Raw genomic sequence first — 115,343 nt, 5'->3', positions numbered from 1 at the left:
CTTGGCCGTTTAACACCAGAAGAAGCGCTTGAGAAAATGCAAGAATCTGGCGAAAAAATCATGGAACAATATTAATTCAGAAAAAGGATAGCTTAGGGAAGAAAAATTTTCTTCCTTAAGCACCTTAGTTAAGGAGGGTTTCCTATTGGATCGTTCAGCGACACAACTTCAACTAAATCAAAAAAAGCGTAAGCGGACTCAGTCCCGCTGGTTTTTTGCCTTTGTTTCACCTTGGATCATTGGGTTTGTTTGTTTTACCATTGGACCAATGATTTTTTCGATCATCATGAGTTTTACTGATTGGGATATGTTTTCGGAATTTAATTTTATTGGGTTTGATAACTACCTGCGTCTTTTTAAGGATGATATTTTTTTAAAAGCTTTAGCAAATACGTTTCAATATACCTTGATCAGTGTGCCAATCAATTTATTACTTTCATTAGGTATGGCTTATTTATTGAGCTTTCATTTGAAAGGGATGCGTGTTTTTCGTACCATCTATTACTTACCCTCCATTGTACCAATCGTTGCGAGCACGATGCTGTTTACCCGTCTGCTTTCTTCCAAAGGATTAGTCAACCAGGCATTAGCCTTATTTGGTATCGACGGACCAGTTTGGCTGTTGAGTAAGGACCATGTGCTTTGGAGCTTCGTATTCCTTTCTCTATGGGGTGTCGGTGGAACAATGATCTTGATGCTGTCTGCCATCAATAGTGTGGGGGAAGAAATGTATGAATCGGCACTTCTTGATGGTGCATCCAGATTCAGAATGTTTATTAGTATAACCATTCCCCAAATTTCGCCGATTTTATTTTTCAACCTGATTACCGGAGTTATCGGGTCCCTTCAGACCTTTACTCAAGTGTATATGATGACCGGTGGTGGTCCTGATTATGCCAGCGAAATGATCGTTCCCTACCTTTATCGAAATGCCTTTTCATTCTATCGGATGGGTTATGCCTCGGCAATGGCATGGGTGTTGTTTATGATCGTGATGGTCTTATCCTTGATTGTGCTGAAGAGCTCAAGCTTATGGGTATTTTATGAAGAGGAGGTGAAGTAAGTGTTAGATAAAAATCTATCCAAAGTATCTAAATTATTGATCTATCTGACCTTGGTTTTGTTTGCGGGAATTTTGATCATTCCATTCGTTTATATGATTTCGATTGCACTAGCTTCGCCAGAGTCAAATATCAAAGAACAGTTTACTTTACTGCCAACGGAATTCTATTTGTCCAATTTCACCAATTTGTTTAGAGATTCCTTTTCAGGAGAGCGACCAATCTTGTTGTGGTTTTTCAACACGATGCTGATCGTCGTTCTCAGCATTGTTGGACAAATTATTTCTTCGACACTGGTTGCTTTTGGCTTTGCCCGAATGAAGTATAAACATAAAAACAAATTGTTTCTATTGGTATTAGGAACAATGATGTTACCAGGTCAAATCACCTTGATTCCTGTATTTTTGATTTTTAGAAACTTAGGTCTTTATAACACTCTTTGGCCACTGATCATCCCGCAATTCTTTGGCTCTGCCTATAATATCTTTTTTACTCGCCAATTTATTACGGCGATCCCAGGAAACTTATTTGAAGCAGCAGAAATGGATGGTTTAGGACCATTTAGATCCTTTACCAAAATAGTCTTACCGTTGATCAAACCAGCGATGGCTGCTATTGCTATTTTTACCTTTAACTTTGCTTGGAGCGACATCATGGGTCCTTTGATCTATGTATCAGATACGAGCAAAATGACCTTAGCTTTAGGCGCACAATCTATGTCTGCCACCTCCAATCCAGCGGGTACCGTCAATATGTCAATGCTGATGGTAATGTCATTGCTGTTGACACTTCCACAGATCATTATCTATTTCTTAGGACAAAAATATTTATTCCAAATCAATTTGGGGATTGGCAATAGCGGGACAAAATAAGCTGAAGAGCTTATGGAAAAAACTGACGATCTCATATAGAAAAATAGGGTTATAAGGAGCGACAGATGAAAAAAAATGTTCGACAATCGGAGATTAATCAAAAAGATAGCTACAAACTGTTTCATCATCTATCTTATTTAAACTATATTATCTATACTTTTCTAGGGACGCTGCTGTTTTGGTTGTTCAATGTACCCCTTCTTTTTTTATTGCTAACAATGGAAATCAAACTTAGCACCTTACCATTGTTTCTCCTGTCCTTCTTGCCAGTAGCACCAGCTTTTACAGCGTTACTCATCTATTTGAAAGAAGCAAAGGAGAAAGATGGTACCCCAAAAGTGTTTTTATTGGCCTATCGCAGGAAATTTAAGCATAGTCTTCTAGGGTGGCTTCCTGTTTTAGTCGTTATTGGGTTATGTAGTGCAAATTTATTGTTACTGAGGGTCACGATCCAAATCACTGAATTGAAATGGCTAAATCTGTTTCTGCTGATCGTCGCCTTGACGTTTGCGATCAACTATTTTTTAGTGGTCGCAACGGCACCGTCTCTTTCAATCAAGGAAGCTCTTTTGCTTAATCTCCAATTATTTATTTTGAAATCCAGCCGATATATGCTAAGTTTTATGATCATCATTAGTAGTTGGCTGCTGTTAGCCTTGGTTCCAATTTATCTGGCATTATTTGGCGTAGGGCTGATTGGGCTCTTATTATTACTGAACTTTGCGCCAGTCATGGAGTTTGCGCGAAAGCATTCGGTTCGTTGAGCAACAAAAAATCACCTGATCATGGAGCAACCTCGAACAGTTAGACCAAAATTCTAACAAGTTGAGGTCGCTTCAGTGTGTGTGTTATCAGGTGTTTTTAGGTTAAGCAAAACGATGAAAAATCGGCTGCATCTGTTCAAACGTACAGAGCTTAGTAAATCCTAATGACCGTAAAAGATCTTGTCCCTCTTTGATTTGAAACCCGAGGTGCTCTGGTTTATGACTGTCGCTGCCGATGGTTATCACGCTTCCCCCCAAGTCACGATAAAGCTTGAGGATCTCGATCGATGGCGTATACCCGTTGATTCCGTAACGGTGGGAAGAGGTATTCAGTTCAATGCCTTTGCCATTTTTGATCACGACTTTCAAGATCTCTGCGATTTGTTCTTTCGTTTGTTCAAAAGCGTCCTTCTCTTTATCTAAATAACGACGAATCAAATCCATATGGGCTAAGACGGAATACTCTTTATATGTCGTGACTAGCTGATACATTTCATCATAATAGCGCTCGTAGCATTCCTGTTGGCTGCGTCCTTTTTGAAATTCTCCAGTCCAAAATTCTTGATCGTCTACCTGATGAACGGAAAGTAAAATGAAGTCAAAGGGATGCGAATGATAAAGACGGGTAAATTGTGGGATTGTGTGCATTTGCATCCCAAATTCCAGCCCAGTTTTTAGCTTGATTTGGTCACTGTATGTTTCCTTTAAGCGTGCCAGTTCGTTAAAATACAAGTCGTAGTAGATATTTTTTACAACTTTATTGGCCCCGACGAGGTACGTATCCGTCGCTTGCCAGTCTTCTTTGACTCCATAATCCACATGATCGGTAAAGCAGATTTCTGCTAAGCCTAGTTTAATGGCGTCTTTGACTACATCTTCCATCAAATACCAAGAATCATCGCTGTAATCACTATGGACGTGATAGTCTGTAAAAATCATGGCGTCTCCTTTTGTTTCGTTATTTTTGCTGCTTCTGCCAGTCTGCTCGTTTTTGATGATAGAGCTGGGCGGCAGTTTCCCAATGTTCTTTGTCAGCCGGCTGAATCTCACGGATCACACGGGCTGGATTGCCGCCGACGATCGTATTCGGCGGCACATCTTTTGTGACGACGGAACCAGCAGCGACGATGGCATGTTTGCCGATCGTGACACCTGGTAAAATCGTACTATTGCCCCCGATCCAAACGTAATCTTCGACGGTGATCGGTAGGCCAAATTCCAAATCTTGACTGCGGACCACAGAATCGATTGGATGACCGGCGGTATAGAAGCTGACCCGTGGTCCCACCATCACATGATCACCAATCAGAATCTTATTGACATCTAAAAAAATGCAATCCATATTGGCATAAAAGTGATCGCCAATCTCAACATGGCGACCATAGTCAACATAAAGGGGTGGTTGGACAAAGCAATGCTGCCCAAATTTGCCAAAGAGTGCTTTTTCTTTGGCGATGATTCGTTCTCGGTCATCGACTGGTAAATGGTTGATTTCCTGGGCACGTTTTTTTCCCTCCGCTGAACCATTCTCAGGGAGAATGCCAGCAGCTTGATACAATTGACCAGCCAACATCGCTTGATAATCAAAGTCTTCTTTCATTGCAAAATCCTTTCTAAGACGGTAAATCGTCGGTGGTTAATTCAATCAAATTGCCTTCGGGGTCTTGGACAACTGCTTCATAATAGCCATCGCCTGTTGTACGAGGACCATTTAAAAGAGGGTAGCCATCTTCAACAAACCGTTGAGCGTATCGATCGACGTCAGCTTGATCACCAACTGCAATCGCAAGGTGAGTGTAGCCTAAGCTTTCGCTGATACGAGGGCTTAAAAATTTCTTGGTCGTTAATTCTAACCGACTTCCAGAATCAAAGGTCAAAAAATAGGACTGAAAGCCTGTTTTCGGATTATGGTATTTTGGGTTGCTGACCGCCTGAAAGTAGGTTTCATAAAATGTCTTCATTTTTTCCAAATCATTGACATATAGTGCGATGTGTTCAATTTTCATTATCGACAACTCCTTTAATAAGCAATATAGATCGTTTTTTTTTGAACTTAGTAAACTTTGTTTAATAAGTTGCTTCTATTATACCTTTGTTAACAAAATTAATAAAGGTATATTCCCAGCTTTTTATCTGTTAAAATAGGAGCGTTGAGGGGGAGAAAAATGAAAGCTTATCAGCCAACGACCATTAAATTACATAATCAGGCAGTATTGCTGGATTTGCTAAAACAGCAGCAAGCGCCTATGACCAAGCGCCAACTGGCAGATGCCTCTCAATTAAGCGTGGTAACGATCAACAAGCTGCTTCCTGAATTGATTGAAAAGCAGTTGCTTTTGACGACGGATCAACCGCAACGAACGGGAGGACGTCAAGCTGCGGCTTTCCAGTACAATGCGCAACGGACACTGTTGTTGATCATTCAGTTTATTGAAGAAGACCAGCAGATCGTGATTCGTTTTTCAGTCGTCGATCTCGTCGGGAACATTTTGCATCATGAGCAGTCAGCAGAGGGCCGATTGCCGCAGTTCTTGCAAGTGATTCGTCAGATAAAACAGGAATACCCGAAAATCAGCTTGGCAGTCGTGGGAATTCCTGGTGTGGAAATTGCTGGAAGACTGAAGATCATGGATGCTCCAGCATTTAAGGACATGGCGCTAGGGGAATTGATTGAAAAGGAGATCGCTGTAAAAACGCTTATTGAGAATGACGTGAATGCTGCGGTATTTCATTTCAAAGAAGAGAAAAAAATCGTGGCTGGCATTTATTTTCCGAAAAATTATCCGCCAGGTGCGGGACTGGTCATCGACCAACAGCTCTTTAAAGGAGCCAACCATTTAAGTGGCGAAATCAAGCATTTGCCGCATCTCTACACGGCTTCTTACCCTTTGGCAACAGAGGCGATCCCAGAACAAGTGACTGCCACTCTTCAAGCGATCGTGGCAGTGACGGACCCGCATCAAGTCATTTTGTTTTTGCCCTCTGAATGGCAGGCGCTCGTGTCGCGCTCCTTTTTGGAAAAGCAGCTGGCAGCAGTGTTTCAATATGGCGTCTTGCCAAAATTACACTTTTCCGATCGGTTTTCAGAAAATTATTTGGCTGGGTTGATCACGATGGGAATCGAAGCAGCTGGCTTAGGGCTTTGATTCCCAGCATTCAACTGGTACTGAGGACAAAAACTGCCACTGCTTCCTTTATTCAGAAGTAGCGGCAGTTTTTTTGAAAATACGAGAACTCACAGCTTGGCGAGTTTCTGTGCTTTTTCGGTATTCGCAAAATGCAGTTTGGCATATTGGCCTAATAGTGCTATGCCACCTTGCTGCAGTAATTTTGCTGCAACTTGATCAGCAGCTGCGTGGGCGCCAGAAGGCAAGCGCAAACCGACTTCTTTAGAGGCTGCATCTAATTCATCCAAAAAGACTGTACGACATAAAATAGAGGCTGCTGCTACTGCTAAATGATATTGTTCACCTTTCGTCGCAAAATAGAGCTTTTCAGTGACCGCTACTTGTTCCGACTTTAAATAGGTGCGATAATTTTTTTCGCTCGTGAACTGATCGATCAAAATGGCATCTGGTGTCTCAGGAGCAATCTTTTGCAAAAGCAAACGAATGGCTTGATTATGCAAAGCAACTTTCATTCGGACTGTGTTGTATTTTGGTTGGATCTCGTTGTATTTGCTGGGCGTGACGGTGAGCAATTGGTAAGGAACCAATTCTTTGATTTTCGGCGCCATCTTACGAATCTCTGGATCTGTCAGCATTTTTGAGTCCTTGACTCCTAAAGCTTTCAGCTGTGGTAATTGCTCTTTTTTTGCATAGACGGCACAGACCACCAAAGGACCGAAATAACTGCCATTACCGACCTCGTCACTGCCGACGACGCTTTTTTCGCTAAATCCTGCTGGCAACGCAGTGGATGAAACAGCCGCTTTTTTCTTATCTGGTACAGCACTTGCCGTATCGCCCCATAAGGAAGCTTCTTTTTCAGCAGTCGCTCCTTGGAACATGACTTTTCCTGACGTATAAGCAGTGATCGTCGTTGGCCCTTTTTTGGCGACAAACACTGTATAAGGAACTTTCTTAGCTAGCAAATCTCGTTGGTAAAATTGCTGCATCTTTTGGATAGTTGAAGTTGGTACTTTGATAACGATCGTACTCATTTGATTCCTCCTGATTTTTTGTCTTTTTTTAGGTAGACAAAAGGATACTTTAAGATTTTACCATACTTCTTATTCTTTTTTACTAAGACGATCAGCAAACAAACGATTGGCATGGAAATTCATAAGAAAATCACGTATAATAGTTAAGAGTTTGCGACACATGTTCAATAAGTGATAGAATAGAGCAGAATGTAAGCAATGGGAGGAAATATTCCTATGACGGAGCAAAAGAAACGTTATAAAGCAGTTATCGCGAATCAAAGTTACACGATTATTGGACGCGAAAGCAAAGAACACATGGATATGGTGACAAGATTGGTCAATGACCAACTGCTTGAGATCATGCAATTATCGCCACAAACCGATCAAGAACAAGCGTCGATCTTATTAGCGATCAACGCTGTTTCCGACCAGCTGAAAAAACAAGAACAGCTTTTGGTCCTACAAAAAAAGGTGGACGAGCTGCGAGGACAAGCCATTAAAGCAACGGAGCTTGAGAATCGCATTAAGCGGATCGAAGCGATTGAATCCGAAGCACGGAAAGTTCTCGATGAGACAGGTCGCAGTGATGTGGAGATCCATAATCATGTGGAAGCACAACAGATCTTAAATGAACAAAGGAAACGAAAAATTCAAGAAAAGACAGCCCATGGGTAGTGCGGCGTAGAAAGGATACCTAAATGATTGGATTATTTGTCTTGGTTTTGTTGTTGGCAGCCTTTTACGGCGGCGCACGGCGCGGAACCAGTTTACAATTGGTCTCAGTTTTGGGCTATTTGATCTCTTTTTTCTTTGCAGTTGCAAATTACCAAGAAATTGCGAAGAAAATTGAGCTCTATGTTCCTTATATGTCAGTAACGGCGGACTCAAAGTTAAAATACTACGATATGGAACTGGCTTTAGATTTAGACAAAGCCTATTATGCAGCCATCGCTTTTGTGATGGTGCTCTTTGCTGGATGGCTGATCACAAAACTAGTGGTGATTTTTGCAGACAGTTTGCGTTACAAACGCCTAAGTTTTTTAGGTGGTTATGACTGGGCAGTTGCGGGTGTTTTGAATGTTATCTTGATGTATATCAATTTGTACATGTTTTTCATGATTCTCTCAATGATCCCGTTTGCCACGATTCAAAATCTGTTTGAAACGAGCGGAACTGCGAATTTCATCGTTGATCGGTCGCCGATTCTCTCAGATTACTTCTATCGATTGTGGATCACAGATGTGATTGGGTAAAAAGCAGGCAGATGGTTGCAGAGCCATTCTGCCTTTTTCTTAGGAACAAAAAGTTAAAACAAAGCAGGTGAGAAAAGAATGAATACTAAGATCCTTGATGTTTTAGGATTTGAACAAGTAAAGAGTCAAATCGGTCAGTATATTGTAACAGCCCAAGGAAAAGAAGCCTTAGCAAAGCTTGCGCCATCAAGTGATGCGCAAGTCATTTCCTCTTGGCTAGCAGAAACAGAAGACGCGATCAAGATCCAACGTTTAAGAGGCGGAATCCCTGTACCAAAGATTGAGAATATTCGTCCCCAAATGAAACGGATCGAAATTGGCGCCGATTTAAACGGCATTGAGTTGGCACAAGTTGCCCGTGTCTTATCAACTACGCAGGAATTGAAACGCTTTTTTGCTGATTTGTCTGAAAGCGAGATTGAATTTTCCCGCTTGTATCACTGGGAGGAACAGTTGGTGTCTTTGCCAACCTTGAATCGACGCTTGAAAGAAGCTATCGATGAGGATGGCCGAGTCACAGATGATGCCTCTCCAGCACTACGTGGAATTCGCCAATCGATCCGACGAGCAGAACGGACGATTCGCGAGACATTGGATGGCATCGTCCGAGGTGGCAATGCAAAGTATCTAAGTGATACGATCGTAACCATGCGAAATGAGCGTTATGTGATTCCAGTCAAACAAGAGTACCGAGGTGTTTTCGGCGGGGTAGTCCACGACCAAAGTTCCTCTGGTCAAACCTTGTTTATCGAACCGAAACAAGTAGTGGAACAAAATAACCGTTTGCGCCAGCATCAAATTGCGGAACGGGATGAAATTACACGTATTCTAGCAGAATTGTCAGCAGAGTTAGCCCCATATCAAAGAGAGATCCTCCATAATGCGTATGTGATCGGGATCATGGATTTCATGAATGCCAAGGCTCGTTTTGGAAAAGAGATGAAGGCAATCGTACCAGCGATCAATCAAGACAACCATGTCTTTTTTAAGCAAGCACGTCATCCATTGATCGATCAAGAAAAAGTCGTTCCTAACGATATTACGATTGGAAAAGACTATCAAGCCGTTGTCATTACTGGGCCGAATACCGGTGGGAAAACCATCACCTTAAAAACATTAGGGCTATTACAGATCATGGGCCAAGCTGGTTTACCAATTCTGGCAGAAGAAGAAAGCCAAATGGGTGTCTTCAATGAGATTTTTGCGGACATTGGGGATGAACAATCCATTGAGCAAAGTCTATCGACCTTTTCTTCTCATATGACAACGATCGTTGAAGTGTTGAAAAAAGTCGACGAGACAAGCTTAGTTCTCTTTGATGAATTAGGCGCAGGAACCGATCCTCAAGAAGGGGCGGCACTAGCGATTGCGATTTTGGACGAACTTGGGGCTAAGTCGGCTTATGTCATGGCGACGACCCATTATCCTGAATTGAAGGTTTATGGCTATAACCGATCCAATACGATCAATGCCTCTATGGAATTTGATGTTGATACCTTAAGTCCGACCTATCGCTTGTTGATCGGGGTTCCAGGACGAAGCAATGCGTTTGAGATTTCGAAAAGACTTGGCTTGCCAGATACGATCATTGATCAAGCCAAAGAGATCATGGATGGAGAAAGCCAAGACCTGAATGAAATGATCGCTGATTTAGAAAATCGAAGAAAAATGACGGAAACCGAGTATCTTGAAGTCCGTCATCATGTAAAAGAAGCGGCCCGCTTACACCAAGAGCTAGAAGCAGCCTATAGTTATTTCTTTGAAGAACGTGAAAAAGAATTGGCGAAAGCTCGGCAAAAAGCCAATCAGATCGTTGAAGAAGCCAAAGAAGAATCTGAAAAAATCATTGCCGATATTCGTAAAATGCAGTTAGCCGGCGGTCAAACGAAGGTCAAAGAACACGAGCTGATCGACGCGCGCACCAAGTTATCAGGACTGCAACAAGAAGAACATCTGCAAAAAAACAAGGTTCTGCAAAAAGCCAAAGCAGCCAAGACGCTGAAAGAAGGAGACGAAGTGCTTGTAACATCTTATGGGCAGCGCGGGGTCTTGTTGAAAAAAGCAGGCAAAAATCAATGGCAAGTCCAAATCGGTATTTTGAAAATGAATTTGCCAGAAACAGATCTCCAACCAGCAGCGCCAGTGAAGGAGCCTACACAGCGTATCGTCAATACGATTCGTTCTGCTGACAGCAGTCCAGTGGTCAATCAGTTGGATTTACGCGGCAAGCGGTACGAAGAAGCCCTCAATGAAGTGGATCAGTATTTAGATGCGGCGATTTTGGCAGGTTATCCGCAAGTGACGATCGTCCACGGAAAAGGAACCGGTGCGCTGCGTCAAGGGATTACCGATTATTTGAAAAACCATCGCTCGGTGAAAAGTTTTGAATTTGCGCCAGCAAATCAAGGGGGCAATGGGGCGACCATTGTGAAGTTTAACTAACCTTTAAGAACCCTTACCTTTTGTAAGCAGACGATTTTAAAAAACTTCCGATACGTGGTATACTTTTTTTAGTTTTAAAAATGGAGGGGAAGTACGATGGCAAAAGAAATTACTGATAAAACTTTTTCAGAAGAAACCGATAAAGGCTTAGTCCTTATTGATTTTTGGGCAACTTGGTGTGGTCCATGTCGGATGCAAGCGCCGATCTTGGAACAATTAGCGAATGAATATGAGGAAGACGAATTGAAGATCGTGAAAATGGATGTGGATGAAAATCCTGAAACACCAGCTTCATTCGGGATCATGTCTATTCCAACTTTGTTGTTGAAAAAAGACGGCCAAGTCGTTGATAAAGCAATTGGGGTGCATACAAAAGATCAATTGAAAGCTTTAGTTGCGGAACATATGTAATAGAAGAAACGTTTTTGAAGCAATAGCCGAAAGTGGCTATTGCTTTTTTTATTTTGGGGACGTTTTTTTCAAATTTTTTATTAGGCAGTGGTATACTTAAAGTGAGTAGTGGCACTAAAAAATATCTGTTAATATAGTAAGAAAGTGATACCAAAATAGGATTAAAGGGGGAATAAAAATGAAAAAGTTGAAACGTGGGTTGCTTCAAGGCGTTGCGATTGTTGGGGTACTGGTCGCACCCATCGCAGGAACGATCACACAAGTTTATGCAGCAAATGAAGGGGATCCGACAGCAGCGTCTGTTACTGCACAAGAGACGACGTCAGAAAGTTTTTCAGAAGCGAGCGCAGCATCATCTCAAGAGGCAAGTACAGAGAGTACAGAGTCAAGCACGGCAACTGAGTCTTCATCAACGTCTACCTCTTCATCAGAAACAACGTCAAGTACTAGCACGGCTGCGACTGAGACCAGTCAGACCGAGACCACACAAGATTCATCTACTCAATCGACGGAAGAATCTTCTGAAGAACCAGACTTAGGGATCATTGATGTTGAATCAGTTGCAGTTAATAACCAATATATAAAAATCAATCCGGTTGCAGCAGCCAATCCTGAAACGCAAAACATCCTTTACCGTTTTGAGAAGGATCAATTGATCGAGCAAGGAACGATCAATGAATTAGCTGGCAAGGTATACCGTAGTGTCAAACGGTATCAAGGTGCCGATAAGCGGACCTATCTTGAAATTCGTGACGATCAAAAGGTTGTCGGTGTCGTAGCAGAAGCAGCAGTGAAAGTTGCCAGCGGAACCTTCAAAATCGAGAAAAAATATGCAACCGTTACAAGTGCGAAAGAACCGCTTTGGCAAGATGTGTTTTTAGATAAAAAAACGAGCACTTCTTCAATCATTGCTGGTCAAACCTTTGAAATCAAAGAAGTATTCACGACGAATAATAACGTGGTCTATTACGCATTGTATTCAAATAAAAATGTTCTCATCGGTTGGATAAAAGCTACTGGCGTTAAGTTAGCGACAACTCCTGGGGGTGTGTGGCGTGCTGAATCAAAATATGCGACTATTACTAACAGTAAGTCTACACTATGGCAAAATTTTTTGACAAGAAAAACTAGAGGAAATACAACTAAGTTAAAAGGTAAAACGTATAAGGTTAAGGGAAGCTTTCACCACCTGAATGGTTTCGTTTACTATTCCATTTTTGACAATAAAAATAATTGGATGGGTTATATTTGTGAAACTAATGTAAAACTTAGAGATGGGGCTCAAGGTGCCTATGAAAATTATGGCAAGTATGTTTCTCTGACTAAAAAAAATATGACTATGTTGGGAAGTTTTGATTTAAAAAACCAAAAATATAATACAAGTAATTTTTATTATAAAACCTATTTAGCCAAAGGGAAATATACTCATTTTAATGGCACAACTTATCTGACAATCTATGACTCACATGACAAATGGATGGGCTATATTGATGAAAAAGCTGTAACGTTAGCCAATACAAAAGGAGGAGTCTGGCAGAGTGAAAAGAAAACTATTCGTATCAAAAATAAAAATGATATCATATGGCAACATTTGAATTTCACAAAAAAATTGGGTACTGCTGAACAATATGTGAATAAAAATATACAAGTTAAAGGGAAATTTTTACATTTCAACGGCTCCACCTACTACTCCCTCTATCTCAACAACAAATGGTTAGGCTACATCAATGCAAGTGGGGTGACCAATGCCCATACGATCACTTCTCAAAGCAACATTAGCCGCTACGTGGTCGTCAAGAATGGGGATGGCAATTTCTTTGAAAAAGCCGATCCAAATAGTGCGAAACTTGGGAAAAAGAGTGCCTACAAAGGCTATATGGCACAAGCGACCAAACTAGCAAAAACGAGTGATGGCAATTACTTGTATCTCGTTTCGCCAGCTGGTCGAATCGGTTGGGTCAAAGAAAATCAAACCACAAATGTAAATAGCAACTTTTGGATGTATACTACAGGAGGGAAATATCCTTCATTAAACGTTAAAAACTTAAACATTGAAGTATCTATCAGCAAACAGCGGGTCTACATCAAATCAGGAAATAAAGTGATTTATACGATGCTTTGCTCGACCGGTGCCTTCAATACACCAACACCTTTAGGGAATTTCCGTATCCAAGCAGAAAAAGGCTTAGCTTTTTCAGGAGCCGCTTACTACCGTTCCTTTAAAGATCACGGCGTCTATTTATTCCACACGATCCCAACGAGCATTGCTTGGTCCACTAATGCTTTTAGTTCTGTTGAAGGACGAAAATTAGGCACTCGGGCTTCTCATGGCTGCATTCGTTTAGCAGTCCCAGATGCCAAATGGTTTTACTATAACATCCCTTATAATACGCCTGTCAAAATTGCTAACTAATGTTCAAAAAGTCGTTTCCCCTAGTGGAGACGGCTTTTATTTTTCAAAAAAAGATTGACGCTGGTTATATCATTCGATAATATATCATTAAGTGATATAGCTAGTGGGACGGAGGAATCAAATGGATGAGGCATTGACAGATTCAACCTATTTGATTTTATTAGCGCTTTTAAAGCCGAAACATGGGTATCTCATCATGAAACAGATCCATGAGCTGAGCCAAGGGACGTTTGAGATTGGTCCCGCAACGATGTATACGATTTTAAAGAAGCTGACGAAAAAGGGGTGGATCGATTTAGAGGAGAGCGTTGACCGAAAAAAAATCTATCAGATTACACCAGAAGGAAGACAAGTTCTGGAGAAAGATATTCAACGGCGCAAATTATTTTATCAAATCGGAGAACAGGTTTTCGAAGCGTTAGGGGGAGAGCAAGATGGGCATCAATAAGAAATACCTTCTTTCACTTGGTGTAGCCTATTACCCAGAAAAGGAAATGGTTCGTCTGCAAAAACAAGCGTCGTTAGGGTGGCACTTTGTGAAGATGAATCGGTTAGGGTTTTTGAAGTTTATCAAAGGAGACCCAGAAACGACCAAATATGCAGTAGACTTTTTCGAAGGAGAGCCCTCTGAGATCGTTGATTACTTAGCGATGTATCAAGCAGGAGGCTGGACTTATATCAGCAATTATAAAGATCGCTATTTTTATTTTAAAGCGTCTCCTGACACACCAGCGATTTTCAGTGACCAAGAAAGCTATCAAGAACGGATCGATAATGAAACACGGTATTTAATGAAAAAATCGATTCTACTTTCGGTGATCAGTTTAGTGATATTAGCAGCAATTTATTTTCTGATCCGTTATTTCAATATTCGCACAAATCCATTTTGGTCCTTTGGACTAGGATTGATTACGGGGCTGGTGTTTATCCCGATTGGGGTAGGATTGACCACGATCCTGATGAAATTCTTATATAAAAATCGAGCAAGTTATTACAATGAACCAGAGAAACTGGCGAAGCGTCAACGAGTGATCCGCGATACCGTCATCTTGATGTTTGTCGGAGCGATCATTGGCGCCGTTATCGGCTTTTTCTTTAGTGATATATTTTATTAGATAGGGAAGGTGAGCATGTGTTAGAAGCAAAACAATTAGTAAAAACATTTGGCGATTATACAGCAGTCGATCAATTGTCCTTTACCATCAATGATGGACAGATCATGGGCTTGATTGGTCAAAATGGTGCTGGTAAAACGACGACATTCCGATTGATCTTGGATTTCTTGAAAGCCGATCAAGGGGAAGTATTGTGGGATGGCCATAAAATTAGTGAAAAAGAATACAATATTATCGGCTATCTGCCAGAAGAACGCGGCTTGTTTCCAAAAGTAACGATTGAAGATCAATTGATCTATTTCGCGAGGTTACGAGGCAAGAAGAAAGAAGACATCGTACCAAAAATCGACTATTGGATGGACAAATTTAAAGTCAAAGGCAAGAAAACCGATAAAGTCAAATCGCTATCAAAAGGAAATCAGCAAAAAGTTCAGCTGATCTCAACGTTGATCCATGAACCAAAATTGGTGATTTTAGATGAACCATTTAGTGGGTTAGACCCCGTCAATGCGGAACTGTTGAAAAATGGGATCATTGAACTGAAAAAAAATGGCTCATGTGTCATTTTCTCCAGTCATAATATGGATAATGTGGAAAAAATCTGCGATCACTTGATTATGCTGCGGGATGGTCAAACCGTCTTAAACGGAAAAGTTCATGAAATTCGTGAATCCTTTGGGCGGACGAAAGTCTATTTAGAATCCAACTTGACGAAAGAACAGCTCTTGGCAGTGGCAGGTGTCGAGGAAGTTCTTGCCAGAGAAGATGGCAGCTATGATATTACGATCGCTGATCCTGCAGTAGGAAAAACCTTATTTGATTTAGCAACGGCGGATGGTTATATCCCTATGTTCAATCAACAACCGCCAACGTTAGAAGAAATCTTTAAGCGGAAGGCGGGAAAAATAAATGAGTAAGTTTTGGGTAATCGCATTAGATGTTTATAAAAAAAATATCAAATCAATTTCGTTTTTGATTATGATTCTCGTGCCATTTATTGCAACGGGGGCATTTTATCTCATTGGTTATTTTGCTGATGGTATGAACAGTGTCGACAAAATTGCCGTTTATGCGAATGAACCAGCCATTGCGCAGACCTTTGTGGACCAAAGCGGCGATGATTTTGAATTTGAAATTGTTGACAGCGAAGAACAAGGGCAGCAACAGATGGCAGACAAAGATGCTGATGCTTTGTTACTTATTACTGCTTCAGGGGATACGCTCCAAGGGGAATTACTAAGCGAGTCCTCAATGGGGCAAGCATTAGAGCTGACGATCCAACAGTTATTGACGGGGTTGCAGTCTTCCTATAGAGCTAGTGAGCTTGGCTTGACTGCTGAGCAAGTGGCAGTCCTTAGTGAAGTCGCACCGCTTGATCGTCAAAAAGTATCCTTCGGTGAAGATGGCGAAATGACTTATGGGGAAGACAATACCGCGATGCAATCACTAGTAAGTATGATCGCAACAATCATCCTCTTTTTCTTTATCATTACTTACGCACAGATCATTGCACAAGAGATCGCCTCTGAAAAAGGCACACGCATCATGGAAGTCATTTTGTCTAGTACACGGGCGCAAATCCATTACTATGCCAAATTGACGGGTGTAATCATGGTTGCAGCGACCCAGCTAGTTGCTTATGTTGCGATTTTTGGTGGGAGCTATTTCTGGATCAAGGATAACCCAATGGTAAAAGACTTGTTGGCAAACTTTTCGACAGATGGCATTTTTGGTCCCTTCCTGGTGTTTGCGATCGTTTTCGTCTTCTTAGGAATTTTGATCTACTCGGTCTTGTCAGCCCTTTGCGGGTCGTTAGTGAACAAAGCAGAAGATACGGCGAAAGCCATTATTCCAGTGACGTATCTTTCATTGGGCGGGTATATGCTTGGAATCGTGCTAGGCGGTATGGATCCTCATAACGTGGTCTTACGAGTAACTTCCTATGTACCATTTTTATCTTCCTTCATTATGCCAGTACGGCTTGCTAATGATACAGTGGGTATCGGCGGTGCATTGATTTCAGTAGGAATCCTTGCTGTTACCACGATCGTCCTGATGCTGGTTTCTGCAAAAATGTACAAATCAAATGTCTTGATCTATAACGACAATGGTATCTTGGCAACGTTGAAACAATCATTAGTGTTAATGAAAAACGAAAAATAAGCAAAACGCCCGATCCTTTTCGTGATCGGGCGTTTTTTATTCGCTAAAATCTAGAAAACAAGGGGCAAGACTTTAGAATTCCTGCACAAAAAAGTTGAAGATCGATTGCTCAGAAGGCAGCTTGTGAGCGGCTAGCTCAGGATGCCACTGAATGCCTAAGATCGGTGCGCCATAGGCAGTGGATTCAATGGCTTCAACGACACCATCAGGAGCGGTGGCAATCACGTTGAAATCATCCGCAACTGTTTTGACTGCTTGGTGATGAAAAGAATTGACGTGATAGGTTGTGCCTAAAAGAGCAGCCAAACGACTGTCTGCCTTGATTTTTACCCGATGTGTAGGGAATTGAAAGAACGTCGGCAATTGCACGTGTTTGATCGTTGGGTGATCGATCAAAGAGAGATCTTGGTACAAACTCCCACCAAATGCGACATTGAGTAACTGCATGCCACGGCAGATTCCAAAGATCGGTTTGTTTTGAGCCACTGCTTCTTTGATCAATGCCAATTCAAAGACATCACGATCAGGATGAATGCCTTGAATCAATGGATGAGGATCTTCGCCATAGTGAACAGGGGAGACATCGTGACCACCGGCTAACAAGAGTTTATCGATTTTGCTGATGTAAGTCGCAGCATCTTCCACGACACCCATTGGTAATAATAGGGGAATGCCTTGGGCTTGTTGGATATGGGTCACAAAATTTTTGGGTGTATAGGACAACCAATGTTCTGCTTCTTCAATCATTGGTCGTTCATTAGCAGCGATGCCGATAATGGGTTTCATTTGATCAAACCTTTCTACTAGTAAATGAATCGAAAAAGAAAAAAGGACACGAGGTCCTTTTTTCGATCACCTTCGCTTTATTTTTCGCGAATAACTTCGATTTTGTAGCCATCAGGATCTTTCACAAAATAGTAAGAAGGAGAAGTTCCTGGGAGTCCTTTCAGATCAGTGACATCAAATCCAGCCGCTTGGTGCTTCTCATGAAGCGCTTCTAGATCATCGGTACTGATGGCGATATGGCCATAGCCGTCGCCTAACTCATAGCCAGGATGGTCATAGTTATAGGTCAACTCTAGCTCGTAATCATCACCAGGCAAAGTTAAGTAAACCAAAGTAAATTTATGTTCAGGAAAATCACGACGGCGAGATTCTTCAAAACCAAAGGCAGTTTGATAAAAATCTAGAGAAGCCGTTAAGTCTTTGACGCGGACACATGTGTGAGCCATTTTCATGGGTAAATCATCCTTTCGATCTTGATAGTTGTATGATAACATATTTTCTCTTTTTGTAACGAATAAAAGACAACCGAGCGTTATTTCCAGCTTGTCCAGACTATTGGCATAGGGTAAAATGGAAAGAAAGTGTTGGTGGAGGGAATCATGCCAGAAAAGGAAATTGTGTTCGGGGAAAAAGAAGCGGGGAAACCATACAAATCAAGATATGGGGCGTATGTCGTTCTTCCAAACGAAAAAAATGAAGTGATCTTGGTGCAAGCACCCAATGGCGCATACTTTTTGCCCGGTGGTGAAATTGAGCCAAATGAGAGCAAAGAAGAAGCGATCCAACGAGAATTGATTGAAGAACTTGGATTTGAAGGGGAGATTGCTGAGTATCTAGGGGAGGCAGTTGAATACTTCTATTCGCGCCATCGCGATACATTTTACCATCACCCGGGCTATTTCTATTTAATGACACAGTGGAAAAAAGTTTGCGAACCGACAGAAGAAACCAATCAATTGTCTTGGCACACGCCAGAAGAAGCGATCCAACGATTGAAACGCGGCAGCCATAAATGGGCAGTTGAACAGTGGTTGGCAAAATAAAAAAGTCAGGTTTCCGATAAAAAGGAAACCTGACTTTTTTGCACTTAGTTATTTGTTAAAACATACTTGTTGATCACTTCTGCTACACCGTCTTCTTCATTTGAAGCGGTTAGGACATCTGCGGCATTTTTCACGTTTTCAGTAGCATTGGCCATCGCCACACCGATACCAGCATATTCCACCATGGTTAAATCATTTTCATTATCGCCGATCGCCATGACTTCTTCTTGTTTGATGCCTAAGTGCTCCGCCAATTTTTTGACAGCAGCTCCTTTATGGGCTTGTTTATTTAGGACTTCCAAGAAGTAAGGAGCACTTTTAACCACACTGTAGTTGTCGGTCAAACTAGTCGGCAATTGTGGGATGATCTGATCCAGTATTGCGGGATCATCGATCATCATCATTTTGATGATATTCAAGTCAGCAGTCATTTCTTCTGGTGTCCGATATTTCAATGGCATGTTGACTAAGAAGGCTTCATAAATCGTGTAAGGACTGATATCGCGGTTAGCGGTATACATGGTATCCTCAGTTTCTACATGAAGGTGAACCCCTAATTTTCTCGCAGTCATCTCAACAAAGAGATAGTCATCTTGGGACAAGCCGAATTCAGAGATGATCTCTTGATTTTTGGTTTTTTGAACCAAAGAGCCATTGTAGGTAATCACGAAATCATTGTCCGTAAATAAGTCTAGTTCCTTCAATAAATCTTGGACACCAGTTAAGGGGCGTCCCGTACACAAAACGATGCGCACGCCTTGCGCTTCTGCGTCTTTTAATGCTTTGTAAACTGCTGGAGTGATCTTGCGGTCGTTGTTCAGCAGGGTGCCATCGATATCGATGGCGATCAGTTTGATACTCATAAGTTCCTCCTAGTGGCTTGGTTTGATCAAAGCACCATTGCGAATGTGCTTGGCAAACTCTTGATACGTCTCTCCAAATAAATCATAGTGATTTTGGATGTTGGGGTCAATCATTTCTTTTGGGAAATAAAAGCGCTGGTCACCTTGGGTCTGTCCCGCTAAGGCTGCAACAAGTTGACTGGCTTGGGATAATTCTACAAGGGAACCATCTTTTTCCTGTAATTCGATCTGTGTCCGATGCTTACCAGAAGTTGGCCGATAAAAATCATAAGGCAGATCGAAGCTTGAATTGATGGCAGTATAGTAGCGGGGATTGAAGCCGACTTTTTCCACCAGTCCCTGCATTTCTTCAATCATCGGCAACTGCGTCTCATCGTCAAAGCGAGCGGATTTCAACGGTTTACGATTTAAGAACCGCTTGGCTAAATCGCTGAGGATCGGATCATTCTCTTCCGTCCATTGGGTAAAGTAGGTATTCAACACGCCATCGTCGAGTTTCAAGTATTCATCTAAAGTGAATTCTTGTTTTAAAAATGGGAGAAGCAGTTGCGAATGGCTTTGAAACATTTCCTGATCCACTTGATAAAGTTCTGCAGCACGATCCAGCAAATGGGCTAAGATCACTTCCATCCCTCGAGAACTCGCATGGAAATAAACTTGCACATACATTTGGTAACGACTGACGATGTAGTCCTCCACAGCGTGCATGCCATTCATAGAAAAAGCAATACCGCCTTCGTACGGACGAATCACTCGTAAAATTCTGGTCAGATCAAACGTGCCGTATTCAGTGCCGGTAAAATAAGCATCGCGCAGCAAGTAGTCCATCCGATCAGCATCGATTTGACTGGAAATCATTTGAACGACTTGGGGATTTGGATAGGTTTTAGTGATGACACTTGCCACTTTCTCAGGAAATCCAGCCTCCACTCGGTTCAATATCTGATGAACTTCCGTTTCAGGAGAAGTGATGATCGCCACTGTGATGGCTTCATGGTCTGTATGGAAAATATGCTCAAAGGTGTGGGAGTATGGACCATGGCCCACATCATGAAGCAATGCTGCACACAAGGTCACTAAACGCTCCTTATCATCCCAACCGTTCGGTCCAACTTTTTCAATCGAATAATTGCGTTGGAAAATATCGCAAATGCGGCGGCTGATTTCATAAACCCCCAAGGAGTGAGAAAAGCGGCTGTGTTCTGCTCCGTGAAAGGTGAAAGAAGCAGTCCCTAGTTGTTTGATTCGTCGCAAACGCTGCACTTCTTTGGAATTGATCAAGTCCAAAATCACTTGGTGCTGCACATGGACATAGTTATGAACAGGGTCACGAAACACTTTTTCTATCGCTAAGGTTTGATATTTATATGGTAGGCTCATCGCTAAACTCCTTTATTGGGTGATTTCGCTTTTCCATGCCAGCTAAGCGTTGCTGCATTTGTTCGCTAAGGTCATTTTCTGAAAGCCATTGATCCAGTGACTCAAGCGGATATAGGGATTGGTCTGTGATCAAGAAAAGCAGGGCTTTTTGCAAGCGGTCAATCACCTCTTGTGTGGTAAACTTACGGCCGAGAGCCGCTTCTAAAGTGGTCATGCTCGCAGGATTGACGGCTGGATAGCCATCCGTACCAAAGCGCTCTTTTAAACCTGCTTGGTAAAAACGACGAACGAGAGAGCCGCGGGCTGGTTGGTCGCCATTGATGCTCAGATACATCATGACAGCCACGCCGTCTTTGATCCGTCGTTGTGCTGTGCCAGCAATTTTTTTTCCGTCAATACTCAGGTCATAGGTGCCTGGGCAGTACGAGTCAGCAATTTCATAAGCCAAAATTGTCCGCTCAGGAAAGGCTGTTTGCAACAATGTCGCCATCATTTCATAGGCTGCATCCGTAGTGGCAGCCAAATGTTTAGGGAAAATGAGGGAGACATTCAAAATACCGGCATCATTGATGACCCCAAGCCCGCCTGAGTTGCGGATGATCGAGGCATAGCCAGCTTCTTTCAAAACCTGCAGACCATCTATCAAAAAAGGCAGCCGGGTATCTTTCATTCCTAAAATCATCGTATCGGACAACTGCCAAAAATGACAATAAACTTGTTCAAGTTTGCCAGCAGCTTCGGTGGCAACATCGGTGAAAGCAAACGGCTCATAAGGATTGTGGATACGTGGTAAGGTTTGATCCATTATATAGATAGTCAAATCGGTTAAACTCCTTTAAAAATACCTGTTATCCTTATTATATACGATTCTTGGAAAATTACTTGGAGAAAAGAATGAAAACTTGCTTTTGTTTTCGCTTTTTTATTTTCAATGAAGAAATAGACCAAGGAGAATCAACTGAAATGATTGACAAACGAATGAAAAAAAGCAAGAATGAAACTGAAATCTTCAAAGGAGGCACACGTACATGCAAGAATTATCAAAAGGAATCCCAATCTCGATTCATTTAACAACCAATGTACGTCAAGCAGGGGAAACAGAGAACTTTCTGTTTGATCTGCAAGGACAAGCAGTCAAGATCGGTGATACCTTATATATCCGTTACAAAGAGATCCAGCCAGACGGTACCGACGTTCCCGTCACGATGAAAATCATGCCAGACGGATTGATTCAATTGATTCGCTCAGGGGAAATGCGCATGCGTTTGAAATTTTCTTATAAGGAACGGTTAGAGACGAGCTACCAAACCCCGTATGGTTTGATGATGTTCCACACCTTCACCAATCACCTGCACGTTAGCTTGAAAGACCGTCCATACTCGGGAAAGATCGATATCGATTATGACTTGTTCATGGCTGCTGACAAAGTCGGCGAATACAAACTATCTTTAGAATTTACCGCTTGATCAAAGGGAAATTGAAAGAAAAAATTGCAATTTGAGGCGTAATTTTGTATGATTAGGAGTAGACTGTGAAAGGACGTGTCCCGTTTGGAAATTAATGTATTTGAAGGTGTAAATAAAAACGAATTGTCGATGATTGAAGTTGCCCATGCGATTTTAGAGCAGCGCGGTGACGTGATGGATTTTTCTGATTTGGTCAACCAAATTCAAAACTATCTTGAAACTTCAGACAGCGAGATTCGTGATTCATTGGCGCAGTTTTATACAGACTTGAATATCGACGGTAGTTTTATTTCTTTAGGCGACAATCGTTGGGGCTTACGTTCATGGTACGCCATTGATTCGATCGATGAAGAAGTCAACCATGGCATCGAAGACGAGGATGAAGATACACCACGTCGTCGCAAACGTAAAAAAGTCAATGCCTTTATCAACGATGATGAAGACGCAATCGATTATAACGATGATGATCCTGAGGATACTGATTTGTCAGATGACGAAGAAGATGATCTCTTTGATGATGATGATGACGAGGATGAAGAAATCTCGGCATACAATTCAGACTTGCAAGAAATCGGCGCCGACAATAGCACCGATGATGAAGAAGAATTACCTGACAGCATTGAGGAAGATCTAACCATTATCGATGACGATGATGAAGATGATTTTGCGGATGAAGAGGAAGAAGAGGAGTAATCCTCTTCTTTTTTTCGCCTTATGGCTGCAAGCAGCTTTTAATCGTTGAAGGACGAGTTCGCCTTCTTACATAGATACAAATAAAAAAGGAACCGCATCAGCGGTCCCTAAGTGCTTTTGAATTATTGATTTGAATCGAGTATACTTGTAACGAAAAGAAAAAACGCGCCTTGAGGGAATCGAACCCCCGTCTCAAGAACCGGAATCTTACGTGATATCCACTACACTAAAGGCGCGAAGCACAAATATTAGTTTAACCAATTTCAGTGAAAAAAACAAGAGGTAGAATGATGAAATTTCAACAGCAATTTTCACAACAACAAAAACAGACGCAAAAGCTTGCTATGACGCAGAAATTACAGCAATCGATCCAAGTGTTGCAATTTTCTGCAGACGAATTATTGTCCTTCATAGATAACCAAGCATTAGAAAATCCATTGATTGATCTGGGGGAATATGATTCGCCCATCACACCAAGCAAAAGCAATGGCTCATCAGAACAATTGATGGATTATTTAAGCCAGATCCCTGACCAGCATACGTCTTTATTCGAATACCTCATTGATCAAGTGCATTTAAACTACCGAGATACCTTCTTGCGGACGATCGTTTTATTTTTAGTCGAGTACATTGATTTAAACGGCTTTTTGACGATTGATCTGGAAGAAGCTGGAAAACTTGTTGGTGGGACCCCAATCCAAATGCTCGATGCCTTGACCTTGATCCAGCAGCTAGATCCAGCAGGCGTCGGTGCTCGTGATCTAAGAGAGTGTTTGATGCTGCAAACGGAAAGAGATGACTATGCGCCGCCAATGGCCTATCTCATTTTAGAAGAATTTTTTACGGAAATGGCAGAGCGCAAGTGGGACAAAATCAGCAAAGCGCTGCAGATTCCATTAACTGAGATCCAAAAGGTCTTTGATTATGTTCAAACATTGACCCCCACACCAGGGGCTGCGTTTGGGTCAACCGATGGGCTTTACATCGTTCCTGACCTGCGGGTGACGGTTGAAAAAGGACAGCCGATCGTGAAATCAAACAAACGCGCCTTACCAGAGGTTCGCTTTCAGCAGCAATATTTTGATCAATTGAAGCAAAGCGGTGATCCAGAGGTCTTAAGTTATTTAGACAATAAAGCCCAAGAGTTCGAGTGGCTGAAAAAGACCTTGCTGCAACGAGGGGATACCATCTATCGTGTCGGGGTGCAGATCGTTGCACGGCAAAAGGAGTTTTTCACTCAACCAGATCGCCCATTAAAGCCATTGGTTTTAAGAGAAGTTGCCGAAGAATTAGGGATTCATGAATCAACGGTCAGCCGAGCGGTCAACGGGAAATACTTGGAAACCTCCTTTGGGGTGTTTGAATTAAAACTATTTTTTGGACAGAAAGTTTCGACACAAGAAAGCGGTGATGACCTGACGACGGCATCGATCAAACAGCAGCTAAAGGCACTGATCGATGAAGAAAACAAAAATAAACCATTGTCAGATCAGAAGTTGACAGATGCCCTCAAAGCCCAGGGCATCGATATTTCCAGACGAACGGTGGCAAAGTATCGTGAAGCTATGAATATCCCAGGTTCTTCCAAGCGGAAACGATTCGAGTAAAGCAAAACGTACTATTAACGAGTAGGAAAGGCAGCAAAGCCTTTCCTTTTTTTATCGATCCTTTCCTCTTTTTCAAATTATGACGATTTTATGAAAAGCAAGATTTTGTGACTGAAATAGTTGCGTATCAAGGCGATAAGTGCTACTATTATTGGTGTAGGAAACAGATTTAAATTTTTTTTGCAATCGATGGGTCATTTTAAGTCATTGTAGGACGAAAATTGTCCAACGGGAGGATATAAAATGCTCGATGAATTAAAATTGATTGAGGCAATCACCCCGGATATTCTCGCTGTACTCCAGGAACGTTACCGTATCTTAAGAAATATTTATTGGATGCAGCCCGTTGGCCGCCGGACACTTTCGGAAAGTTTATCAATGACGGAACGCGTGTTGAGGACGGAAACAGATATCCTTAAAAAGCTAAAACTGATCGACTCTTCAAAAAGCGGCATGCAATTGACCGCCTATGGAGAAGAAGTGTATACGAAGATCGGTGCACTGATGGATCAGCTGTTCGGAATGCACCAAATCGAAAAACGATTATCAGAGACCTTTGGCATCGAACGTTGTTTGATTGCGAGCGGCGATGGTGATCGACAACCGAAAGTGATTGCTGAATTTGGCCAGTTGCTGAATGAATCGTTGGATCTCTTATTGCCAGAAGGCAAAAACACCATCGCAGTGATGGGAGGGACGACAATGGCGAAAGTTGCCGAGGAATTGGGCAATTTGGAAACCGCCAAACGTCATAACTTGTTTGTTCCAGCCCGTGGCGGTATCGGAGAATCAGTCAACGTGCAAGCAAACTCAGTCAGCTCAGTAATGGCGATGCAGACAAACGGCGATTATCGCTCCTTGTTTGTACCAGAACAATTAAGCATGAACACCTACGAGTTTCTCTTGAAAGAACCCGCCATCGTTGATGTCTTAAACTTGATAAGTCAAGCGAATTGTGTTATTCATAGTATTGGACGGGCGTTGCATATGGCGGCTCGAAGAAAAATGTCAGAACAAGAAATTCTGATGTTAAAACAAAAAAATGCAGTTGCAGAATCCTTTGGGTATTTCTTTAACGAAGCTGGTGAGGTCGTCTACAAAGTTCCTCGCATCGGACTTCAATTAAAAGATTTGCAAAAAGTCCCAATCATTTTTGCGGTCGCTGGCGGACAATCAAAAGCCAAAGCGGTCAATGCATACATGAAAAATGCACCAAAACAAACCTGGCTCATCACCGATGAAGCTTGCGCAAATGAGATTTTAAAAGGGGCAACCCTTTAAAATAAATATTTTTATGATTTTCATAAGGAGGAAATCTTAAATGACAGTTAAAGTAGGTATTAATGGATTTGGACGTATCGGACGCTTAGCATTTCGTCGTATCCAAGAAGTAGAAGGAATCGAAGTTGTGGCTATCAATGACTTAACAGATGCTAAAATGTTAGCTCACTTGTTAAAATATGATACAACACAAGGACGTTTCAACGGTACAGTTGAAGTTCACGAAGGTTCATTCAATGTGAACGGAAACGAAATCAAAGTTTTAGCTAACCGCAACCCTGAAGAATTGCCTTGGGGCGAACTAGGTGTTGAAATCGTGTTAGAATGTACTGGATTCTTCACTTCTAAAGCAGCTGCTGAAAAACATTTAACAGCTGGTGCAAAACGTGTAGTTATCTCAGCTCCTGGTGGAAACGATGTTCCAACAATCGTTTACAACACAAACCATGAAACTTTAACAGGTGAAGAAACAGTTATCTCTGGTGCTTCATGTACAACAAACTGTTTAGCTCCTATGGCGAAAACATTGAACGACAAATTTGGTGTAGTTGAAGGATTAATGACTACAATCCACGCTTACACAGGTGACCAAATGACTCTAGACGGACCACACCCTAAAGGTGACTTCCGCCGTGCCCGTGCTGCTGCTGCAAACATCGTGCCTAACTCAACTGGTGCTGCTAAAGCGATCGGCTTAGTAATCCCAGAATTGAACGGCAAATTAGATGGTGCTGCTCAACGTGTTCCTGTTGCAACTGGTTCATTAACTGAATTAGTTACTGTTCTTGACAAAGAAGTAACTGTTGATGAAATCAATGCAGCAATGAAAGAAGCTTCAAACGAATCTTACGGTTACAACACAGACGAAATCGTTTCTTCTGATATCGTTGGTATGACTTACGGTTCATTATTTGATGCAACTCAAACAAAAGTTATGACTGTTGGCGACAAACAATTAGTTAAAACTGTTGCTTGGTACGACAATGAAATGTCATACACTGCACAATTAGTACGTACTTTAGAATACTTCGCTAACCTATAAGAGTTGCGAACGACTTTAATTTAAACCATCGCAAGAGAAAGCGGGGAAGCATCGCGCTTCTCCGCTTTTTTTAACAATTATGCTAGGAGGAATCTGTTCATGGCGAAAATGACAGTTCAAGATATCGATTTAAAAGATAAAAAAGTTCTTGTACGTGTGGACTTCAACGTTCCATTGAAAGATGGAGTGATCGGAGACGATACACGGATCAAAGCAGCATTACCAACAATCAATTACGTGATCGAAAACGGCGGAAAAGCAATTCTTTTCTCACACTTAGGTCGTGTGAAAGAAGAAGCAGATAAAGCTGGAAAATCTTTAGCGCCAGTTGCGAAACGTCTAGGCGAATTGTTAGGCAAAGAAGTAACTTTCGTGGATGAAACCCGCGGCGAAAAATTAGAAGCAGCGATCAACAACATGCAAGATGGCGATGTCGTTGTTTTTGAAAACACTCGTTTCGAAGACATCGATGGCAAAAAAGAAAGCAAAAACGATCCTGAACTAGGTAAATACTGGGCTTCTTTAGGCGATGTTTTTGTAAATGATGCCTTTGGTACCGCACACCGCGCACACGCTTCAAACGTAGGGATCGCTTCAACAGGTATCCCAACAGTTGCTGGTTTCTTAATGGAAAAAGAAATCAAATTCATCGGTGAAGCAGTCGAAGAACCAAAACGTCCAATGATCGCGATTCTTGGTGGAGCAAAAGTATCTGACAAAATCGGCGTAATCGAAAACTTGATTCCTAAAGCAGACAAAATCTTGATCGGCGGCGGAATGACGTATACGTTCTACAAAGCAAAAGGCATGGAAATCGGTAATTCTCTTGTGGAAGCAGACAAAGTAGAATTAGCAAAAGAATTGATCGAAAAAGCTGGCGATAAATTAGTATTACCAGTTGATTCAATCACTGCTGCTGAATTTTCAAATGATGTCCCAACAGAAGAACATACTGGTGATGTTCCTGAAGGACAAATGGGCTTAGATATCGGACCTGAAACTATCGCTTTGTTTGCTGAAACATTAAAAGGCGCAAAAACAGTCGTTTGGAACGGACCTATGGGTGTGTTTGAAATGTCTAACTTCGCAAACGGTACGATCGGTGTTTGTGAAGCAATTGCCAACCTTGAAGATGCAACAACGATCATCGGTGGCGGTGACTCTGCAGCTGCAGCAGAACAATTAGGTTTTGCTGACAAATTTACCCACATCTCAACAGGTGGCGGTGCCAGCCTTGAATTGCTAGAAGGAAAAACACTTCCTGGCCTAGCTGCGATCAACGATAAATAATCAATGACAAGCCGTGCAAAGGATCTCCTTTGCACGCTTGATAACGAAAAGGAGTGCCAGAACATGCGCAAACCAATTATTGCCGGAAACTGGAAAATGAACAAAACTGCGAAAGAAGCAAAAGAATTTGCTGAAGCAGTCAAAACAAAAATTCCTAGCAACGATACAGTTGACTCTGTGATCGGTTCGCCAGCTCTATTCTTAGAAACATTAGTGAATGCTGCTGAAGGAACAGAATTAAAAATTGCTGCTCAAAACAGCTACTGGGAAAATGAAGGTGCCTTTACTGGTGAAACTTCACCAGCAGCTTTAGCAGATCTAGGTGTTGACTATGTCATCATTGGTCATTCAGAACGTCGTGAATACTTCCATGAGACAGATGAAGACATCAACAAAAAAGCCAAAGCAATCTTTTCAAACGGCATGATCCCAATCCTATGCTGTGGTGAATCTTTAGAAACCTATGAAGCTGGCAAAACAGCGGAGTGGATCGAAGGACAAATCACTGCTGGCTTAGACGGTTTAACAGACGGTCAAGTAAGTAATCTTGTGATTGCGTACGAACCAATCTGGGCGATCGGTACTGGTAAATCAGCGGATGCAAACATCGCAGACGAAATTTGTGGCGTTGTCCGCAAAACCGTTGAAAAATTATACGGCAAAGAAGTTTCAGATAGCGTGCGTATCCAATACGGCGGTTCTGTAAAACCTGAAAACATTGCTGAATACATGGCAAAAGAAAATGTTGACGGAGCATTAGTTGGCGGCGCAAGCTTGCAAGCTGATTCATTCCTAGCATTATTAGATGCTGTAAAATAATTTCATTTTCATGAAAATAACATTTGCAGAATCGTGATTTTTTCACTACAATTAAGTTGTTCGCAAGGGGCTTTCCCCTTAAGATAAAACAAACTCAAAGGAGAGACAAAACATGTCAATTATTACTGATGTTTACGCACGCGAAGTCTTAGACTCACGTGGTAACCCAACTATCGAAGTAGAAGTCTACACAGAATCAGGTGCTTTCGGCCGCGGAATGGTTCCTTCAGGAGCTTCAACAGGTGAACACGAAGCAGTTGAATTACGTGATGGCGACAAAGCTCGTTATGGCGGTAAAGGTGTAACGAAAGCAGTTGACAATGTAAATAACATCATTGCAGAAGCTATCATCGGCTACGATGTACGTGACCAAATGGCTATCGATAAAGCAATGATCGCTTTAGACGGAACTCCTAACAAAGGCAAATTAGGCGCAAACGCGATTCTTGGTGTTTCTATCGCTGTTGCTCGTGCAGCTGCTGATTACCTAGAAGTACCTTTATACCACTACTTAGGCGGATTCAATACAAAAGTATTGCCAACTCCTATGATGAACATCGTCAACGGTGGTTCTCACTCTGACGCACCAATCGCTTTCCAAGAATTCATGATCTTGCCTGTAGGCGCACCTACATTCAAAGAAGGCTTACGTTGGGGTACTGAAGTATTCCACGCTTTGAAATCAATCTTGTCTAAACGTGGTTTAGAAACTTCAGTAGGTGACGAAGGTGGTTTCGCTCCTCGTTTTGAAGGAACTGAAGACGGTGTTGAAACAATCTTAGAAGCAATCAAAGCTGCTGGTTTAGAACCAGGTAAAGATGTATACCTAGGATTTGACTGTGCATCATCAGAATTCTACGAAAACGGTGTTTACGACTACTCTAAATTTGAAGGCGAAAACGGCGTAAAACGTACTGCTGCTGAACAAGTTGACTACTTAGAAGAATTAGTTAACAAATATCCAATCATCACTATCGAAGACGGTATGGATGAAAACGACTGGGATGGTTGGAAACTATTAACTGAACGCTTAGGCGACAAAGTTCAATTAGTAGGGGATGATTTGTTCGTTACAAATACTGAAATCCTTGAAAAAGGAATCAAAAACGGTATCGGTAACTCAATCCTGATCAAAGTTAACCAAATCGGTACATTGACTGAAACATTCAATGCTATCGAAATGGCGAAAGAAGCTGGTTACACTGCAGTCGTTTCTCACCGTTCAGGTGAAACAGAAGATTCAACAATCTCTGATATCGCAGTTGCAACAAACGCTGGCCAAATCAAAACTGGTTCTCTTTCACGTACTGACCGTATTGCAAAATACAACCAATTGCTACGTATCGAAGACCAACTTGGTGAAGTTGCTGAATACAAAGGCTTGCAAGCATTCTACAACTTGAAAAATAAATAAGTAATTACTTGGTAAAAAATGGTTTTTGATAGTTTGATTCAATTCGATGATTCAGGCTGCTAACTGTGAAACTCACTTATACCAATTATTACGTAAAGGTGATTTTAGCTTTTTTTGGGCTTCAAGTTAGCAATACTGGTTATATAACGAATGGTAAACTACAAACACAAAACACTATCTTTTCTCTATAAACATAGAGGAGAGGTAGTGTTTTTTCTGCTGTGAAAAGAGTTGTTAGAAGAATATTCATTGGATTGTAGAATTATGAATTTGTCAAAAAGAACAATAGAATCATATAAATTTCAACTGACAGCGTTTGGTAGATATTTAAAGGATGATTTGTGTTTAAATGATGTGACAGCAGTGAAGAAAGTGCATATAAAAAAAATTCCTTTTAAGCTGGCAAGAAGAAGAGAAGAAAGAAACTTATATTAATACTTTGCTACAATCAATTAAAAATTTTTATCGATATATTTCTGATGAATATGAGATTGAAAATGTAGTGAAAGATATTAGGTATTTGAAGGAGAAGAAGTTACTGTTAAAGACCTTTACCGAGGAAGAAGTTGCAGATCTGATTAGATTTTATAATAAAGCGGGATATGTGAATCAACGGAATAAATTGATTATTGAAATAATGGCAGATGCTGGATTAAGAGTTAGTGAAGTAAGAAATTTGAAGAATAGTGATATTAAAGAAGGATATCTACAATTTTTGGGAAAAGGTAATAAAGAAAGAGTAGCTAGAGTGTCTCCGTATTTGGAAAAATCTATTCTTAAATATAAATGTGATAAGACTGGTTGCTTTAATGATTTGAGAATTTATAGAGAAGTAGAAGATTTTTTTTTTTAGCAAAAGTGGAAGGCAGTTAAAAAATAATGTTCTTCTCAAAAAGATAGTTAAAGATGCACGGATTGCAACCAATGTTAGAGATGAAATCCAAAGAAAAAGTTGCCATACTTTAAGACATTTTTATACCCAAAAATTATTGAAGAATGGAACAAATTTATATGCAATCAGTAGATTATTAGGTCATAGCAGTATTAAAACCACACAAATTTATTAAAATTCAATTCCGGATGCAGAAATTCTATCAAGTGCGGAATCAACGCCATTAGAAAAACTGATTAGGGATGGAAAGCTTTAATTAATATTTTTTTCTAAAATCATTATCTGAATATTTTGTTGAAAAGATTCATGAAAGGCTTGTTTCAGAATTTATCTCAAGTTATCCTTCTGACAAGTTAGGAATAGATGTTGACGCTGTAACTACATTTGCCAATAATGCTTTCAAAAATAATTTTCGCAATTATCCTAAGTATGCTTATCAAACCTTTTCTGATAAATGATAAATAAATCGTCAAAGAAACGTGTTTCAAGAATGATAGTAAAAAAGTAGTCACAAATAACAGAAATTGGAAATCTAAACAGAAATATTGAAAGAACATATCAATTGAAACCCTCCTATACATAGTATTAAATTTTATATGAGTAAAACCGTAGCGTATGCTAGAACTAGCACCAACAAACAGGATTTAGGAATAGAAGTACAATTAGAAGTATTTAAAATTTATGATCCAGATTATATTTTTAAAGAGCAAATATCTGGAAGAAAAGAAGATAGGGAAGAACTACAAAATGCCCTATCCATTTTAGAACCAGGCGATATTTTTCTTATCTATCGAACTGAGCGATTAGGTAGAAGGGTCCGCCAATTAATTTAGAAGCTGATTTAAGTGAATTCAACTATCCATTTACATTAGCTTTTTTGTATGTTCTTAACGTTTGGTTAGTTCCGTGAAAATTTAGAGGAAAGAAGGAGTTATTTTGATTAAGTTACAAAGAGATTTGCATGAACAAATATATCGTGCAATAATGGTTAAAGGAAAGCATGGTTGGATTGATAAAGGTATGCTTTTTAGCACTTTAGCATTAGGTGCAATTAGTATTAGCAGTATTGATGTACATGCAGATACATGGAACTATTATGATTCAACTCAATCTATTACAAAATATCTTAAGTATTCCACAGAGAATAAAGGACTATTCTTTAAAACAGGAAGTGGATTACAGTTGAAAAATGGACGAAAAGAAGAACGTTTAGGTGACTGGGTTAAGATAAATATGAATTATTTTGACTTCGATGACATTGCTAAGAATTCAACACGTAGTTTTGATAATACTCAACTGCTGGAAGATATAGAAAACACAACTATTGAAATAGTAGAAAATGGATTATCGATGTTCGATTTAGATAACCAAGAAGAAAATGATACAAATATTTCTACTTCATATATTTCTGAACTATCAGATGCTGACAAATAAAATTAAAAAATATTTTTAAGGGCAGATTTCAAGCTATTATTTACTGTTTTAAGTGCTTTTGCTGAATTTGATAGGGAGCAAAAAAATGAAAAATTACAGTCGGCTAGACAATGGCATAGAGAAAATGTAGATGGTTATAGGGATGGAAGAAAAAATAAACTAACCAAAAAAGAGCAAAAGCTACTTTATCAAAGATATAAAAGCAATTTGGAAACTGCACAAGAAATAGCTGAAAGCTATAACATCAGTAGAAAAACATTGTGTAATTGTATAAAAAGGTGTGAGCAAAATAATCAAAGGTAAAGGAGAAATTCAATGAAAGAAAATTTACAGAAAGAACTAATTAATAAAATTAGAAATTGTCTAGTAGAATGGGGAGAAGAGAACAAAACTTTATTTAAAGAAAATTCATCTGAACGACAACTATGTGGTTCTCTAGCTCAAAAATTAAAAGAATACTTGAATGATGATTTTAGAGGATTTTATTATGATGTTGAAGTTAATCGAGGATTTGCAGGTGGTAAAAAAATCGTATCAATGAAAACTGGAAATAAAGATATTGTGATGGAAAATATTTTTTGTGATTTAGTAGTTCATAATAGAGGGGAGAAAAATACTTCTAAAGAAAATCTTATCGCAATAGAGATGAAAAAAAGTAGTTATGCTAGTAAATCCTTAAAAGGAGAATACGAAGAAGAACTAAAAAATAATAGAATAGCTGATAAAGCAAGACTGTGTGCTTTAACTCTTAATCCAGAAAATTCAAGAGGTTATTATAAGGTGTTTTCTTTTCCAAAACCTGATGAAGGGATAAACGAAGAGTTTAAGAGTATTGTGAATGGGTATCAACTTGGAGTATACATAGAACTGAATGACACTAAAGAGGAAATAGACTCGTTTGAAGTGAATTTCTTTATAGATGGAAAATGTATTGAAAATTTGGCAATTGAAATAGATATCAAGAATAAAAGATTTAATCAATTAAAGGGAAATAGGAAAAAAATTGTAAGAGATGATATGAAATTCCTTTTTGGAAGATAACATATAGACCTAAAAATAAGGAGTTAGTTTTCTTGGCAATATCTTTTAATTTAAAATGAGAGTGAAGTGTCTATGAGTATAATAAAATAAAAAGAGATGTCAGAAACAAGTCCAAAATCTGATCTCTCTTTTTATTATCTATTAAGTAAATTTTTCAGAATCTTTTCACAAGATAAGATTAAACGATTTGTAGAGTTTACATATTCATCGTAACTCATTCCAGAATTATTCTTATAAGAAAAAACATCAACTAAAGAATCGTTACGTAGAGGTGTATCTGTATTCGGGTGGTCATTGTGTACTGTAAAGAAGGGCGTACCTAGCATATCGCTGACTGCCATTAACTGAAGATAATTATTTTTGTCATTAGGGTACGGAGTCCAGTGACCAACTTTCTTAGCAGCACTTCTTTTAGTCTCAAAAAGACAAGAAATTCTATTATCTTTTTCGGAGAGGACGACCATGTCCAAGTCTTGTTTTTTTACCTTAATACCATCAAAAGTTGATCGACTCCAAGTATGAAAAGAATCTGTTACCTTTGATAAATTGTTGACTGGTTTCACATTTGTAAAAAAAGAAGTTGCTAATGGAAGTCCAAATTTTTCAGAAATGAGATGAGCACCAGCATGAATATCATAGTTAGTTCCGTTGATAATTAAATATTCCATATTCATAGGATATTTTATATACAAATTAGGAATATTGCACATTTCAAAATGTTTTAGAATGTCATGAATTCTTGCATATTCGGTTGGAGAAAGTGAATACTCAATTGATTCAACAACTGTTATACCAGAGATTTTTGTTATATCTTCACACGACCATATTAAAATAGCTGGGCCAGGAGGATTACTGACAAATATTGGTAAAAAACTTGAATTGCTGTTATACATGTATTGACAAAATAAATCCATAAAGTCAACTCCTTTTTCCTATAACTATATAATAGTTGATGCTTTTAATCCAGTGTATTTCGGGGCTAGTTTTGCTATAATTATACTTATTGATGTTAAAAGGGAGTTTAACGATATGGATACAAATCTAATGAAACAAATTCGGAAAATTTTAAAAGAATACCCTAAATATTGGCAAGATGAAGAACTCCAAAGAGCTGTGGTTATAAACGATTTGAGAAATTATGATGTATTATTAATTTCTGCTTTATTAAAGAATAAGAAAATTCGAGAAGTTTTTAGTATACAAGCAGGTGAAACCTCTATTTTTAAAGTAGAGGAATTTATAGACTTATTAAGATATAAAGATTATTGGTCAAATAGCTACACAAGATACTCTAATACACTTGGATTATCCGCATCTGGAAGATACATTCAATATAATACTGATGTTGTTTTGGATTTTCCTTATAAAGATACTGTTTTAGAGGGAGGCATGACTAAGGAGGAACAAAAGAAAGAAGAAATATTTTATAATGAGATAATTGCTAGAGATGAAATTGATACTTTATTTGATGCAAAGATTTTAAAAGATGCAAAAATAGTTAACAAAGACGGTGTAAAACCAGTTTCAACTATTTCTGAATCAGAAAACTTAGTGATAAAAGGGAACAATTTAATCGCATTACACTCAATGAAGCAACGATATCAAGGGAAAATCAAAATGATTTACATTGACCCACCGTATAATACTGGTGGTGATTCTTTTAAATATAATGACAGATTTAATCATTCAACGTGGCTAACATTTATGAAAAACCGTTTGGAGATAGCCAGAGAATTACTAAGTGAAGATGGTAGTATTTGGATTAATATTGATGATGATGAACAGGCATATTTAAAAGTGTTATGTGATGAGATATTTGGACGAGACAATTTTACAAATACTGTTATCTGGGAAAAAAGATATTCTCCCACTAATGATTCAAAATGGTTATCCGATAGCCATGACTTTATCATGATTTATGCGAAAAACAAAGAAATTTGGAGACCCAATTTATTACCAAGAGGAGAGAAACAAAATAAATATTATAAATTCGACGATAATGATGGTAGAGGGAAATGGCGGTCTGATAATGTTTTAGTTAAAACTTTCTCCCAAAGTGGAGTTTTTCCGATCAAGAATCCTAAAACAGGGATTGAATACTATCCACCTGAAGGTAGTGCATATAGATTTAGTTTTGAAACTGCCAAAAGATATCTTGAAGAGAATAGATTCTATTTTGGGAAAGATGGAACTGGGGCACCTCAATTGAAACGATATCTATCTGAAGTAAAGCAAGGTGTTACACCTCTTACTATCTGGAAAAGAGAAGATGTTGGAGATAACCAAGAAGCAAAAAATGAAACTCGTACTTTGGGAATATCAAATGAAATGTTTTCAACCCCTAAGCCAGAAAGATTACTTCAAAGAATTCTTCATATAGGGTCAAATGAGAATGATTTAGTATTAGATTTCTTCATGGGTTCAGCAACTACTCAAGCAGTAGCAATGAAAATGAATAGAAAATTTATTGGTATTGAACAAATGGATTATATCAATACTGTTTCAGTTCCTCGACTTCAAAAAGTGATTGATGGTGAACAAGGTGGAATCTCTAAGGCTGTTGATTGGCAAGGTGGAGGTTCATTTGTATATGCTGAACTTATGGAACTAAATCAAATATATATAGATAAGATTAATCAAACTTCTACTAAAGAGGAATTGATTAATTTGTGGAATGAATTAGATAATAATGCAGATTTAAATTTCCAATTAGACAGAGAGAAGCTGACTAATGAATTATTAAAAGAACGAGATGAAGTGGAAGGCTCAATTTCTTTTAATGATTTAAGTTTTGAAGAACAAAAAGAAATTTTCAAAAAAGCATTGGATAAAAATCAGTTATATGTGAATTTCTCTGAAATCGAAGATGAAGATATTACTATTTCTGAAAATGACAAAAAATTTAACCATAGTTTTTATGAAAATAGAGGTGATGCATAATGGCAAAAGAACGCCTTTATGAATGGTTAGACACGGAAATGAGAACTATTTCTTATACCATGAATCCTCATGAAGTTCCTGATTATGTAAAAACAAATTTGAAAGATGACCTACGATTCTATCAAGAAGAAGCATTTAGGCGATTCCAATTGATGCAAGATGACCTTTATTCAAGTGGTATTAGTGATGCAGGTTATCAGCGTAAACACCTTTTATTTAACATGGCTACAGGCTCCGGAAAAACAATGGTGATGGCAAGTCTAATGCTCTACCTATATAAAGAATTGGGTTATCAGAATTTTATTTTTCTAGTTAATACGGATGCAATTATCAAAAAAACACAAGAAAACATGTTAAATAGTAGCTCTACTAAGTATTTATTTAATCCAAACGGTATCTTTGTTGATGGAGAACAAATCATCATTCAAGCTGTTGATAATTTCCCAGCTGTTAAAGATAAGAATACTATCTATTTAAAATTGTCTACCATTCAAAAATTACATGGTGAATTGACTCGACCAAGGGAAAACGGTATTTCCTTAGAAAATTTAGAAGATGAAGATATTATTATTTTAGGTGATGAAGCCCATCACTTTAATGCTTCTACCAAAAAGGAAAAGCAAGAAGAGACTTCTTGGGAGAACACTATCAATAAAATGTTGTATTTAAGAAACAATAATAAACTTTTAGAGTTTTCTGCAACAATCAATATGGATGACAAAACTATTTCGCAAAAATACAGCGATAAAATCATCTATAAATACGATTTAGGTCAATTTATGAATGATGGCTTTTCTAAAAATGTATTGCGTCTACAAGCAACTGATAGTGATGAAATGAAAATGAAAGATGCTATTCTTTTGAGTCAGTTTAGGAAACTTATAGCAAGAGAAAATGGAATAGATTATTTTAAGCCAATTGTGATGTTTAAATCAAGTAAAATCAAAATTTCTGAAACAAAGCAGCAGGAATTCAATAGTATTATAGAAAATTTTTCAGTTGAAGACTTAACACGTTATATTAAACAAAGAAAAGCTAGTGTCCTTCCAAATTCAACATTAGATAGTGTGTTCACTTATTATTTAGAAGAAGACTTAGATTCAATTATTCGTGAAATACAAGAAGATTTTGCACCAAGAAACATTCTAAATGCAAATGAAAAAAATATGTTAAGTGTAGACAATGCAGTTCTATTAAATACCTTAGAAAATGTAAATAATCCTATTCGAGTAATTTTTGCGGTGGCAAAACTTAATGAAGGTTGGGATGTCCTAAATCTTTATGATATTGTTCGTATTTCAGAAGGTGCTGGCACAACAAGAACTGCTACAGATAGTGAAGCACAATTAATTGGTCGTGGTGCAAGGTATTATCCTTATGAATACGATGGACAACGTAGTTATACAAGAAGATTTGATAATACTAACAATGATTTAAGATTCTTAGAAACATTACATTATCATACAATAAATGAAAAAGGTTATTTGGCAAATCTTGAAAAATCTATGAATGCAGTGAACTTGATCACCGCTAATGATGAAACAGTACGTATTTTATCCACAAAGATAAAGAATGCTTTTAAAAATACTAAAGTATTTAAAGAAGGTCAGATATTTGTCAATGAAAGTAGACCTACAACTCCAGAGGATTATTCTTCTTTGGAAAAGTTTACAATTCCAAATGAATGGCTTACAGAGTATATCGGAAGTACATTAGAAGTAAAATTTCAAGAAAAAGAGCAGAACCAACAAATTGAACGCCATGAACAAGCATTAAGTGTAGATAAGAGATTTTTCAAAAAAGCTATTCAAAGGAATCCTTTTTATCGCTTTTCTAATTTGAAAGAATATTTACCAATGTTAAAATCCATGAATGAGTTATTAAATAGTAGCCAATACTTTAAAGGTGTTTCTATTACTGTTTCTTTACCTAAAGACCAAAATGTATCAGACTTGACTCCAACAGAAAAGTTAGAAATAGTCGATAGATTTCTTTCTTACTGTGAAGATAAAATTCGTAGAAATTACAAGAAAGAGATTGGACTGAAAATCTTTAAACCTGTAGCAATTAAAGAAACCCTGAAAGATTATGAAGTGGTTGTTCCAAAATTTGAAACAGGACAACATGTTACACAAAGAATTGATACGCACTCTATGAAGGGGAAAGATTGGTTTGTTTACACGGATGCCATCATGAATAATTTGGAATACAATATGGTTCAGTTGATGGAAAACTTTATTCATCAATTACAATTAAAGTACAAGGATATTTATCTTATTCGGAACGATGAAAAAGCAACTCGTTTCAAACTAACTGAATTTAATGGACCAAGAGGTTTCATGCCTGATTTTATTCTTTATTTATCTAATGAAGATTTTGTCTATCAAATTTATATGGAGCCAAAAGGTGAAGATAGAGTTAAAGAAGATGCTTGGAAAGAGGAAATGTTGGAAGCAATAAATGGTTCTGATATTGAACTTATTGGTGAAAATGAGTCAGTAAAATTAATGGGCGTAAGGTTCTACAATGAAAAGAATAGACGTGTATTTATTGATGACCTTTCTGAAAAAATAAATGATGGTCAACCATTAGATGGAAAGATTGAGTTGCTAAGTGAATATTGAAAACAGAAAGGGAAATACTTAACTAGTGTTTCCCTTTCTATTTGAGTAAAAGAGGTATCTGACCGTATTGCAAAATACAACCAATTGCTACGTATCGAAGACCAACTTGGTGAAGTTGCTGAATACAAAGGCTTGCAAGCTTTCTACAACTTAAAAAATAAATAATCAATTTCATTGATTTGCTCTGATGTTCTGTGGGCGGCTGATTCTTATCAGTTGCCACGACATCAGAGTTTTTTGTTTCATAAAAGTTAAGAGATCTTATAAATAGACACAAAAATAACCAGAAGGTTTTAAAGAATCTGCTAAAATTTTTTTAATATAAAATGAAAATAAATGGATATTTCATGAAATTTTTCATCGGTATTTACAAAGTGATAGTTTCTAACAAGTGAAATTTTGTTGAAGGCGTGGCAAAGGCTTTGGGTAGTTGAGTTGAAACAAAAAGACTTTGGTCACGATCAAAACAATCTTTATCGATTTTGACTATTTTTTATGAAAGTATTATTCTTTTATATTTTGATTTTAAAGAAATCCTATTTCATTTTCACGAATTCGCTTGAAATCAAAAGACAGGTAACAATGGTTTCTCTCACTTTTTTCACAGAATTGAAATTTTACTAGCTTTGCTTTTTTTCTTCTTTCCGATTAGGATAATCACCTGAGTAAAATTTGTTGTTTGGAGGAAGAGAAATGCGTACTTATGTGAAAAAAATATCTTACCCGATTGTTATGTTGTCTTTGCTTGTAATGTCCTATGTGACACCATTGTTACCAGTCGTTACAGCTCATGCGGACACCGAGGGAAACACCAAAATAATTCTATTTCAAAATGAAAAAGGAACAGCGCAAGTGACCTCATTACCAGATCCTACGACAGGAAAAATCACTTGGACGATCGAGGTAGAAAAGAATCAGCAGTCTGCTGCTAATCAACTGGCATTCAGCTTGAGTGAAGGAGAACAAATTGTTCTGCCAGAATCAATCCAAAGCAACGGCACGCCATTTACATATGATCCGCAAAGACAGCAGCTGATGGAAGAAAGTACTAGCAGCTCCTTTAGCCAAATGACGCTAACGTTTCAAACAAAAGCTCTTGAAACATTGACAATCAAATCCGCATTTCTTCAAACTGAGGAAGAAAATGGACAAGTGAAAGAAGACATTATCAACACAGCAGATGTAGCAGTTGTTCTACCTGACAATCAATCATCCACAGAAGCAACGAGTGCCGAAGCAGTGCTTGCTGGCAGTCAGGAACAAACAGAGGCTTCCGAAAAACAGCCTGCCACAAAAAGCAGCGAGTCACAACCACAAGCAGAATCAAATACCGCATCAACAGCAATCGAATCACCACTTGATACACAAGCAAGTGTGCCAGCAGCTTCAAAACTATCAAGTGGCGGCAGCTTTAAGAATGATGTGCCAGAAGTTGATAACGTACTTCTAGGAGAAGCTCAGTATTTTCATATTTTTGCTAACCATGCGACGCTAAATACCCACACGAACGGAAACTTAGCAGTGGGGGAACTAAATGGCAATGTCAATTTTGGAACCAGTATTCAGGATGGTTCGTTGGCAACAGAAATCAATTATATTCAAAAGGTCAATACGATCGCAAATTCTTCCTTTGTGTCAGGAACTGATAGCAGAAAAAACAAAGTTGTCTTTGGCCCATCAGTCACAGTAGATTTAGCAGATCAAAATCAACAACCTGCCGTTTTTGTAAATGGACAGAGAATGGATCACTTGAAAACTTCCGAAGTTTTCCAAGATCAATCTGCAAGTGAACCGTATATAGATTTTAAAAAGGTATTCTCAACGTTACAGGCGACGTCAGAAAGGCTAGGAGCCTATCCGCAAACGCCCGGTGTAACCAAAGACTTTACTGATAATAATCAGCGGGTCATCAATACCGCCCGTGCTGAAAATGATACGCAAGAGGTTGTTTTGACCTTAACGGATGAACAAGGCAACCCCCTTGATGACGGTGTTTACGAACTTCAAAATAAAAAGACACATAAAGAGGTTGATGAAGAGGTCACAAATGATGATGGACAAGTAATCGAAACGGATCTTCCAGAAGGGGATTATTCCTTTGTTGAAACAGAAGCGCCAGACGGTTATCTAATCGACAAGAAACCAATTTCCTTTTCGGCAGATACTATTGATGAAGAAGATCAAAAGGTAGTCGTTACTCTTTCAAAAACAGAATTAGAAAAAGATACACCTATTACCATCAAAGGGCTAACAAAAGGCACGTCTCCTGTGCTCATCAATGTGGATACCGAAGGAGCAAGTACCGTTAATATCAAATCGCAAATCAAACTAGAATATACAGATGGCACGACGCGCAATAGTCATGAAACAGAAGATTTTGATGATGCCGTTATCCTGTGGAATTTTATTAATCAGCCAGAAAATCAAAAGCTTTCGATTAATAGTCCCTTCCAAGGAACGATTTTGGCTGTTGGTGATACAGTTGATGTCCACCAAAATGTTGACGGCAGTATCATTGCTGATACGGTATTGGTCAATGCGGAAACCCATCGCTGGGATCTTCAAGCCAATGAAACAGTTGTACCGATAATCAAACTAGCTGCAATGAATCACCTGCTGTCTCTTGATACAACGACAGTCAGCGGAACCAAAACGTGGGACGATTATGACAACAAATTTAATACCCGTCCGACAAGCATTACGGTTCAATTATTACAAAACGGTGAAGTGTTCCAAACAAAAACGGTTACCCCGAATAAAGAGGGGGAATGGCATTATGAATTTACCGATCTACCAACAACCGACGAATCTGGTCAGACCTATGACTACGCAATTCAAGAAACACCCGTTGAAGGATACACCACCAAAGTAAATGGCTATGACCTAGTCAACACCTACCGCAATACTGAAACGACAGAAGTATCAGGAACAAAGACATGGAATGACTACGACAACAAGTTCAATACCCGTCCTGAAAGCATCACTGTCAAACTGATTCAAAATGATAAGGAAATCGACAAGCAAGTCGTAAAATCAGATAACCACGGCAACTGGACCTATCGCTTTGACAATCTGCCAAAATACGATGCCGAAGGAAAAGCCTATACCTACACGATCCAAGAAGGAAAAGTTCCAGATTACACCACCAAAATCAATGGCTATGACCTAGTCAACACGTACCGCAATACGGAAACAACAACAGTTTCAGGTACGAAAACATGGAATGATAACAACAATCAGCTCAACATCCGACCAGAAAGTATCACTGTCGAATTGATGCAAAATGGTAAAAAGATCGACAATCAAATCGTAAAAGCCGATAAAGAAGGGAACTGGACTTATCACTTCGAGAATCTGCCTAAGTATGATTCCAAGGGAAAAGCCTATGTCTACACGATTCAAGAAGCAACCGTTTCTGGATATATCAGTGAAGTAAACGGCTATGACCTAGTCAATACGGAAACAACCACAGTTTCAGGCAGAAAAACTTGGAATGACAACGACAACCAATTCAACACCCGCCCTGAAAACATCACTGTCAAGCTGATGCGAAACGGCGAAAAATACGCAGAAAAAAATGTAAAATCAGATAACCACGGCAACTGGACCTATCGCTTTGACAATCTGCCAAAATACGATGCCGAAGGAAAAGCCTATACCTACACGATCCAAGAAGGAAAAGTTCCAGATTACACCACCAAAATAAATGGCTATAACTTAGTCAACACTTATACAGGGCCAGAGACACCAAAAACACCGAGTGATCCTAAAAAGCCGCAGGTCCCGTTGTCACCTAAAAAGCCAGATACTTCTAAACAATCGGAAGATGACAACAAGAATGACGCAAACCATGCGACTACTGAAAAACGATTGCCTAAGACAAACGAGCGCTCTTCTTATGAGTGGAGTATCCTTGGAAGTATTTTACTCGTTACAAGCGTTGGCATACTTTATCGACGAAAACATAGTTAACCAATTAAAACTTTGTCCTGCTTCTCTGCTAGAAGTCAGGGCAAAGTTTTTTTAAAAGTATAGGACTTGATTAAGACGTGCGACAAAACTTTGGCTGAAATCCATTGTAAATGGTAAACTAAAATTAAGGGGGGATCCTATGGTTTGGCTATTGCTACTACTGCTTATTTTTGGTTTTTTGGTGTACTATGTATATCGCACGTCTATTTTGAAAAAGGGCGTACGCTATTTTGTTTCGGCGATCATTATGCGAAACAATGAATGGTATGAAAAAGAAGGCAGAAAGAAACTGGGGATTCCATACAAAGAGCGGATCGCAACAAAGAGTTCGGCTTTTTGGGCACAAGGTTCGGAATGTACGGTAACGACCGCCGATGATCTGATCCTAACAGCGGAAGTCTTTGATCAGTGTGCAAAAACGTGGGTGATCTGCTTGCATGGGTATCGCAGTGATGGGCAAGCAGATTGTCAAGAGGCAGCCGAGAAATTCTGGTCTGCTGGTTACAATGTTTTAGTTCCTGATTTACGTGCACATGGCCGCAGTGAAGGCAAAGAGATCGGCTTAGGGTGGCTAGATCGGATGGATCTGCTTTTGTGGATCGATAAGATTTTGGAAAAAGACCCACAAACACAAATCTTCCTCTATGGTTTAGGAATGGGGGCAGCGACCTTGCTGCTGGCCAGTGGAGAAGTCATGCCGGTGCAAGTTGCGGGTTTGATCTCAGACAGCAGTTATACGTCCGTTTATAGTGCCATTCGGGCAAGTCTACCACAATTTTCTCGGTTACCCGTCAAGCGCTTTTTGCGATTAGCCAATCGTTACAGTAAACACTTAGTCGGCTACCCCTTCCTACAAATCTCGGTGACCCGACAAGTCGGCAGCAACCATTTACCTGTGCTGTTTTTACAAGGAGAAAAGGATACGTTTCTTTCTGAAAAAGAAATCAATACTTTAATGGAAGCAACGGCTGGTCCGAAACAAAAAGTCCTTTTTCCCAATATGGGACATTTACAGGCAGTTAAAGATGCCCCAGAATATTGGCCAACCGTTTTGCAATTTATTGAGAATATCAAACAAAAAACAGACATTGTCTGATAGAAAGGGCGAAAACAATGGAAATAAAAGAAGAAAACAAGCGTTTTGCTTTATATGATGGAGAAACAGAAATTGGTGAGATTACATGGCAAGAAACACCAGATGATGTACTTGAAGTTGATCACACCTTCGTCAACCCTGATTATCGTGGACAGCAATTGGCGCAAAAATTGCTCAAAGCAGTTGTTGAAAAAGCACGACGGGAAGAGAAAAAAATTATGCCTGTCTGCTCCTTTGCGGTCAAAGAGTTCAAAGAAAAACCAGAATATGATGACGTACTCGTTCGCTGATTTGAACGAAAGCGATCTATGAGAAAAAGGCTGTCAGAAAGGACAGTCTTTTTTTTAAACCGTCACGCAACGAGCAATGACAAAAAGGGAGTAGTAATTTCTAGCGGAAAATGCTAAAATAGAAAGGACGACTTTAGCAAGCAAGGAGGAGCTAACGTGTATAACATCTTATTAACTGCTGTGATCGTTATTTCGATTTTAATGGTCATTACGATCATGATGCAGCCTAGCAAGCAAAATAGTGCAGCTAGTGCCTTTACTGGCGGTGCAGATCAATTGTTTGGTAAGCAAAAAGCCCGTGGATTTGAAGCGGTGATGCAGCGTTCAACGGCCATTTTAGGTTTTGTTTGGATGGTCTTGCTCTTTATTTTGGCTTTTCTTTCATCAAACTAATCACTTTGTTAGCGAACCTCTCGTAAAGAGAGGTTTTTTTCTTTTTAACGGGAAGATTTTGATCGCATTTGTCGAAGTATTCTTGCTAACTATGGTAGAATTGGACGTGAGGTGAAAGGAAACATGAAAACATTTAATCAACCAAAACCGGTTTTTGCTGAACACGGCAAACGAGCGGTCATTTTGTTCCATGCCTATTCAGGCAGTCCTAACGATGTGCGCATGCTTTGTCGTTCGTTAGAACAAAAAGACTACACGGTTTATACACCGATGTTTACTGGGCATGGTACACCGAATCCAGATGATATCTTAAATCAAGGAATGACTGTTTGGCAGCAGGATGCTGCGGATGCAGTTGCTTATGTGAAAGAAAAAGGCTATGAGGAAGTTGCCGTTCTTGGACTTTCGATGGGTGGGATTTTAGCGATGGATCGTTTGACGCAAGACCCAACATTGATGGGCGGCGGTCTTTTTTGCTCACCGTTATTTGAAACCAAGAACGAAGTACCAGTCAATTTTGAAAAGTATGCTGAAATGGTCATACCCTACGCTGATTTAGATGAGGCGACCCAAAAAGAAATATTGGCAGAAGTCCCTCGTAAGGTCAGAGAACAACTGCAAGGAATCGAAACAGTCGGACAAACCACAGCCGAGCATTTAGGAAAAATCGAGCGCCCAATCTTCCTGGCGCAAGCAGGAAGGGACCAAATGATCGATCCACAGACGGTTTTCAAAACCGCAGCGGCATTGTCCCATGTTCCCTATACGCTTCAATGGTATCCTCAAAGTGGTCATGTGGTGACAGTTGGACCAGAACGGAAAAAATTAGAGCAGGATGTGTTTGCTTTCTTAGAAACACTTGCTTGGAAAGAGTGAGTTATGACAGAAACGATTAAAACAAAAATTGTTCAGTTTCTCGAAGAAAGCCGTAAAAAAAGTTTTTCAATGGAAGAAATTGCTGAAGGTCTAGGACTTCAAAAAAGTACAGACTTTAAGAATCTTGTCCAGACAGTAGCGGCGATGGAACGAGAAGGCAGTGTGATTTTTAACAAAAAAGGCAAAGTGAAATTACCAATGAAACGAGTGTTTGTGGAAGGAACCTTTCGTGCCAACGAGCGGGGCTTCGGCTTTGTCACGTTGGATGAAGAAGAAGACGATATTTATATCCCTAAAGAAGCAACAGGCTATGCCATGGACGGCGATACCGTTGCTGTAGACATCGTGCATGTTGCCGATCCTTTTTCAGATCGTGGTGCAGAGGGGAAAGTCGTTGAGATCAAACAACGGGCCATCAGTCAGTTGGTCGGCGAGTTTACATTATTTGACGAAAAAGAGATCGAAGAATCGGATCTATATGGCGTTGTTCAACCTAAAGATAAAAAACTAAGCGATTTAAAGGTGTTTATCGGCGCCCAAGGAATTCGTCCAGTAGACGGCAGCATCGTGATCGTTGAGATCAGCCATTACCCAGAAAAAGGCTATTCGAAAAGCTTAGAGGGGTTGATCACAAAAGTTGTGGGGCATAAAAACGATCCTGGAATGGATATTTTATCGATCGTCGTGGCGAATGGGATTCCCACAAAATTTGAGGAAGAAACCTTGGCAGCGGCAGATGCAGTACCCGATACGATCGATCCTGCTGACTTTCCAGAACGACGGGATTTGCGAGATCAACAGATCGTAACGATCGATGGAGCGGATGCCAAAGATTTGGATGATGCGGTGACGGTAAAAGCATTGCCTGACGGCAGCTTCTATTTGGGCGTGCATATCGCAGATGTTTCTTATTATGTGACAGAAAACAGTGCGTTGGACAAAGAAGCTTTTGAGCGGGGAACGAGTGTCTATCTAACGGATCGAGTGATCCCGATGATCCCACAACGTTTATCAAACGGGATCTGTTCGTTGAATCCGAATGTCCCAAGGTTGGCCATGAGCTGTGAAATGTGGATCAACCAAGAGGGGATCGTCACGGATTACAATATTTTCCAAAGTATTATTCAAACAAGTGCCCGCATGACTTATCAGGCAGTCAATCAAATTATTGAAGACAATGATCCAGAAACCAGCAAAGAATATGCGAAACTAGTACCGATGTTCCATGATATGGCCGCCTTGCACCACGTGTTAGAAACGATGCGGATCAAGCGTGGGGCGGTTTCTTTTGAAGACCGCGAAGCGAAAGTCTTGGTCGATGGAGAAGGACACCCGCAAGAAATCGTTCTGCGAGAACGTGGCGTCGGCGAACGATTGATCGAGTCCTTCATGTTGGCAGCCAATGAAACCGTGGCGCGCCATTTCAATCGGAAGCATTTACCATTTATTTATCGGATCCATGAGGAACCAAAAGAAGAGAAAATGCGTCGCTTCTTTGATTTTGCTTCTGCTTTAGGGATCGTAGTCAAACAAACCAACGGCTCGATCTCACCAAAACAACTGCAAAAAGTGGTTGAAGATGTCGCAGATAAGCCAGAGGCAATGGTTGTCAATACGATGCTGCTCAGAAGTATGCAGCAAGCGAAGTATTCAGAAGAAAACGTCGGCCACTATGGTTTGGCAGCGGAAGATTATACCCACTTCACGTCACCGATCCGTCGGTACCCCGACTTGATCGTGCATCGCTTGATTCGTTCTTACAGTGAAGATGTCTCTGAAGCCAACCAAAACAAATGGGCTGAAATCTTGCCTGACATCGCAATGCACAGCTCCCAAATGGAACGACGAGCAGTCGATGCAGAAAGAGAAGTCGATGCGCTTAAAAAAGCTGAGTATATGGCCGATAAAGTAGGAGAAGAGTTTGACGGTATCATCAGTTCCGTCGTTAAGTTTGGCTTGTTTATTGAATTGCCTAACACGATTGAAGGGCTGATCCATATCAATAATCTTAAGCAAGATTACTTCCATTATTTGGAAAACCATCTGGCACTTGTAGGTGAACGGACAGGCTTGACCTTTAAAATTGGTCAAAAAGTTCGTATCAAAGTCGTGAAAGCTGATCCTGAAACAAGAGAGATCGATTTCGAATTGGTAGCAGCAGAAGAAGTCGAAAAACTGCAAGCACCAAAAGCCAACAAACGAAACAACCATCAAAAAAATGAAGCGAACCGTCGCGGGAAAAAACAACACAACCCTGAGAAAAAACAAGGGAAACGCTTTGAACAAACCGGTAAAGGCAAGTCAAAGAAAGCTGGCAAAGTGAAAAAGAAAAAACCTTTTTACAAAGGAATCAAGAAAAAATAATTGGAGGGATGGCCCGTGCCTAAAGGAGAAGGGAAATTAATCGCCCAAAACAAAAAGGCCCGCCATGATTACACGATCCTCGATACGATCGAAGCGGGGATCGTCTTACAGGGAACAGAGATCAAAGCGATCCGTAACAGTCGGATCAATTTGAAAGACGGTTTTGTACGCATTCGCAATGGTGAGGCATTCTTAGTCAATGTGCATATCAGCCCATACGAGCAAGGAAACATTTTTAATCATGATCCACTACGGACAAGAAAACTGTTACTGCATAAAAAGCAGATTGCTCGTCTGATTGGCGAAACAAAAAATACAGGCATGACGATCGTTCCGTTAAAGGTGTATATCAAGGATGGTTATGCCAAAGTTTTGATTGGTTTAGCGAAAGGAAAACGCGAATATGACAAGCGGGAATCCTTGAAACGCAAAGATCAAGAAAGACAAATTGACCGAGTTCTTAGAAATTTCTAATTTTCTAAGAACTTCTTTTAGAATCCGATAGAGGTTATTGCTTTGAAAATCGCGCTAAATTTGGTAGCATTTAAGGGAAAGCTGTTGATATAACAGGCTTTTTCTTCCACATAGCGACACGGGAATTTTTCATTTAATTTAGGATTTTTGGCATTGTGAGTTTTTTGTCTAATTTTCTTGAAAATGCTTTGAAATTTTCCATTCGTGGTGGTATGATACCGATTGTTATGAGAGGAAACGCATTGTAACACCAGATTTTTTTCTGGAGATGACAGGAAAAGAGGTGAGAAAGATTGGAAGATAAATCGCTTATGTTTCATATCGGTCCTATATGGTTTGATGGAACTGTAGCTATGATGACAATCATTTCTTGTATTATTGTTTTTTTGGTGGTCTTTATTTGTACACGTAATCTGCAAATGAAACCGAAAGGGAAGCAGAACTTCATTGAATGGGTCATTGACTTTGTTCGCGGTATCGTAGCGGACAATCTACCAGGATCTCAAGTGAACAACTTTCATTTGCTCGGTGTAACAATGTTTCTTTTTGTGTTTGTGGCAAATGAGATCGGGTTAGTCACAAAAATCGTGACGACAGATGACATTACCTTATGGAAAAGTCCGACAGCAGACCCGTTTGTTACACTGACACTCGCACTTATGGTTATTTCCTTGACACATTTCTTTGGGATCAAGTCGTTGGGCTTCAAAAATTACTTGATCAATTCGTACTTGAAACCGGTGGGGTTCTTATTACCGCTAAAAATCATCGAAGAATTTACGAATGTCATCACGTTAGGCTTGCGTTTATATGGAAATATATTCGCAGGGGAAGTGTTATTAGGATTGATTGCCAACATGTTTATTAGTCTTGGTTGGTGGTCATTACCGATCGTGATGCCGCTAGAAATGATCTGGATTGGCTTCTCACTCTTTATTGGAGCGATCCAAGCTTATGTATTTGTTACATTGACCATGGTATTTATGAGCCACAAAATCGTGGCAGAACATTAATCGAATCGACATACAATTAGGAGGAAAAAAGAATGAACTTTATTGGAGCAGGATTAGCAATTATCGGAGCAGCAATTGGTGCAGGGTATGGTAACGGACAAGTAATCGCAAAAACGATCGAATCAATGGCACGCCAACCTGAAATGTCAGGTCAACTACGTTCAACAATGTTTATCGGGGTCGCGTTAGTCGAAGCTGTACCGATTCTAGGGGTAGTTATCGCGCTGTTATTAGTCTTCCGATAAGACAAGCACGAAAAGGCAGAAACGAACAATTGCACTCGTTTTTGCTTTTTTCTAATGAAACAATGACTTTCAGAAAGGAAGAATCGTTATGCTAAATCAGTTGGTTATAGCGGAAGTTCAAAATCCAATGCTTGGCAATATTATCGTTGTCAGCGGATCAATTCTTCTTTTGCTATTCTTATTGAAACATTTTGCATGGGATGCCATCAGCAGCATGATGCAAAAACGGGAAGATAAAATCGCCAATGATTTGGATTCAGCGGAACAATCACGCTTGAATGCAGCAAAATTAGAAAAAGAACGCCAAGAAAAATTGGCACGTTCTCATTCTGAAGCTGCGGAGATCATCAAGAGCGCCAAAGATAGCGGGGAATTGAGTCGACAAAATATTTTGAGCGAGACCAAAGAAGAAGTGGCTCGTTTGAAAGAAAAAGCAAACTCAGATATCACCCTTGAAAAAGAAACTGCGTTAAAAGAAGTGAAAGATGATGTTGCAGAACTTTCGCTTCAAATCGCAGAAAAAATCTTAGGACGCGAATTGACTCCCGAAAATCATGAATCCCTAATCAATCAATATATCGAAGGATTGGGTTCAGTTAATGAAACTCGATAAATTCACAGTGGGAAAACGCTATGGAAAAGCCTTGTTCGAATTGGCGATGGAAGAACAGCGCTTGACAGAAGTTTACCAAGAATTAATGACCTTGCGTCAGATTTATCAGGAGATTCCAACATTCGGTCAGATCGTGACGGATAACCGCTTGGATCTCCATGAAAAAAGACAATTAGTCGATCAATTGCTGAAGGGCTTTGAAGGCTTGGTCAGAAATTTCTTAGAGATCGTTTATGAATATGATCGCATGGATGATCTATTGATGATCATTGACGAATACGAACGTCGTTACGATGAATATCAAGGTCTTGTTCTCGGAACGATCACAACGGCTGTTGCTTTGTCAGCAGAACAAAAAAGCAAAATCGAAAAGCAAATCGCCGATAAGCTTGGGTACAAGCAGGCACAATTGAAAGAAACGGTCGATCCAACGATTTTAGGCGGAGTCATCGTTGAAGCAAATCATCAAGTGATCGACGGTAGTATTAAGAGCCAACTGGATTATCTGCGACAAAAAATCGGCAGATAAACAAGAGATAAGAGGTGAATCGGATGGCCATCAAAGCAGAAGAAATTAGTGCCTTGATCAAAGAGCAAATTAAAAATTATCAGAACGAACTTTCTGTAGAAGAAATCGGTACTGTCACATATGTTGGGGACGGGATCGCCCGTGCCCACGGTTTAGAAAATGCCATGAGTGGAGAACTGCTTGAGTTTTCAAACGGTTCTTATGGGATGGCACAAAACTTAGAATCAAACGACGTCGGGATCATCATCCTAGGTGATTTTGAAACCATTCGTGAAGGAGACAAAGTAAAACGAACCGGTAAAATCATGGAAGTTCCTGTCGGCGATGCATTAATTGGCCGGGTAGTGAATCCATTAGGGCAACCGATCGATGGCTTAGGTCCGATCGAAACAGACAAATCACGCCCAGTTGAAGCAGCCGCACCAGGTGTAATGCAACGGAAATCCGTATCGGAACCAATGCAAACAGGTTTGAAAGCTATTGATGCTTTAGTGCCAATCGGACGCGGCCAACGGGAATTAGTCATCGGTGACCGGAAAACCGGGAAAACAACGATTGCGATCGATGCGATCATCAACCAAAAAGGGCAAGACATGATCTGTATCTATGTCGCTATTGGCCAAAAAGACTCAACGGTTCGTGCACAAGTAGAAACATTACGCCGTTACGGTGCACTTGATTACACGATCGTTGTTTCAGCAGGTGCTTCACAACCAGCACCATTGCTTTACATCGCACCTTATGCCGGGGCAGCAATGGGAGAAGAATTCATGTATAACGGCAAACATGTTTTGATCGTCTTTGATGACTTATCAAAACAAGCAGTCGCTTACCGTGAACTTTCTCTACTTCTACGCCGTCCGCCAGGTCGTGAAGCATACCCAGGGGATGTCTTCTACTTGCACTCTCGTTTATTGGAACGTGCAGCGAAATTAAGTGATGAACTAGGTGGCGGATCAATGACGGCACTGCCGTTCGTTGAAACGCAAGCGGGGGATATCTCAGCCTATATCCCAACCAACGTGATTTCTATCACAGATGGACAAATTTTCTTAGAAAATGACCTGTTCTATTCAGGTGTGCGTCCTGCCGTAGCGGCTGGATTGTCCGTTTCACGGGTTGGTGGTTCTGCACAGATCAAAGCGATGAAGAAAGTTGCTGGAACCTTGCGTTTGGACTTGGCAAGTTACCGCGAACTAGAAGCCTTCACACAATTTGGGTCTGATCTAGATGCTGCGACACAAGCCAAATTAAACCGCGGTCGTCGTACCGTTGAAATCTTAAAGCAAAAACTACATGAACCATTGGCAGTCGAAAAACAAGTCGTGATTCTTTATGCGTTGACGCATGGATTCATTGATAGTGTACCTGTCAATAAACTATTGGACTTTGAAGCAGAATTATTTGAGTATATCGAAGCAAACGCAGCAACGATTTTTGAAACCATTCGGACAACGAAAGACTTGCCAGAAGAAAGCTTGTTAGATGACACCATTAAAGCATTCAAAGATATTTTCATGGCATCCAACAGTTCTCGGGTGACACCGCAAGATAAAATATCGACAATGCAAAACGCATAAAAGAGGTGAGAGAAAATGGCTGCTTCATTAAATGAAATCAAGCAACGAATTGCCTCAACAAAGAAAACCAGCCAAATCACAAAGGCCATGCAAATGGTTTCAGCTGCAAAATTAACAAAATCTGAAGCTCATTCGAAACAGTTTCAAGTGTATGCCAACAAAGTACGTGAAATCGTTACGCATTTGACTGCGCAGCAGCTTTCCGATCTTGCAGGTTCTGGTCCTAAAGATGGTGTGAACTATAACAGTATGTTGGTTAGTCGCCCGGTCAAACGCACAGGCTATATCGTCATCACTTCTGATGGCGGTCTAGTGGGCGGCTATAATAGTTCCATCTTAAAACAAATGATGACCATGCTGGATGAAGACCATGCAAAAGAAGAAGAGTATGTCATGATTGCCATTGGTGCAACTGGCGCTGACTTTTTCAAAGCACGGGGCATCAATTTGGCGTACGAGTTAAGAAACCTTTCGGATCAACCAAGCTTTGATGAGGTACGTAAAATCGTAACATTGGCAACCACGATGTACCAAAACGAGGTCTTCGATGAATTATATGTGTGTTATAACCATCACATCAATTCATTGACTAGCCAATTTCGTGTGGAGAAAATGTTGCCGATATCCGATTTAGATCCTGAAGAAGCCGAAAGTTATGAACAAGAATACTTGTTTGAACCTTCCAGAGAAGCGATTTTGAATCAATTACTGCCTCAATACGCTGAAAGCTTGATTTATGGTGCGATTGTTGACGCAAAAACAGCCGAGCATGCTGCCGGAATGACAGCGATGAAAACAGCAACAGATAATGCCAAAAATATTATTGGGGACTTGACGATCTCATACAATCGAGCGCGCCAAGGAGCGATCACCCAAGAAATTACTGAAATTGTGGCGGGGGCATCCGCGTTAGAATAGTTTCAAGAACGAATGGAGGAATACGAATGAGTTCAGGCAAGATTGTTCAAGTCATTGGTCCCGTTGTTGACGTGGAATTCTCTCTAGACCAATCATTACCAGATATCAACAATGCGTTGATTGTTTACAAAAAAGATGAGCAGAAAACAAAAGTTGTGTTAGAAGCTGCCCTAGAACTTGGCGACGGCGTTATCCGTACGATTGCCATGGAATCAACAGATGGCTTACAACGAGGAATGGAAGTAATCGATACAGGCGCCTCCATCTCTGTTCCAGTTGGGACAGAAACATTAGGACGGGTATTTAATGTCCTAGGCGATACCATCGATTTAGAAGCACCATTTCCTGAAGAGGCAGCCCGCAGTGGGATTCACAAAAAAGCACCTGATTTTGATGAATTGTCAACAAGTACGGAGATCCTTGAAACTGGGATCAAAGTCATTGATTTGTTAGCTCCTTATTTAAAAGGGGGGAAAGTTGGACTTTTCGGTGGTGCCGGTGTTGGTAAAACCGTCTTGATCCAAGAATTGATCCACAACATCGCCCAAGAGCATGGTGGGATCTCTGTCTTCACAGGTGTTGGTGAACGGACACGTGAAGGAAATGACCTTTATAATGAAATGAAAGAATCTGGCGTTATCGAAAAAACAGCCATGGTGTTTGGACAAATGAATGAACCACCAGGTGCCCGGATGCGGGTAGCCTTGACTGGTTTGACATTAGCCGAGTACTTCCGTGATGTGGAAGGACAAGACGTGCTTTTGTTTATCGATAATATCTTCCGCTTCACTCAAGCAGGTTCTGAAGTATCTGCCTTACTAGGTCGGATGCCGTCGGCCGTTGGGTATCAGCCAACATTAGCAACTGAGATGGGGCAATTACAAGAACGGATCACATCGACGAAAAAAGGTTCCGTTACGTCTATTCAAGCCATCTATGTCCCTGCCGATGACTATACAGACCCAGCGCCTGCGACTGCTTTTGCCCATTTGGATGCAACAACCAACTTGGAACGTAAATTGACCGAACAAGGGATCTATCCTGCTGTTGATCCACTGGCGTCTTCTTCTAGTGCGTTAGCACCTGAAATCGTTGGTGAAAAACATTATGAAGTAGCGACTGAAGTACAGCATGCGTTGCAACGTTATCGGGAATTACAAGACATCATCGCCATCTTAGGGATGGATGAACTGTCTGATGATGAAAAAACCTTAGTTGCCCGCGCACGCCGCATTCAATTCTTCTTGTCACAAAACTTCCACGTAGCGGAACAGTTTACGGGACAACCTGGTTCTTATGTGCCAGTTGAAGAAACCATCAAAGGATTTGCAGAGATTCTTGAAGGAAAATATGATGATCTTCCAGAAGAAGCCTTCCGCAGTGTTGGACGAATTGAAGATGTCATTGAAAAAGCGAAAAAAATTGGCTATTAATTAACCAGCCTTGAAGAAAGAGGGGAACCTCATGGATCAATTTTTAACAGTCAATGTGGTGACACCTGCTGGTTTGGTTTACGATCATCACGCGAAAATCGTGGTTGCACGTACGACAGATGGTGAGATCGGTATTTTGCCGCACCATGCCCCAATCATCGTTCCATTGACGATTGATGAAGTCCGGGTCAAACGGATCGATTCAGATACCCATGTCGACTGGGTCGCTGTCAACGGCGGTATATTAGAAGTGCGAGACAATGTTGTCTCGATCGTAGCCGATAGTGCGGAACGTGATCGTGACATCGACGTTTCACGTGCAGAAAGAGCAAAACAGCGTGCAGAACGCCAAATCGAAGAAGCCAAACAAGTCGAAGATATCGACCAGCTTCGGCGCGCAACGGTTGCTTTGCACCGCGCCATCAATCGAATCAACGTGTCAAAACATTCCTAAAAAACAAGGGCATCTTGCCTTTGTTTTTTTGTTTCTTCAAGAAAACGTTTTAAAAACTTTTTAAAGTCTTTTCATGAAGGTTTCAAGAAAGATTATTTTTTATCTTGACATCTTTGTGGTATGATAGGAATGTTCAATTATGAAAAAAGGAGCAGGAAGTATGCAAGTGTATGGAATTGATGCAATCATTCGAATCGTGAGTCATTTAGCGTTCATCTATTTAGCATTTTGGGCATTGCAATCTGTGCGGATCGATGCTTTTTTTAAAGCTTTACGAACGACTCAGATACGAATGGTCATGGTGTTTCTTGCGATTGCATTAGGCTACACCGCCAGTACTTTTTTCCTTGAGTTGATTGCGCTATGTCGTAATTTATTTTTAACAGGTTTTTAAGAATTTCATTAATATATGCAAAAACACCGAATATTATGCTATAATTGGCAAGATTTGTGTGAGTCACTGCATTATTTGGAGGGAACATAAATGGAAGAGATGATCGTTCAAGGTGGTAATCGATTAACTGGAACAGTGAAGATCGAAGGGGCAAAAAATGCTGTTCTACCTATCTTAGCGGCAAGCTTATTAGCGGAAGAAGGAACAACGACATTAACAAATGTACCGATCCTTTCCGATGTATTAACAATGAAAGAAGTGATTCGGCATTTAAATGTCGCAATCGATTTTGAAGAAGAAAACAACACAATGACGATCGATGCGTCACAAGAATTAGCAATCGAAGCACCGTATGAGTATGTGAGCCAAATGCGCGCTTCAATCGTAGTCATGGGGCCTTTGTTAGCCCGTAATGGACATGCCAAAGTGGCAATGCCTGGCGGCTGTGCAATCGGCAAACGACCAATTGATTTACATTTGAAGGGATTTCAAGCACTAGGCGCGCAAATCATCCAAAAAGATGGATACATAGAAGCGATCGCCGATGAGTTAAAAGGCAATAGCATTTACTTGGATTTCCCAAGTGTCGGCGCCACGCAAAATATCATGATGGCTGCCGTAAAAGCTAAAGGCATCACCATCATCGAAAACGTCGCTCGTGAGCCAGAAATCGTTGATTTAGCAAACATTTTGAATAAAATGGGTGCCAAGGTCTTTGGTGCAGGAACCGAAACGATGCGTATTGAAGGTGTCGAACACCTGCATGCTGTAGATCATTCGATCGTGCAAGACCGTATCGAAGCAGGAACCTTTATGGTTGCAGCAGCGATGACTCAAGGAGACGTTATTATTAAAGATGCGATCTCAGAGCACAATCGTCCATTGATTTCAAAATTGATCGAAATGGGTGCAGAAGTGACTGAAGTCGCTGAAGGGATTCGTGTGGTCGGACCAGAACGCTTGAAAGCGACTGATGTAAAAACGATGCCACATCCAGGTTTTCCTACGGACATGCAAGCGCAAATGTCTGCTATTCAATTATTAGCGCAAGGAACGAGTGTTGTGAATGAAACGGTATTTGAGAATCGTTTCCAACATTTAGAAGAAATGCGTCGCATGAATGCCCATGTAAAAATTGACGGCAACGTTGCAGTGATCGAAGGTGGTCATGAATTACAAGGTGCGCTGGTCTATGCGACAGATTTACGTGCCGCAGCAGCGTTGATTTTATTAGGTTTGCGTTCAACGGGACGGACGCGTGTTCGCAATCTAAAATATTTGGATCGCGGCTACTACAAATTCCACGAAAAATTGCAACAATTAGGGGCATCTGTTGAACGAGTTTCTGACGCATTAGAAGAAGTCGTACCAGTTAACGCCTAATAGGAGTAGGAGAGAAAAAAGTGAAGTTGAACCGTTATATTTTAACTAGCTTGATAAAAATTTTAATCGTCATTTTATTAGCTATTTTATTGTTCCTAGCAGGAACGATGATTGGTTATGGAGTGATCGGTGACGGCAGTCCTTTTAAAGTATTCTCTCCAAGTCTTTGGAATCATATCTTTGAGTTTATGAAATAAACCATAACTAGGACTTACGCCACGTGCTGAGTCCTAGTTTTTTCTATCTATCTTTACTGAATCGTACGCTAAAAAGAAAGGCTGGCAAGGAATGAGTAAACTTTTGATCGGCTTTGTTCGTTTCTATCAACGTTTTATTTCCCCATTATTTCCTCCTAGCTGTCGTTATTATCCGACTTGCTCAGGATACATGATCCAAGCCATCCAAGTCCATGGAGCAGCCAAAGGAGGCTTGATGGGGGTAGCTCGTATCTTACGCTGCCATCCCTTTGTAAAAGGCGGAATAGATTACGTACCCCAGACGTTTACTTTAAAACGAAATACGAAAGACAAAGTCAAACCAACGTACCGTTATCGGAAAAGTTAAAAGGAATCAACAGAAATATAAAAAAGGAGCCAAAAAGCCATGATTCGTCCAATCGCCCCTAATGAAGCGTATCCTTGGGCGTTGCTGCTGGATGCAGATCCTGAAAAAGCAGTCGTAGAAAGCTATCTATATAATAGCCAAACACTTGTTTATGAAGAAGCTGGAGAAATGATTGGTGTGTTAGTTTATCAAAATCAAGGCAAGAACTGGGAGATCATGAATGTGGCCGTTTCTCCAGAAAAGCAAGGAATGGGCATCGGTCGTCAATTGCTGCAAGCTGCCGAAGAAGCGATCCTTAGTCAGCACCTCGGGGCAAAACGGCCGATCGTAGTGATAAAAACTGGTAGTCTGCCCTCTGCAGCCTTGACTTTGTACCAAAAGCAAGACTATGTTGAAAAAGAGCGGGTGAAGAATTATTTCACCACCCACTATGTCGAACCGATTTTTGAGAATGGGCAGCAGCTGTTCGATCAAGTGATTTTAGAAAAACAACTCTAATGGATGAAGAGACAGTCTAAGTGAATGAGACTGTTTTTTTCTTGTCCTCGGAAATCGCTTTCTTCAAGCGCCGACTTGCGGTAAAATAGACAGTATCAGAATAATAAAGGATTGAGGGAAAAAAATGGCGATTTTAGTCTTTGATATGGGTGGTTCAGCAGTAAAATATGGCGTCTGGGCACAAGATTCTTTGGTGAGTAAAGGGAAGTTCACTACTCCAAATACTTGGGAAGAAATGAAAGCACAGCTGCAGCAAGTGAGGGCAAGCGTAGATGAAGAGATTGAAGGCGTTGGAATCAGTGCGCCAGGTGCGGTCAATGCCCAAGAACGGCGGATCGACGGCATTAGTGCGATCCCTTATATCCATGGGTTTGATATTTACTCAGAACTCGAAGCAGCGTTTGGGGTACCCGTAACCATCGAAAATGATGCCAATTGCGCTGGGATGGCTGAATTTTATCAAGGAGCGGGCAAAGAGTATCAGCAAGCAGCCTTCGTTGTGATCGGAACAGGCGTTGGCGGTACCCTGTTTCAAAATGGTGAGCTAGTCCGTGGGGCACATTTATACGGTGGCGAATTTGGGTTGATGATCCTAGATCAAGGCAAAACATTTTCGCAACTAGGGACAGCGGTTCAGATGGCCTGGCGGTATTGTGATCGGATCGGAGTGGATCGAACGACGATTACCGGTGAAGAGGTCTTTCAACGTGCAGAAGATGGCGATGCCATTGCGATCGAGGAAGCCAATAAATTTTACAACTATTTAGCACAAGGACTGTTCAGTATTCAGTTTGCTTTTGATCCTGAAGTGATCATTATCGGCGGTGGTGTCAGTGCCAAAAAAGGCTTGTTAGAAGAAGTTGACCAGCGCTTGAAAAAAATGTTGGCGGATCAAGCATTAAATGATTTCGTCCCACTGATCAAGCTATGTGACTATCGCAATGATGCCAATTTAGTTGGGGCGGCGGCAAATTTTCAAGCATTGTATTCACGAAATAGCCGCTAACATGAGGATGTAATGTTTTCAAACGTCCGTTTGAAGAAAAAAGTATCAAATCAAAGCGTATCGGCAGCAAGCAAAGGGGAAAAACCTTTGCTTGCTTTTCTTTTTATCCAAAAATTAGAAAAGCGATTCCATTGTTGCTGGATCAATGTTTTAAAAGCACCATTTTTTATCGGCAAAAAAAATAAATTCTGAATAGGTGAAATATTCTGATAATTCGTTGACATTTCCTAGATTTTTCAGTATATTGGATAACATATTCAGGGGAAGTAAAGGAGAGGAAAATTATGAAAAAGAAATTTGCGTTTTTGTTTGCGAGTTTGTTTTTGTTGACAGCATGTAGCGCTGGACCAACAGGTGGATCAACGGATGGCAGCGGGGCTGCTGAAGGTGGCAATAAACAAGAGGGAGATACCATCAAGATCGGAACCAACTTAGAGTTGTCAGGAGCCGTAGCTGCTTATGGGACGGCTGAAAAAGAAGGAATCGACTTAGCAGTAGAAGAAATCAATGCTGCCGGCGGTATTCTTGGAAAACAAATTGAAATCATTTCGAAAGATAACAAATCAGATAACAATGAAGCTGCGACAGTGGCAGCCAACTTAGCAACCAATGATAAAGTCGTTGCCATTATTGGACCAGCAACTTCAGGTGCCACAAAGGCGGCTTTACCGAATGTGACGAGAGCCCAAGTACCGATGGTCACTCCTTCAGGTACAGATGATGCGATTACTTACACCAGTGGAAAAGTCCAAGAATTTGCGTTCCGTTCTTGTTTCCAAGATAGCTTCCAAGGAACAATCTTGGCAAAATATGCAGCAGAAAATTTGGATGCTTCAAAAGCCGTAATCTTGGGTGATAACTCAAGTGACTACGCAATTGGTTTAACGGAAGCATTTAAAGAAAGTTACCCAGGCGAAATTGTCTTAGAAGATAACTTTACTGAAGGCGACAAAGATTTCCAAGCAGTTCTTACAAGAATCAAAGATGTCGACTTCGATGTCTTGTTCATTCCAGGCTACTACACAGAAGCTGGTTTGATCATCAAGCAAGCGCGAGAATTAGGAATTGATCAAGCAATCATTGGTGCCGATGGATTCGGTGATGAAAAAATGGTTCAAACAGCTGGTGCAGAAAATGTCAGCAATGTTTACTATACCGGTCACTTCTCTACCAAAGCACCAGCAAACGACAAAGTTGAGCCGTTTGTGGCAGCTTTCAATGAAAAGTATGGCAAAGAACCTTCTGCTTTTAATGCGTTAGCCTATGATGCAGTTTACATGATCAAACAAGCAATCGAAGATCAAAACTCAGCAGATTCATTGGCAATTGCAGCTGGTTTGTCTGAACTGAAAGACTTTGTCGGCGTGACAGGTGAAATCACAATGGATGAAAATCATAACCCTGAGAAATCAGCAGTTGTTTTAGGATTGACTGACGGGAAGGAAACCTCAGCAGACACTGTGGAACCTTAAAAACCTGTAGTTGTTTGGCAGTGAAAACTGGGACAGACCTGATGTGTTTGTCTCAGTTTCTTTTCTCTAATGAGAAGAACCATAATAAATGATATTGGAAGTGAGCATATGGAAATGATGATCCAACAATTGATCAACGGCTTGTTTCTAGGCAGTATCTACGCCTTGTTAGCGTTGGGTTATACGATGGTGTATGGCATCATCAAGCTGATCAACTTCGCCCACGGAGAAGTTTATATGATTGGTAGTTTTATCGGTTACTTTTTGATCAATCAATGGCAATTGGGCTTTTTCCCAGCGTTATTCATTTCGATGATCGCCAGTGCAGCACTTGGGGTAACGATTGAATTTTTGGCCTATCGTCCTTTGAGAAATTCCACGCGAATTTCGGCATTGATTACGGCAATCGGGGTTTCTTATTTTTTGCAAAATGTCATGATCTTTTTCTTTTCTGCCAATGTGCGCCCGTTTCCGCAAGCAATCGAACGAAAAACCTATTCCATCGGGTTTGTTCAAGTAAGTAATGTCCAGTTATTGATTTTGGCTGTTTCGGTTACCTTAATGATTCTCTTGCAATTGATCGTGAAAAAGACCCGTATGGGAAAAGCGATGCGTGCAGTAAGTGTTGATGCAGATGCAGCGCGTTTGATGGGGATCAATGTTAATCGAACGATTTCCTTTACCTTTGCCTTAGGCTCGGCTTTAGCTGCAGCTGGCGGGATGCTGATCGGTTTGTATTATAATTCCATTGATCCATCAATGGGGGTCGTTCCTGGTCTGAAGTCTTTTGTTGCGGCGGTTCTCGGCGGGATCGGGATCATTCCTGGTGCAGCTTTAGGCGGCTTTGTGATCGGTTTAGTGGAGACAGCAGCGACAGCGCTTGGTTTTTCTGATTACAAGGATGCTTTAGTGTATGTCATTTTAATAATTATATTGTTGGTTCGTCCAGCTGGGATCCTCGGCAAAAATATCAAAGAGAAAGTGTAGGTGGCAGAAATGAAAAAGAATTTACGTTACAACTTAATCTGGCTCGCTCTGGCAGCTATTCTTTATTTTGGATTATTTGCAGCCTACAATGGTGGAATGATTAATTTGTTCTCTGATGCGATCATCGTCAATATCGGAATCAATATCATCTTGGCAGTCAGTTTGAATCTAATCATCGGCTTTTCAGGGCAATTCTCCTTAGGACATGCTGGGTTTATGGCAATCGGTGCTTATGCTGGCGCGATCCTGTCGGCAAGCAATCCAACCTTTGGCGGCTTTTTAACTGGTTTACTAGTGGGGATGCTGGTTTCAGGTGCAGTCGCATTAGTGGTTGGGATTCCGACCCTCCGTTTAAAAGGCGACTATCTAGCGATCGCTACCCTAGGTGTGGCAGAGATCATTCGGATCTTGTTGGTGAACCTACGAGGCTTGACCAATGGTCCTGCTGGAATTTTCGGATTGCCCCAATTCAGTAATTGGCAGATCGTCTTTCTCTTTGCCGTTCTATCGATTCTTGTCGTTTCAAACTTTATCCATAGCGGACCAGGCAGAGCGACTTTAGCGATTCGGGAAGATGAGATCGCTGCAGAATCGATGGGGGTCAACACAACGAAATACAAGGTAATTGCGTTTGTGATGGGGGCAGTGATGGCAAGCATTGCTGGTACCCTTTATGCCAGCTATCAGCAGTCGGTTTTCCCACGAGATTACGGTTTTATGAAATCGATCGATGTGTTGATCATCGTCGTTTTTGGAGGGCTTGGGAGTACCACAGGAGCGGTTGTTTCGGCAGTAGTGCTAGGAATCTTAAACATGTACTTGCAAGGCTTCTCTGATTTGCGCATGATCATTTATGCATTGGCTTTGATCATCATCATGATCTTTAAACCAAGCGGACTTTTAGGGACCTGGGAATTCTCCGTAAAAGGACTGTTGGACAAATTTAGAAAAAAGGGGGATGACAACGATGCCTCTATTAGAAGTTAAAAGCTTAACGAAAAACTTCGGTGGTTTAGCTGCTGTTTCTCATGTAGACCTCCATCTAGATACCAATGAGCTGGTCGGGTTGATTGGACCAAACGGTGCCGGCAAGACAACGCTCTTTAACCTCCTGACAGGTGTGTATGAGCCTAGTGAAGGCGAAGTGCTTTTTGAGACCCAAGGTAAGCCAAAACGTTTAAATGGCGTGAAGCCTTATAAAATCGCGGATTTAGGCCTTTCAAGAACCTTCCAAAATATTCGCTTGTTTAAAAACTTGACCGTAATGGATAACGTCTTGATCGCTATGAACAGTAAGCATAAAGAAGGACTACTGACGAGCATCTTGCGTTTGCCAAAATATTACAAAAACGAAGAATCCATGAAGAAAAAAGCCTTAGAGCTGTTACGGATCTTTGATATGGATGGCAAAAGCCAAACGTTAGCGAAAAATTTGCCTTATGGCGAGCAACGCCGTTTAGAGATCGTACGCGCATTGGCTACAGAGCCAAAAATTTTGTTTCTTGACGAGCCGGCAGCGGGGATGAATCCTCAGGAAACAACAGAACTGACAAAGCTGATCTATAAGATCCAAAAAGATTTTCAATTGACGATCCTCTTGATCGAGCATGATATGAGTTTGGTCATGGAAGTGTGCGAACGGATCTATGTACTGGAATACGGGCAAGTCATCGCCCACGGTGAACCAGAAGAGATCAAAAACAATCCACGGGTAATCGAAGCCTATCTAGGAGGAGAAATCTGATGCTGGAAATTCAAAATTTAAGTGTTCACTACGGCATGATCCAAGCAGTTCATGATGTTTCCTTCCACGTCAATCAAGGAGAGATCGTTTCGCTGATTGGTGCCAATGGTGCCGGAAAAACCACGATTTTACGGACGATTTCTGGATTGATCCGTCCTTCAAAAGGCTCCGTCACTTTTGAAGGAAAGCAAATTGAGAAAGAAGCACCGCAAAAAATCGTCGCAAACGGCTTGTCGCAGGTGCCAGAAGGGCGGCACGTCTTTTCCGGTTTGACGGTTCAAGAAAACTTAGAGATGGGCGCCTTCTTGCGTAAAGACAGTGGTGTCAAAGAAGACTATGAACAAGTTTACCGCAAGTTTCCTGTATTGAAAGAACGCCTCTCGCAAGATGCGTCGACATTATCTGGCGGTGAGCAGCAGATGTTGGCAATGGGGCGGGCATTGATGTCAAAACCGCGCTTGCTTTTGCTGGATGAGCCATCGATGGGCTTGGCGCCAATTTTTATCAAAGAAATTTTTTCCATCATTCAAGAAATCAAGCAGCAAGGAACGACTGTGCTGCTGATCGAACAAAATGCGAAAATGGCTTTATCGATTGCCGATCGCGGCTATGTATTAGAAACCGGGAAAATCGTTTTAGAAGGTACTGGAGAAGAATTACTAGCAAGTGATGAAGTAAGAAAAGCGTATCTAGGAGGCTAAACAATGAGCGTAAGTGATTTTATGACGAAGACGGTCGTCACCGTCGATTCGCAGACACCGATCTTTGATGCAGTAGATTTAATGAAGCAGCACGATATCCACCGTCTGCCCGTCGTTGACGATGGTAAATTAGTAGGGTTGATCACAGAAGGAACGATCGCTGAAGCAACTCCCTCAAAAGCGACAAGCTTAAGCGTTTATGAAATGAACTATCTCTTAAATAAAACGACTGTCGCTGATATTATGTTGAAAAAAGTGACCACGATTGAACCAGATGCACTATTAGAGGACGCCATTTCCGTCATGCGTAGTGAAAACGTGGGGGTTTTACCAGTCATGGATGATGATGCCTTAGTGGGAATCATTACCAACAATGATATTTTCGATGCCTTTTTGAAAATCACTGGGTACCACGATGGTGGAACACGAGTGTCCATTGAGATCACGGATGACCATGTGGGTGTTTTAGCAGACGTGACGAAACTCCTTGCCGATCATCAAATGAGTATTTTGACGATTGTGGTAAATCGGATGGCACTAAAAACAGTTGTTGAGATCCAAGTAGAATCACGGCAAGTCGCAGCAATCGAGAAAATTTTAAGCGAAGCAGGCTATACCGTGACGAGTGCTGTCTTGACGAACCAGAAGTGATCTAAGAAAAAGTAGCTGATCGTAAAGATTGGCTACTTTTTTTATTTCCAGAAGAGATTTTCTTTTTCTTTTGCTGGTTTTCTGTTAAAATAGGAAGGTGCTGTAAAGAAAGAGGTGCAACCATGTCTAAGAAAAATAAAGATATCGAAGTACGTATTGAAGAAACAACAAAAGCCATTCATGGCAAAGACTATACCGTCAATGAATTATTCATCGGAAAAAAACGCATTGGTGAGATTTTAACAACTGGACCGAAAGAATTTCAAAGCTTTTTAGGGGATGAAGATCTAGGTTCAAGCAGAAGTTTAGAAGCTGCGATCGAGATGATTATTCGCCAATGGAATTTACATGAATAATTTCTAGAAAAATTTACTTTTTGCTCTTGCAATTTGTTATCTTTTTCGGTATTATAACTATTGTCAGGTTTGAGAAAAATCTTTTGGAGGAGTAGCGAAGTGGCTAAACGCGACGGACTGTAAATCCGTTCCTTAGGGTTCAGTGGTTCGAATCCACTCTCCTCCACCATTATTGGGGTATAGCCAAGCGGTAAGGCAACGGACTTTGACTCCGTCATGCGTTGGTTCGAATCCAGCTACCCCAGTCAGATGAATACGCAAAAAAAACAGCAAGTAGTCTTGCTGTTTTTTTTTCGTTATTTAACCATTATTTTTTTGGTTTAAGGAAGGGCTATAAGTTGAAGATTTTTTTTATTTGCGATACGCTAGTAGTAAAGTATTCGGGAGATGAAAACACATGAAATTTAAACTGAATCTAAAAGAAAAAGTAACGGAAGTTGCCGAGCATGTCTATGACGTTGTCAAAAAGGAAGACTATGCGATTCGTGTGGCTCCAAAAGGAATCAAAGTAACAAAACAGCGTAAGACAAAAGACACGATCAAATGGCGCGCAAAAAATCATTGATACGAATCACGGAAACATTTTTTTATTAAAGGATCCACCTTGAGAAGCACTTGTGCACAGCACGGTGCTTTTTTTGTTTTCTTGAAAAAATAAAAATGAAGAAATAATTATTGATAGTTTACTAATTCGTCAGCTTGTCATCACCGATCGTTTTGCATATTTTGTTATATTATTATAGGCTGTTTTTTTCTTATTGAATTTAAATAATCAAAAAATAAAATATTTTGATGTAAATTACCTTGTTTAAGGCGATAATTTATCAATTTTCGAGATAAAATAGGGAGGTTATTTGCACAAATTATAAGTTTTATATTGAGTATCTGTTATCATATGGTACTATTACTTTATAACTGAAGCGCTTACAGATGGATTTAGTATATTCGGAACCCAATAATTAGATCAAAATGAATAATAGCAGAGTGTATCTTTTCTGGTATTGCAGCGAAAATTAACAACCTAAGAATCAAAGAGAGAGTTTAAACAATGTACCACAGTGAGTAAAAAAATTATGAGAATTTTCCGATAACAATTTAAAAACGACGGCTCGTTAACATGTATCGTTTCTCAGCGTTACGATTAGAGGGTGAAGGAAAAGACTCTGGTTAAACGTTTACGTAATACGTACGTAAACGTTTAACTAAAAAAGATTGCCTAGCGCTTAAGGAAAGTTGTCCCATTTCCATTAAGAAATAAAAGATAAAATAAAATTGAGGAGTGTTTTGTATGAAAAATAGCAAAATAGTAAAGTCGGTCTGTTTGTTCTCCAGTGTATTTATTTTGGGAGCGTGTAGTAACTCGGATGATCAAGAAACCATTGGTTCTGGAAATCATGCAACACAAGGGGAAGAAGGGATTCCTGCCTGGCAAGAAGAAGAGATCGATCTGGTTTTTGCCAGCCGCTATTATGGGGAAGAAAATAGCGAAAATCCAATGTGGTTAAATATCGAGAAATTTATGGAGAAGTATCCGAACGTCAATGTTATTCGTGATGCGCAATTTGCCAATGGTGAAAATGGAAACTTTGAACAATTGGAAATGCTGAATGCCCGTGCACAAGACAATGACTTACCTGACATTTATTTTTCGCCGATGTCTGCTGAAGTTTACGATCGTGAATTTACGCTTGATTTAACCCCTTATTTAGAAGCAGATGATGAAGCGCAATGGATCTCTGAGAACGCAATGGAGTTTTTACGTACTTATGACGGAGAAGAAATCTATGGCTTGGCATGGCAGTCTGTTTCTCAATATGTGTTAGTCAATACACGGCTCCTAAGAGAAAACAACATTGCGATTCCAGACTACAACTGGAGTTATGAGGAGTACGAAAATCTTCGAAGTGAAATTGCAGTTCTAACACCAAACAGCCCAATCTTTCCAGGTGTTGTCGGATTTGGTGAAATAGGTCCAAATTACTTTGATGATATTCCCAATGGCTGGAAAGGATTCAATATTGAAACAGAACGCTGGGACTTAGCTAGTGCAACTAATTTTGGTGAATATTATGAGCGATTTGCCCGCGAGGCAATCGAAGGGTTGCATTTTTATGATCTGAGCGAAGAGGAAAGAGTAGCAAAAGTCGGCAACTTGAGTTGGGCGTTTGGTGATGGCTTGCAAGTGTTAGATAGTGGCTGGTTATGGGCGTTAAGTGGCGATGTTTCTGAATTGATCGAAACGCGGGATATGGAGATCGATATTTACCCAATGCCTACTGCTCCTCGTGGTGAAACCTATATTCCAGGTTACTATGATACCTTCAGTATCTCTAGTCAGTTAGAAGATGATCCTGTGAAGGCACAGGCGGCATTTGAGCTCTTGAAATGGTTGACTTATGGCGAGGAAGGGTTGCTGTCAAGATGGGCATTGATCGATGAATATTCAGGTCTCCCAGAAGATGCACCACTACGAGCGGAAGATCGCTTGATGGACTTTATTCAAGGATGGCCAATCACAACCAATCCAACGGTACTAGCAAATCATCCATTGGTAAAAGGCTTCGATGAAGAGAGCGGATTAGCAAACTACAATTTTGCTGCTTTTAAAGAAGAAGCATTCCAACAACAGCTTTCAAATCCAGTGGCTTACCCAAGACAGATGCCTGGATTCTCTAATGTTCAAGGGGATGTCGATCCTTGGGAAATCATGCACCAAATCAAAGATGAAGGTGTTCGCTACAGTGACATTGCAAGCGAATGGGATCGCAGAATCAATGAACAGATCGAAGAATACTTACGACAATACAATCGATGATCACTATAGTCAATACCTACCTTGTTATGGTCATTGGAACCATAACAAGGTTTCCTTGCATCAAAAAATGAGTGATAGGTTGGGATGCTATGACGAAGAAGAAAAATAGAAGGACGGTCAAAATCGCCTGGTCGATCGTAGTAACGATTGCGATTGTATTCGCAGCAGCTCTTTCTTCCCAAAACGATAGTGGAGGGGAGCAAGAAGCACAGGGGAATGAAGTAAGGGCTACTGAAGAAGTAATGGCTTTCTCCTATGAAGCGGACCACTATTATGCGATTGCGATGAGGCGAGCGAAAGAAGGGCTTGAGATTCCCCTTGAGGAAGTGACCAATCAAGCGCCAGAACGCACAGGTGGCGAATTAATTCCTCCTTCTCAGAGTAAAAACTATGAGGGACATATCACCAGTATTCAAGCTGGGGACAAAATAGTATTTGACATCAATGTGCCAGTCAGTGGTTTGTATGAAGTGTGGATGGATTATCGTGTAGATGAGCAAACATTTTTAAATCCAGAATTGTCATTGAGAATCAACGACACCAGTCAATTTAATGAGATGAATGCATTGACGTTGCCGCTACAATGGCAGCAAACAAATGATGAAGCCGCTATTCAATTTGACCGTTATGGCGATCAGCTTCAAGTACGATCAGAACTAGCTGGGGAGTGGGCGCAACAACCATTGAAAGACCCAAATCATTTTTTTGCAGAACCATTGAAGTTTGAACTTGAGCAAGGCGCGAATACCTTTTCTTTTGAGGTAAATGAAGGGGTTCTTTTACTAGGAGATATCATTATCAAGAATACGCAACAATCGATTCCCTCGTACGAAGAATATCTTGCGTTGTATGAAGGAACATCAAGTCAAAATGAACAACAATTGTTGACGATCGAGACGGAAGCGCCTTTGACAAAAAGTCGCAGAAGTATTCGTGGGCAATATCTCCGAAACCCAGCATTGAGCCCTTATGACTATCAAACTCGATTATTGAATGTATTAGATGGTGCTTCTTTTTCAGAACCCGGAGACAAGGTGACGTATCTTTTTGATGTAGAAGAGAGTGGTTTTTATCAGATCACCTTCCAGTATTTACAAAATATGAATAACGGTATGCCTGCTAGAAGACGAATCGAGTTGAATGGCGAAGTTCCATTTGAGGAAATGAGTACCTACACTTTTGATTACGCAAATAAGTGGACGCATGAAACCCTAAGTGATACTGAGGGGAACGCGTATGTTTTTTATTTAGAAGAGGGACAGCACACGATGTCTCTTACGATTGATAGCACGTTAGTAGCAGCACCCTATCATGAATTGCTTGCATTACTGGGAAAAATGGATGCCATTGGTGCAGAAGTTGTGCGCTTGACGGGTGGTTTGGTCGATCGTCAAAGAGACTGGCGGATCGAAACTTATTTTCCAGAACTCAAAGCTTCATTAGCAGAGATCCTAGAGGGATTAGAAACACAAAAAGAAGTGCTTATCGATTTATTTGGCAACGAAAAATTGCCCATTTTAACTGAATTAGCCGTGGCTATCTCAATGGTAGAGAGTTTCTATGAACAGCCTGATACTTTGCCGCATTATTTGACCCGTTTTAATCAAGGGTATTCTTCGGCATACGGAAGGATTCAATCTGTTCTGCCAACATTGATCACTAGTCCGTTATCAATGGATCGCATTTTCATCCACGATGCCAATGCGGAATTACCAAGGGAACGAGCTGGGATCTTTACTACAGCCTTTGAAGGAGTTAAGGCATTTATTTATACCTTCATCAATCCAAGATATAGGCAAGTCAATGAAACTGAGGGAGAAGCAATTGAGGTCTGGGTCAATCAATCACGATTGAACTTGGAGATCATCCAGCGACTGGTTGATGAAGAATTCACACCAAAAACAGGAATCCAAGTGAACTTATCTTTGTTACCAGATGAACAACGAATCATTTTAAATAATGCTGCAGGAAGTGTACCAGATGCTGCTCTCAGTGTCAGTCATGGGATGCCGTTTGAGCTGGGTTTGCGAGGGATCATCGAGGATCTTAGTGCATTGGAGGGATTTGACCAGCTTACTGCTGATTACAATCCGAATTCCTTTACGCAATACATCTATGATGAAGGCGTCTATGCGATTCCAGAAACGCAAACCGTCAAACTGCTATATTATCGCAAGGACCTATTGGAGATGATCGGAGAAGAGCCGCCACAAACTTGGGAAGAAATGATCAGTATCATTCCTTTGTTGCAAAGATACGATATGAATATCTATATTCCTTTAGGATCAGATAGCTCACATAAAGGTTTCGACACGACGACACCTTTTATTTATCAATACGGCGGCAGACTGTTTGATGACACAGGGAGTCAAACGGAGATTCATTTAGGCGGTGCCTATGAAGCGTTTGATTTTATGACTAGTCTATTTACGGTCTACAATATGCCCTTGACTACTGCACAATTTTATCAGAGCTTTCGGGATGGGAAAACGCCGATTGGGATCGGTGATGCGAACCTGTATGTGCAATTAAAACACGCAGCACCTGAAATCGCTGGACAATGGGGGATGATCCCAATTCCTGGTATAGAAAATGCAGAGGGAGAAATCGAGCGATGGGACCCTACCTATGGTTCTGCATCGATCATTTTTAGCGATAGTGAGAAAAAAGCAGAAAGCTGGTCATTCTTACAATGGTGGAACAGTAGCGAAACACAGGCGACGTTCTCCTATGATCTGCAGGCGACCTTGGGGCACCAATTCCTTTATCTGCCCGCTAATCTAGAAGGGTTCAAAGCAAGCGCTTGGCCGCAAGAATCAAAGCAAGTGATTTTAGACCAATGGCAATGGATTCAAACCACAGGCAGAGTTCCTGGAGATTATATTGTTGAAAGAGAGCTAAGCAATGCTTGGAACAAAGTAGTTTTAGATGGGGAAAATCCACGAATCGCCATTGATCATGCCGTCGGGATTATCGATAAAGAGTTGGAAAGAAAATTGAGGGAATTTGGGTATATCCAAGAAGATGTCTTGGTCCGACCTTTTAATGTCCCCGTATTAGAAACAATTGAAAGGTGGATACCAAGTCATGATGGGGATAACTAAATCAAGTCAAAAGACAACGAAAAAAGAGCATCGCTGGCTAGATCGTCTGTTGAATTCATCGTTTCTCTTTCTTTCGCCTTATGCACTATTATTCGGTTTACTGATTTTATTGCCTGTTTTAGTCGCTTTTATTTTATCCTTCACCTATTTCAATACCGTTCAATTTCCAGAATTTATTGGTTTTCAAAACTATATTGATTTGATCATGGGGGATACGATCTTCTTGCAAAATGCACTGATGAATACGATCTTGTATGGGGTGATCGTCGGTCCAGTAGGCTATATGTTGGCTTTTTTCCTCGCGTGGAATATCTCGCAAGTCACGCATCGGATGCGAACCATATATACGGTGATCATTTACTCGCCTTCAATTACGGGCTCTATTATGATGGGGACGGTTTGGCGCGTTTTATTCAGTGGCGATGAGACTGGCTACTTGAATCATTGGCTTTTAGAATGGGGGATCGTTCGAGAACCGATTCAGTTTTTACAGCAGCCTACGATTTTATTTGTCATTATGATTTTTATCGGGATTTGGAGTAGCATGGGAGTCGGCTTTTTAGCCATGTTAGGTGGTCTATTGAACATCGATCGTTCACTTTATGAAGCAGGAAGTATTGATGGTGTGAAAAATAGATGGCAAGAAGTTTTCTTTATTACAATTCCTTCTATGAAACCTCAAATGTTGTTTGGGGCAGTCATGGCCATCGTTGGCACGTTTAACACCGCTGGATTGGCGGCGGCTTTGAGTGGTGGAAATCCACCCCCGCAATATTCCGGTTGGTTGATCGTTGATCATGCGCAAGACTTTGGCTTTACACGGTATGAGTTAGGCTATGCGTCAGCCGTCACAGTTGTGCTATTACTTATTGTGATCCTATTTAATCGTGTCAGCTATAAGCTGTTTAGTGAAAACTAAAATTATTATCTAGAGAGTGGTGAAAAGATGTCGAGTCCCGTTAAAGTGAATCCACAACGATTTCATAAAGACCAAATGAAGATCCACGTACTTTTGATCTTCGTTTCACTGATCATGGGGTTACCAGTGATCTTTATAATTAATCATGCATTTAAACCATTTACCGAGTTATTTGCTTATCCGCCGACTTTTTTTGTTCGGCAGCCTACATTAGAAAATTTTCAGCTCTTGACCAATTTTTCCAATCAATCCGGTATCCCAATGAGCCGTTATTTGTTCAATAGTTTATTCGTAGCGTTCACGTTGATTGTCTTGACGTTGTTGATCAGCTCCTCCGCTGCCTTTGCACTATCTAAGCTGCATTTTAAAGGCAAGAAGACCTTTAACAAAATCAATACTTTGGCGCTTATGTTTGTTCCTGTTGCGGTGGCGATCCCGCGGTTTTTGATCATTGTTCAATTAGGACTTTACAATTCGATTTGGGCACACATTATTCCAATGTTAGCAATGCCTGTCGGTTTGTTTTTATTGAAGCAGTTTATTGACCAAATCCCAGATTCCTTGATTGAAGCAGCCAAAATGGATGGGGCAAGCTTTGCTCGAATTTATTGGAGTATCATCATGCCGATGATCAAGCCCGCGCTGATCACGGTTTCATTACTGACGTTTCAGTCGGTGTGGGGCAATGTAGAAGCTTCCGCTATTTTTATGGATAGTGAAGCCATCCGAACGCTTCCTTTTTACATGTCGACTCTTTCTTCACAAACTGGAAATGTTGTCGCTAGTGCAGGAGTGGAAGCGGTCGGGGGACTCATCATGTTTGTACCGAATTTGTTATTGTTTATCATTTTGCAAAATAAAGTCATGAATTCGATGGCGCATACGGGGATCAAGTGATATGAAAAAGAAGACGATGCTTATTTTATTGGCGCTGCTCTTGGCAACTTTAGTACCGGAATCAGTTCTTGCCCAAGAAGTACCATATTTCACCTTCACTACAGATAGTGAAAATTACTTTCTACGGACGCAAACGGCCTATACACCTGTAAAAGAAATCACCACCTTTGATGGGCGATCCTTTGTCGAACCTAATCATGTTTTCGTTGATCGCGAAGACAATGTGTACATTTCTGATACAGGGCTGAATCAAGTCATCATTCTTGATAAAGAACTGTCCTATCAAGGAACTTTAGCTAGCGAAGAATTGGTTGAAGTGCAAAGTACTTTCGTCACAGATGAGATTATTTACGCAGTAGATACGAGCCAAAATAAAATCTTTTTATATGACAAAGAGACGCATGAATTCTTACAAGAAATCGGTACGCCAGACGCACCCGTATTCAATGAAGGTTACCCTTTCTTACCGACGCATCTAGCGGTCGACATGCGAGGAAACCTCTATATTCGAGGCTCTGAATCAAGCAACGGCTTGATCATGCTGAATCGCGCTGGAGAGTTCGTTACCTTCTTTGGTGCCAACCCTTTAAATGTTCCACTGTTAGATCAGATTCGTTCTTTCTTTTTAACAGAAACGCAGCAACAAGCAATGGAAACTGTTTTTCCAAATATTATCGCTGATGTGAGTATCGATCAAAAAGGATTTGTTTATACGGTGACTTCTTCATTGGCAGCGGGAGCGATAAAAAAGTTTAATGTCGCAGGAACCAATTATTTTCCGGATGATCTGTTGGGGGAATTTAATATGGAAAGTATTTGGGTCGGTCAACAAGACAGCGTCTATGCCGTTTCCTCAGATGGCTGGATCTATGAATATGATGCGCAAGGACAGTTGCTCTTCGTGTTTGGAGGCAATGATGTGATCTCTAGTCGTTTCGGGATTTTAAGTCGTCCTACGAGTATCGCAGCTACCTCAGACAATGAACTGATCATCGTCGATCAAGGAGCATCTTCCTTGGTAAAGTATGAACGTACTCGTTTTACAGAAGCGGTTCATCAAGCCATGAGTAGTTATCAGCAAGGGGAATACCGAGTGAGCCAAGAGCTTTGGGCGTATACCTTGAATTATAATTCCGTTTTCGATAACGCACGGATTGGATTAGGCAATGCCTATTTACGAGAAGGTGACGCTCAGTCAGCTTACCAGGAATTTATGAGTGCTGAGTTTACCCCCGGAATATCGGCGGCTTTTTGGGAAATTCGGCAAGATTGGCTGAGTGCTAATTTAAATGCCTTGTTTGTCCTGATGATGATTGGCTTTCTCCTATGGAGCATATGGCGATTGTTAAAGAAATTTAGTCGCCGTTCTCTTTCGTTAAGTCACAAACTTCAATGGGTGAAAAAGTACAAACTTGTCGATAATTTCTTGTTTATTTTTGAGTTTCATCAAGCGATTTTTGATGGAATCTATACGATCAAACGTCGCAATCGGGTATCAGTGTTTTTCTCTATGATTCTCTTTTTTCTCTATATTGTTTTGTTTCTGAGCTATCATCAATGGACAAATGTAATTTTTGTAGCAAACAATCAATATCTATTATATGAACTAGCACTCCTCATTTTTATAGTCTTATTATGGGTAGTATCAAATTATTTGATTTGCTCGATCAATGATGGGGAAGGTACATTTATCCAAAGTGTCAATGGAACTGCTTATGCGATGACACCACTATTATTTGTTTTTCCAGTCGTTATTCTTTTGAGTAATGGTCTTACCTTAGAACAAAGTGTCTTTTTCTACCTTCCACAAGCAGTTACAGGACTTTGGATCTTATTTCTACAATTTTTTGTGATCAAAGATCTTCACAACTATGACGTAGGCGAGACGTTTTCGATCATCTTTAAAAGTATTTTTACCATGTTGATTATTGGGCTATGTGTATTTGTCCTGTACACATTAGGTAGCCAGCTTGTCAACTTTATTCTAGATGTGATAACTGAGGTGAGTGCCCGATGAATAAAAAATGGCTGACTTATATACTAATTTTACCAGTAATTGCTTTCCTAGTTGTTTGGCTGATCAGTCCGAAAGAAGAAAAGCCCAGAATCGAGCCGATAATGAACGATTTTCAGGCAGTGACAGTTAACACAGCAGCAAAAGCTTCTGAGGAAAGCTATGATGTACCGTCTGAAATTCCAGCTTCTTTTCGGTTAGTAGCTGAAAATGAGCAACTGATGTTGTATGTCGAAGAAGAGACGGCGGCTATCATCGTCTTTGACAAGGTGAACGGCGAGCAATGGACTTCCTATGACTATCAAGCAGATTATGTTGAGATGCAATATAGTCAAGAAATCGTCAATTATATCAAGTCTGGTGTTTCAATCGTTACGTATGATCGCGCAACACCAGGACGACGGACACTCATGGATTCGGGTGTCACGAAAGAATACCAGTTTCACGAGAGTGGTTTTGTTGCCAGTATTGATTTTACTTCACAAAAGATTCGTTTTGAATTGAAGGTTAGTATTCAAGGTGGCGATCTTCTTGTTCATATTCCCAAGGAAAGTGTTGAGGAGTACAATGAGCATCTCTGGCAGCCAGGAAACAATAATATTTCACTGAATCAACTGATCTTGTATCCATTTTTCGCTAGTACAGAAGGTGAAGAAACAGGTTATCTAGTTGTACCCGATGGTCCAGGGGCAATCATTCGCCTAGATGAGACCCCAAGATCTCTGGTCGGGTATTCTGCCCCTGTTTATGGCTTAGATCAGGGGTATGAAGACAATCCTCGAGGAGGCGCCTACCCGTCAAAGCCAATTGAGCTTTTGACGTTACCGATCTATGGTGTGATTAAAGAAGAGAACACCGCTGGCGTGTTAGTTATTTCTGAAAACGGAGAAAGCTATGCCACGTACAACTATCGACCCAAAAATACGGATACACATTTTTATCAATCCTATTTTACTTATACCTATCGTACCGCTTATTCACAATTTCAAAGTCGGATCAATGAAGATCAACATATCTTAGGCTTTCAAGAACTTCCCAATGATTTTGATGTCGTGCAACGCTATGTTTTCTTGCGAGAAGATGAGGCGAATTATGTTGGTCTGGCAAAAAGTTATCGAAGCTTTATTGAACAGGTTGGAGAGACCAAAGAAAAAGCGACACCTGTTCAATCGATGCCTGTGAAAGTTGATTTCTTAATGAATGAAGTAAAGCTGGGAAATTTGGGGATTGAGGAGGTAGCGCTGACAGATCATCTGCAAGCACAAGCAATCACAGAGCAATTACTAGAAAGTGGCATCGATCAGTTAACGGTCACTGCTAAATCGTTTTTACAAGATCGCTGGGCATATGGCATTGGCCCGCAAAAAGACCTAAAGAATAACCAAGACTTTCAAGCGCTGTTGGCAACCTTTGATGAGTATGAGATCGCTTTCAACTTTTATGTGGATTATACGAAATCTTATCATAATGCAAGCAATCAGCAAACGTATAAATTAAATAGGAACGATTTTCAGTTTTTTGATCCAGAAAAGGCAACCCTCAATTATATGAATAGTCCTTACTCCTATGCTTCATCATTAGAGAAGGACTTAACGACACTCGCTGAGCTTGAGGGCGTGAGTCTGGCTTTGGCTGGTTTCGATCAAAACTTGTTTACTTTTTTTGAAGACCGCCAGATCCATAGCAGCCTGGTGACGATGACAAGTGTCAAACAGTTGCTTGAGCGATTGGAGGAAGCTGAGGTAGCAGCCAATATGTATCGACCAAATGCGTATCTTTTCCCTTACCTCGATGATTATTATGATACGCCTATCTATTCTTCAGGGTTTGTTTTTATTGATGAAACGATTCCATTGTTGCAACTGATTTTAAGTGGACAAGTTGAGATGTATGCCACCTATCTGAATAGTGTTTCCCATGACCAAGATACCCTTTTGCGACTGATCGAATTTGGTGTTTATCCTGCATTCGTCTTGACGGGGGAACCAGCATACAAAATGAAAGGTACCGGTGCGAGTGCAATCACTGTTTCTGAATATGAGTATTTAGCAGAACGAATCACCTTTTATTATGAGGCAATGAACGAAGCCTTGGCAGGTGTCAGAGGAAGTGAGATGATCGGCCATCAACGCTTAGCAGAGGGGGTTGTTCAAGTAACCTATGCTAATCAAAAGACACTAACGATCAATTATAATGAAACGACCTTTGATACAGGGGAAGTCACAGTAGAAGGAAAGGGGGTCGTTGTTCGATGAAATTAACCATGCAAAAGAAAAAGAAGTTAACAGGGTTGCTTTTTGTCAGTCCTTGGATCATTGGGTTTCTGACGTTAGTCGCCTATCCGCTTAGTCGAACGATCTTCTTTAGCTTCCATAACGTCTCCTACGGGATTCGTTCAGGCTGGCGTTATAATTGGGTCGGTTGGGAGAATTATGACCGAATCTTGTTTCAAGATATTGACTTTGTGATCGCCTTGCAAGACTTTTTTGTGGCTACCTTATTTCAGGTACCTGTGATCATCGCCTTATCCGTGATTATCGCCATGCTATTGAACCAAAAAATCCGTGGTAATTGGTTCTTTCGTCTGATCTTTTTTCTACCTATTATCATCTTAAGCGGCAAACTGATGACCATGATCAGTGAGTATGGTGGAACAGGAATTGTGGCGAATCTCGTGATTCTCGATATTTTAGAACTTTTTATTCCTTCACAAGCGGTTGTTCTACTGATTGCAGAGCTATTTGAAATGATTGCGCAACTGCTATGGTATTGTGCAGTTCCAGTATTGATTTTTCTAGCATCCTTGCAAAATGTCAACCCGAGTATCTATGAAGCTGCATCGATCGACGGCGCCTCTTCTTGGGTCAGTTTTTGGAAAATCACTTTACCGATCATTTTTCCGTTGATCAATGTCGCTGTCGTGTTTATAGTCGTTTTTTTAGCAAATTTCGAAGCAAATCCAATAGTTTCCATTATATTAGAATCCACTTATGACGGGGCTAGAAGAGAAGGCTATGCATCAGCGATCGCTATATTGTACACATTGTTCCAATTTTTAATGATTGGTATTTTGTATACGATCATAAAAGAGCGCAAGAAAAGTAAGGCGGGTTAGGAACATGATGATACGACGAAGAGGAAATACCCATAGAATGAAAAAAATGATACTGGGAACGAATGTTACAAATGGTTTACTAGGGAAAATCGCCATATATGCAATCTTGATCGTGCTGAGTTTTGTCTTTATCTTTCCCTTGATCAATATGATAACGGTTGGATTGATGTCAAATTTAGATTTGGCAGATCACTCGATCGAATGGATCCCTTCAGAATTTTATTTAGAAAATTTTCGTCTGACCTGGCGAGCGTTGCGACTGCCAGGGAGTTATTTCACTACTGTGCTGGTTGCAGGGGTCTCCACCGTGTGCTTGATGCTCTCATCTTCGCTGATTGCGTATGGCTTAGCTCGCTTTCAAGTTCCCTTCAAATTTCTGATCTTTTCATTGCTTTTATTTACCTATCTAGCACCCAAAGTATTGTTTTTTATTCCGCGATACCAACTCTTTACTACGTTTGGGTTAAGTGGAAATATGGGTGCGTTGATCTTCCCAGCTCTAATGGGGCAAGGGGAACAAGCAGCTTTATTTATTTTGATCTTCTATCAATTTTTCAAAATGATACCAACGGCATTAGAAGAAGCCGCCTTTCTAGATGGTGCAGGAGCCTTTAAGACGTTTTATAAGATTGCGTTACCGATGGTGAGACCTGCATTTGTAATTGTCGGGATCTATGCTTTTGCGTTGTATTGGAATGAAACGTTGTTGACTTCTTTTTATCTTGAAGGAAATATTCAAACCACACCTATGCTACTCAATTCATTGGAGAGTCAATTTAACAATGTCGTCAATAACACAGCGACCCTAGGGGATCCGGGAACCAATCCAAATCTTAGTTATACGGAGGCAGTGGCATATTCGGGAACGATCTTGAGCATTTTTCCGTTGATATTCTTCTATGTTTTTGTTCAGAAATGGTTTGTGGAAAGTATCGACAAGTCAGGAATCACGGGAGAATAAGCGGTAATCGTAGCTCTATTTTCCTTTTTATTCTTGCTTTGACGATAGCTAGAGGACGTTTTTACTTCTTCTAACTATCGTTTTTTCTTCAATATTTGTTAGAATAGAAGAGAAAATAAATGGCTATGAATGCTAATGAGATAAAAGTAGCAAGCTTTTTCATTTGATCAGAAGCAACGGATACTAAAGCACACAAAAGGAGATTTGAGATGGCTGCGACTATAAAAGATATTGCTCGAGAGACAGGCGTTTCGATTGCCACTGTTTCGAGAGTGCTGAATAATATTGGCGGGTATAGCAAAGAAGTTGAAGAGCGAGTCCTTTCGGCAGTTAAAATGCTAGGATATCGCAAAAATGAGACTGCCATCAGTTTAGTGACCAAAACAACTAAGACGGTGGGAATCATTATGCCAAATTCTGATACTTCTTTTTATGTGAAAATTATTGAAGGAATTGAAGAAGAAGCACACGCAAGAGGATTTAGCGTGATCGTGACCCATGCAGGGATCGGGGGAGAAGGCTTCCAGAAGAGTTTGGATCTCATGGCTGAACGTAGAGTGGACGGCATTATTGTGTTTTCCATTTTTTTATCAAAGTACGATTTGGCACCAATCGAAAGCTTGAATATCCCGATTGTACTCGTCTCAAGTACGGACACAAACAACAAAATTCCTTCCATAAAAGTGGATGATTATTTGGCAGCGTATACGGCGGTTGACTATTTGATCAAACAGGGACATGCGAATATTGGGCTGGCAGGATTAAGCTATGATGATGAGAATACGAGTGTACCGAGGATCAAGGGATATATTGATGCCTTAGAGAAGAATCAGATCCCCGTTAAAGAACAATTTATTGAGTATGGGTACTTTGGTTTTCAATCTGGGCGACGAGCAATGAGTGCGTATTTGGAAAGAAAAGAACCGATTACAGCGGTCTTTTGTGCAAGTGATGAAACAGCATTGGGAATCATCTCCATTTGTTACGAAAACCATATCGTCGTACCAGATGATCTTTCAGTCGTTGGTTATGATAATTCCCGTATTGCCGCAATGGTCAGTCCGCCACTGACTACCATTTCACAGCCCTTTCATCAGATGGGAAAACGGGCTTGTTTGAAACTGCTTAATTGTGTACTTAATGGGAAAACGATCACCTCTGAGATCATCCCTTTCGAATTGATCGAACGTAAATCAGTAAAAAAGAACCATGAAAAATTGCAAGAAACCCGTCCCTGAGAGCAGACGATCAGGGCGGGTTTTTCTGTGGAGGAAGAAAAAACCATGTGTATGTTATCTAGGGAAGATTTAATGCTTTTTACACGGGGGATATAGTCAGTGAAGGGAATGGTGATGGGTAACTTTTCTTTAGCAGTTATTCCTCAATTTCAATCCCCAAGACAGTTAGGTGACCGTTTGCCACTAGTTTGATGACGAGTTTTGCTAAATGGTCGGCGTGCATCGTTGTTTCTGCCGTTAGCCACCAATGCAGCGTGCCAACAAATATCGAGGTCATATAATCAATGATGAAGTCTAAGGGCACTTCAAGATCGCCTTCTGTGATCTTCAAGGTTGAAAAGATCTCTTGATACCGTTCCGTTAAAATCAGCCCCAGTTTTTTACGAATGATCTCAATGGCAGAGGCATCCATGATCGTCAAATAAAAAGAGCGATTCTTTTGAATGTGTATAAAAAGTTCGGTCATGGCCGCTTCGATTTTTCGGATCTTGATTCGATTGCCTTGAACGAAATCTTCAAAGTCAAGGATCGAGGTAAAAGATTCGACGGCCAAGTCAAATATTTTTTCATACAAGTCTTGCTTGTCTTTGTAATGGGCGTAGAAGGTCGCGCGGTTGATCATGGCTTCGTCTGCGATATTTTGGACAGTCACTTGCTCGAAGCCTTTTTCTTCAACTAAGCGAATAAAGGCTTCAATAATGTACTTATTGGTTCGTTTGACACGTAAATCCAATTTTTTCATATTGTGAATTTCCTTTCAAAATAAACGACAAAAAACGTCTAATTGTTGTTTATCCCACACCTTCGTTGGAATTGTTTGTTGAATTATCAATTAAAAGAATTACAATGAACATAAGTATTATAACAAACGGCTTGTTAGATAATCAACAAAGTGTTGTTTAGATGGAGGCAACAAATGAAAAAATATAAGGCGGGCATCGATGTCGGTTCAACAACGGTCAAGATGGTTCTGTTAGATGAACGCAATCAAACGTGTTTTTCAAGGTATGAACGACACTATGCAGACATCCAAAAGGCAGCGGAAAAAATTATTAAAGAAGCGCAAGCAGTAATCCAAGATCAGCCAGTTGCGCTGGCGATTACCGGATCAGGCGGAATGGGGCTGGCAGAAGTTTTGCGGATCCCTTTTGTCCAAGAGGTCATCGCTTGTACCAAAACAGTCGAGACAGTGATCCCAGAAACGGATGTGGCGATCGAATTAGGCGGTGAAGATGCGAAGATCACCTTTTTTGAAGGTGCGTTGGAGCAGCGGATGAATGGCAGTTGTGCCGGTGGGACCGGTGCGTTTATTGATCAGATGGCGGTTTTATTGAAAACGGATGCCAATGGGTTCAATGAGCTAGCCAAGGGATACCAAACCCTTTATCCGATTGCCTCACGCTGCGGGGTCTTTGCCAAAACTGATGTGCAGCCGCTGATCAATGAAGGAGCGGCAAAAGCGGACATTGCTGCGAGTATTTTTCAAGCGGTGGTCAATCAAACGATTGCTGGCTTAGCTGCTGGTCGTAAAATCAAAGGCAAGGTAGCCTTCTTAGGCGGTCCACTGACGTTTATGTCGGAATTGCGTCAACGATTTATCGATACGTTGAACCTGCAAGAAGCAGATATCATTTTTCCCGAGAATCCAGAACTGTTTGTGGCGATGGGGGCTGCACTGTATGCAGAAGAAGCGCAGCAGCTTTCTGTACTATGCGACCGCTTAGCCAATGAAGAAGACGGCACACTTGCGCCAACAGATACGCTAGATCCTTTATTCAAAGACGAAGCAGAACTGGCTGCTTTTCGTGCCCGCCATGCCCAAGCGGTTGCTGCAGAAAAACCTTTGTCGGAGCATAAAGGTGCTGCTTATTTGGGTATCGATGCTGGATCAACGACAACGAAAGTCGTCTTGATCAATGATGCAGGGGATTTGTTGTTTTCTTTTTATGGCAACAATGAAGGCGAGCCGTTAGCGACAACGATGGCGGTTTTACAAGAGCTTTATCGTCAGATGCCTTCTGACGTTTACATCGCAAAGTCAACGATCACAGGGTACGGTGAGCATCTGATCAAACATGCACTGAAGGTCGATATCGGTGAAGTCGAAACGATGGCCCATTACAAAGCTGCTGAACATTTCCAGCCAGGGGTTGATTTTATCTTGGACATTGGTGGGCAAGACATGAAGGCGATGACAGTCAAAGACGGTGCACTTTCTTCGATTCAGCTAAATGAAGCCTGTTCGTCAGGATGCGGCTCGTTCATTGAGACTTTTGCCAAATCTATGAATCAGGATGTCAAAGAATTTGCGCTGGCAGCGACAAAAGCCCAAGCGCCGGTTGACCTGGGTTCGCGTTGTACCGTCTTTATGAACTCAAAAGTCAAACAGGTCCAAAAAGAAGGAGCCTCTGTTGGCGACATTTCGGCTGGCTTGTCTTACTCGGTCATAAAGAATGCTATCTATAAAGTGATCAAGGTTCGGCGCCCCGAAGATCTTGGCGAGAAAATCGTCTGCCAAGGAGGGACTTTCTATAATGAAGCGGTTCTGCGCGCCTTTGAATTGATCAGCGGCCGTGAAGTCGTACGACCATCGATCGCTGGCTTGATGGGCGCTTATGGGGCGGCGTTGATCGCGTTAGAAGAAGCGGCGATCGACGATGTCAGTACGTTGTTGTCTCCTGCAGAAATGGCCGATTTTCAAGCAGAAAAAGAATTTACAAATTGCGGTCTTTGCGAAAACAATTGTTTATTAACCGTGACCTTCTTTTCGGATGGTCGAAAGTTCATTACGGGGAATCGCTGCGAACGTGGTGCGCGGATCAAAATCAAAAAAGAAGACCGCAAAGTCAATCTCGTGGATGAAAAATACCGCCGCTTGTTCAAGTACCGTTCTTTGCGTAAAAAAGATGCCCTCCATGGGGAAATCGGCTTACCAAGAGTGTTGAATCTTTATGAAAATTATCCGCTATGGCATACCTTTTTCACCCAGTTAGGGTTTCGGGTAACCTTGTCGCCGCGTTCTAATAAAGAACTATATGAGCAAGGGATCGAAACGATTCCTAGCGATACCGTTTGTTACCCAGCCAAACTAGCCCATGGACACATCCAAGCACTGATCGATCAAAACATACCGTTGATCTTTTATCCAGGAGTCATTTTTGAGCGAGTAGAGAACACTGCCGCTGAAAATCATTTTAACTGTCCAATCGTACAAAGCTATCCAGAAGTGATTCGTAACAACGTCGATGCGATTCGTGAAGGGGCGGTTGACTACCGCTGTCCATTTTTAAATCTGGCAGATGAAGCCTCAATGGTCAAAACCTTAATGGGGACGTTTCAAGATTTTGGTTTTTCTGAAGACGAAATTGCCCAAGCGCTGCGCAGCGGCTTCGAGGAACTAGATCAGTTCAAAGCAGATATTGCGCAACGGGGAGAAGAAACGCTGCGAATGCTGATGACGACCAACCAAAAAGGGATCGTTTTATCTGGAAGACCGTATCATTTGGACCCTGAAATCAACCATGGGATAGCGGAAGTCATTACCCAAGAAGGCTTTCATGTACTGACCGAGGACAGTATTGCTCATTTAGCAAATGTCGGCGATCTGCGGGTCGTGGATCAATGGGTCTATCATTCACGGTTGTATGCGGCTGCACGAGTGGTGGCGAAAAACAAGCAGTTGGAATTGGTTCAATTAAACTCCTTCGGCTGCGGGATCGATGCAGTGACCACCGATCAAGTCGAAGAGATCATGGCGCAATATGGCAAGCTGTATACGGTGTTGAAAATCGATGAGGGTGCAAACCTTGGGGCGATTCGGATTCGGTTGCGTTCCTTGAAAGCAGCAGTCAACGAACGGGATAAACAGCACTTTGTTCCTAAAAAGCAATACGAGGAACCAGCAAAGATTATTTTTACCAAAGAAATGCGCAAGCAGCACACGCTCTTATTGCCGATGTTGAGTCCCATCCACCAAAGCGGATTAGTAGATGTCGCTTTGCAGGCTTCCGGGTATCAAGTGGTCTGTCTGCCCAGTGAAGATCGAGAAGCAGTCAATGTCGGTTTGCGCTTTGTCAATAACGATGCCTGCTACCCGGCCATCATTTCCATTGGACAGCTGGTAGAAGCGTTACAAAGCGGGGAATATGACGTCGAAAACACCAGCGTATTGATGACCCAGACGGGCGGTGGGTGTCGCGCAACGAACTATATTCCCTTGTTACGTAAAGCATTGAACGATGCAGGATTTCCGCAAGTACCGGTGGTATCTATTTCGATGGGGAATACTGGTGTTGAATCAAATCCGGGCTTTCGCTTTACCTTGCCGATGATGAAACGCTTGGCGGTGGCATTTTTATACGGGGATCTCTTTGAACGAGTCGTTTATCGCACCCGTCCATATGAGCAAGAAGCAGGGGCTGTCGATCGGCTCCACCAAGAATGGCTGGAAAAAATTGCCAAAAATGTCCGCAATGGCTCCTTCAGCCTCTTTAATCGCAATATGAAGAAAATCATTCAAGACTTTGATCAAGTGCCGATAAGAGATATCAAGAAGCCGCGTGTCGGTGTCGTGGGAGAGATTTTAGTGAAGTATTCACCGACTGCCAATAATGATGTCGTTCGCCTGTTAGAAGCAGAAGGAGCGGAAGCGGTCGTACCAGATATTGTCGGCTTCATGAATTATTCCCTCTACAATCAAATTTGGCGCTACGAGCATTTGGGGATGGCGAAGAAAAGCAAAATGATCGCTGATTTTGCGATCATGGCGATTGAACGGCTCCAAAAACCAATGGATAAAGCGCTGCGGGCGTCAACGCGCTTTGAGGGCATTCATTCGATCCATCAGCTTGCCGAGCAAGCGAGCGAGATTGTTTCCATCGGCAATCATACGGGAGAAGGCTGGTTCTTGACCGGTGAGATGATCGATCTGTTGGAAAATAATGTCAACAATATCATTTGTCTGCAACCATTTGGCTGTCTGCCCAATCATGTGGTAGGAAAAGGTGTTATGAAAGAATTACGTCGTCAATACCCACAGGCGAACATTGCAGCGATTGATTACGATCCAGGTGTCTCGATCGTCAATCAATTGAATCGCATTCGCTTGCTCATGGCAACTGCCAATAAAGCGTTGGCTGAATAAATTCTCAAGCCAGCGACCGAACCAATTTAAAAGCAAAGAGACTGCTCTTGTTTGGACAATTTGTGATAACTTCTTTTTCTGCCTATAAAATGGGGAAAGAATTCGCACAAATGGAGAAAAACAGAGCAGTTTTTGCTTTTTTTATTAGCTATTTAGGTATATACCAGTTATAATAGGAGGGGAACGGAGGAATGTGTAGTGGTGGAAAAATTACCTGTTTATATCCAGATTCATGATCAAATCAAAGCCAATATCGAAAACAATACATACAAAATCGGGGATCGTCTGCCTTCAGAACGGGAGTTGTCAAAACAATTCGGCGTGAGTCGCATGACGTTGCGGCAAGCGATCCAAACCTTAGCGGATGAGGGGATTCTTGAGCGCAAAATCGGTTCTGGCACTTATGTGGCTCGCCAAAAAGTACAAGAGAAAATGACGGGCACGACGAGTTTTACCGAAATTATGAATTCTCTTGGTCGTAAGCCTTCCAGCAAAGCGGTCGCTTATTTCTTGACGGCACCTAGCTCCAGTGAGATGGAAAAGCTGCAATTAGAAGGACACGAAACGATTTTACGGATGGAGCGGATTCGGTATGCGGATGATGTGCCGATCTGTTTTGAAGTAGCGAGTATCCCTGAAAAGTTTATTCATGACTTTAGCAAGGAGGAGATCATCTCTTCCCTCTATAAAGTGTTGGAAGAAAAAGGACAGCGGAAAATTGGCGGCGCTTCGCAAACGATCTCAGCTATGGTCGCTTCCGAGCAAATTGCTGATTACTTACAAATCAAACGCGGCGATGCGATTTTACGTATGCGGCAAATCACTTCATTTGAAGATGGACAACCATTTGAATATGTGCGCACCCAATATGTCGGCAATCGTTTCGAATTTTATATGGAAAAATAAGCTGCCTGAGACGGCTGGAAACAAAAAAGACGCGAAAAAGCCGAAAGGACACTGCGAGCATACGTGCTGTTGCTCCGCATCGGTCAATTCGGTTTTTCAACGATTGGGCGTTTCTGCATTTGCTGCAGCAAGCGACATTAGAGTCCGTGCTTTGAGGAAAAGAGCAAACCTGACAGGTGCATGTCCTGCATAGTTACTCGGTTGGCTCCTCGATGAGGCGCTCTACATATTCGGTCTTGCCTTTGTTTAGCTGCACTTGCCCTTGCAGCAAATCAATCAAAGCGGCTTCTTGGTCGGTAAGCGTTGCTTCGGGAATCATTAAGGTAACAACGATTTTCTCGGTATAAGCAATCTCTTTTACGTAGATGTTCTGCAGTTCTAAATAGTTTTGCAGCTTACCTAAAAGGGGATAATCAATGGTCAATGCAAGCTCTTGATGCAAAACGCCTTCGACGATTCCCACCGCCTTGATGCCAGCGGAAGCTGAACTGGAATAAGCGCGGATCAATCCGCCAGCGCCAAGTTTCGTTCCACCGAAGTAGCGGGTAACGACAGCGACCATATTGATCAAGTCATTTTTCTTCAATACTTCTAAAATCGGTACTCCAGCGGTGCCGCTAGGTTCACCATCATCACTGCTGCGTTGGATCTCATGGTTTTCACCCAATACATAGGCGCTGCAATGATGATTCGCCTTCCAATGTTCTTTTTTGAGGGCTTGTATAAACGCTTTGGCTTCATCTTCTGATTGGATTCGTTTTAACGAACAGATGAAACGCGATTTTTTAATTTCTATTTCCGTTTCTCCATCTTGTCGGATCGTTCGATAAGTCACGCGTACGATCGCCTCCTTTATGTTTCTAGTATAGGCAATCGGAAGGAAAGTTACAAATAGAAGAAAGAAAAAGGCACCAACACAGACCTGAAAAAGAGGAGGCAGTTGCTTTGGGTAGACGCAAAAAGTACGATACGATCACGCACTATTTAAAAAACAACGGCGGTTCACAAATTACGTTAACCTTTACCCAGTTTGATGAATTTCTTTTCCCAGCATCCGGTTTGCCCAAAAGTGCCCGCACGAGTACGGATTGGTGGGCAAATGATTACCGACATCCTGAAAACGGGGCCTATGCGTGGCTGAATGCCGGCTATGAGGTAGTCCTCGTCAATTTAAAAAAAGAGTATGTCGTTTTTAACCGTTTAGTAAAATCAAACTGGCTGCTGGATAGAAAGCGTTGACAAATTTCAAACTTGTTCTATACTAGAGATAGGAAATGTTATCTTATTCTTAAAATTCAAGGAGTGTTCGATATGGCGAAAAAAACAATTATGTTAGTTTGTTCTGCAGGAATGAGTACAAGCTTATTAGTAACAAAAATGCAAAAAGCAGCTGAAGCAAAAGGATTAGAAGCAGATATTTTTGCAGTTTCCGCTTCAGAAGCAGATCAACATTTAGAAAGCAAAGACGTAAATGTTTTATTATTAGGACCACAAGTTCGTTTCATGAAAGGCGATTTTGAGAAACGTCTAGCGCCAAAAGGAATTCCTTTAGAAGTAATCAACATGGCAGATTACGGCATGATGAACGGCGAAAAAGTCTTAGATCAAGCTTTGACATTGATCGGCGAATAAGCAAGACCTGCTGTTGAAGCAAACAAGAAACCTGTAATCGGTTCAAGTACTTTTCAAAAAGTAGTTGAACCGATTTTTTTGCGTACTTAAAACTGAGGTGTATGTTATGACCAATCAAAAAGGAAGACAATTTTTTGTTTTAGATGAAACAATGAATGTAGGAAAACCCTTTGATTCTCGACCGGCAATGCTCGAGCAGGGGCAGAGAATCGTTTGTCAGCGATGCGGTTCTTCCCACCGCAAGCCGTCGGTGCAATTACCGATAGGCAGCTATTACTGTCCAACCTGTATTCGCTATGGTCGGATCACATCAAATGGGCGACTGGTGATTCAACCTACGGATAGTCCAGCCATTGATCACCACATCGTCTGGCCAGGAGCATTGACGCAGTTTCAGCAAAAAATTTCCCAGCAATTGGTGTCTAATTGTCGACAAAAGCGATCCTCGCTTGTTTGGTCGGTCACGGGTTCAGGGAAGACCGAAATGATCTTTGAAACGATCCGCTACGTTCGGCAAGAAGGTGGTCGAGTGGCGATCGTCTCACCTCGGATCGATGTTTGTCTTGAATTGTTTCCGCGGATTCAGCAAGCATTTCCACAAGAGGAAAGCTTGCTCCTTTATGGAAAATCAGAAGAGCCTTATCGCTACACAAACATCCTTATTGCCACCACCCATCAGCTACTGCATTTTTATCGGAGCTTTCAACTGATCGTGGTGGATGAGGTAGATGCATTTCCCTACGAGGGCGATGCGCAGCTGCGTTACGGATTATACAATGCCTTAGCCAAAAACGGGTGTCTGATCTATTTAAGTGCGACGCCTTCAGAACGACTGCTGCAAGAAATTCGTGGAAAATTCGCTGTCTTGAGAATGCCGCTGCGGTTTCATCAGCGTCCATTGATCGTTCCAAAACCTGTTCATTATAGTCACTGGGCGCAGGCTTATCGCAGAAAACGTTGGCTGCGACCATTGCTGCAGCAGTTGCAGCGGCTGCTTCAAAAAAACTTTGTCTTGGTGTTTTGTCCAAGCATTGCGCTGATGAAGGAAGTAGAAGCGGCTGTCCGCCGACAAGGCACGTCATGGTCTTTGACTAGCGTTTCGTCGCAAGATCAAAAACGGAGCGAAAAAGTAGCGTCTGCTCGTCGACAGATTTACAAGGTGTTGTTTACAACGATGATTTTAGAGCGTGGGGTGACGTTTGAAAACGTCTCAGTCATCGTATTGGGTGCTAATCATCCAGTCTTTACAAAATCGGCGCTCGTGCAAATTGCTGGTCGTGTCGATCGTAAAGGGGCCTATACGGAAGGGGAGGTCATTTTTTTCTACGACCAAATGACGGAAGCGATCCGAAAAGCACTCAACGAAATCAAGGAAATGAACCAATTGGCAAAAAGCTGGCTGACCGATGGTGTGTAGTTGGTGTAAAAGGACTTTTCCTAGAGAACGAACGATCATTGAGGTGTTGGCTCCTTGGCGTATCCCAGAAAATGAATTGTGCCCGCAATGTGCCCAACAGTTTTCAGTGATCGATTGGCGAACCTGCTGCCCTTCGTGTGGAAAAAAAGAAACTGAGTTTTGCAGCGATTGTCTCTATTGGGAAGAAACGTGTCCCATGATACAATTGCAGCACCGAGCGCTATTTGCTTACGATCAAGGAATGAAGGATTGGCTTCACGAATACAAACTGATGGGAAACTATCAGTTGCGGGGGACGTTTGCGCCTGTGATCAAACAGAAACTCAACAGGTTTGACTATGAGTGTTTGATTCCCATCCCACTATCGGCAGAGCGTTACCAACAGCGAGGGTTTAATCAAGTCACCGCTGTGCTGGAAGCCGCCGGAGTCAGATTTCAAGAGTTACTGGAGAAAGTTGTTGATACCGCACCACAGGCACAACGTTCTCGCAGGCAACGATTAGTAGAGGCGCAACCCTTTGCAGTGAAGCCAAATGTAGCGTGTGAAATCAAAGGGAAAAAATTACTGTTGATCGATGATGTGTATACTACCGGTAGAACGTTATATCATGCAGCTGAAGCACTGCAGTCCTTTGGCCCCCAGTCGATTCGTTCTTTTTCTATTGCTCGTTGAAACGTTATTTTGAAAACGCTTAAAGAAAATTGTTCGATTTACTAGGCAAATGACCAAGAGTTCGATATAATAGAGTTAAGAAGAAGAAAAGAGTGGTCCTTTTCCTTCTTTACTGGTAGACGAAAGGGGTAATTTTTATGTTTAGATATAATGTGCGTGGCGAAAATATCGAGGTAACAGAAGCGATCCGTGATTACGTCGAGAAAAAAGTAGGTAAATTAGAACGTTATTTTAATGATGTGCCAGAAGCAACAGCACACGTTAATTTGAAAGTTTATACAGAAAAAACTGCAAAAGTAGAAGTAACGATTCCTTTACCATTCCTAGTTCTACGTGCGGAAGAAACTTCACCTGATCTATATGCTAGTATCGATTTGGTTGTTGACAAATTGGAACGCCAAATCCGCAAATTCAAAACAAAAATCAATCGCAAATCTCGTGAGACAGCGTTGGTTCCGCCAACAGATGGTGATTTGTTCTCAACTGAAGCAAACGATGAAGAAACCAATGGTTCTGATTTAGACATCGTACGTACAAAACGTTTGTCTTTAAAACCAATGGATAGTGAAGAAGCTGTTTTACAAATGAACATGCTTGGACACAACTTCTTTATCTTTGAAGATGCGGAAACGAATGGAACGAGCATTGTGTATCGTCGGAAAGATGGTAAATACGGGTTGATCGAAACGGATTAACACGTGTGGGATCCTTTTGGCGACACCCCAAAAAAAGTCTTTTTTGACAGAGTAGCTGAGAAGCTGCTCTGTTTTTTTATCTTTTGGAATGAAGCAAGAAATCTTTCTATATAAAAGTTGGCTTTGTTTCTCTTTTGTTTTATTGTGTTATACTATAGATGAAATAATACAGGGAGAGTGAATCATGACTACGTTAGCAGATGTCGCCAAAAAAGCAAATGTTTCCGCAATGACCGTTTCTCGAGTGATCAACCATCCAGATAAAGTGACCGAAGAGCTAAAGCAGCTCGTTCATCAAGCAATGCTAGAACTGGATTATCAACCGAATATTGCTGCCAAATCATTAGTTTCCAAGCGTTCCCATATCATCAAAGTGTATATCTTAGAGGAGATGGACACGACGGAGCCATACTATATGAATTTATTAGTGGGGATCGCTCGTTCCATCGGCAAAGCGCATTATTCGTTGCAGCTGGTTACGACGGATGGGGTGGATCGTGGCCCAGCAGATGGTTGTATCATTACGGGATTTCGCCAAAAGGATATGGACTGGATAAAAAATTTAAAGAAACCCGTCGTTCTATTTGGTGAAAATGAAGCTGGATTCAGCTTTGTTGATAGTGACAACTACCAAGGGATCGTTTCTGCTTGTAAACACGCCCTCGATACTGGCTATCAACACTTGGTCTATATTGGTTTAGAGTTGGAAGAAGCATTTACGAAAAGCCGAGAAAAAGGGTACATAGATACAGTCACAAAAACAGGACAAGCACCAAAAATCCATCGTTTTGAGAACCGTTCTTCCGCAGCCCGCACCTTTATCACAGCACAGAAGGAGCAATTTGCGGAAAATACTTGTTTTATTTGTGCGACGGATCGTTTGGCACTAGGCATCAATCAAGGCTTGCAGTCGATTGGCGCGCAGATACCAAAGGATTTTGGGATTGTCGGCTACGATGGGGTATTCTTGGATCAGGTCAGCTCACCCAAGTTGACGACTATGAAGCAAGCCATCGTTGAGATGGGCGAAGCTTGTGGTGAATTACTGATTCAAAAAATTGAACAGAACGATACGAGCCTGCGACAACAGCGCTTTTTACCGCAACTCGTGGTTCGTGAATCCACAAGGTGAAAAATTAAGCAAATGGTTGCGCAATTTCTTTTCAATTCATCGACAACTTAATTTAAAGGCTTTTTCAATTTTTGTTATCGCTAACATTTAGAAAATGTTTGCCATTTTAAGAAACCGGTTGCATAATAGAGTTACAAATTGCAGGAGGTAAACAGGATGAAAGTGAATTGGAAAAAGGCAGCTCTAGGATTAGTTTCAGGAAGTGCGTTGTTAGCGCTTGCAGCATGTGGCGGCAACGGCGGTAGTACCGATGGTAGTAATGCAGATGCAGGTTCAGGTAGCGATGAAAAAACGATCACGGTCTCTGTAGGCGCAGACTATATTGATTATATCAATGAAGTGAAATCTGACTTTGAATCTGAAAATGATGTCACCATCAACGTTGTGGAAATGGACATGTTCGATCAAATGGATGCGCTTCAACTAGACGGTCCTGCTGGGAAAGGCCCAGATGTTACGATGTCTCCTTATGACCGTGTGGGTCAAGTAGGCTCCCAAGGGCATTTGGCAGAAATGACTTTGCCAGATGATGGACGGTACAGCGATACAGACAAGCAACAAGTGACCATCGATGATAAGATCTATGGCGCACCAGCAATGATCGAAGCGGTTGTCATGTTCTACAACAAAGACTTGATCGATGAAGCACCAGCAACTTTTTCTGATTTAGAAGAACTAGCAAAAGATGATCGTTTTGCAGAAGGCGATGACAATGTTGGTTTCTTAGCTCGTTGGACGGACTTTTATTATACGTATGGTCTATTAGCGGGGCATGGCGGGTATGTCTTTGGTGATGAAGGAACAGATCCATCTGATCTAGGGCTGAACAATGAAGGTTCTGTTGAAGCAATCACGTATGCAACTGATTGGTTCCAAAATGTCTGGCCGCAAGGAATGCTTGATGTATCAGCCAACGAAAACTTGATGTTGGATTACTTCAATCAAGGCAAAACAGCAGCTATCATTTATGGACCATGGGGCGTGAACGGCTTTGAAGAAGCAGGCATCAACTATGGAGTAGCGAAAATCCCAACGCTAAACAACGGCAACGACTATGAAACATTTGGCGGCGGAAAAGCGTGGGTGGTATCTAACTACTCACAAAACAAAGACGTTTCGCAACAATTTGTCGAGTATTTGACCAACGAAGCCAATCAAGAGAAATTGTATGACATGCGTCATGATATTCCAGCGAACATTATGGCTCAAGAAACAGTCGCTGCTTCTGATGATCCAGTAGCAAAAGCAGTGATTGAGCAATACAGTGTTTCACAACCAATGCCAAATATCCCTGAAATGTCTGAGGTTTGGGTAGGGGCTGAAAACATGCTGTTTGATGCAGGTTCAGGCAATATGACTCCTCAAGAAGCAGCGGATAATGCTGCCAAAACAATCGAAGAAGCGATTGAGCAGAAATACTAATAATTAGCCGATTACGGTCTGTCATTCATGTCGACGATTCTATAGAGGATGTTTGTCAAAAGGATTCCTTGCAACGTAGCACGCAAGAAATTGCTTGACGAGATTGTTTTCTATCGAACGTCGGCCGCTTGGCAGACTTTCGATTTTAAGGAGGATACATATGAGGACGAATTCACAAGCCATGCAGACAGCGCTTCTTTCAATCATCCCTGGTGGGGGACAATTCAAAAATGGTCAGAAATTCAAAGCGGGTCTCTTTTTTGCAGCCTTTCTGATTTTTCTGGTCGAAATGCTTTTGTTTGGTGGACAAGCACTTTATAACTTTGTCACACTCGGATCAGTACCGATGGAAGACAACTCTTTGTTCTTGTTGATTGAAGGAACACTGCAGGTCATCGTTACCGTTATTTTCATTATCTTTTGGGTTTTAAATATCAAAGATGCTTATCAGGTTCGGCAAAGCATTGAAAAAGGCTTCCCGGTAGCTGTTACGAGAAAAGAATTTTTCAAAAAATTATACGAAGATGGGTTCGCGTACTTACTGACGATCCCTGCCTACTTGGTAATGATCGTAGCAATTATTTTTCCAGTAATGGTGACGCTCTTTATGGCATTTACCAACTATGATTTTCGACACATTCCGCCAGCAAACTTAATCGACTGGATCGGTTTTTCGAATTTCACGAATATCTTCACCTTAAGTTCTTACCGCGACACCTTTGTAAAAGTATTCAGTTGGACGGTGATTTGGACCGTTTTAGCAACCACCTTGCAAATTACACTCGGCATACTGACAGCAGTTGTTGCCAACCAAAAATTTGTGAAGTTTCGTCGCGTCTTTGGGGTGATTTTCTTGCTTCCTTGGGCGGTGCCAGCGTTTATCACAATCATGAGTTTTTCAAATATGTTTAATGATACCGCAGGAGCGATCAATACGCAGGTGATCCCGCTATTGAACAATCTGCCTTTTGTGGATATTGGGAACATTGCTTGGAAGACCGATCCGTTTTGGACGAAAACGGCGATTATTTTGATTCAGGGTTGGTTAGGGTTCCCCTACATCTATGTAATGGTTTCGGGGATTTTACAATCCATTTCCGAAGATTTGTATGAAGCAGCAAAAATGGATGGAGCCAATGCGTTGCAGCGTTTTCGGAACATTACGCTGCCGGCAATCTTTTTGGTAGCAGCCCCAACCTTCGTTACGCAATATACAGGGAACTTTAATAACTTCTCGATGATCTATCTATTTAACGAAGGTGGACCAGGAAGTTTAGGCGGAAATGCTGGATCGACAGATATTTTGATTTCATGGATCTACAAACTGACGACCGGCGGCTCACCACAATATTCGATTGCTTCTGCATTGACCTTGATCATTTCCTTTGTGGTGATCTCCATTTCATTACTGGTGTTTAAAAAGACGAATGCATTTAATATGGAGGATTGAGGATGAAAAAGAAGAAGTTTTCTTTCAGCAAATTATTTACCTACTTGTTTATGATCGCGTTATCGATCATTATCATCTATCCCTTATTGATTACCGCAACCTCAGCCTTCAAGGCAGGGAACATGATCGCTTTTCGCTTAGATTTTGATGCGGATTGGACATTGAACAACTTTCGACGTTTATTCAATGAAACCCCGTATTTGACATGGTATAAAAACACCTTGATCGTGGCCGTTTCGACGATGATCATTCAAGTAATGATCGTAACGTTAGCTGGGTATACTTACAGTCGTTACCGTTTTGCTGGTCGTAAAAGTAGTCTGATGGTGTTCTTGATCGTTCAAATGGTACCGACAATGTCGGCGTTGACCGCTTTTTATGTCATGGGCTTATTAGCAAACGGTCTAGATAGCTTCTGGTTCTTGACACTGATTTATATCGGTGGTGGGATTCCGATGAATACTTGGCTGATGAAGGGGTACTTTGATACGGTACCCATCGACTTGGATGAATCAGCAAAACTTGATGGTGCAGGGCATTTTCGTATCTTTTGGCAAATCGTTTTGCCCCTCGTAAAACCAATGGTTGCCGTCCAAGCATTGTGGGCCTTTATGGGACCATTCGGCGAATTCTTGCTGGCGCGATTCTTGCTTCGCTCACAAGAGCGTTTGACCGTCGCAGTCGGGCTGCAAACCTTTATCAATGATGCCCGTAACCAACGGGTCGCACTCTTTGCGGCAGGGGCGATTTTGATCGCCGTACCGATCGCTGCACTGTTTTTCTTCTTACAAAAATACTTTGTTTCAGGTTTGACCTCTGGCGGAACAAAAGGATAGGAATGATAGGATGTCTGAACAACGATTTCCCTTAACGTACTTTGGGGCCATTTTTTCTCCAACAAAAGTCTATGCATGGCGTAAAAAATTAAATCGCTGGCAGCAAGTGTTCGTCTATGTTTTCTTGATGTCCTTGCTGATGATCCCGTTGACCTTAATGATCAGCAAGCAAACGGATCAAGCCTTTGCAGCATTTTTTCCCCATGCAAAAACACTCGTGACGGCAGAAACGGCAGCAAAATACAATGAGTTGCAGCTGGAAGATGGCAAACTTTTAGCGGATGAGTCACAAGTCTTTTCCCAAACAGAAGCGGGGATCATAGGCGTTGCGCTTTCAGAAGCGGCTCTTGAAAAAGCAAAATACGCCATCAATTTTCGGGAAACAGACTGGACCATCAAAGAAGAAATCGATGGACAAACTTATCACTATGAAATGCGTTACACGGCGGAAATGGCACCTGATCAAGTAGATGATGCGGCTTCGTTTCAAAAAGCAATCGAAGACGGCTTCTATCGCAACAACGAGACAGCGATTTTCTTCAGTCAGACGATCACAGTGGCATTTTTATTGGTGGCAATGAATAGTATTCTAGTCATAGGCGCAGCGTTTTTCCTCTGGTTGACGAAAAAATCACGACTATCGACAATCGGCAGCTTCAAAGAAAGTACGAACGTGATTTTAAATGCACTGGGGGCAGGCTCTCTCGTTGCGATGTTGGCAGGATTTATTGGCGCTGATATCGTCTTGATGATCGGGATTCAGTCTTTAGGCATGCTACTGATGCTCTTCTTAGCTTTCTTAAAAACCCGTTTTAAAACGGCATAATTTGCAAACCTTCGCAACAAGACGTTTGGGCGTGTGCTGGACTTTCAGCGCCGATCAATGGCTTGTTGCGTGTTTTTTTTCCCGCGTTTCTTTAAAATCTGTGAAAAAAGGTTAAGAATCCGTTTATCACGCAAGATTGATGCGATAGTTCTATCGAAAAATATTTCATTTATGGTGAACTAGTGCTAAAATAGTTAGGAGAGTTTCCAGCTAGGATAATGCAGAAGTAAAAGGAGAATTATTAAGGTATGGCCAATTTTTTTAGAAAATTAATCGAAAACGACAAAAAAGAATTAAAACGTCTTGACCATATTGCGAATCAAGTTGAATCACATGCGGATGAAATGGCCGCTTTATCTGATGAACAATTACGCGGGAAAACCGATGAATTTCGTCGTCGTTTCCAAGAGGGAGAGACTTTGGATAAATTATTACCTGAAGCCTTTGCAGTAGTACGTGAAGCTGCAAAACGCGTTTTGGGCCTTTATCCTTACCACGTCCAATTAATGGGTGGGATCGTCTTGCATGATGGGAATATCCCAGAGATGCGTACGGGTGAAGGGAAAACCTTGACGGCGACATTACCTGTTTATTTGAATGCTTTGAGCGGTCAAGGTGTCCACGTCGTAACTGTCAATGAATACTTGGCAACTCGTGACTCGACTGAGATGGGGGAGCTGTACAACTTTTTAGGGTTGACGGTCGGCTTGAACATTAACTCAAAATCAGCAGAAGAAAAACGTGCGGCATATGCTTGTGACATCACTTATAGTACAAACAATGAATTAGGGTTTGACTATTTGCGGGACAACATGGTGGTTTACCGTCATCAAATGGTACAGCGTCCATTAAACTATGCCATCGTCGATGAGGTCGATTCGATCTTGATCGATGAAGCGAGAACACCGTTGATCATTTCAGGACAAGCAGAAAAATCAACTGCGCTATACAATCGGGTCGACAATTTTGTCAAACGCTTGACGGAAGAAGAAGACTACAAAATCGATATCCAATCAAAAACGATCGGTTTGACAGAACGTGGGATCGAAAAAGCGGAAGAGACCTTCGGCTTAGAAAACTTGTATGATATTGAAAACACGGCATTGACCCATCACTTGGATCAAGCACTACGAGCGAATTACATTATGATTCGCGATATCGATTATGTCGTGCAAGATGGGAAAGTAATGATCGTTGACCAATTTACAGGTCGGATCATGGATGGTCGCCGATATTCTGATGGGCTCCATCAAGCGATCGAAGCGAAAGAAAGTGTCGAAATCGAAGATGAAACCAAAACGATGGCGACGATCACATTCCAGAACTACTTCCGGATGTACAAAAAACTGTCTGGGATGACCGGTACAGCAAAAACGGAAGAAGAAGAGTTTCGAGAAATCTATAACATGCAAGTCATTCAGATTCCTACAAACAAACCAATCTTACGGGATGATCGTGCGGACTTGCTTTATCCAACGCTTACGAGCAAATTCCAAGCAGTCGTTCAAGACATCAAAGAGCGTCACCGCAAAGGACAACCCGTGCTTGTAGGGACGGTCGCTGTTGAGACTTCTGAATTACTGTCATCGATGCTTGATCGTGAGAAAGTTCCTCATGAAGTATTGAATGCCAAGAATCACTTTAAAGAAGCAGAAATCATTTTGAATGCGGGACAAAAAGGTGCTGTAACGATCGCGACCAATATGGCTGGTCGGGGAACGGATATCAAGTTAGGTCTTGGTGTTGCAGAACTAGGCGGCTTGGCAGTTATCGGTACTGAGCGTCATGAATCCCGACGGATCGATAATCAGTTGCGGGGACGTGCGGGACGTCAAGGAGATCCAGGGATGTCGCAATTTTACTTGTCGTTAGAAGATGATTTAATGAAGCGTTTTGGTTCTGAACGAATCAAAGTGTTCTTGGATCGGATGAAGATCGATGAAGGCGACGCCGTGATCCAAAGCAAGATGCTTTCAAAACAAGTAGAATCTGCCCAACGACGAGTGGAAGGCAATAACTACGATACTCGGAAAAACGTCTTGCAATACGATGACGTGATGCGAGAACAGCGGGAAGTTATTTACGGACAACGTCAAGAAGTGATCATGGAAGAAACGGATCTTTCACCACAATTAATGAATATGGTGAAACGTTCCATCAGCCGAGTCGTCGACAGTCATACGCAATTAGAAGAAAGCAATTGGAACTACGAAGGAATCGTTGATTTTGCGGCGAATGCACTTGTTCATGAAGATACTATCAGTATCGAGGACATCAAGGGCAAATCAGCTCAAGAGATCAAAGACTACCTAAACCAACGGGCAGAAGAAGTCTTTGAACAAAAGAAAGCACAACTTAATAGTCCAGAACAATTACTGGAATTTGAAAAAGTCGTCATCCTACGAGTTGTCGATACGAAGTGGACCGACCACATCGATGCTATGGATCAGCTGCGTCAATCGGTCGGGTTACGGGCTTATGGACAAAACAATCCATTAGTTGAGTACCAAACAGAAGGATTCAATATGTTTGAGAACATGGTTGGAGCGATCGAATATGAAGTAACTCGTCTCTTTATGAAGGCAGAGATTCGTCAAAACGTTCAACGGGAACAAGTTGCTCAAGGGGAAGCACAAGGGGTAGAAGAAGCACCTGCTGCCCAAGCACCAAGTTTCAAAAACGTTGGTCGTAACGATCCTTGTCCATGCGGCAGCGGGAAAAAATTCAAGAATTGCCACGGGAAAAATATGTAACACGTTTTGAAAAAGTTGAGAGTAGGCTGGCAGACGTTTTTGTCCAGTCTACTTTCGTTTGTAAGAAAAAAAGAAAGAAGGAATTTTAATGGAAATCGCAGATATTCGGAATCAATTGACCCAGATGAATGAAAAAATAATCAGTTTTAGGGGGTCTCTTTGACTTAGATCAGTTAGAAGAGGACATTGCGGAAGCGGAACACCAAATGGCAGATCCCACCTTTTGGGATGACTCAGAAAAAGCTCAACAAGTCATTAACGCAAACAATGCCAACAAAGAGACCTACGATCAGTTCAATCAGTTAGCAGAAGAATTGGAAGAGCTGGAAGTGATGTTGGAAATGATTCAAGAAGAAGCAGACCCAGAAATGGAAGCAGAACTTGAAGCACGGATCACGAAGCTAAACGAGAAAATGGCGTCTTATGAATTGTCGATGCTGTTAGATGAACCCTATGATCGAAATAACGCCATCATCGAGCTTCATCCTGGTGCAGGCGGTACCGAATCACAAGACTGGGGCAGCATGCTGTTACGGATGTATACTCGTTTTTGCGAACAACACGGGTATCAAGTAGAGACCCTCGACTATCAAGCTGGTGATGAAGCGGGGATCAAAAGTGTCACTTTACTTGTAAAAGGCCACAACGCCTATGGGTATTTGAAATCGGAAAAAGGCGTTCATCGTTTAGTTCGGATCTCACCTTTTGATTCAGCCAAGAGACGGCACACGTCATTTTGCTCGGTGGATGTGATGCCAGAATTAGATGGGGCGATCGATGTGGAAATCAACTCAGATGATTTGAAAATCGATACGTACCGCGCAAGTGGTGCGGGTGGACAGCACATCAACAAAACCGAATCTGCTGTGCGGATCACCCATATTCCGACAGGAACGGTCGTTGCTAGCCAAGCCCAGCGCTCACAATTGAAAAACCGTGAGCAAGCGATGGGGATGTTGAAAGCCAAGCTGTATCAATTAGAAGTGGAAAAGAAAGAGCAAGAGGCAGCAGCTTTGCGAGGCGAGCAGTTAGAAATTGGTTGGGGCTCGCAAATCCGTTCTTATGTCTTCCATCCCTATTCGATGGTCAAAGATCACCGAACGAATTTCGAAACTGGGAATGTACAGGCAGTCATGGATGGCGATTTGGATGGCTTTATCGACGCGTATTTGAAGCTGAAACTGAATCAAAAATAACCTTGTGTGACTTAAACAGATTGAAACATAATTGTAATCTGTTGCAAGCAAGGTGAAATATATTCATGCTATAATAAGCCAGAATGAAAATTTGAGATGGAGAGATAGCTGTATGATAGAAATGAAAGATATAATGAAAAAGTACTCTAATGGTACGACTGCTATCCGTAACCTTTCGATTTCAATTGATCAAGGAGAGTTTGTTTATGTCGTGGGCCCATCGGGTGCCGGTAAATCAACCTTTATCAAATTGATGTATCGGGAAGAAAAAGCAACTAAAGGCGTTTTGAATGTCGCAGGATATGATTTGGTCGGCATGAAAAACCGCGAGATCCCATTGATGCGTCGGGAAATCGGCGTGGTCTTTCAGGATTATAAACTTTTACCACGGAAAACGGTCTTTGAAAATGTTGCTTATGCAATGCAAGTTATCGGCCGCAAACCTCGTGATATCAAAAAACGGGTGATGGAAGTGTTAGACTTGGTCGGCCTGAAACATAAGGTGCGGGTATTTCCAAGTGAGCTTTCCGGTGGGGAACAACAGCGGGTGTCGATCGCTCGTGCCATCGTAAATACGCCGAAAGTATTGATTGCGGATGAACCAACGGGGAATCTAGATCCTGAAAACTCATGGGAAATCATGAAGCTGCTTGATCGGATCAATGCCCAAGGAACAACGGTCGTTATGGCGACCCATAATAGTACGATCGTAAATACGATTCGTCATCGCGTGATCGCGATTGAAAATGGCCGCATTATTCGCGACCAAGCGGAAGGAGAATATGGTTACGATGATTAGAACATTTTTCCGTCATCTCCTGGAGAGTATCAAAAGTTTAAAGCGTAACGGCTGGATGACTATTGCGTCATTGAGTGCGGTAACGATCACACTGACATTAGTCGGTATTTTTCTAGGTGTAATCTTAAATGCAACAAAACTAGCCGAAGACATTCGCGAGAATGTGGACGTTTCGGTTTTCGTTGATATTGGTACGGAACAAGAAGACATGGATGCTTTGGAACAGTCCTTAAATGATCTGCCGAACGTTTCAGAAGTGAAATTTTCTAGCCGAGACGAAGAATTGCAGAAGATCCAAGATGCAATGGGGGATTCATGGAACTTGTTCGAAGGCGACAGCAATCCGCTGTATAACGTGTTTGTCGTCAGTGCAACAGATCCAGAGTATACGACAGAGATCGCTGAGCAAGCTGGCGAATTGCCAAATGTTTTCAAAGCCGATTACGGCGGAGATTCTTCTGACCGAATCTTTGAATTGTCTGCTGCTGTGCGGACTTGGGGCTTAGCTGCTGCTGTCTTATTGATTTTTGTGGCAATGTTCCTGATCTCTAATACGATTCGGATCACGATTTTGTCTCGTCAAAGAGAAATTCAGATCATGCGTCTGGTGGGGGCGAAAAACGGCTACATTCGTTGGCCATTCTTCCTTGAAGGCGGCTGGATCGGACTCTTAGGTTCGATCGTTCCGATTGCATTAATGTACTTCGGCTACCACCAAGTTTATGCAATGGTCAATCCATCCTTACTGCGTTCAAATTACAGTTTAATTGCACCAAATATGTTTCTATTACAAGTTTGCGGTGTGATGGCACTGATTGGGATCGTGATCGGTTCACTTGGTTCTGTCTTATCAATGCGCCGTTTCTTAAAATTCTAAACCGATGTTTTCTTAAAGTCGATCGTCAAGATCGGCTTTTTTTGTTTCATCACAGTGTTTCTTTACTTTAGGTACTATTTTTTGATATGCTTTAGTAGCGGGAAATCGGGGAAGAGGTGGAGAAATGGTTGTAATGGATAATTTGGTAACCATTTTATTTATTGTCAATATTTTGTTATCAATCATTATCATTTTCAGAGAAAGGCGGCAGACTGCTCAAACGTGGGCCTGGCTTTTGGTCTTGATGTTCATTCCAATCGTTGGCTTTGTGCTTTACTTTTTCTTTGGTAGAGGGATCTCTAAGGAAAAGATCTTTGATATGCGCTCACAGGCAAAGGTGGGGCTGAATGTTGAATTAGAAGAACAAAAGCAAGCCCTCGCTCGTCAGCTGTTTCCGCATCCGCCGACCGCGCAGGTAGAAGTGCAGCAGCTGGTCTACCTGTTGACAGTCTTTGGGCAATCCCTGTATACGACAGCGAATAGTATGACGCTTTATACCGACGGACGGCAGAAATTTGATGCCTTGATCGCGGATATCGAACAGGCAAAAAATCACATTCATATGGAATATTACATTTATCGCAGTGATACATTGGGAAATGAAGTCAAAGAGGCACTGGTGCGCGCGGCGAAGCGGGGCGTAAAAGTAAGAGTCTTATTAGATGCTTGGGGCAGCACCCAAGTATCATTGAAGTTTTTTGATGAGTTGCGTCTACATGGCGGTCAAATTGCCTTCTTCTTTCCTTTATTCGTTCCTTATGTCAATCCGCGAATCAATTATCGAAATCATCGGAAAATCGTGGTGATCGATGGAGAAATTGGCTATACAGGCGGTTTTAATGTGGGAGATGAATATCTAGGGCAAGTGGAAAAATTCGGTTATTGGCGAGACAATCACTTGCGAATTGCCGGTTCAGCTGTCTATTCGCTGCAAAATCGGTTTTTGATGGATTGGAATTCACAACATGCGTTGGAGATCAAATATGATCCTTCCTTGTTTCCTGAAATTAAACAAGTCGGGACAGTTGCAGCCCAAGTCATCACGAGTGGTCCTGATACGGAACATGAAGAAATCAAAATGACCTATCTGAAAATGATCAACTTAGCCAAAAAGGAAATCTTGATCCAAACACCTTATTATATTCCGGATGAAGCCATTCACAATGCCTTGAAATTGGCACTGCTTTCTGGGGTGAAAGTTCATATACAAATCCCTAACAAACCGGATCATCCCTTGGTATATTGGGCGACCTATTCCTTTGCGGCTGAGCTACTGCATTTTGGGGCAGTCATCGAAACCTATGAGAAAGGGTTTATGCATGCAAAAACGATGATCATTGACAGTGGGCTCGTTTCGATTGGTTCAGCAAATATCGATGTCCGATCGTTTCGTTTAGACTTTGAGGTCAATACGATCATCTACGATGCACAACTCGCGACGCAAACGAAAGAAGCGTTTCTGGCGGATTCGATCGATTCTAAGCACTTAACGATCGAAGCGTATCAGCAAAGAAAGCTGACGATCAAAATCAAAGAAGGCTTGGCACGCCTTGTGTCACCCTTGCTGTAAAAAAAGTGCCCTTTTCCAAAAGATGGAAGCCATCATTTTGGAAAAGGGCACTTTTTTAATAGGATTAACCCATAATACTTGTGTATGCTGCTAAGAAAATCGAGCCAACAGTGAGAATAAGCATGGTCCAGATCACGACTTGCGTGATTTTTGCAAAGGTACTTTTTGGTTTTTTCTCGTTCATTCTAATCCACCTTTTAGAGTTATTCTAGTGACAGTTTACCCTCAAATACACAAGAACTCAAGTTGAACCAAGGAGAAATTAAGAAATTTTCAATTTCAGGACAAAAAAAATCATTAGAATGGCAAGATAGACTTGTTGAAGATACGCCCTTCTGTTTTAATAGGTAAAGAAATGCATTCTTCAAGACTTTCAAAAGTCAGCTGGTGAACAAAGAGGCTCCTTAAAAAATTTCATGACTGTCTTATTCCAGCTCAGATTTTTAAAAGAACTGAAACACGGATGTAAAGAAAATAAAGTATAGTGACACTAGTTGTTAGAAAGGATTTTGCTGTATGTCTGGATTTAATCCAATCGTTTTGTTTTGGTATATCTTCCCTGTGCTCGTCTATTTCGCCTGTCGGTTCATTGTTTCCGCGTTGTCCTTGAATGATCGTTACCATGTGAAGGCACCGGATTTAGCAGTACCGTTTTTGATGGTCGGGATTCATCAATTATCAAAGTATACTTTTGATCAAGCGATCACATTGTACTATTTGATCTCCATTTTTTTATTAGGGATTCTGCTGGCAGTTTTTCAGGCATATTACTATGAGGAGATCCAATATGGTCGCTATTTAAAGATGTATTGGCGTAGTATTTTTCTATTTACGATCATTTTTCATGTCGTTTTGATCATTCTAAATATTGTTAGTTACTTATAGTGTTTTGACTCTTGATAAACGCCCATTTTTTCACTTAAAGTTTTTTTAAAAACTTTAAGTAGTCGGTTTTCCTCTTTTTCCTCATTTGGTAAAGAAAAGTCAAACAACTTCCCTTTCAAATTTCATATAATTTGTGGTAGAAAGTGGGGGATTGTGGTAGACTGTGAATATCAGGTGGAGATCGGGGGTTATTTATCGATGTTTATGGGTGAATTTCAACATTCGATAGATGCAAAAGGCCGACTAATCGTCCCTTCAAAACTACGAGAAAAACTCGGAGAAAAATTTGTTGTGACACGTGGATTAGATGGCTGTTTATTTGGCTACCCCTTATCTGAATGGGAAAAACTTGAAGAAAAACTAAACGAAATGCCTTTAGCGAAAAAGGACGCTCGGACATTTGTCCGCTTCTTTTATTCTGCTGCAACAGAGTGCGAAATCGATAAACAAGGACGAATCAATATCCCTGTTACATTGAGAAATCATGCAGACCTTATCAAAAGCTGTGTGATCATCGGCGTTTCAAACCGAATCGAGATTTGGGATGAAACGCGTTGGCAAGCATTCTCTGAAGAAGCAGAAGAAAACTTTGATGAAATTGCTGAAACAATGATTGATTTTGGCTTATAGGCTTGATAGGAAGAGGAAAAAACACATGGCAGATTTTCAACACTACACCGTTATGCTACAGGAGACCGTTGATGGGTTAAAGATTCGTCCAGAAGGCGTCTATGTCGATTGTACATTAGGTGGAGCCGGTCATAGTGAATATTTATTGTCGCAACTGTCTGAAGAGGGACATCTCTTTGCTTTTGATCAAGACCAAACTGCTATCGATCATGCGAAAAAACGTTTAGCACCATATGTTGCTAAAGGAATGGTTACGTTCATTAAAAGTAATTTCCGCTATTTAAAGGAAGCATTGCATCAACACGGTGTGAGCCGAGTCGATGGGATTTTGTATGATTTAGGTGTTTCCTCACCCCAATTAGATGAAGCCGAACGCGGCTTTAGCTACCACCAAGATGCACCGCTGGATATGCGGATGGATCAAACTGCAACATTGACTGCCTATGAAGTAGTCAATCAATTCGACTACCACCAATTAGTCAAAATCTTCTTCCGTTATGGAGAAGAAAAATTCTCGAAACAAATCGCTCGTGAAATCGAGCGGGTGCGACAAGATCATCCAATCGAAACAACGGGTGAGTTGGTCGATATCATCAAAACAGCCATTCCGGCGCCAGCAAGAAGAAAAGGCGGACACCCTGCAAAACGGGTTTTCCAAGCCATTCGCATTGCAGTCAATGATGAGCTAGGTGTGATTGAAGAATCACTTGAACAAGCGATTCATCTTTTAGCAGTCAACGGACGTGTGAGTGTCATCACGTTTCACTCTTTAGAAGATCGCATCGTGAAATCGATGTTCAAGGAATACAGCACACCGAAGGATATGCCGCCAGGTTTGCCGATGATACCAGAAGAATTCCAACCAACACTTAAACTTATAACAAGAAAACCACTACTTCCAACTGAGGAAGAAGTAGCTGAAAATAATCGTTCTCGCAGTGCGAAACTGCGAATCGCGGAAAAAATCAAGGAAAGCGAAGGGTAACAACTATGGCAGAACTAAAAGTTCATGACTATGAATTCAGAGAACCACTTGAATCACAACCTATGGAACACTCTGAACCGACAACTGAAAAACTGCCTACTGATCCCCAGCGTCCTGAGGTCATCCGCGTACCAGCATCTCCGGCTCGTCGGTTAAAAAGCATTTCTACTCTGGAAAAACTGATCGCTGCCTTTGTGATCATCTCTGTATTGACGTTGGCGATCTTGACCATCAATATTCGAACCAATATCAGTCAAGTCGAACACGATATTTCTTTGATCCAATCGGATATCAATGAAAAAACAACACAAGCAGAACAGTTGGAACAAGAGAAAAATGAACTTTCTAAAACCGAGCGCATCCAAAAGATTGCTGAGGATAATGGATTGTCGATCGATGACGGCAATTTAAGGAAAGTGGACTAAATGAAGTTAACAGATAAATTCAAGCAATACTTAAAAAAGAACAATCAAACTACAACGAACAATCGCAAAAAAGTAGGTATTATTCTCTTTGCTACGAGTATTGGATTGTTCTTTTTGTTTGTCACGCGTTTGAGCTACATCGTCATTGTCGGAGATGTCGCTGGGACTTCCTTAGCTGAAAAAACGAAAAATCTTTATGAAGGCAGTGAAGTCATCAAAGCGAAACGTGGAACGATCTATGACCGCAATGGGATTCCAATTGCTGAAGATGTGACTTCCTATTCAATTTACGCTGTTTTGAACCAAAATTACAAAGATGGCAAAAAGAATCTTTTTGCAGAAAAAGCAAACTTCAATAAATTGGGCAAAATCTTGTCGGATGTATTGTCCATCGACCAAGAAACAGCAGTCAATACATTAGAAGAAGGGCTTGAGCAACAATTATGGCGTGTTTCTTTTGGAAGCAAAGGGAACAATATTACATTAGAACAAAAGAATGCGATTGAAGATGCAATGGAAAAAGAAGGGATTGCTGGCTTTCATTTTGACAGTCATCCAGCTCGTCTTTATCCGAATGGTGTCTTTTCTTCTCACTTTATCGGGTATGCTGTTGCCAATGATGACGATACTGGTCTAGTTGGGAAAACCGGGCTAGAAGCTGCGTACAATGACGTGCTTTCAGGGACCGATGGCGAGATCGTGTATCAAAAAGACAACAATCAAAATCCGTTGCCAGGAACCGTAGCCGAAACTGTTGCAGCGGTGGATGGGAAAGACGTCTATACGACCATCGATAGTCGGATCCAAAGCTACTTGGAAACGCTGATGGACAGTGTCTTTAAAGAAAACAAACCAGAAAACTTAACAGCGAACTTAATGGATGCAAAAACGGGTGAAATCGTGGCGATGGCGCAGCGGCCAACCTATAATCCAGAAAATTTGGATTCCATCAATGATTGGCAAAACCTATTAGTTGAGGACAACTACGAGCCAGGATCAACCATGAAGATCTTGACGACGGCAGCAGCGATCGATCAAGGGATCTTTAATGAAAACGAAACTTTTACCCCAAGCCCTGATGGAATGAAACTTTATGATGCAACCATCAACGACTGGGACTTCGGTCAAAAAGGAACACTGACGATGCGCCAAGCACTTTCATGGTCGAGTAATATTGGAATGGTGACCTTGGAACAGCGAATGGCAGATCGTTGGCAACAATACTTAAAAGAATTTGGTTTTGGTCGCAGTACCTATTCAGGATTGCCTAACGAAAATACTGGGATCACACCAGAGGATAACCCTGTCAGCCAAGCGATGACGTCATTTGGTCAAGCGATTGGTGTGACGAATTTCCAAATGATGCAGGCCTTTACGTCGGTGGCAAATAACGGAACGATGTTGAAACCACAGTTTATTAGTAAAATCGTTGATGGCAATACAGGAGAAGAAACGGTCACACAACCAGAAGAAGTTGGCCATCCCATCACAGCAGAAGCGGCAACAAAAGTACGGGAATATATGCGTGATGTTGTCGAAAGTGAAAATTACGGAAGTGCTTATGGTGTCTATGAACTACCGGGCTACAATATTTCCGCGAAAACGGGGACAGCCCAAGTAGCCGATCCAACGACCGGTAAGTATTTGTCTGGGGGTACCAATTATCTGTATTCTGTTGTTTTGATGTTTCCTTCAGAAGAACCTGAATATATTTTGTATTTGACGATCAAATTGCCAGAGAAGCACGAAAGCACCGTGTTGGGTGAAATTGCCAATCCATTGATGAAACGAGTCATGGATCTGAAAAATTCTGCATTAGAAGATAGTACAACCTCTGGTAGTGAAACGACTGTAGGGGATTATCGTAATCTTGATACAGAATCAGCGGCAACTGACGTTCAAAAAGCTGGGTTGACCCCTGTTGTCATCGGTGATGGCGAGAAGGTCATCGCACAGTCCGTTGACAGCGGCACTTCTATCATGCCTGGCGGACGGGTACTGCTGATTACGGATAGCGACAAGTATTACATGCCTGATACGACCTCCTGGTCCAAAGCAGATTTGATCAAATTTGGCAGTCTGTTGAATGTGGACGTCAGTTTTGAAGGGGACGGCTATTGTACCAAACAGAGCGTGGAGCCTTATACTGAGTTATCGGGACAATCGATCAAGTTTACACTAAGCGAAAACGAATAGAATAATAGGAGAGAACGATATGGAATGGACAGAGATGATATTACCTTTGGCAAGCGGCTTTGCGATCGTAACAGCCGCAATGCCTTTGTTTATCGGCTATTTTCAAATGAAGAAATACGGACAGGAAATACGTGGTGACGGCCCTAAATGGCATAACGTAAAGGCTGGTACACCAACGATGGGTGGGTTTGTATTTTTGATTTCTGCAATGATCACTGCAATTTGGGTAGGGGCATGGCAAAATCAACTGACTGCTTCATTGTTCATTCTTTTGTTCATTACCTTGGTTTATGGTGCATTAGGATTTCTTGACGATTTCATCAAGATTTTCCGCAAAAGAAATATGGGCTTAAACTCGCTGCAAAAATTGATTGGACAAATTTTAGGCGGACTCGTCTTTTACTTTGTTTTTCGAGCGGAAGGCAATGCAGACGTGTTAAATTTCTTTGGGATCGATGTGCCACTGTCGATCTTTTACGGAGTGTTCGTCATCTTTTGGCTGGTCGGTTTTTCAAATGCAGTCAACTTGACCGACGGTATCGATGGTCTGGTCGCAGGACTGGGCACGATTTCTTTTTCAACTTACGCACTGATTGCTTGGCGGCAAGATCAAATTGATGTATTGATCGTTTGTCTAGCAATCATTGGCGGATTGATCGGCTTCTTTCCGTACAATCGCAAACCGGCTAAAATTTTTATGGGGGATGTCGGCTCGCTGGCTTTAGGCGGTCTGCTGGCAGCAATTTCGATTCTTTTACACCAAGAATGGACCCTCTTGCTTGTCGGACTGGTCTATGTTTGTGAAACAGCAAGCGTGATGCTGCAAGTTGCCTCATTCAAATTAACGGGCAAACGAATCTTCAAGATGTCACCCATCCACCATCATTTTGAAATGAGCGGATGGTCTGAGTGGAAGATCGACACTGTTTTTTGGTGTATTGCGTTAGGTTGCTCGTTGCTCACAATAGCCCTTGTATGGTAGGAGATGAAGAAAATGAAAAAAATTAAAACATATCAAAATAAAAAAGTTCTTGTGCTAGGATTAGCGCGTAGTGGATTCAGTGCGGCCAAATTGTTACATGATTTGGGCGCACTTGTGACCGTTAATGACGGCAAGCCATTTGCTGAAAATCCCGAAGCACAAGATCTTTTGGCGTTAGGGGTCAAAGTGATCACTGGCAGCCACCCAATCGAATTATTGGATGAAGGCTTTTCGTTAGTTGTGAAAAATCCAGGAATCCCTTATTCACAGCCCCTTGTTCAAAAAGCTTTAGAGAAAAAAATTCCTGTAATCACGGAAGTGGAGCTAGCGTATCAAATCTCTGAGGCTCCGATTATCGGCATTACTGGTACGAACGGAAAAACCACCACAACGACCATGATCGCCAATGTCTTAAACGCAGGGATGCAAAAAGGGCAGGCACTGCTTTCTGGGAACATTGGGTTTCCTGCAAGTTCGGTTGCTCAAACGGCCAAAGCGGAAGACCGATTAGTCATGGAATTGTCTAGCTTCCAATTGATGGGGATCGATACTTTGCGACCAAAAATCGCCGTGATCACCAATATTTATGAAGCCCATATCGATTACCATGGCAGTCGTCCAGAGTATGTCCTAGCAAAGTGGCGGTTGCAACAGCGAATGACTGCAGATGATTATTTGGTGATCAACTGGAACCAGCCAGAACTAGAAGCACTGTCGGCAAAATCAAAAGCGCAAATCATTCCTTTTTCCACCAAGGAAAAAGTAGTAGGCGCGTACATGCTTGACGGTATCCTCTATTATAAAGAAGAAGTGATCATGGCAGCTGATGAACTTGGCGTGCCAGGAGATCATAATATTGAAAATGCATTAGCAGCGATTGCTGTCGGTAAACTTTGCAATATGCCAAACGAAGCAATCAAACAAGCGTTGCAAACCTTCACTGGGGTACCTCATCGGACCCAGTATGTCACCACCATCAATCAGGTGAAATTTTTCAATGATTCCAAAGCAACCAACATCTTAGCAACAGAAATGGCCTTAGGCGGTTTTGACAATGAGAAATTGGTCTTATTGGCAGGCGGCTTGGACCGTGGCAACAGTTTTGATGAGTTGGTTCCAGCACTAAAAGGACTCAAAGCTATCGTAGTGTTTGGAGAAACAAAAGAAAAATTAGCCGCAGCCGCTCAAGCAGCTGGCGTAAAAACGATTGAAATGACAGACAATGTTGAAACAGCCGTCCCAGTTGCCTTTTCTTTAAGTGCTGCTGGAGATACGATTCTATTGTCACCTGCGAATGCAAGTTGGGATCAATACCCTAATTTTGAAGTTCGAGGCGACAAATTTATGGCGGCAGTAGCAGAACTTAAATAGAAATGAGTGAAGGACATGAAAATACTTGTGACTGGCGGCGGTACTGGCGGCCACATCTATCCAGCGTTGTCTTTTGTCGATTACGTAAAAGAGATTGACCCGACAGCCGAATTTTTATACATTGGTGCAACAAGGGGCTTGGAGAATAAAATCGTCCCTCCAACAGGTATTCCTTTTAAAACGTTAGAGATTCAAGGCTTTAAGCGTAAGCTGTCTTTTGATAACGTAAAAACGATCCAGCTTTTCATGAAAAGCTATTATGCAGCAAAGAAAATCATCAAGGAGTTTCAACCGGATGTGGTGATTGGCACCGGCGGCTATGTTTCTGGCGCCGTGGTCTTTGCTGCAGCGAAGTTGAAAATACCTACCATTATTCATGAACAAAATAGTGTTCCTGGAATCACCAATAAGTTTCTAACCAAGTATGTGGATAAAATCGCCATTGCTTTTCACGATGCTTCTCAATACTTTCCAGCGAAGAAAACGGTGCTTGTGGGCAATCCCAGGGGTCAAGAAGTACGGAATAGTCAAAAGTCGACGATTTTGTCTTCCTACGATTTAAATCCGGCGAAAAAGACGGTCTTGGTTTTTGGTGGGAGTCAAGGAGCACTGAAAATCAATCAAGCGATCATTGATGCGCTGCCGCTGTTTGCTCAAAAAGAGTATCAGCTTCTCTATGCGTCAGGTGAACGGTATTACAAAGAGATCGAAGAAAAAATTGGCATGTCAAAAGATGCCTTTCCTAATATCAGTATTCGCCCTTACATTGATCAGATGGCAGAAGTGATGGCAAATAGTGATTTGTTGATTGGACGAGCAGGAGCCACATCGATCGCAGAATTCACTGCATTAGGGATTCCAGCGATTTTGATTCCTAGTCCTTATGTGACCAATGACCACCAAACGAAGAACGCCCAAAGTTTAGCCAATGCAGGAGCAGTCAAAATGATTGCCGATCATGAACTAAACAGTCAAAACCTCGTGGAAGCAGTAGACAGTATCATGCAAGATGAAGCCCTTCGTAGTAAGATGGCAAAAGCCTCAAAAGAACAAGGGATCAGCGATGCCTCAGAACGATTATTTCGACTTGTGCAAGAGGTAATCAAATAGTACAATGTGTGGGATAGAAAGGAGCGATTATCATTAGTAAAGACAAAACACCTCATGATGATCAAACCCCCTCGTCAACGGAAGAGTTGACCCCTTGGCAAAAAGAAAATCTAAAGTATTTGCAAGAAAAAGGCAATCAGCCAGCTTGGTCTTCTCCTGCTCCTGAAGAAACAGAAGATACGTCCAAAGACCATGAAGACGAGCAAGAAGAAACATTTTTTGAAGCAGATGAAGCAATGGAAGAGTCTGTTGATGAGAAGGAAGCATTGCCAGAGCCAGAAAATAAGGCCCGCTCCTTTGCTGATCGGCTGCCTAACCTAAAGGCGTACCGCAACCAAGTGTTGATTCGCCGTTTAGCCTTGATTATTGGATTGTTGATGATTCCTTTATTGATTGTTTTGTATTTCGTTTCGCCCCTAAGTCGTTTGGCGAATGTGGTCGTCAAAGGCAATCATGAAGTATCCGCAGAAGCAATTCTCGAAAATTCGGACCTAACCGTCAATGAAGAGATGTGGCCGCAATTTTTCGAACGTAATCAAAGCGTGTCTGCCATCAAAAAAGAATTGCCACGTATAAAAAATGCCTCAATTTCTCTATCTGGTATCAATCGCTTCGATATCACTGTCACTGAATTTCAAGAAGTTGCTTTACTAGCCCAAGATGGTGGCTATGCGCCGGTTTTAGAAAATGGCGTTGTGTTAGATGAAATCAGTGAGCAGCCAGTGGAAGGATTGCCGGTTTTAGAAAATTTTTCGGCTGAAGATAAAATCAAAGCAACACTTAGTGCCTATCAAGAATTAAGTTCAGAAATTCGCGATGGCGTTTCTCAAATCAAATATACCCCCCGTGACAGCAATGATGAGCTGCTGACTCTCTTTATGAATGATGGCAATCAAGTGATCGTCAACATTTCGAATATGGTGAGTCAAATGCAGTATTATCCGCAAATTGCCAAAGATTTGACCGAGGACAGTATTGTGGATATGGAAGTTGGAATCTTTACTTACCCAATTTCAAATACACAAGAAGACGATGCAGACGAAAATCAAACAGCTGATAGTGATTCTTAGGAAAAATTCAAGAGTTTTTTTCATTAACTTGTTTCTAAAAAGCGCCATTATATGGTAGAATTGGTAACAGTGAACAAATTATTCGAATGAACTCTAAAAACGGACTGTGATGGTTCGCTATATATCCAATTTAAGTAGGAGGGAACCCCATCCATGGCAAAAACGGGAATGTATGTTGGCCTTGATATCGGTACGACATCTGTAAAAGTTGTAGTAGCCGAATACGTTGACAGCCAAATGAATATCATTGGTGTAGGTAATGCAAAATCAGAAGGAATCAACCGTGGAATCATTGTAGATATCGATAAAACGGTACAAGCCATTCAAAGAGCAGTAAGACAAGCAGAAGAAAAAGCAGGAATTCAAATTCGCAGTGTAAGTGTTGGTGTACCAGCCAATCTTCTTGAAGTGGAAAATTGTCAAGGAATGATCGCTGTCAATAGTGAATCAAAAGAGATCACCGACGAAGACGTGCGTAATGTTGCCTCCGCAGCACTCGTTCGTTCTACCCCTCCTGAAAGACAGATCATTGCTATTTTACCGCAGGAATTTACCGTTGATGGTTTTGAAGGAATCAAAGATCCTCGTGGCATGATCGGGGTTCGCCTAGAAATGTTTGGTGTTGTTTATACAGGACCAAAAACCATCATTCACAACATTCGCAAATGTGTTGAAAAATCTGGTCTGATTGTTAATGAAGTAGTCATTACGCCATTAGCACTAACGGAATCGATTTTATCAGACGGTGAAAAAGATTTTGGTACGATCGTCATCGACATTGGTGGCGGCCAAACAACCACATCGGCGATGCACGACAAGCAATTGAAATTCACCCATGTGAACCAAGAGGGCGGCGAATTTGTCACAAAAGACATTTCGACGGTTTTAAATACCTCTTTCAACAATGCAGAAGCATTGAAGATCAATTATGGGGATGCGTATCCTGAACGCACTTCAGCCAGCGAAGAATTTCCGGTTGATGTGATCGGAAAATCAGAACCAGTGAAAATCGATGAACGCTATTTATCAGAAATCATTGAAGCCCGTATGGAACAAATCTTCACCAAATCAAAAGAAGTCCTAGACGAAATCGATGGACTTGATTTACCGGGTGGCGTGATCTTGACTGGTGGCGCTGCAAGTCTTCCTGGTGTCGTAGATCTTGCTCAAGAAGTATTCGAAACAAACGTTAAGCTTTACGTTCCTAATCATATGGGACTTAGAAATCCTGTATTCACCAATGTAATCAGTATCGTTGACTATTCAGCAAACTTAAGCGAAGTCTATCAGCTTGCCAAAAGTGCGATCACTGGTGAAAAAACAGTCGCGCAACAGCCCGTTGCCATTCAACAACAAGAAGTGCATTACGAACAATATGAAGCTCCAGAAGAAACTTATGAAGAAACAGAAGAAGAGAAAAAAGGTGAGTCGATCACAAACCGAGTAAAAGATTTCTTCTCAAATATCTTTGAATAATCTAAAACGATTCTCAGGAGGAAGATAAACTATGGAATTTTCAATTGATAATAACATCAATGACGGCGCTGTGATCAAAGTCATCGGAGTCGGCGGTGGTGGCGGCAACGCAGTAAATCGTATGATCGAAGAAAATGTCAAAGGCGTAGAATTTATTGCAGCCAACACTGACGTTCAAGCATTAAAAAATTCAAAAGCAGAAACAGTCATTCAATTAGGCCCTAAATATACCCGTGGTCTTGGTGCTGGTTCACAACCAGAAGTTGGTCAAAAAGCAGCAGAAGAAAGTGAAGATTCTATTCGTGAATCATTAGAAGGCGCGGATATGATTTTCATTACCGCTGGTATGGGTGGCGGAACCGGGACCGGTGCTGCACCGATCGTAGCTAAAATTGCCAAAGAAATCGGCGCATTGACAGTCGGCGTCGTTACTCGTCCGTTTACATTTGAAGGACCAAAACGCGGCCGTTTTGCTGCTGAAGGAATCGCTAAATTAAAAGAGAATGTCGATACCTTATTGATCATCTCAAACAACCGTTTGTTAGAAGTTGTTGACAAGAAAAC

Annotated in this window: 110 protein-coding genes, 3 tRNA genes and 3 pseudogenes (2 of these 116 cut by a window edge); 101 read left to right on the top strand and 15 right to left on the bottom strand. The window is 41.3% G+C overall.

Going from position 1 to position 115,343, the window contains the following annotated elements; genetic code table 11:
- The 4 genes from IGI82_RS13790 to IGI82_RS13775 all read left to right on the top strand — a co-directional run.
- Window positions 1–75 carry the end of an ABC transporter substrate-binding protein gene (locus IGI82_RS13790; protein ID WP_223597542.1) on the top strand. 1,212 nt of this gene lie to the left of the window's left edge, so only the last 75 of its 1,287 coding nucleotides appear in the window; the start codon falls outside the window, past its left edge; its stop codon occupies window positions 73–75.
- Between the two features lie 70 nt (window positions 76–145).
- A complete protein-coding gene (locus IGI82_RS13785; protein ID WP_223597543.1) occupies window positions 146–1,063 on the top strand; it encodes a carbohydrate ABC transporter permease in 918 nt (305 codons plus the stop codon).
- Window positions 1,064–1,933: a carbohydrate ABC transporter permease gene (locus IGI82_RS13780; protein WP_087627851.1), complete on the top strand. Its 870-nt coding sequence runs from the start codon at window positions 1,064–1,066 to the stop codon at window positions 1,931–1,933.
- Between the two features lie 65 nt (window positions 1,934–1,998).
- Window positions 1,999–2,697, top strand: coding sequence for a hypothetical protein (locus IGI82_RS13775; RefSeq protein ID WP_438842344.1), 699 nt, complete (start codon window positions 1,999–2,001; stop codon window positions 2,695–2,697).
- 102 nt (window positions 2,698–2,799) lie between these two features.
- Here the strand turns inward: IGI82_RS13775 and IGI82_RS13770 are convergent, their stop codons facing one another.
- From IGI82_RS13770 to IGI82_RS13760, 3 genes are read right to left on the bottom strand one after another with little or no spacing between them, the layout of a single operon-like run.
- On the bottom strand, window positions 2,800–3,636 hold the full coding sequence (locus tag IGI82_RS13770; RefSeq protein WP_438842343.1) for a histidinol-phosphatase HisJ family protein: 837 nt from the start codon (window positions 3,634–3,636) through the stop codon (window positions 2,800–2,802).
- Window positions 3,637–3,655: 19 nt separating this feature from the next.
- Window positions 3,656–4,297 (bottom strand): sugar O-acetyltransferase, encoded by a 642-nt coding sequence (locus tag IGI82_RS13765; protein WP_016608797.1) that lies wholly within the window; start codon window positions 4,295–4,297, stop codon window positions 3,656–3,658.
- A gap of 13 nt (window positions 4,298–4,310) precedes the next feature.
- A complete protein-coding gene (locus IGI82_RS13760) occupies window positions 4,311–4,703 on the bottom strand; it encodes a VOC family protein (RefSeq protein ID WP_438842342.1) in 393 nt (130 codons plus the stop codon).
- A gap of 159 nt (window positions 4,704–4,862) precedes the next feature.
- On the opposite strand from IGI82_RS13760, the gene IGI82_RS13755 reads away from it, so the two are divergent.
- Entirely contained in the window at window positions 4,863–5,843 is a 981-nt protein-coding gene (locus IGI82_RS13755) for an ROK family protein (RefSeq protein ID WP_438842341.1), read from the top strand.
- 89 nt (window positions 5,844–5,932) lie between these two features.
- On the opposite strand, the gene rnhC is transcribed toward IGI82_RS13755, so the two are convergent.
- A complete protein-coding gene (gene rnhC / locus IGI82_RS13750; protein WP_438842340.1) occupies window positions 5,933–6,859 on the bottom strand; it encodes a ribonuclease HIII in 927 nt (308 codons plus the stop codon).
- Window positions 6,860–7,075: 216 nt separating this feature from the next.
- Between rnhC and zapA the strand changes: the two genes are divergently transcribed.
- The 9 genes from zapA to IGI82_RS13705 all read left to right on the top strand — a co-directional run bounded on the left by zapA (window position 7,076) and on the right by IGI82_RS13705 (window position 16,638).
- Window positions 7,076–7,516, top strand: coding sequence for a cell division protein ZapA (gene zapA / locus IGI82_RS13745; protein ID WP_005228634.1), 441 nt, complete (start codon window positions 7,076–7,078; stop codon window positions 7,514–7,516).
- 23 nt (window positions 7,517–7,539) lie between these two features.
- Complete coding sequence (locus IGI82_RS13740; protein WP_010749817.1) at window positions 7,540–8,094, top strand: CvpA family protein; 555 nt, start codon at window positions 7,540–7,542, stop codon at window positions 8,092–8,094.
- A gap of 78 nt (window positions 8,095–8,172) precedes the next feature.
- On the top strand, window positions 8,173–10,536 hold the full coding sequence (locus IGI82_RS13735) for an endonuclease MutS2 (RefSeq protein ID WP_074933413.1): 2,364 nt from the start codon (window positions 8,173–8,175) through the stop codon (window positions 10,534–10,536).
- A 96-nt stretch (window positions 10,537–10,632) separates the two neighbouring features.
- Window positions 10,633–10,947 carry a thioredoxin gene (gene trxA, locus IGI82_RS13730; protein WP_005228645.1) on the top strand — a complete coding sequence of 105 codons (315 nt, stop codon included), beginning with the start codon at window positions 10,633–10,635 and terminating at the stop codon, window positions 10,945–10,947.
- Window positions 10,948–11,125: 178 nt separating this feature from the next.
- A complete protein-coding gene (locus IGI82_RS13725) occupies window positions 11,126–13,360 on the top strand; it encodes a L,D-transpeptidase family protein (RefSeq protein ID WP_438842339.1) in 2,235 nt (744 codons plus the stop codon).
- 121 nt (window positions 13,361–13,481) lie between these two features.
- Window positions 13,482–13,808, top strand: coding sequence for a PadR family transcriptional regulator (locus IGI82_RS13720; RefSeq protein WP_015510192.1), 327 nt, complete (start codon window positions 13,482–13,484; stop codon window positions 13,806–13,808).
- Window positions 13,795–14,475, top strand: coding sequence for a DUF2812 domain-containing protein (locus IGI82_RS13715; protein WP_010749814.1), 681 nt, complete (start codon window positions 13,795–13,797; stop codon window positions 14,473–14,475). The genes IGI82_RS13720 and IGI82_RS13715 overlap by 14 nt, the downstream gene beginning before the upstream one ends.
- Before the next feature lie 17 nt (window positions 14,476–14,492).
- A complete protein-coding gene (locus IGI82_RS13710) occupies window positions 14,493–15,392 on the top strand; it encodes an ABC transporter ATP-binding protein (protein ID WP_005228654.1) in 900 nt (299 codons plus the stop codon).
- Entirely contained in the window at window positions 15,385–16,638 is a 1,254-nt protein-coding gene (locus IGI82_RS13705; RefSeq protein WP_005228656.1) for an ABC transporter permease, read from the top strand. The genes IGI82_RS13710 and IGI82_RS13705 overlap by 8 nt, the downstream gene beginning before the upstream one ends.
- A gap of 72 nt (window positions 16,639–16,710) precedes the next feature.
- Here the strand turns inward: IGI82_RS13705 and IGI82_RS13700 are convergent, their stop codons facing one another.
- Both IGI82_RS13700 and gloA read right to left on the bottom strand, forming a co-directional pair.
- Window positions 16,711–17,424 (bottom strand): gamma-glutamyl-gamma-aminobutyrate hydrolase family protein, encoded by a 714-nt coding sequence (locus IGI82_RS13700; RefSeq protein ID WP_015510190.1) that lies wholly within the window; start codon window positions 17,422–17,424, stop codon window positions 16,711–16,713.
- A 77-nt stretch (window positions 17,425–17,501) separates the two neighbouring features.
- Entirely contained in the window at window positions 17,502–17,876 is a 375-nt protein-coding gene (gene gloA, locus IGI82_RS13695) for a lactoylglutathione lyase (protein WP_005228659.1), read from the bottom strand.
- Between the two features lie 147 nt (window positions 17,877–18,023).
- Here gloA and IGI82_RS13690 point away from each other — a divergent pair, with 147 nt between their 5' ends.
- Entirely contained in the window at window positions 18,024–18,467 is a 444-nt protein-coding gene (locus tag IGI82_RS13690; protein WP_005228661.1) for an NUDIX hydrolase, read from the top strand.
- Window positions 18,468–18,511: 44 nt separating this feature from the next.
- Here IGI82_RS13690 and yidA read toward each other — a convergent pair whose 3' ends face one another.
- Genes yidA through IGI82_RS13675 form a run of 3 tightly spaced genes read right to left on the bottom strand, consistent with a single transcriptional unit; the run spans window position 18,512 to window position 21,515 of the window.
- The gene (gene yidA, locus IGI82_RS13685; RefSeq protein WP_438842338.1) at window positions 18,512–19,330 is read right to left on the bottom strand and encodes a sugar-phosphatase; all 819 of its coding nucleotides are present in this window, start codon (window positions 19,328–19,330) and stop codon (window positions 18,512–18,514) included.
- 9 nt (window positions 19,331–19,339) lie between these two features.
- Window positions 19,340–20,710 carry an HD domain-containing protein gene (locus IGI82_RS13680; RefSeq protein WP_010749809.1) on the bottom strand — a complete coding sequence of 457 codons (1,371 nt, stop codon included), beginning with the start codon at window positions 20,708–20,710 and terminating at the stop codon, window positions 19,340–19,342.
- Window positions 20,694–21,515, bottom strand: coding sequence for a lipoate--protein ligase family protein (locus tag IGI82_RS13675; RefSeq protein WP_413130786.1), 822 nt, complete (start codon window positions 21,513–21,515; stop codon window positions 20,694–20,696). Before IGI82_RS13675 ends, IGI82_RS13680 begins: the two co-directional genes overlap by 17 nt.
- Window positions 21,516–21,738: 223 nt before the next feature.
- On the opposite strand from IGI82_RS13675, the gene IGI82_RS13670 reads away from it, so the two are divergent.
- Both IGI82_RS13670 and rpoE read left to right on the top strand, forming a co-directional pair.
- Entirely contained in the window at window positions 21,739–22,176 is a 438-nt protein-coding gene (locus tag IGI82_RS13670; RefSeq protein WP_005228669.1) for a DUF1934 domain-containing protein, read from the top strand.
- Between the two features lie 84 nt (window positions 22,177–22,260).
- Window positions 22,261–22,869 carry a DNA-directed RNA polymerase subunit delta gene (gene rpoE / locus IGI82_RS13665; RefSeq protein WP_005234347.1) on the top strand — a complete coding sequence of 203 codons (609 nt, stop codon included), beginning with the start codon at window positions 22,261–22,263 and terminating at the stop codon, window positions 22,867–22,869.
- A 164-nt stretch (window positions 22,870–23,033) separates the two neighbouring features.
- On the opposite strand, the gene IGI82_RS13660 is transcribed toward rpoE, so the two are convergent.
- Window positions 23,034–23,105: transfer RNA gene (locus IGI82_RS13660), tRNA-Arg, on the bottom strand.
- 51 nt (window positions 23,106–23,156) lie between these two features.
- Here IGI82_RS13660 and rpoN point away from each other — a divergent pair.
- From rpoN to IGI82_RS13600, 12 genes are all read left to right on the top strand, one after another.
- Window positions 23,157–24,476: an RNA polymerase factor sigma-54 gene (gene rpoN / locus IGI82_RS13655; RefSeq protein WP_176323943.1), complete on the top strand. Its 1,320-nt coding sequence runs from the start codon at window positions 23,157–23,159 to the stop codon at window positions 24,474–24,476.
- 243 nt (window positions 24,477–24,719) lie between these two features.
- On the top strand, window positions 24,720–25,757 hold the full coding sequence (locus IGI82_RS13650; RefSeq protein WP_005228675.1) for a sugar-binding transcriptional regulator: 1,038 nt from the start codon (window positions 24,720–24,722) through the stop codon (window positions 25,755–25,757).
- 40 nt (window positions 25,758–25,797) lie between these two features.
- Window positions 25,798–26,799, top strand: coding sequence for a type I glyceraldehyde-3-phosphate dehydrogenase (gap, locus tag IGI82_RS13645; protein WP_005228677.1), 1,002 nt, complete (start codon window positions 25,798–25,800; stop codon window positions 26,797–26,799).
- Window positions 26,800–26,898: 99 nt separating this feature from the next.
- Window positions 26,899–28,089, top strand: a complete 1,191-nt coding sequence (locus tag IGI82_RS13640) for a phosphoglycerate kinase (protein WP_005234355.1) — start codon at window positions 26,899–26,901, stop codon at window positions 28,087–28,089.
- 63 nt (window positions 28,090–28,152) lie between these two features.
- Window positions 28,153–28,908 (top strand): triose-phosphate isomerase, encoded by a 756-nt coding sequence (gene tpiA / locus IGI82_RS13635; protein ID WP_010749804.1) that lies wholly within the window; start codon window positions 28,153–28,155, stop codon window positions 28,906–28,908.
- Between the two features lie 112 nt (window positions 28,909–29,020).
- Window positions 29,021–30,322, top strand: coding sequence for a surface-displayed alpha-enolase (gene eno, locus IGI82_RS13630; protein ID WP_005228686.1), 1,302 nt, complete (start codon window positions 29,021–29,023; stop codon window positions 30,320–30,322).
- A 502-nt stretch (window positions 30,323–30,824) separates the two neighbouring features.
- Entirely contained in the window at window positions 30,825–31,175 is a 351-nt protein-coding gene (locus IGI82_RS13625) for a tyrosine-type recombinase/integrase (RefSeq protein WP_438842337.1), read from the top strand.
- Window positions 31,162–31,389 (top strand): tyrosine-type recombinase/integrase, encoded by a 228-nt coding sequence (locus IGI82_RS13620; protein ID WP_375818378.1) that lies wholly within the window; start codon window positions 31,162–31,164, stop codon window positions 31,387–31,389. The genes IGI82_RS13625 and IGI82_RS13620 overlap by 14 nt, the downstream gene beginning before the upstream one ends.
- A 421-nt stretch (window positions 31,390–31,810) precedes the next feature.
- Entirely contained in the window at window positions 31,811–32,047 is a 237-nt protein-coding gene (locus IGI82_RS13615) for a recombinase family protein (protein ID WP_413129879.1), read from the top strand.
- A gap of 103 nt (window positions 32,048–32,150) precedes the next feature.
- A complete protein-coding gene (locus IGI82_RS13610; protein WP_413129880.1) occupies window positions 32,151–32,648 on the top strand; it encodes a hypothetical protein in 498 nt (165 codons plus the stop codon).
- A gap of 9 nt (window positions 32,649–32,657) precedes the next feature.
- Window positions 32,658–32,951 carry a helix-turn-helix domain-containing protein gene (locus tag IGI82_RS13605; RefSeq protein WP_375818376.1) on the top strand — a complete coding sequence of 98 codons (294 nt, stop codon included), beginning with the start codon at window positions 32,658–32,660 and terminating at the stop codon, window positions 32,949–32,951.
- Window positions 32,952–32,963: 12 nt separating this feature from the next.
- Window positions 32,964–33,689: a hypothetical protein gene (locus IGI82_RS13600; protein WP_375818001.1), complete on the top strand. Its 726-nt coding sequence runs from the start codon at window positions 32,964–32,966 to the stop codon at window positions 33,687–33,689.
- A gap of 134 nt (window positions 33,690–33,823) precedes the next feature.
- On the opposite strand, the gene IGI82_RS13595 is transcribed toward IGI82_RS13600, so the two are convergent.
- Window positions 33,824–34,603, bottom strand: coding sequence for a hypothetical protein (locus tag IGI82_RS13595; protein ID WP_375806562.1), 780 nt, complete (start codon window positions 34,601–34,603; stop codon window positions 33,824–33,826).
- Window positions 34,604–34,718: 115 nt separating this feature from the next.
- On the opposite strand from IGI82_RS13595, the gene IGI82_RS13590 reads away from it, so the two are divergent.
- The 24 genes and pseudogenes from IGI82_RS13590 (at window position 34,719) to IGI82_RS13475 (ending at window position 59,348) form a co-directional block, all read left to right on the top strand.
- Complete coding sequence (locus IGI82_RS13590) at window positions 34,719–36,629, top strand: site-specific DNA-methyltransferase (RefSeq protein ID WP_270289860.1); 1,911 nt, start codon at window positions 34,719–34,721, stop codon at window positions 36,627–36,629.
- Window positions 36,629–39,253 (top strand): DEAD/DEAH box helicase family protein, encoded by a 2,625-nt coding sequence (locus IGI82_RS13585; protein ID WP_438842336.1) that lies wholly within the window; start codon window positions 36,629–36,631, stop codon window positions 39,251–39,253. Before IGI82_RS13590 ends, IGI82_RS13585 begins: the two co-directional genes overlap by 1 nt.
- A 57-nt stretch (window positions 39,254–39,310) precedes the next feature.
- A pseudogene (locus tag IGI82_RS13580) lies at window positions 39,311–39,418 on the top strand (hypothetical protein); the annotation flags it as partial.
- 528 nt (window positions 39,419–39,946) lie between these two features.
- Window positions 39,947–43,225 (top strand): Cna B-type domain-containing protein, encoded by a 3,279-nt coding sequence (locus IGI82_RS13575; protein WP_438842335.1) that lies wholly within the window; start codon window positions 39,947–39,949, stop codon window positions 43,223–43,225.
- 139 nt (window positions 43,226–43,364) lie between these two features.
- Window positions 43,365–44,321: an alpha/beta hydrolase gene (locus IGI82_RS13570; protein ID WP_438842334.1), complete on the top strand. Its 957-nt coding sequence runs from the start codon at window positions 43,365–43,367 to the stop codon at window positions 44,319–44,321.
- Window positions 44,322–44,338: 17 nt separating this feature from the next.
- Window positions 44,339–44,611 carry a GNAT family N-acetyltransferase gene (locus IGI82_RS13565; protein WP_005234370.1) on the top strand — a complete coding sequence of 91 codons (273 nt, stop codon included), beginning with the start codon at window positions 44,339–44,341 and terminating at the stop codon, window positions 44,609–44,611.
- Window positions 44,612–44,767: 156 nt separating this feature from the next.
- The gene (secG, locus tag IGI82_RS13560; protein ID WP_005228700.1) at window positions 44,768–45,004 is read left to right on the top strand and encodes a preprotein translocase subunit SecG; all 237 of its coding nucleotides are present in this window, start codon (window positions 44,768–44,770) and stop codon (window positions 45,002–45,004) included.
- 123 nt (window positions 45,005–45,127) lie between these two features.
- Entirely contained in the window at window positions 45,128–45,880 is a 753-nt protein-coding gene (locus tag IGI82_RS13555) for an alpha/beta hydrolase (protein ID WP_074536100.1), read from the top strand.
- Between the two features lie 3 nt (window positions 45,881–45,883).
- Window positions 45,884–48,244, top strand: a complete 2,361-nt coding sequence (gene rnr, locus IGI82_RS13550) for a ribonuclease R (RefSeq protein ID WP_270287786.1) — start codon at window positions 45,884–45,886, stop codon at window positions 48,242–48,244.
- A gap of 15 nt (window positions 48,245–48,259) precedes the next feature.
- Window positions 48,260–48,718 carry an SsrA-binding protein SmpB gene (smpB, locus tag IGI82_RS13545; protein WP_008380870.1) on the top strand — a complete coding sequence of 153 codons (459 nt, stop codon included), beginning with the start codon at window positions 48,260–48,262 and terminating at the stop codon, window positions 48,716–48,718.
- Window positions 48,719–49,011: 293 nt separating this feature from the next.
- The gene (gene atpB, locus IGI82_RS13540; RefSeq protein ID WP_008380872.1) at window positions 49,012–49,731 is read left to right on the top strand and encodes a F0F1 ATP synthase subunit A; all 720 of its coding nucleotides are present in this window, start codon (window positions 49,012–49,014) and stop codon (window positions 49,729–49,731) included.
- 32 nt (window positions 49,732–49,763) lie between these two features.
- Window positions 49,764–49,976, top strand: a complete 213-nt coding sequence (gene atpE, locus IGI82_RS13535) for an ATP synthase F0 subunit C (RefSeq protein ID WP_005228705.1) — start codon at window positions 49,764–49,766, stop codon at window positions 49,974–49,976.
- A gap of 88 nt (window positions 49,977–50,064) precedes the next feature.
- A complete protein-coding gene (gene atpF, locus IGI82_RS13530) occupies window positions 50,065–50,589 on the top strand; it encodes a F0F1 ATP synthase subunit B (protein ID WP_005228706.1) in 525 nt (174 codons plus the stop codon).
- A complete protein-coding gene (locus tag IGI82_RS13525) occupies window positions 50,576–51,118 on the top strand; it encodes a F0F1 ATP synthase subunit delta (protein WP_312779315.1) in 543 nt (180 codons plus the stop codon). Before atpF ends, IGI82_RS13525 begins: the two co-directional genes overlap by 14 nt.
- A gap of 23 nt (window positions 51,119–51,141) precedes the next feature.
- Complete coding sequence (gene atpA / locus IGI82_RS13520; RefSeq protein ID WP_005228708.1) at window positions 51,142–52,698, top strand: F0F1 ATP synthase subunit alpha; 1,557 nt, start codon at window positions 51,142–51,144, stop codon at window positions 52,696–52,698.
- A 15-nt stretch (window positions 52,699–52,713) separates the two neighbouring features.
- Window positions 52,714–53,616 carry a F0F1 ATP synthase subunit gamma gene (locus IGI82_RS13515; RefSeq protein WP_005228710.1) on the top strand — a complete coding sequence of 301 codons (903 nt, stop codon included), beginning with the start codon at window positions 52,714–52,716 and terminating at the stop codon, window positions 53,614–53,616.
- Window positions 53,617–53,642: 26 nt separating this feature from the next.
- A complete protein-coding gene (atpD, locus tag IGI82_RS13510; protein WP_231434760.1) occupies window positions 53,643–55,049 on the top strand; it encodes a F0F1 ATP synthase subunit beta in 1,407 nt (468 codons plus the stop codon).
- A 31-nt stretch (window positions 55,050–55,080) separates the two neighbouring features.
- A complete protein-coding gene (locus IGI82_RS13505; protein ID WP_005228716.1) occupies window positions 55,081–55,503 on the top strand; it encodes a F0F1 ATP synthase subunit epsilon in 423 nt (140 codons plus the stop codon).
- A gap of 160 nt (window positions 55,504–55,663) precedes the next feature.
- A complete protein-coding gene (locus tag IGI82_RS13500) occupies window positions 55,664–55,897 on the top strand; it encodes a DUF1146 family protein (RefSeq protein WP_008380880.1) in 234 nt (77 codons plus the stop codon).
- Between the two features lie 90 nt (window positions 55,898–55,987).
- Window positions 55,988–57,280 carry a UDP-N-acetylglucosamine 1-carboxyvinyltransferase gene (gene murA, locus IGI82_RS13495; protein ID WP_375817993.1) on the top strand — a complete coding sequence of 431 codons (1,293 nt, stop codon included), beginning with the start codon at window positions 55,988–55,990 and terminating at the stop codon, window positions 57,278–57,280.
- 20 nt (window positions 57,281–57,300) lie between these two features.
- A complete protein-coding gene (locus IGI82_RS13490; protein WP_005228723.1) occupies window positions 57,301–57,477 on the top strand; it encodes a DNA-directed RNA polymerase subunit beta in 177 nt (58 codons plus the stop codon).
- 91 nt (window positions 57,478–57,568) lie between these two features.
- The gene (gene yidD, locus IGI82_RS13485; protein ID WP_016608771.1) at window positions 57,569–57,844 is read left to right on the top strand and encodes a membrane protein insertion efficiency factor YidD; all 276 of its coding nucleotides are present in this window, start codon (window positions 57,569–57,571) and stop codon (window positions 57,842–57,844) included.
- A 39-nt stretch (window positions 57,845–57,883) separates the two neighbouring features.
- A complete protein-coding gene (locus IGI82_RS13480) occupies window positions 57,884–58,342 on the top strand; it encodes a GNAT family N-acetyltransferase (protein ID WP_375817991.1) in 459 nt (152 codons plus the stop codon).
- A gap of 124 nt (window positions 58,343–58,466) precedes the next feature.
- A complete protein-coding gene (locus IGI82_RS13475; protein ID WP_438842333.1) occupies window positions 58,467–59,348 on the top strand; it encodes an ROK family protein in 882 nt (293 codons plus the stop codon).
- Window positions 59,349–59,398: 50 nt separating this feature from the next.
- Here IGI82_RS13475 and IGI82_RS13470 read toward each other — a convergent pair whose 3' ends face one another.
- Entirely contained in the window at window positions 59,399–59,572 is a 174-nt protein-coding gene (locus IGI82_RS13470; RefSeq protein ID WP_186318430.1) for a hypothetical protein, read from the bottom strand.
- 60 nt (window positions 59,573–59,632) lie between these two features.
- On the opposite strand from IGI82_RS13470, the gene IGI82_RS13465 reads away from it, so the two are divergent.
- The 19 genes from IGI82_RS13465 (at window position 59,633) to IGI82_RS13375 (ending at window position 80,322) form a co-directional block, all read left to right on the top strand.
- Window positions 59,633–60,820: an ABC transporter substrate-binding protein gene (locus tag IGI82_RS13465; protein WP_008380891.1), complete on the top strand. Its 1,188-nt coding sequence runs from the start codon at window positions 59,633–59,635 to the stop codon at window positions 60,818–60,820.
- A 108-nt stretch (window positions 60,821–60,928) separates the two neighbouring features.
- Window positions 60,929–61,807 carry a branched-chain amino acid ABC transporter permease gene (locus tag IGI82_RS13460; RefSeq protein WP_008380893.1) on the top strand — a complete coding sequence of 293 codons (879 nt, stop codon included), beginning with the start codon at window positions 60,929–60,931 and terminating at the stop codon, window positions 61,805–61,807.
- A gap of 9 nt (window positions 61,808–61,816) precedes the next feature.
- On the top strand, window positions 61,817–62,794 hold the full coding sequence (locus IGI82_RS13455) for a branched-chain amino acid ABC transporter permease (RefSeq protein WP_005228744.1): 978 nt from the start codon (window positions 61,817–61,819) through the stop codon (window positions 62,792–62,794).
- Window positions 62,775–63,551 carry an ABC transporter ATP-binding protein gene (locus IGI82_RS13450; RefSeq protein WP_008380898.1) on the top strand — a complete coding sequence of 259 codons (777 nt, stop codon included), beginning with the start codon at window positions 62,775–62,777 and terminating at the stop codon, window positions 63,549–63,551. Before IGI82_RS13455 ends, IGI82_RS13450 begins: the two co-directional genes overlap by 20 nt.
- Window positions 63,551–64,252 (top strand): ABC transporter ATP-binding protein, encoded by a 702-nt coding sequence (locus tag IGI82_RS13445; RefSeq protein ID WP_005234392.1) that lies wholly within the window; start codon window positions 63,551–63,553, stop codon window positions 64,250–64,252. The genes IGI82_RS13450 and IGI82_RS13445 overlap by 1 nt, the downstream gene beginning before the upstream one ends.
- A gap of 3 nt (window positions 64,253–64,255) precedes the next feature.
- Complete coding sequence (locus tag IGI82_RS13440; RefSeq protein ID WP_438842332.1) at window positions 64,256–64,903, top strand: CBS and ACT domain-containing protein; 648 nt, start codon at window positions 64,256–64,258, stop codon at window positions 64,901–64,903.
- A 122-nt stretch (window positions 64,904–65,025) separates the two neighbouring features.
- The gene (locus IGI82_RS13435) at window positions 65,026–65,259 is read left to right on the top strand and encodes a DUF2969 domain-containing protein (protein WP_005228752.1); all 234 of its coding nucleotides are present in this window, start codon (window positions 65,026–65,028) and stop codon (window positions 65,257–65,259) included.
- An 85-nt stretch (window positions 65,260–65,344) separates the two neighbouring features.
- A tRNA-Tyr gene (locus IGI82_RS13430) sits at window positions 65,345–65,428 on the top strand.
- A gap of 4 nt (window positions 65,429–65,432) precedes the next feature.
- Window positions 65,433–65,504: transfer RNA gene (locus tag IGI82_RS13425), tRNA-Gln, on the top strand.
- A gap of 152 nt (window positions 65,505–65,656) precedes the next feature.
- A complete protein-coding gene (locus IGI82_RS13420; protein WP_005228760.1) occupies window positions 65,657–65,824 on the top strand; it encodes a hypothetical protein in 168 nt (55 codons plus the stop codon).
- A 723-nt stretch (window positions 65,825–66,547) separates the two neighbouring features.
- Window positions 66,548–68,074, top strand: coding sequence for a carbohydrate ABC transporter substrate-binding protein (locus IGI82_RS13415; RefSeq protein WP_438842331.1), 1,527 nt, complete (start codon window positions 66,548–66,550; stop codon window positions 68,072–68,074).
- Between the two features lie 89 nt (window positions 68,075–68,163).
- Window positions 68,164–71,178 carry an extracellular solute-binding protein gene (locus IGI82_RS13410; RefSeq protein ID WP_438842330.1) on the top strand — a complete coding sequence of 1,005 codons (3,015 nt, stop codon included), beginning with the start codon at window positions 68,164–68,166 and terminating at the stop codon, window positions 71,176–71,178.
- Window positions 71,162–72,097, top strand: a complete 936-nt coding sequence (locus IGI82_RS13405) for a carbohydrate ABC transporter permease (protein ID WP_115232643.1) — start codon at window positions 71,162–71,164, stop codon at window positions 72,095–72,097. Before IGI82_RS13410 ends, IGI82_RS13405 begins: the two co-directional genes overlap by 17 nt.
- 27 nt (window positions 72,098–72,124) lie before the next feature.
- Window positions 72,125–72,994, top strand: a complete 870-nt coding sequence (locus IGI82_RS13400; protein WP_087627828.1) for a carbohydrate ABC transporter permease — start codon at window positions 72,125–72,127, stop codon at window positions 72,992–72,994.
- Between the two features lies 1 nt (window position 72,995).
- The gene (locus tag IGI82_RS13395; RefSeq protein WP_438842329.1) at window positions 72,996–75,011 is read left to right on the top strand and encodes a hypothetical protein; all 2,016 of its coding nucleotides are present in this window, start codon (window positions 72,996–72,998) and stop codon (window positions 75,009–75,011) included.
- Window positions 75,008–77,263 carry a DUF5696 domain-containing protein gene (locus tag IGI82_RS13390; protein ID WP_438842328.1) on the top strand — a complete coding sequence of 752 codons (2,256 nt, stop codon included), beginning with the start codon at window positions 75,008–75,010 and terminating at the stop codon, window positions 77,261–77,263. The genes IGI82_RS13395 and IGI82_RS13390 overlap by 4 nt, the downstream gene beginning before the upstream one ends.
- Window positions 77,260–78,123, top strand: a complete 864-nt coding sequence (locus IGI82_RS13385) for a carbohydrate ABC transporter permease (protein WP_438842327.1) — start codon at window positions 77,260–77,262, stop codon at window positions 78,121–78,123. The genes IGI82_RS13390 and IGI82_RS13385 overlap by 4 nt, the downstream gene beginning before the upstream one ends.
- A 37-nt stretch (window positions 78,124–78,160) precedes the next feature.
- Window positions 78,161–79,084 carry a carbohydrate ABC transporter permease gene (locus IGI82_RS13380; protein ID WP_438842326.1) on the top strand — a complete coding sequence of 308 codons (924 nt, stop codon included), beginning with the start codon at window positions 78,161–78,163 and terminating at the stop codon, window positions 79,082–79,084.
- Between the two features lie 209 nt (window positions 79,085–79,293).
- Complete coding sequence (locus IGI82_RS13375) at window positions 79,294–80,322, top strand: LacI family DNA-binding transcriptional regulator (RefSeq protein ID WP_115232638.1); 1,029 nt, start codon at window positions 79,294–79,296, stop codon at window positions 80,320–80,322.
- A gap of 136 nt (window positions 80,323–80,458) precedes the next feature.
- On the opposite strand, the gene IGI82_RS13370 is transcribed toward IGI82_RS13375, so the two are convergent.
- On the bottom strand, window positions 80,459–81,064 hold the full coding sequence (locus IGI82_RS13370) for a TetR/AcrR family transcriptional regulator (protein WP_086337982.1): 606 nt from the start codon (window positions 81,062–81,064) through the stop codon (window positions 80,459–80,461).
- A 174-nt stretch (window positions 81,065–81,238) separates the two neighbouring features.
- On the opposite strand from IGI82_RS13370, the gene IGI82_RS13365 reads away from it, so the two are divergent.
- Together IGI82_RS13365 and IGI82_RS13360 are read left to right on the top strand one after the other, a co-directional pair.
- A complete protein-coding gene (locus IGI82_RS13365) occupies window positions 81,239–85,465 on the top strand; it encodes an acyl-CoA dehydratase activase-related protein (protein WP_438842325.1) in 4,227 nt (1,408 codons plus the stop codon).
- A gap of 198 nt (window positions 85,466–85,663) precedes the next feature.
- Window positions 85,664–86,371 (top strand): GntR family transcriptional regulator, encoded by a 708-nt coding sequence (locus tag IGI82_RS13360; RefSeq protein WP_005228765.1) that lies wholly within the window; start codon window positions 85,664–85,666, stop codon window positions 86,369–86,371.
- 193 nt (window positions 86,372–86,564) lie between these two features.
- On the opposite strand, the gene IGI82_RS13355 is transcribed toward IGI82_RS13360, so the two are convergent.
- The gene (locus IGI82_RS13355; RefSeq protein WP_115232636.1) at window positions 86,565–87,206 is read right to left on the bottom strand and encodes a YigZ family protein; all 642 of its coding nucleotides are present in this window, start codon (window positions 87,204–87,206) and stop codon (window positions 86,565–86,567) included.
- Window positions 87,207–87,316: 110 nt separating this feature from the next.
- On the opposite strand from IGI82_RS13355, the gene IGI82_RS13350 reads away from it, so the two are divergent.
- From IGI82_RS13350 to cls, 16 genes and pseudogenes are all read left to right on the top strand, one after another.
- Window positions 87,317–87,610: a DUF7662 domain-containing protein gene (locus tag IGI82_RS13350; RefSeq protein ID WP_005228767.1), complete on the top strand. Its 294-nt coding sequence runs from the start codon at window positions 87,317–87,319 to the stop codon at window positions 87,608–87,610.
- A gap of 72 nt (window positions 87,611–87,682) precedes the next feature.
- Window positions 87,683–88,003: a PTS sugar transporter subunit IIB gene (locus tag IGI82_RS13345; protein ID WP_005228768.1), complete on the top strand. Its 321-nt coding sequence runs from the start codon at window positions 87,683–87,685 to the stop codon at window positions 88,001–88,003.
- A 106-nt stretch (window positions 88,004–88,109) separates the two neighbouring features.
- Window positions 88,110–89,420 carry a DEAD/DEAH box helicase gene (locus tag IGI82_RS13340; RefSeq protein ID WP_438842324.1) on the top strand — a complete coding sequence of 437 codons (1,311 nt, stop codon included), beginning with the start codon at window positions 88,110–88,112 and terminating at the stop codon, window positions 89,418–89,420.
- Between the two features lie 196 nt (window positions 89,421–89,616).
- Window positions 89,617–90,093, top strand: coding sequence for a ComF family protein (locus IGI82_RS13335; protein WP_438842323.1), 477 nt, complete (start codon window positions 89,617–89,619; stop codon window positions 90,091–90,093).
- A 137-nt stretch (window positions 90,094–90,230) separates the two neighbouring features.
- The gene (hpf, locus tag IGI82_RS13330; RefSeq protein ID WP_438842322.1) at window positions 90,231–90,788 is read left to right on the top strand and encodes a ribosome hibernation-promoting factor, HPF/YfiA family; all 558 of its coding nucleotides are present in this window, start codon (window positions 90,231–90,233) and stop codon (window positions 90,786–90,788) included.
- A gap of 184 nt (window positions 90,789–90,972) precedes the next feature.
- Window positions 90,973–91,920 (top strand): LacI family DNA-binding transcriptional regulator, encoded by a 948-nt coding sequence (locus IGI82_RS13325; protein WP_005228774.1) that lies wholly within the window; start codon window positions 90,973–90,975, stop codon window positions 91,918–91,920.
- 156 nt (window positions 91,921–92,076) lie between these two features.
- Complete coding sequence (locus IGI82_RS13320; protein WP_015510171.1) at window positions 92,077–93,342, top strand: extracellular solute-binding protein; 1,266 nt, start codon at window positions 92,077–92,079, stop codon at window positions 93,340–93,342.
- 160 nt (window positions 93,343–93,502) lie between these two features.
- Window positions 93,503–94,792 carry a carbohydrate ABC transporter permease gene (locus tag IGI82_RS13315; protein ID WP_010749778.1) on the top strand — a complete coding sequence of 430 codons (1,290 nt, stop codon included), beginning with the start codon at window positions 93,503–93,505 and terminating at the stop codon, window positions 94,790–94,792.
- 2 nt (window positions 94,793–94,794) lie between these two features.
- Window positions 94,795–95,628: a sugar ABC transporter permease gene (locus IGI82_RS13310; protein WP_016608756.1), complete on the top strand. Its 834-nt coding sequence runs from the start codon at window positions 94,795–94,797 to the stop codon at window positions 95,626–95,628.
- A 10-nt stretch (window positions 95,629–95,638) separates the two neighbouring features.
- A complete protein-coding gene (locus tag IGI82_RS13305; protein ID WP_010749776.1) occupies window positions 95,639–96,454 on the top strand; it encodes a DUF1189 family protein in 816 nt (271 codons plus the stop codon).
- A gap of 248 nt (window positions 96,455–96,702) precedes the next feature.
- Window positions 96,703–99,087: pseudogene (secA, locus tag IGI82_RS13300) on the top strand (preprotein translocase subunit SecA); the annotation flags it as partial.
- 45 nt (window positions 99,088–99,132) lie between these two features.
- A pseudogene (locus tag IGI82_RS13295) lies at window positions 99,133–99,207 on the top strand (SEC-C metal-binding domain-containing protein); the annotation flags it as partial.
- Window positions 99,208–99,295: 88 nt separating this feature from the next.
- A protein-coding gene (gene prfB, locus IGI82_RS13290; RefSeq protein WP_100214389.1) for a peptide chain release factor 2 occupies window positions 99,296–100,403 on the top strand; the annotation gives its coding sequence in 2 pieces (ribosomal slippage) (window positions 99,296–99,367 and window positions 99,369–100,403; 1,107 coding nt in all).
- Between the two features lie 112 nt (window positions 100,404–100,515).
- On the top strand, window positions 100,516–101,202 hold the full coding sequence (gene ftsE / locus IGI82_RS13285) for a cell division ATP-binding protein FtsE (RefSeq protein WP_005228783.1): 687 nt from the start codon (window positions 100,516–100,518) through the stop codon (window positions 101,200–101,202).
- Complete coding sequence (gene ftsX / locus IGI82_RS13280) at window positions 101,195–102,079, top strand: permease-like cell division protein FtsX (RefSeq protein WP_010749773.1); 885 nt, start codon at window positions 101,195–101,197, stop codon at window positions 102,077–102,079. Before ftsE ends, ftsX begins: the two co-directional genes overlap by 8 nt.
- A gap of 124 nt (window positions 102,080–102,203) precedes the next feature.
- Window positions 102,204–103,649, top strand: coding sequence for a cardiolipin synthase (gene cls / locus IGI82_RS13275; protein ID WP_005228785.1), 1,446 nt, complete (start codon window positions 102,204–102,206; stop codon window positions 103,647–103,649).
- 64 nt (window positions 103,650–103,713) lie between these two features.
- Here cls and IGI82_RS13270 read toward each other — a convergent pair whose 3' ends face one another.
- Window positions 103,714–103,833, bottom strand: a complete 120-nt coding sequence (locus IGI82_RS13270) for a DUF4044 domain-containing protein (protein WP_005237290.1) — start codon at window positions 103,831–103,833, stop codon at window positions 103,714–103,716.
- Window positions 103,834–104,165: 332 nt separating this feature from the next.
- Here IGI82_RS13270 and IGI82_RS13265 point away from each other — a divergent pair, with 332 nt between their 5' ends.
- The 11 genes from IGI82_RS13265 to ftsZ all read left to right on the top strand — a co-directional run.
- Entirely contained in the window at window positions 104,166–104,534 is a 369-nt protein-coding gene (locus IGI82_RS13265) for a DUF3397 domain-containing protein (RefSeq protein WP_005228786.1), read from the top strand.
- 198 nt (window positions 104,535–104,732) lie between these two features.
- Entirely contained in the window at window positions 104,733–105,164 is a 432-nt protein-coding gene (gene mraZ, locus IGI82_RS13260) for a division/cell wall cluster transcriptional repressor MraZ (RefSeq protein WP_438842611.1), read from the top strand.
- 25 nt (window positions 105,165–105,189) lie between these two features.
- Entirely contained in the window at window positions 105,190–106,149 is a 960-nt protein-coding gene (gene rsmH, locus IGI82_RS13255; RefSeq protein WP_142973508.1) for a 16S rRNA (cytosine(1402)-N(4))-methyltransferase RsmH, read from the top strand.
- Window positions 106,150–106,154: 5 nt separating this feature from the next.
- Window positions 106,155–106,574, top strand: coding sequence for a cell division protein FtsL (ftsL, locus tag IGI82_RS13250; protein ID WP_005228796.1), 420 nt, complete (start codon window positions 106,155–106,157; stop codon window positions 106,572–106,574).
- Window positions 106,575–108,770 (top strand): penicillin-binding transpeptidase domain-containing protein, encoded by a 2,196-nt coding sequence (locus tag IGI82_RS13245; RefSeq protein ID WP_087627818.1) that lies wholly within the window; start codon window positions 106,575–106,577, stop codon window positions 108,768–108,770.
- A 19-nt stretch (window positions 108,771–108,789) separates the two neighbouring features.
- Window positions 108,790–109,752, top strand: a complete 963-nt coding sequence (mraY, locus tag IGI82_RS13240) for a phospho-N-acetylmuramoyl-pentapeptide-transferase (protein WP_010749769.1) — start codon at window positions 108,790–108,792, stop codon at window positions 109,750–109,752.
- Between the two features lie 12 nt (window positions 109,753–109,764).
- Complete coding sequence (gene murD, locus IGI82_RS13235; RefSeq protein WP_438842321.1) at window positions 109,765–111,123, top strand: UDP-N-acetylmuramoyl-L-alanine--D-glutamate ligase; 1,359 nt, start codon at window positions 109,765–109,767, stop codon at window positions 111,121–111,123.
- A 15-nt stretch (window positions 111,124–111,138) separates the two neighbouring features.
- On the top strand, window positions 111,139–112,233 hold the full coding sequence (murG, locus tag IGI82_RS13230) for an undecaprenyldiphospho-muramoylpentapeptide beta-N-acetylglucosaminyltransferase (RefSeq protein WP_005237281.1): 1,095 nt from the start codon (window positions 111,139–111,141) through the stop codon (window positions 112,231–112,233).
- An 86-nt stretch (window positions 112,234–112,319) separates the two neighbouring features.
- On the top strand, window positions 112,320–113,303 hold the full coding sequence (locus IGI82_RS13225; protein ID WP_081116377.1) for a cell division protein FtsQ/DivIB: 984 nt from the start codon (window positions 112,320–112,322) through the stop codon (window positions 113,301–113,303).
- Between the two features lie 153 nt (window positions 113,304–113,456).
- Window positions 113,457–114,779 carry a cell division protein FtsA gene (ftsA, locus tag IGI82_RS13220; RefSeq protein WP_005237279.1) on the top strand — a complete coding sequence of 441 codons (1,323 nt, stop codon included), beginning with the start codon at window positions 113,457–113,459 and terminating at the stop codon, window positions 114,777–114,779.
- 31 nt (window positions 114,780–114,810) lie between these two features.
- Window positions 114,811–115,343, top strand: partial view of a cell division protein FtsZ gene (ftsZ, locus tag IGI82_RS13215; protein ID WP_005237278.1) — the 5' portion only. 712 nt of this gene lie beyond the right edge of the window; the window shows 533 of its 1,245 coding nt (coding positions 1–533); it begins with the start codon at window positions 114,811–114,813; its stop codon lies beyond the right edge, outside the window.

Origin of the sequence: Enterococcus sp. AZ067 (assembly GCF_051715005.1) — a bacterium.
Classification (GTDB): domain Bacteria; phylum Bacillota; class Bacilli; order Lactobacillales; family Enterococcaceae; genus Enterococcus_D; species Enterococcus_D casseliflavus.
Note: the sequence above shows the minus strand (reverse complement) of the source record. Positions and strands in the feature narration are given on the sequence as shown.

Coding starts and splice junctions, on each gene's coding strand:
- IGI82_RS13775 (WP_438842344.1), top strand. CDS start 1,999: ATGAAAAAAAATGTTCGACAATCGGAGATTAATCAAAAAGATAGCTAC.
- IGI82_RS13770 (WP_438842343.1), bottom strand. CDS start 3,636: ATGATTTTTACAGACTATCACGTCCATAGTGATTACAGCGATGATTCT.
- IGI82_RS13765 (WP_016608797.1), bottom strand. CDS start 4,297: ATGAAAGAAGACTTTGATTATCAAGCGATGTTGGCTGGTCAATTGTAT.
- IGI82_RS13760 (WP_438842342.1), bottom strand. CDS start 4,703: ATGAAAATTGAACACATCGCACTATATGTCAATGATTTGGAAAAAATG.
- IGI82_RS13755 (WP_438842341.1), top strand. CDS start 4,863: ATGAAAGCTTATCAGCCAACGACCATTAAATTACATAATCAGGCAGTA.
- rnhC (WP_438842340.1), bottom strand. CDS start 6,859: ATGAGTACGATCGTTATCAAAGTACCAACTTCAACTATCCAAAAGATG.
- zapA (WP_005228634.1), top strand. CDS start 7,076: ATGACGGAGCAAAAGAAACGTTATAAAGCAGTTATCGCGAATCAAAGT.
- IGI82_RS13740 (WP_010749817.1), top strand. CDS start 7,540: ATGATTGGATTATTTGTCTTGGTTTTGTTGTTGGCAGCCTTTTACGGC.
- IGI82_RS13735 (WP_074933413.1), top strand. CDS start 8,173: ATGAATACTAAGATCCTTGATGTTTTAGGATTTGAACAAGTAAAGAGT.
- trxA (WP_005228645.1), top strand. CDS start 10,633: ATGGCAAAAGAAATTACTGATAAAACTTTTTCAGAAGAAACCGATAAA.
- IGI82_RS13725 (WP_438842339.1), top strand. CDS start 11,126: ATGAAAAAGTTGAAACGTGGGTTGCTTCAAGGCGTTGCGATTGTTGGG.
- IGI82_RS13720 (WP_015510192.1), top strand. CDS start 13,482: ATGGATGAGGCATTGACAGATTCAACCTATTTGATTTTATTAGCGCTT.
- IGI82_RS13715 (WP_010749814.1), top strand. CDS start 13,795: ATGGGCATCAATAAGAAATACCTTCTTTCACTTGGTGTAGCCTATTAC.
- IGI82_RS13705 (WP_005228656.1), top strand. CDS start 15,385: ATGAGTAAGTTTTGGGTAATCGCATTAGATGTTTATAAAAAAAATATC.
- IGI82_RS13700 (WP_015510190.1), bottom strand. CDS start 17,424: ATGAAACCCATTATCGGCATCGCTGCTAATGAACGACCAATGATTGAA.
- gloA (WP_005228659.1), bottom strand. CDS start 17,876: ATGAAAATGGCTCACACATGTGTCCGCGTCAAAGACTTAACGGCTTCT.
- IGI82_RS13690 (WP_005228661.1), top strand. CDS start 18,024: ATGCCAGAAAAGGAAATTGTGTTCGGGGAAAAAGAAGCGGGGAAACCA.
- yidA (WP_438842338.1), bottom strand. CDS start 19,330: ATGAGTATCAAACTGATCGCCATCGATATCGATGGCACCCTGCTGAAC.
- IGI82_RS13680 (WP_010749809.1), bottom strand. CDS start 20,710: ATGAGCCTACCATATAAATATCAAACCTTAGCGATAGAAAAAGTGTTT.
- IGI82_RS13675 (WP_413130786.1), bottom strand. CDS start 21,515: ATGGATCAAACCTTACCACGTATCCACAATCCTTATGAGCCGTTTGCT.
- IGI82_RS13670 (WP_005228669.1), top strand. CDS start 21,739: ATGCAAGAATTATCAAAAGGAATCCCAATCTCGATTCATTTAACAACC.
- rpoN (WP_176323943.1), top strand. CDS start 23,157: ATGATGAAATTTCAACAGCAATTTTCACAACAACAAAAACAGACGCAA.
- IGI82_RS13650 (WP_005228675.1), top strand. CDS start 24,720: ATGCTCGATGAATTAAAATTGATTGAGGCAATCACCCCGGATATTCTC.
- gap (WP_005228677.1), top strand. CDS start 25,798: ATGACAGTTAAAGTAGGTATTAATGGATTTGGACGTATCGGACGCTTA.
- IGI82_RS13640 (WP_005234355.1), top strand. CDS start 26,899: ATGGCGAAAATGACAGTTCAAGATATCGATTTAAAAGATAAAAAAGTT.
- tpiA (WP_010749804.1), top strand. CDS start 28,153: ATGCGCAAACCAATTATTGCCGGAAACTGGAAAATGAACAAAACTGCG.
- eno (WP_005228686.1), top strand. CDS start 29,021: ATGTCAATTATTACTGATGTTTACGCACGCGAAGTCTTAGACTCACGT.
- IGI82_RS13615 (WP_413129879.1), top strand. CDS start 31,811: ATGAGTAAAACCGTAGCGTATGCTAGAACTAGCACCAACAAACAGGAT.
- IGI82_RS13600 (WP_375818001.1), top strand. CDS start 32,964: ATGAAAGAAAATTTACAGAAAGAACTAATTAATAAAATTAGAAATTGT.
- IGI82_RS13595 (WP_375806562.1), bottom strand. CDS start 34,603: ATGGATTTATTTTGTCAATACATGTATAACAGCAATTCAAGTTTTTTA.
- IGI82_RS13590 (WP_270289860.1), top strand. CDS start 34,719: ATGGATACAAATCTAATGAAACAAATTCGGAAAATTTTAAAAGAATAC.
- IGI82_RS13585 (WP_438842336.1), top strand. CDS start 36,629: ATGGCAAAAGAACGCCTTTATGAATGGTTAGACACGGAAATGAGAACT.
- IGI82_RS13575 (WP_438842335.1), top strand. CDS start 39,947: ATGCGTACTTATGTGAAAAAAATATCTTACCCGATTGTTATGTTGTCT.
- IGI82_RS13570 (WP_438842334.1), top strand. CDS start 43,365: ATGGTTTGGCTATTGCTACTACTGCTTATTTTTGGTTTTTTGGTGTAC.
- IGI82_RS13565 (WP_005234370.1), top strand. CDS start 44,339: ATGGAAATAAAAGAAGAAAACAAGCGTTTTGCTTTATATGATGGAGAA.
- IGI82_RS13555 (WP_074536100.1), top strand. CDS start 45,128: ATGAAAACATTTAATCAACCAAAACCGGTTTTTGCTGAACACGGCAAA.
- rnr (WP_270287786.1), top strand. CDS start 45,884: ATGACAGAAACGATTAAAACAAAAATTGTTCAGTTTCTCGAAGAAAGC.
- atpE (WP_005228705.1), top strand. CDS start 49,764: ATGAACTTTATTGGAGCAGGATTAGCAATTATCGGAGCAGCAATTGGT.
- atpF (WP_005228706.1), top strand. CDS start 50,065: ATGCTAAATCAGTTGGTTATAGCGGAAGTTCAAAATCCAATGCTTGGC.
- IGI82_RS13525 (WP_312779315.1), top strand. CDS start 50,576: ATGAAACTCGATAAATTCACAGTGGGAAAACGCTATGGAAAAGCCTTG.
- atpA (WP_005228708.1), top strand. CDS start 51,142: ATGGCCATCAAAGCAGAAGAAATTAGTGCCTTGATCAAAGAGCAAATT.
- IGI82_RS13515 (WP_005228710.1), top strand. CDS start 52,714: ATGGCTGCTTCATTAAATGAAATCAAGCAACGAATTGCCTCAACAAAG.
- atpD (WP_231434760.1), top strand. CDS start 53,643: ATGAGTTCAGGCAAGATTGTTCAAGTCATTGGTCCCGTTGTTGACGTG.
- IGI82_RS13505 (WP_005228716.1), top strand. CDS start 55,081: ATGGATCAATTTTTAACAGTCAATGTGGTGACACCTGCTGGTTTGGTT.
- IGI82_RS13500 (WP_008380880.1), top strand. CDS start 55,664: ATGCAAGTGTATGGAATTGATGCAATCATTCGAATCGTGAGTCATTTA.
- murA (WP_375817993.1), top strand. CDS start 55,988: ATGGAAGAGATGATCGTTCAAGGTGGTAATCGATTAACTGGAACAGTG.
- yidD (WP_016608771.1), top strand. CDS start 57,569: ATGAGTAAACTTTTGATCGGCTTTGTTCGTTTCTATCAACGTTTTATT.
- IGI82_RS13480 (WP_375817991.1), top strand. CDS start 57,884: ATGATTCGTCCAATCGCCCCTAATGAAGCGTATCCTTGGGCGTTGCTG.
- IGI82_RS13475 (WP_438842333.1), top strand. CDS start 58,467: ATGGCGATTTTAGTCTTTGATATGGGTGGTTCAGCAGTAAAATATGGC.
- IGI82_RS13470 (WP_186318430.1), bottom strand. CDS start 59,572: ATGTCAACGAATTATCAGAATATTTCACCTATTCAGAATTTATTTTTT.
- IGI82_RS13465 (WP_008380891.1), top strand. CDS start 59,633: ATGAAAAAGAAATTTGCGTTTTTGTTTGCGAGTTTGTTTTTGTTGACA.
- IGI82_RS13460 (WP_008380893.1), top strand. CDS start 60,929: ATGGAAATGATGATCCAACAATTGATCAACGGCTTGTTTCTAGGCAGT.
- IGI82_RS13455 (WP_005228744.1), top strand. CDS start 61,817: ATGAAAAAGAATTTACGTTACAACTTAATCTGGCTCGCTCTGGCAGCT.
- IGI82_RS13450 (WP_008380898.1), top strand. CDS start 62,775: ATGCCTCTATTAGAAGTTAAAAGCTTAACGAAAAACTTCGGTGGTTTA.
- IGI82_RS13445 (WP_005234392.1), top strand. CDS start 63,551: ATGCTGGAAATTCAAAATTTAAGTGTTCACTACGGCATGATCCAAGCA.
- IGI82_RS13440 (WP_438842332.1), top strand. CDS start 64,256: ATGAGCGTAAGTGATTTTATGACGAAGACGGTCGTCACCGTCGATTCG.
- IGI82_RS13435 (WP_005228752.1), top strand. CDS start 65,026: ATGTCTAAGAAAAATAAAGATATCGAAGTACGTATTGAAGAAACAACA.
- IGI82_RS13420 (WP_005228760.1), top strand. CDS start 65,657: ATGAAATTTAAACTGAATCTAAAAGAAAAAGTAACGGAAGTTGCCGAG.
- IGI82_RS13415 (WP_438842331.1), top strand. CDS start 66,548: ATGAAAAATAGCAAAATAGTAAAGTCGGTCTGTTTGTTCTCCAGTGTA.
- IGI82_RS13410 (WP_438842330.1), top strand. CDS start 68,164: ATGACGAAGAAGAAAAATAGAAGGACGGTCAAAATCGCCTGGTCGATC.
- IGI82_RS13405 (WP_115232643.1), top strand. CDS start 71,162: ATGATGGGGATAACTAAATCAAGTCAAAAGACAACGAAAAAAGAGCAT.
- IGI82_RS13400 (WP_087627828.1), top strand. CDS start 72,125: ATGTCGAGTCCCGTTAAAGTGAATCCACAACGATTTCATAAAGACCAA.
- IGI82_RS13395 (WP_438842329.1), top strand. CDS start 72,996: ATGAAAAAGAAGACGATGCTTATTTTATTGGCGCTGCTCTTGGCAACT.
- IGI82_RS13390 (WP_438842328.1), top strand. CDS start 75,008: ATGAATAAAAAATGGCTGACTTATATACTAATTTTACCAGTAATTGCT.
- IGI82_RS13385 (WP_438842327.1), top strand. CDS start 77,260: ATGAAATTAACCATGCAAAAGAAAAAGAAGTTAACAGGGTTGCTTTTT.
- IGI82_RS13380 (WP_438842326.1), top strand. CDS start 78,161: ATGAAAAAAATGATACTGGGAACGAATGTTACAAATGGTTTACTAGGG.
- IGI82_RS13375 (WP_115232638.1), top strand. CDS start 79,294: ATGGCTGCGACTATAAAAGATATTGCTCGAGAGACAGGCGTTTCGATT.
- IGI82_RS13370 (WP_086337982.1), bottom strand. CDS start 81,064: ATGAAAAAATTGGATTTACGTGTCAAACGAACCAATAAGTACATTATT.
- IGI82_RS13365 (WP_438842325.1), top strand. CDS start 81,239: ATGAAAAAATATAAGGCGGGCATCGATGTCGGTTCAACAACGGTCAAG.
- IGI82_RS13345 (WP_005228768.1), top strand. CDS start 87,683: ATGGCGAAAAAAACAATTATGTTAGTTTGTTCTGCAGGAATGAGTACA.
- IGI82_RS13340 (WP_438842324.1), top strand. CDS start 88,110: ATGACCAATCAAAAAGGAAGACAATTTTTTGTTTTAGATGAAACAATG.
- IGI82_RS13335 (WP_438842323.1), top strand. CDS start 89,617: ATGATACAATTGCAGCACCGAGCGCTATTTGCTTACGATCAAGGAATG.
- hpf (WP_438842322.1), top strand. CDS start 90,231: ATGTTTAGATATAATGTGCGTGGCGAAAATATCGAGGTAACAGAAGCG.
- IGI82_RS13325 (WP_005228774.1), top strand. CDS start 90,973: ATGACTACGTTAGCAGATGTCGCCAAAAAAGCAAATGTTTCCGCAATG.
- IGI82_RS13320 (WP_015510171.1), top strand. CDS start 92,077: ATGAAAGTGAATTGGAAAAAGGCAGCTCTAGGATTAGTTTCAGGAAGT.
- IGI82_RS13315 (WP_010749778.1), top strand. CDS start 93,503: ATGAGGACGAATTCACAAGCCATGCAGACAGCGCTTCTTTCAATCATC.
- IGI82_RS13310 (WP_016608756.1), top strand. CDS start 94,795: ATGAAAAAGAAGAAGTTTTCTTTCAGCAAATTATTTACCTACTTGTTT.
- IGI82_RS13305 (WP_010749776.1), top strand. CDS start 95,639: ATGTCTGAACAACGATTTCCCTTAACGTACTTTGGGGCCATTTTTTCT.
- ftsE (WP_005228783.1), top strand. CDS start 100,516: ATGATAGAAATGAAAGATATAATGAAAAAGTACTCTAATGGTACGACT.
- ftsX (WP_010749773.1), top strand. CDS start 101,195: ATGATTAGAACATTTTTCCGTCATCTCCTGGAGAGTATCAAAAGTTTA.
- cls (WP_005228785.1), top strand. CDS start 102,204: ATGGTTGTAATGGATAATTTGGTAACCATTTTATTTATTGTCAATATT.
- IGI82_RS13270 (WP_005237290.1), bottom strand. CDS start 103,833: ATGAACGAGAAAAAACCAAAAAGTACCTTTGCAAAAATCACGCAAGTC.
- IGI82_RS13265 (WP_005228786.1), top strand. CDS start 104,166: ATGTCTGGATTTAATCCAATCGTTTTGTTTTGGTATATCTTCCCTGTG.
- mraZ (WP_438842611.1), top strand. CDS start 104,733: ATGTTTATGGGTGAATTTCAACATTCGATAGATGCAAAAGGCCGACTA.
- rsmH (WP_142973508.1), top strand. CDS start 105,190: ATGGCAGATTTTCAACACTACACCGTTATGCTACAGGAGACCGTTGAT.
- ftsL (WP_005228796.1), top strand. CDS start 106,155: ATGGCAGAACTAAAAGTTCATGACTATGAATTCAGAGAACCACTTGAA.
- IGI82_RS13245 (WP_087627818.1), top strand. CDS start 106,575: ATGAAGTTAACAGATAAATTCAAGCAATACTTAAAAAAGAACAATCAA.
- mraY (WP_010749769.1), top strand. CDS start 108,790: ATGGAATGGACAGAGATGATATTACCTTTGGCAAGCGGCTTTGCGATC.
- murD (WP_438842321.1), top strand. CDS start 109,765: ATGAAAAAAATTAAAACATATCAAAATAAAAAAGTTCTTGTGCTAGGA.
- murG (WP_005237281.1), top strand. CDS start 111,139: ATGAAAATACTTGTGACTGGCGGCGGTACTGGCGGCCACATCTATCCA.
- ftsA (WP_005237279.1), top strand. CDS start 113,457: ATGGCAAAAACGGGAATGTATGTTGGCCTTGATATCGGTACGACATCT.